106 protein-coding genes and 2 pseudogenes (1 of these 108 only partly in view) are annotated in these 111,254 nt (G+C 49.5%); 89 read left to right on the forward strand and 19 right to left on the reverse strand.

All coding sequences use genetic code 11. The annotated features are described in order from the left end of the window. The 6 genes from EDM56_RS21235 to EDM56_RS21260 all read left to right on the forward strand — a co-directional run. Nucleotides 1-184, forward strand: the end of a protein-coding gene (locus EDM56_RS21235; protein ID WP_183192540.1) for a PNPOx family protein. The gene continues 272 nt to the left of window position 1, outside the view; the window shows 184 of its 456 coding nt (coding positions 273-456); its start codon lies off the left edge, out of view; it ends in the stop codon at nt 182-184. 105 nt (nt 185-289) lie between these two features. Then, entirely contained in the window at nt 290-1,750 is a 1,461-nt protein-coding gene (locus EDM56_RS21240; RefSeq protein WP_122919916.1) for a 4-hydroxyphenylacetate 3-hydroxylase family protein, read from the forward strand. Next, on the forward strand, nt 1,747-2,529 hold the full coding sequence (locus tag EDM56_RS21245) for a carbon-nitrogen family hydrolase (protein WP_246009475.1): 783 nt from the start codon (nt 1,747-1,749) through the stop codon (nt 2,527-2,529). The genes EDM56_RS21240 and EDM56_RS21245 overlap by 4 nt, the downstream gene beginning before the upstream one ends. A gap of 28 nt (nt 2,530-2,557) precedes the next feature. Next, entirely contained in the window at nt 2,558-3,232 is a 675-nt protein-coding gene (locus EDM56_RS21250; protein WP_122919918.1) for a DUF2848 family protein, read from the forward strand. A 4-nt stretch (nt 3,233-3,236) separates the two neighbouring features. Beyond that, a complete protein-coding gene (locus EDM56_RS21255; RefSeq protein ID WP_122919919.1) occupies nt 3,237-3,581 on the forward strand; it encodes a cupin domain-containing protein in 345 nt (114 codons plus the stop codon). Nucleotides 3,582-3,693: 112 nt separating this feature from the next. Beyond that, complete coding sequence (locus EDM56_RS21260; protein WP_122919920.1) at nt 3,694-4,992, forward strand: MFS transporter; 1,299 nt, start codon at nt 3,694-3,696, stop codon at nt 4,990-4,992. 63 nt (nt 4,993-5,055) lie between these two features. Here the strand turns inward: EDM56_RS21260 and EDM56_RS21265 are convergent, their stop codons facing one another. Then, complete coding sequence (locus tag EDM56_RS21265; RefSeq protein WP_122919921.1) at nt 5,056-5,958, reverse strand: LysR family transcriptional regulator; 903 nt, start codon at nt 5,956-5,958, stop codon at nt 5,056-5,058. 123 nt (nt 5,959-6,081) lie between these two features. On the opposite strand from EDM56_RS21265, the gene EDM56_RS21270 reads away from it, so the two are divergent. The 3 genes from EDM56_RS21270 to EDM56_RS21280 all read left to right on the forward strand — a co-directional run bounded on the left by EDM56_RS21270 (nt 6,082) and on the right by EDM56_RS21280 (nt 8,886). After that, complete coding sequence (locus EDM56_RS21270) at nt 6,082-7,572, forward strand: UbiD family decarboxylase (RefSeq protein WP_246009476.1); 1,491 nt, start codon at nt 6,082-6,084, stop codon at nt 7,570-7,572. After that, on the forward strand, nt 7,572-8,144 hold the full coding sequence (locus EDM56_RS21275; protein ID WP_281274977.1) for a UbiX family flavin prenyltransferase: 573 nt from the start codon (nt 7,572-7,574) through the stop codon (nt 8,142-8,144). Before EDM56_RS21270 ends, EDM56_RS21275 begins: the two co-directional genes overlap by 1 nt. Before the next feature lie 67 nt (nt 8,145-8,211). Further along, nucleotides 8,212-8,886: a DUF2848 family protein gene (locus EDM56_RS21280; RefSeq protein WP_122919923.1), complete on the forward strand. Its 675-nt coding sequence runs from the start codon at nt 8,212-8,214 to the stop codon at nt 8,884-8,886. Nucleotides 8,887-9,005: 119 nt separating this feature from the next. Here EDM56_RS21280 and EDM56_RS21285 read toward each other — a convergent pair whose 3' ends face one another. Next, nucleotides 9,006-9,602: a DJ-1/PfpI family protein gene (locus EDM56_RS21285; RefSeq protein ID WP_122919924.1), complete on the reverse strand. Its 597-nt coding sequence runs from the start codon at nt 9,600-9,602 to the stop codon at nt 9,006-9,008. A 170-nt stretch (nt 9,603-9,772) separates the two neighbouring features. Between EDM56_RS21285 and EDM56_RS21290 the strand changes: the two genes are divergently transcribed. Next, nucleotides 9,773-11,398: an S-layer homology domain-containing protein gene (locus tag EDM56_RS21290; protein ID WP_122919925.1), complete on the forward strand. Its 1,626-nt coding sequence runs from the start codon at nt 9,773-9,775 to the stop codon at nt 11,396-11,398. A gap of 97 nt (nt 11,399-11,495) precedes the next feature. Here EDM56_RS21290 and EDM56_RS21295 read toward each other — a convergent pair whose 3' ends face one another. After that, nucleotides 11,496-12,020, reverse strand: a complete 525-nt coding sequence (locus EDM56_RS21295; protein WP_183192541.1) for a GNAT family N-acetyltransferase — start codon at nt 12,018-12,020, stop codon at nt 11,496-11,498. Between the two features lie 237 nt (nt 12,021-12,257). Here EDM56_RS21295 and EDM56_RS21300 point away from each other — a divergent pair, with 237 nt between their 5' ends. The 11 genes from EDM56_RS21300 to EDM56_RS21355 all read left to right on the forward strand — a co-directional run bounded on the left by EDM56_RS21300 (nt 12,258) and on the right by EDM56_RS21355 (nt 22,839). Further along, nucleotides 12,258-14,675 (forward strand): heavy metal translocating P-type ATPase, encoded by a 2,418-nt coding sequence (locus tag EDM56_RS21300; protein ID WP_122919927.1) that lies wholly within the window; start codon nt 12,258-12,260, stop codon nt 14,673-14,675. Between the two features lie 19 nt (nt 14,676-14,694). Further along, the gene (gene copZ, locus EDM56_RS21305) at nt 14,695-14,901 is read left to right on the forward strand and encodes a copper chaperone CopZ (protein WP_122919928.1); all 207 of its coding nucleotides are present in this window, start codon (nt 14,695-14,697) and stop codon (nt 14,899-14,901) included. A 121-nt stretch (nt 14,902-15,022) separates the two neighbouring features. Continuing rightward, nucleotides 15,023-15,676, forward strand: coding sequence for an HAD family hydrolase (locus EDM56_RS21310; protein WP_122919929.1), 654 nt, complete (start codon nt 15,023-15,025; stop codon nt 15,674-15,676). A 22-nt stretch (nt 15,677-15,698) separates the two neighbouring features. Then, a complete protein-coding gene (locus EDM56_RS21315) occupies nt 15,699-16,046 on the forward strand; it encodes an MGMT family protein (RefSeq protein WP_246009477.1) in 348 nt (115 codons plus the stop codon). A 346-nt stretch (nt 16,047-16,392) separates the two neighbouring features. Beyond that, entirely contained in the window at nt 16,393-17,592 is a 1,200-nt protein-coding gene (locus EDM56_RS21320) for a glycine C-acetyltransferase (protein ID WP_122919931.1), read from the forward strand. Further along, a complete protein-coding gene (locus EDM56_RS21325; protein ID WP_122919932.1) occupies nt 17,589-18,557 on the forward strand; it encodes an L-threonine 3-dehydrogenase in 969 nt (322 codons plus the stop codon). The genes EDM56_RS21320 and EDM56_RS21325 overlap by 4 nt, the downstream gene beginning before the upstream one ends. A gap of 348 nt (nt 18,558-18,905) precedes the next feature. After that, nucleotides 18,906-19,961, forward strand: coding sequence for a threonine aldolase family protein (locus EDM56_RS21335; RefSeq protein ID WP_122919934.1), 1,056 nt, complete (start codon nt 18,906-18,908; stop codon nt 19,959-19,961). 59 nt (nt 19,962-20,020) lie between these two features. After that, a complete protein-coding gene (locus tag EDM56_RS21340; protein ID WP_122919935.1) occupies nt 20,021-20,863 on the forward strand; it encodes an ABC transporter substrate-binding protein in 843 nt (280 codons plus the stop codon). A 15-nt stretch (nt 20,864-20,878) separates the two neighbouring features. Next, nucleotides 20,879-21,547, forward strand: coding sequence for an amino acid ABC transporter permease (locus tag EDM56_RS21345; protein WP_122919936.1), 669 nt, complete (start codon nt 20,879-20,881; stop codon nt 21,545-21,547). Further along, nucleotides 21,544-22,266 carry an amino acid ABC transporter ATP-binding protein gene (locus tag EDM56_RS21350; protein WP_122919937.1) on the forward strand — a complete coding sequence of 241 codons (723 nt, stop codon included), beginning with the start codon at nt 21,544-21,546 and terminating at the stop codon, nt 22,264-22,266. Before EDM56_RS21345 ends, EDM56_RS21350 begins: the two co-directional genes overlap by 4 nt. Nucleotides 22,267-22,407: 141 nt before the next feature. After that, nucleotides 22,408-22,839 carry a MarR family winged helix-turn-helix transcriptional regulator gene (locus tag EDM56_RS21355; protein ID WP_183192542.1) on the forward strand — a complete coding sequence of 144 codons (432 nt, stop codon included), beginning with the start codon at nt 22,408-22,410 and terminating at the stop codon, nt 22,837-22,839. A gap of 160 nt (nt 22,840-22,999) precedes the next feature. On the opposite strand, the gene EDM56_RS31575 is transcribed toward EDM56_RS21355, so the two are convergent. Together EDM56_RS31575 and EDM56_RS21360 are read right to left on the reverse strand one after the other, a co-directional pair. After that, nucleotides 23,000-23,158, reverse strand: coding sequence for a hypothetical protein (locus EDM56_RS31575; RefSeq protein WP_183192543.1), 159 nt, complete (start codon nt 23,156-23,158; stop codon nt 23,000-23,002). Nucleotides 23,159-23,238: 80 nt separating this feature from the next. Beyond that, entirely contained in the window at nt 23,239-24,177 is a 939-nt protein-coding gene (locus tag EDM56_RS21360; RefSeq protein WP_183192544.1) for a DUF2971 domain-containing protein, read from the reverse strand. A gap of 187 nt (nt 24,178-24,364) precedes the next feature. Here EDM56_RS21360 and EDM56_RS21365 point away from each other — a divergent pair, with 187 nt between their 5' ends. The 3 genes from EDM56_RS21365 to EDM56_RS21375 all read left to right on the forward strand — a co-directional run bounded on the left by EDM56_RS21365 (nt 24,365) and on the right by EDM56_RS21375 (nt 26,764). Beyond that, entirely contained in the window at nt 24,365-25,165 is an 801-nt protein-coding gene (locus tag EDM56_RS21365; protein ID WP_122919940.1) for a phosphotransferase family protein, read from the forward strand. 157 nt (nt 25,166-25,322) lie between these two features. Beyond that, on the forward strand, nt 25,323-26,264 hold the full coding sequence (locus tag EDM56_RS21370; protein ID WP_122919941.1) for a S8 family peptidase: 942 nt from the start codon (nt 25,323-25,325) through the stop codon (nt 26,262-26,264). 173 nt (nt 26,265-26,437) lie between these two features. Next, a complete protein-coding gene (locus tag EDM56_RS21375) occupies nt 26,438-26,764 on the forward strand; it encodes a hypothetical protein (RefSeq protein ID WP_122919942.1) in 327 nt (108 codons plus the stop codon). A gap of 69 nt (nt 26,765-26,833) precedes the next feature. On the opposite strand, the gene EDM56_RS21380 is transcribed toward EDM56_RS21375, so the two are convergent. Both EDM56_RS21380 and EDM56_RS21385 read right to left on the reverse strand, forming a co-directional pair. Continuing rightward, nucleotides 26,834-27,343, reverse strand: a complete 510-nt coding sequence (locus EDM56_RS21380; protein WP_122919943.1) for a GNAT family N-acetyltransferase — start codon at nt 27,341-27,343, stop codon at nt 26,834-26,836. 31 nt (nt 27,344-27,374) lie between these two features. After that, nucleotides 27,375-28,664: an MDR family MFS transporter gene (locus EDM56_RS21385; RefSeq protein ID WP_122919944.1), complete on the reverse strand. Its 1,290-nt coding sequence runs from the start codon at nt 28,662-28,664 to the stop codon at nt 27,375-27,377. 100 nt (nt 28,665-28,764) lie between these two features. On the opposite strand from EDM56_RS21385, the gene EDM56_RS21390 reads away from it, so the two are divergent. The 4 genes from EDM56_RS21390 (at nt 28,765) to EDM56_RS21405 (ending at nt 32,937) form a co-directional block, all read left to right on the forward strand. Beyond that, on the forward strand, nt 28,765-30,555 hold the full coding sequence (locus EDM56_RS21390; RefSeq protein ID WP_122919945.1) for an SgrR family transcriptional regulator: 1,791 nt from the start codon (nt 28,765-28,767) through the stop codon (nt 30,553-30,555). A gap of 44 nt (nt 30,556-30,599) precedes the next feature. Continuing rightward, complete coding sequence (locus EDM56_RS21395) at nt 30,600-31,703, forward strand: DUF3626 domain-containing protein (protein WP_122919946.1); 1,104 nt, start codon at nt 30,600-30,602, stop codon at nt 31,701-31,703. 187 nt (nt 31,704-31,890) lie between these two features. Continuing rightward, complete coding sequence (locus tag EDM56_RS21400) at nt 31,891-32,337, forward strand: MarR family winged helix-turn-helix transcriptional regulator (RefSeq protein WP_122919947.1); 447 nt, start codon at nt 31,891-31,893, stop codon at nt 32,335-32,337. Nucleotides 32,338-32,370: 33 nt separating this feature from the next. Continuing rightward, a complete protein-coding gene (locus EDM56_RS21405; protein WP_122919948.1) occupies nt 32,371-32,937 on the forward strand; it encodes an isochorismatase family protein in 567 nt (188 codons plus the stop codon). A 432-nt stretch (nt 32,938-33,369) separates the two neighbouring features. On the opposite strand, the gene EDM56_RS21410 is transcribed toward EDM56_RS21405, so the two are convergent. Together EDM56_RS21410 and EDM56_RS21415 are read right to left on the reverse strand one after the other, a co-directional pair. Next, nucleotides 33,370-33,759, reverse strand: a complete 390-nt coding sequence (locus EDM56_RS21410) for a hypothetical protein (protein WP_122919949.1) — start codon at nt 33,757-33,759, stop codon at nt 33,370-33,372. Nucleotides 33,760-33,766: 7 nt separating this feature from the next. Then, nucleotides 33,767-34,294, reverse strand: coding sequence for a hypothetical protein (locus tag EDM56_RS21415; RefSeq protein WP_122919950.1), 528 nt, complete (start codon nt 34,292-34,294; stop codon nt 33,767-33,769). Between the two features lie 285 nt (nt 34,295-34,579). Between EDM56_RS21415 and EDM56_RS21420 the strand changes: the two genes are divergently transcribed. From EDM56_RS21420 to EDM56_RS21510, 20 genes are all read left to right on the forward strand, one after another. Then, nucleotides 34,580-35,953 carry an NAD(P)-dependent oxidoreductase gene (locus tag EDM56_RS21420; RefSeq protein WP_122919951.1) on the forward strand — a complete coding sequence of 458 codons (1,374 nt, stop codon included), beginning with the start codon at nt 34,580-34,582 and terminating at the stop codon, nt 35,951-35,953. Nucleotides 35,954-35,988: 35 nt separating this feature from the next. Next, entirely contained in the window at nt 35,989-37,263 is a 1,275-nt protein-coding gene (gene preA, locus EDM56_RS21425; protein ID WP_122919952.1) for an NAD-dependent dihydropyrimidine dehydrogenase subunit PreA, read from the forward strand. A gap of 24 nt (nt 37,264-37,287) precedes the next feature. Beyond that, nucleotides 37,288-38,679 (forward strand): dihydropyrimidinase, encoded by a 1,392-nt coding sequence (gene hydA / locus EDM56_RS21430; RefSeq protein WP_122919953.1) that lies wholly within the window; start codon nt 37,288-37,290, stop codon nt 38,677-38,679. A 27-nt stretch (nt 38,680-38,706) separates the two neighbouring features. Then, nucleotides 38,707-39,600, forward strand: coding sequence for a nitrilase-related carbon-nitrogen hydrolase (locus EDM56_RS21435; protein WP_122919954.1), 894 nt, complete (start codon nt 38,707-38,709; stop codon nt 39,598-39,600). Nucleotides 39,601-39,615: 15 nt separating this feature from the next. Continuing rightward, on the forward strand, nt 39,616-39,846 hold the full coding sequence (locus tag EDM56_RS21440; RefSeq protein WP_122919955.1) for a hypothetical protein: 231 nt from the start codon (nt 39,616-39,618) through the stop codon (nt 39,844-39,846). A gap of 163 nt (nt 39,847-40,009) precedes the next feature. Next, nucleotides 40,010-40,588: a hypothetical protein gene (locus EDM56_RS21445; protein WP_148040411.1), complete on the forward strand. Its 579-nt coding sequence runs from the start codon at nt 40,010-40,012 to the stop codon at nt 40,586-40,588. 581 nt (nt 40,589-41,169) lie between these two features. Beyond that, the gene (locus EDM56_RS21450; RefSeq protein ID WP_122919957.1) at nt 41,170-42,678 is read left to right on the forward strand and encodes an NCS1 family nucleobase:cation symporter-1; all 1,509 of its coding nucleotides are present in this window, start codon (nt 41,170-41,172) and stop codon (nt 42,676-42,678) included. Nucleotides 42,679-42,827: 149 nt separating this feature from the next. Then, a complete protein-coding gene (locus EDM56_RS21455; RefSeq protein ID WP_122919958.1) occupies nt 42,828-43,925 on the forward strand; it encodes an AbrB family transcriptional regulator in 1,098 nt (365 codons plus the stop codon). A gap of 136 nt (nt 43,926-44,061) precedes the next feature. Then, nucleotides 44,062-45,162, forward strand: a complete 1,101-nt coding sequence (locus tag EDM56_RS21460; protein WP_122919959.1) for a carbohydrate kinase — start codon at nt 44,062-44,064, stop codon at nt 45,160-45,162. Next, nucleotides 45,155-46,066, forward strand: a complete 912-nt coding sequence (locus EDM56_RS21465) for a pseudouridine-5'-phosphate glycosidase (RefSeq protein WP_122919960.1) — start codon at nt 45,155-45,157, stop codon at nt 46,064-46,066. The genes EDM56_RS21460 and EDM56_RS21465 overlap by 8 nt, the downstream gene beginning before the upstream one ends. Before the next feature lie 271 nt (nt 46,067-46,337). Continuing rightward, nucleotides 46,338-47,594 carry an MFS transporter gene (locus EDM56_RS21470; RefSeq protein ID WP_122919961.1) on the forward strand — a complete coding sequence of 419 codons (1,257 nt, stop codon included), beginning with the start codon at nt 46,338-46,340 and terminating at the stop codon, nt 47,592-47,594. Between the two features lie 94 nt (nt 47,595-47,688). After that, the gene (locus tag EDM56_RS21475; protein ID WP_122919962.1) at nt 47,689-48,159 is read left to right on the forward strand and encodes a DUF6884 domain-containing protein; all 471 of its coding nucleotides are present in this window, start codon (nt 47,689-47,691) and stop codon (nt 48,157-48,159) included. Between the two features lie 66 nt (nt 48,160-48,225). After that, nucleotides 48,226-48,654, forward strand: coding sequence for an Rrf2 family transcriptional regulator (locus EDM56_RS21480; RefSeq protein ID WP_122919963.1), 429 nt, complete (start codon nt 48,226-48,228; stop codon nt 48,652-48,654). A 194-nt stretch (nt 48,655-48,848) separates the two neighbouring features. Next, a complete protein-coding gene (locus EDM56_RS21485) occupies nt 48,849-49,244 on the forward strand; it encodes an IDEAL domain-containing protein (RefSeq protein WP_122919964.1) in 396 nt (131 codons plus the stop codon). A 55-nt stretch (nt 49,245-49,299) separates the two neighbouring features. Continuing rightward, entirely contained in the window at nt 49,300-49,614 is a 315-nt protein-coding gene (gene trxA / locus EDM56_RS21490; RefSeq protein WP_122919965.1) for a thioredoxin, read from the forward strand. A gap of 91 nt (nt 49,615-49,705) precedes the next feature. After that, a complete protein-coding gene (locus EDM56_RS31580; protein ID WP_183192545.1) occupies nt 49,706-49,864 on the forward strand; it encodes a hypothetical protein in 159 nt (52 codons plus the stop codon). 128 nt (nt 49,865-49,992) lie between these two features. Then, nucleotides 49,993-50,361, forward strand: a complete 369-nt coding sequence (locus EDM56_RS21495) for a YojF family protein (RefSeq protein WP_122919966.1) — start codon at nt 49,993-49,995, stop codon at nt 50,359-50,361. Next, nucleotides 50,358-51,029 (forward strand): bacillithiol biosynthesis deacetylase BshB2, encoded by a 672-nt coding sequence (gene bshB2, locus EDM56_RS21500; protein ID WP_122919967.1) that lies wholly within the window; start codon nt 50,358-50,360, stop codon nt 51,027-51,029. Before EDM56_RS21495 ends, bshB2 begins: the two co-directional genes overlap by 4 nt. Nucleotides 51,030-51,203: 174 nt before the next feature. Next, nucleotides 51,204-53,249 carry an aconitate hydratase gene (locus tag EDM56_RS21505; protein ID WP_122919968.1) on the forward strand — a complete coding sequence of 682 codons (2,046 nt, stop codon included), beginning with the start codon at nt 51,204-51,206 and terminating at the stop codon, nt 53,247-53,249. Further along, entirely contained in the window at nt 53,246-53,776 is a 531-nt protein-coding gene (locus EDM56_RS21510; protein WP_122919969.1) for a DUF7130 family rubredoxin-like protein, read from the forward strand. Before EDM56_RS21505 ends, EDM56_RS21510 begins: the two co-directional genes overlap by 4 nt. A 95-nt stretch (nt 53,777-53,871) precedes the next feature. Here the strand turns inward: EDM56_RS21510 and EDM56_RS21515 are convergent, their stop codons facing one another. Beyond that, nucleotides 53,872-54,366, reverse strand: coding sequence for a MarR family transcriptional regulator (locus EDM56_RS21515; RefSeq protein WP_122919970.1), 495 nt, complete (start codon nt 54,364-54,366; stop codon nt 53,872-53,874). Nucleotides 54,367-54,519: 153 nt separating this feature from the next. On the opposite strand from EDM56_RS21515, the gene EDM56_RS21520 reads away from it, so the two are divergent. Further along, complete coding sequence (locus EDM56_RS21520) at nt 54,520-54,948, forward strand: SgcJ/EcaC family oxidoreductase (protein WP_122919971.1); 429 nt, start codon at nt 54,520-54,522, stop codon at nt 54,946-54,948. 124 nt (nt 54,949-55,072) lie between these two features. Here the strand turns inward: EDM56_RS21520 and EDM56_RS21525 are convergent, their stop codons facing one another. Further along, nucleotides 55,073-56,482 (reverse strand): sigma-54 interaction domain-containing protein, encoded by a 1,410-nt coding sequence (locus EDM56_RS21525; RefSeq protein WP_122919972.1) that lies wholly within the window; start codon nt 56,480-56,482, stop codon nt 55,073-55,075. A 390-nt stretch (nt 56,483-56,872) separates the two neighbouring features. Between EDM56_RS21525 and pdhA the strand changes: the two genes are divergently transcribed. Genes pdhA through lpdA form a run of 4 tightly spaced genes read left to right on the forward strand, consistent with a single transcriptional unit; the run spans nt 56,873 to nt 61,741 of the window. Next, complete coding sequence (pdhA, locus tag EDM56_RS21530; protein ID WP_122919973.1) at nt 56,873-57,940, forward strand: pyruvate dehydrogenase (acetyl-transferring) E1 component subunit alpha; 1,068 nt, start codon at nt 56,873-56,875, stop codon at nt 57,938-57,940. Then, the gene (locus EDM56_RS21535) at nt 57,937-58,920 is read left to right on the forward strand and encodes an alpha-ketoacid dehydrogenase subunit beta (RefSeq protein ID WP_122919974.1); all 984 of its coding nucleotides are present in this window, start codon (nt 57,937-57,939) and stop codon (nt 58,918-58,920) included. Before pdhA ends, EDM56_RS21535 begins: the two co-directional genes overlap by 4 nt. Before the next feature lie 19 nt (nt 58,921-58,939). Next, complete coding sequence (locus EDM56_RS21540) at nt 58,940-60,313, forward strand: dihydrolipoamide acetyltransferase family protein (RefSeq protein ID WP_122919975.1); 1,374 nt, start codon at nt 58,940-58,942, stop codon at nt 60,311-60,313. Beyond that, nucleotides 60,314-61,741, forward strand: a complete 1,428-nt coding sequence (gene lpdA / locus EDM56_RS21545) for a dihydrolipoyl dehydrogenase (RefSeq protein ID WP_122919976.1) — start codon at nt 60,314-60,316, stop codon at nt 61,739-61,741. A gap of 113 nt (nt 61,742-61,854) precedes the next feature. On the opposite strand, the gene EDM56_RS21550 is transcribed toward lpdA, so the two are convergent. Beyond that, nucleotides 61,855-62,292, reverse strand: coding sequence for an SRPBCC family protein (locus EDM56_RS21550; RefSeq protein WP_246009478.1), 438 nt, complete (start codon nt 62,290-62,292; stop codon nt 61,855-61,857). Between the two features lie 185 nt (nt 62,293-62,477). Between EDM56_RS21550 and EDM56_RS21555 the strand changes: the two genes are divergently transcribed. The 6 genes from EDM56_RS21555 (at nt 62,478) to EDM56_RS21580 (ending at nt 67,124) form a co-directional block, all read left to right on the forward strand. Next, a complete protein-coding gene (locus EDM56_RS21555; RefSeq protein WP_122919977.1) occupies nt 62,478-63,386 on the forward strand; it encodes an aldo/keto reductase in 909 nt (302 codons plus the stop codon). 92 nt (nt 63,387-63,478) lie between these two features. Further along, nucleotides 63,479-64,024 carry a PadR family transcriptional regulator gene (locus EDM56_RS21560; RefSeq protein WP_122919978.1) on the forward strand — a complete coding sequence of 182 codons (546 nt, stop codon included), beginning with the start codon at nt 63,479-63,481 and terminating at the stop codon, nt 64,022-64,024. A gap of 415 nt (nt 64,025-64,439) precedes the next feature. Then, complete coding sequence (locus EDM56_RS21565; protein WP_122919979.1) at nt 64,440-64,859, forward strand: VOC family protein; 420 nt, start codon at nt 64,440-64,442, stop codon at nt 64,857-64,859. Nucleotides 64,860-65,324: 465 nt separating this feature from the next. Then, a complete protein-coding gene (locus tag EDM56_RS21570; protein ID WP_122919980.1) occupies nt 65,325-65,654 on the forward strand; it encodes a hypothetical protein in 330 nt (109 codons plus the stop codon). An 11-nt stretch (nt 65,655-65,665) separates the two neighbouring features. Continuing rightward, on the forward strand, nt 65,666-66,622 hold the full coding sequence (locus EDM56_RS21575) for a sigma-70 family RNA polymerase sigma factor (RefSeq protein ID WP_122919981.1): 957 nt from the start codon (nt 65,666-65,668) through the stop codon (nt 66,620-66,622). A gap of 76 nt (nt 66,623-66,698) precedes the next feature. Continuing rightward, nucleotides 66,699-67,124 carry an SRPBCC family protein gene (locus tag EDM56_RS21580; RefSeq protein ID WP_122919982.1) on the forward strand — a complete coding sequence of 142 codons (426 nt, stop codon included), beginning with the start codon at nt 66,699-66,701 and terminating at the stop codon, nt 67,122-67,124. Nucleotides 67,125-67,203: 79 nt separating this feature from the next. On the opposite strand, the gene EDM56_RS21585 is transcribed toward EDM56_RS21580, so the two are convergent. Then, nucleotides 67,204-67,620, reverse strand: coding sequence for a VOC family protein (locus EDM56_RS21585; RefSeq protein WP_122919983.1), 417 nt, complete (start codon nt 67,618-67,620; stop codon nt 67,204-67,206). Between the two features lie 430 nt (nt 67,621-68,050). Between EDM56_RS21585 and EDM56_RS21590 the strand changes: the two genes are divergently transcribed. From EDM56_RS21590 to nagZ, 12 genes are all read left to right on the forward strand, one after another. Then, nucleotides 68,051-68,197 carry a hypothetical protein gene (locus EDM56_RS21590; RefSeq protein WP_246009479.1) on the forward strand — a complete coding sequence of 49 codons (147 nt, stop codon included), beginning with the start codon at nt 68,051-68,053 and terminating at the stop codon, nt 68,195-68,197. Between the two features lie 111 nt (nt 68,198-68,308). Next, entirely contained in the window at nt 68,309-68,866 is a 558-nt protein-coding gene (locus EDM56_RS21595) for a GNAT family N-acetyltransferase (RefSeq protein ID WP_122919984.1), read from the forward strand. Between the two features lie 491 nt (nt 68,867-69,357). Beyond that, on the forward strand, nt 69,358-70,836 hold the full coding sequence (locus tag EDM56_RS21600) for an Lsa family ABC-F type ribosomal protection protein (protein ID WP_122919985.1): 1,479 nt from the start codon (nt 69,358-69,360) through the stop codon (nt 70,834-70,836). 141 nt (nt 70,837-70,977) lie between these two features. Continuing rightward, nucleotides 70,978-72,426: a spore germination protein gene (locus EDM56_RS21605; RefSeq protein WP_122919986.1), complete on the forward strand. Its 1,449-nt coding sequence runs from the start codon at nt 70,978-70,980 to the stop codon at nt 72,424-72,426. Nucleotides 72,427-72,436: 10 nt separating this feature from the next. Further along, nucleotides 72,437-73,567: a GerAB/ArcD/ProY family transporter gene (locus EDM56_RS21610; protein WP_122919987.1), complete on the forward strand. Its 1,131-nt coding sequence runs from the start codon at nt 72,437-72,439 to the stop codon at nt 73,565-73,567. Continuing rightward, nucleotides 73,551-74,705, forward strand: coding sequence for a Ger(x)C family spore germination protein (locus tag EDM56_RS21615; RefSeq protein ID WP_183192546.1), 1,155 nt, complete (start codon nt 73,551-73,553; stop codon nt 74,703-74,705). Before EDM56_RS21610 ends, EDM56_RS21615 begins: the two co-directional genes overlap by 17 nt. A 579-nt stretch (nt 74,706-75,284) precedes the next feature. Then, complete coding sequence (locus tag EDM56_RS21620) at nt 75,285-77,318, forward strand: endonuclease MutS2 (RefSeq protein ID WP_122919989.1); 2,034 nt, start codon at nt 75,285-75,287, stop codon at nt 77,316-77,318. Nucleotides 77,319-77,336: 18 nt separating this feature from the next. Further along, nucleotides 77,337-78,524: a bis-aminopropyl spermidine synthase family protein gene (locus tag EDM56_RS21625; RefSeq protein WP_122919990.1), complete on the forward strand. Its 1,188-nt coding sequence runs from the start codon at nt 77,337-77,339 to the stop codon at nt 78,522-78,524. Nucleotides 78,525-78,580: 56 nt separating this feature from the next. Next, complete coding sequence (locus EDM56_RS21630; RefSeq protein ID WP_122919991.1) at nt 78,581-79,225, forward strand: S-layer homology domain-containing protein; 645 nt, start codon at nt 78,581-78,583, stop codon at nt 79,223-79,225. Between the two features lie 115 nt (nt 79,226-79,340). Continuing rightward, nucleotides 79,341-80,003 (forward strand): Crp/Fnr family transcriptional regulator, encoded by a 663-nt coding sequence (locus tag EDM56_RS21635; protein WP_122919992.1) that lies wholly within the window; start codon nt 79,341-79,343, stop codon nt 80,001-80,003. A 2-nt stretch (nt 80,004-80,005) separates the two neighbouring features. Next, nucleotides 80,006-80,302, forward strand: a complete 297-nt coding sequence (locus EDM56_RS21640) for a LysR family transcriptional regulator substrate-binding protein (protein WP_281274978.1) — start codon at nt 80,006-80,008, stop codon at nt 80,300-80,302. Nucleotides 80,303-80,391: 89 nt separating this feature from the next. Next, nucleotides 80,392-81,678, forward strand: a complete 1,287-nt coding sequence (gene nagZ, locus EDM56_RS21645) for a beta-N-acetylhexosaminidase (RefSeq protein WP_246009480.1) — start codon at nt 80,392-80,394, stop codon at nt 81,676-81,678. Between the two features lie 127 nt (nt 81,679-81,805). Here nagZ and EDM56_RS21650 read toward each other — a convergent pair whose 3' ends face one another. Continuing rightward, on the reverse strand, nt 81,806-82,942 hold the full coding sequence (locus tag EDM56_RS21650; RefSeq protein WP_122919994.1) for a YncE family protein: 1,137 nt from the start codon (nt 82,940-82,942) through the stop codon (nt 81,806-81,808). 232 nt (nt 82,943-83,174) lie between these two features. Between EDM56_RS21650 and EDM56_RS21655 the strand changes: the two genes are divergently transcribed. The 8 genes from EDM56_RS21655 to EDM56_RS21690 all read left to right on the forward strand — a co-directional run bounded on the left by EDM56_RS21655 (nt 83,175) and on the right by EDM56_RS21690 (nt 95,147). After that, the gene (locus tag EDM56_RS21655) at nt 83,175-84,704 is read left to right on the forward strand and encodes a carboxypeptidase M32 (RefSeq protein WP_425456340.1); all 1,530 of its coding nucleotides are present in this window, start codon (nt 83,175-83,177) and stop codon (nt 84,702-84,704) included. 31 nt (nt 84,705-84,735) lie between these two features. Then, nucleotides 84,736-86,424: a DUF885 domain-containing protein gene (locus tag EDM56_RS21660; protein ID WP_122919996.1), complete on the forward strand. Its 1,689-nt coding sequence runs from the start codon at nt 84,736-84,738 to the stop codon at nt 86,422-86,424. 59 nt (nt 86,425-86,483) lie between these two features. Further along, nucleotides 86,484-88,091 (forward strand): peptide ABC transporter substrate-binding protein, encoded by a 1,608-nt coding sequence (locus EDM56_RS21665; protein ID WP_122920036.1) that lies wholly within the window; start codon nt 86,484-86,486, stop codon nt 88,089-88,091. A 173-nt stretch (nt 88,092-88,264) separates the two neighbouring features. Continuing rightward, nucleotides 88,265-89,935, forward strand: coding sequence for a GAF domain-containing sensor histidine kinase (locus EDM56_RS21670; RefSeq protein WP_122919997.1), 1,671 nt, complete (start codon nt 88,265-88,267; stop codon nt 89,933-89,935). Continuing rightward, complete coding sequence (locus tag EDM56_RS21675; protein ID WP_183192548.1) at nt 89,928-90,560, forward strand: response regulator transcription factor; 633 nt, start codon at nt 89,928-89,930, stop codon at nt 90,558-90,560. The genes EDM56_RS21670 and EDM56_RS21675 overlap by 8 nt, the downstream gene beginning before the upstream one ends. Before the next feature lie 206 nt (nt 90,561-90,766). Continuing rightward, nucleotides 90,767-91,801: an ornithine cyclodeaminase family protein gene (locus tag EDM56_RS21680; RefSeq protein WP_122919999.1), complete on the forward strand. Its 1,035-nt coding sequence runs from the start codon at nt 90,767-90,769 to the stop codon at nt 91,799-91,801. Nucleotides 91,802-91,829: 28 nt separating this feature from the next. Next, a complete protein-coding gene (locus EDM56_RS21685; RefSeq protein WP_122920000.1) occupies nt 91,830-93,542 on the forward strand; it encodes a gamma-glutamyltransferase in 1,713 nt (570 codons plus the stop codon). A gap of 120 nt (nt 93,543-93,662) precedes the next feature. After that, entirely contained in the window at nt 93,663-95,147 is a 1,485-nt protein-coding gene (locus EDM56_RS21690; RefSeq protein WP_425456341.1) for a carboxypeptidase M32, read from the forward strand. Between the two features lie 127 nt (nt 95,148-95,274). Here EDM56_RS21690 and EDM56_RS21695 read toward each other — a convergent pair whose 3' ends face one another. After that, nucleotides 95,275-96,522, reverse strand: a complete 1,248-nt coding sequence (locus tag EDM56_RS21695; RefSeq protein ID WP_148040412.1) for an acyl-CoA thioesterase/bile acid-CoA:amino acid N-acyltransferase family protein — start codon at nt 96,520-96,522, stop codon at nt 95,275-95,277. A 309-nt stretch (nt 96,523-96,831) separates the two neighbouring features. Between EDM56_RS21695 and EDM56_RS31945 the strand changes: the two are divergent. From EDM56_RS31945 to EDM56_RS21715, 3 genes and pseudogenes are all read left to right on the forward strand, one after another. Continuing rightward, nucleotides 96,832-96,971: pseudogene (locus EDM56_RS31945) on the forward strand (SRPBCC family protein); the annotation flags it as partial. A gap of 507 nt (nt 96,972-97,478) precedes the next feature. Then, complete coding sequence (locus tag EDM56_RS21710) at nt 97,479-98,201, forward strand: aspartate/glutamate racemase family protein (protein WP_122920003.1); 723 nt, start codon at nt 97,479-97,481, stop codon at nt 98,199-98,201. A gap of 162 nt (nt 98,202-98,363) precedes the next feature. Then, nucleotides 98,364-99,387 (forward strand): annotated as a pseudogene (locus tag EDM56_RS21715) (tyrosine-protein phosphatase). 68 nt (nt 99,388-99,455) lie between these two features. On the opposite strand, the gene EDM56_RS21720 reads toward EDM56_RS21715, so the two are convergent. Further along, nucleotides 99,456-99,812 carry a group I truncated hemoglobin gene (locus EDM56_RS21720; RefSeq protein ID WP_122920004.1) on the reverse strand — a complete coding sequence of 119 codons (357 nt, stop codon included), beginning with the start codon at nt 99,810-99,812 and terminating at the stop codon, nt 99,456-99,458. A 228-nt stretch (nt 99,813-100,040) separates the two neighbouring features. Here EDM56_RS21720 and EDM56_RS21725 point away from each other — a divergent pair, with 228 nt between their 5' ends. The 3 genes from EDM56_RS21725 to EDM56_RS21735 all read left to right on the forward strand — a co-directional run bounded on the left by EDM56_RS21725 (nt 100,041) and on the right by EDM56_RS21735 (nt 103,320). After that, a complete protein-coding gene (locus EDM56_RS21725) occupies nt 100,041-100,925 on the forward strand; it encodes an ankyrin repeat domain-containing protein (protein ID WP_148040413.1) in 885 nt (294 codons plus the stop codon). Between the two features lie 371 nt (nt 100,926-101,296). Next, complete coding sequence (locus EDM56_RS21730) at nt 101,297-101,974, forward strand: response regulator transcription factor (RefSeq protein WP_122920006.1); 678 nt, start codon at nt 101,297-101,299, stop codon at nt 101,972-101,974. Then, the gene (locus tag EDM56_RS21735; protein ID WP_122920007.1) at nt 101,971-103,320 is read left to right on the forward strand and encodes a HAMP domain-containing sensor histidine kinase; all 1,350 of its coding nucleotides are present in this window, start codon (nt 101,971-101,973) and stop codon (nt 103,318-103,320) included. Before EDM56_RS21730 ends, EDM56_RS21735 begins: the two co-directional genes overlap by 4 nt. Nucleotides 103,321-103,429: 109 nt before the next feature. Here the strand turns inward: EDM56_RS21735 and EDM56_RS21740 are convergent, their stop codons facing one another. Then, the gene (locus EDM56_RS21740; RefSeq protein ID WP_122920008.1) at nt 103,430-103,819 is read right to left on the reverse strand and encodes a hypothetical protein; all 390 of its coding nucleotides are present in this window, start codon (nt 103,817-103,819) and stop codon (nt 103,430-103,432) included. 203 nt (nt 103,820-104,022) lie between these two features. On the opposite strand from EDM56_RS21740, the gene EDM56_RS21745 reads away from it, so the two are divergent. Continuing rightward, entirely contained in the window at nt 104,023-105,720 is a 1,698-nt protein-coding gene (locus EDM56_RS21745) for a S41 family peptidase (RefSeq protein WP_183192549.1), read from the forward strand. A gap of 76 nt (nt 105,721-105,796) precedes the next feature. On the opposite strand, the gene EDM56_RS21750 is transcribed toward EDM56_RS21745, so the two are convergent. Together EDM56_RS21750 and EDM56_RS21755 are read right to left on the reverse strand one after the other, a co-directional pair. Then, entirely contained in the window at nt 105,797-106,747 is a 951-nt protein-coding gene (locus tag EDM56_RS21750) for a DMT family transporter (RefSeq protein ID WP_122920010.1), read from the reverse strand. Then, nucleotides 106,747-107,577: an AraC family ligand binding domain-containing protein gene (locus EDM56_RS21755; protein WP_122920011.1), complete on the reverse strand. Its 831-nt coding sequence runs from the start codon at nt 107,575-107,577 to the stop codon at nt 106,747-106,749. The genes EDM56_RS21750 and EDM56_RS21755 overlap by 1 nt, the downstream gene beginning before the upstream one ends. 205 nt (nt 107,578-107,782) lie before the next feature. On the opposite strand from EDM56_RS21755, the gene EDM56_RS21760 reads away from it, so the two are divergent. From EDM56_RS21760 to EDM56_RS21770, 3 genes are all read left to right on the forward strand, one after another. Then, on the forward strand, nt 107,783-108,553 hold the full coding sequence (locus tag EDM56_RS21760; RefSeq protein WP_122920012.1) for an SDR family NAD(P)-dependent oxidoreductase: 771 nt from the start codon (nt 107,783-107,785) through the stop codon (nt 108,551-108,553). A 291-nt stretch (nt 108,554-108,844) separates the two neighbouring features. Then, nucleotides 108,845-110,047: a diphosphate--fructose-6-phosphate 1-phosphotransferase gene (locus tag EDM56_RS21765; RefSeq protein ID WP_122920013.1), complete on the forward strand. Its 1,203-nt coding sequence runs from the start codon at nt 108,845-108,847 to the stop codon at nt 110,045-110,047. 51 nt (nt 110,048-110,098) lie between these two features. Further along, the gene (locus EDM56_RS21770; protein WP_122920014.1) at nt 110,099-111,103 is read left to right on the forward strand and encodes a LacI family DNA-binding transcriptional regulator; all 1,005 of its coding nucleotides are present in this window, start codon (nt 110,099-110,101) and stop codon (nt 111,101-111,103) included. Nucleotides 111,104-111,254 lie beyond the last annotated feature (151 nt).

Below are 111,254 nucleotides of genomic sequence, written 5' to 3' on the forward strand. Positions count from 1 at the left end.
CTGGCAAACGGAGGGGACCACGCTCAAGCTTGCAGTTCTCGAAGTTGAAGTCGAAGAAGTTCGGGACATCATGTTTTACGGCGGTAAGGTCGTAACGGAACCGGCTTTCATCAAAACGTACAATGCGGAGCTGGCCAAAAAGCTCGATCAAGAGGTCAAGGACGTCATCTGTATCGAATCGTAAGGGGATGATGTGTCTTTTGATCAAGTACCGTTTTTTTTTACGTATTTTGTGTATACACAACACATAACACAGTATATATAAAAAACAACGTGGGAGAGTGTGCTGATGAGAACAGGACAGCAGTATAAGGATTCGCTGAAAGACAACCGTTGCATTTACATTGGTGGAGAACGCGTCCAGGATGTCACGACTCATCCCGCATTTACTGGGATAATCGATACGGTGGCTGGATTGTACGACATCGCGGCGGACCCGAAAAACAACATGACATACGTGACAGAGGACGGAACGATCGCCAACAAGATTTACATGATTCCGCGGAGCAGGGAAGACCTGCAAGAACGCAGGGAGGCGATTACAACATGGGCGGAAGCGACATGTGGTTTTGTCGGCCGGAGCCCAGACCATGTGGCGAGCTTTCTGGCCAGCTTTGCCGGTGCATCTCACGTGTTTGAGCGAGGCGGTCAACGATCTCAGGACAATGTCGTCAATTTTTATAAGTTCGCTCGCGACAATGACTTGTATGTGTCGTATGTGATCATTCCACCGCAAGTCGATCGAAGCAAGGCGGCGCATGAGCTGGATGAAAAATATGTGGCGATGGCTGTCTTTGAAGAACGAGAAGACGGGATTGTCGTACGCGGTTCGCAAATGCTAGGTACGGGTTCAGCCGTCAGCAATTACTTATTTTGCAGTGTCATTTCTCCTCTCCGTCCGGGCGATGAGGATTACGCCATTTCCTTTGCGGTACCAATGGACGCTCCCGGCTTGAAATTGTACGCGCGCCCGAGCTATGCGCAAGACAAGCCCAGTACGTTCGATTATCCGCTGTCCACGCAGTTTGATGAAAGCGACTCGTTCGTCGTGTTCGACGATGTTTTCATTCCGTGGGAGCACGTATTTGTCTACAAAAACATCGATTTGGTCCGTGCCCAATTTCATGAGACCCCCGCACACGCGGTAGGAAATAATCAGGCGCAAATCCGCTTTGCCACAAAACTGAAATTCGTTATCGGTGTTGCCCGAAAAATGGCGGAAATGAATGGAACCGATAAATTTCCGCAAGTACAGGAAAAATTAGGGGAGCTCGCCTCCATCGCCTCCACCGTAGAAGGCATGATGCTCGCATCCGAATACCAGTGCATCCAAGACGAACACGGCTTGGTTCGACCAAATCCGCGCTTTCTGTACGGGATTGTCGGGATGCAGGATACGATCTACTCCAGTGTTATCAAAATTTTGCGTGAATTGGCGGGAGGCGGGGTTTTGCAGGGACCATCGACGTATCGCGAAATCATCCATCCGGAGACGGCATCGGACATCGCCAAATACATTCGCGGCGGCAATGTGGATTCCACGCAAAAGATCCAATTGTTCAAACTAGCCTGGGATATCGTCGGTTCAGAATTTGGCGGCCGTCACCAACAATACGAAATGTTTTACAATGGAGCGCCTTTCGTGGTGAAAGGATACTCGTTCCGCAACTACGGCTATCAAGAAGCGGTCAAGCTCGTGGAACGGTTTTTGGATTCCTACCAGCTTCCCCACGACGAGGAAAGGAAGTGAGCACTGTGAACGTTGCATCCGTTCAAGTTGAAATCAAAGACGATGAAACAAAAGAACAGCGCATCCAAAGAGTCGAATCGACGCTCGACACGCTGGAAGGGTACGATCTGATTGTTTTGCCAGAAATTTGGGCGACCGGTTACTTCTCCTTTGATCGCTATGCGGAGGAAGCCGAACCAATGGACGGTCCGTTCGTCGCACGTTTTTCGGCGAAAGCAAAAGCCCTTGGAGTCTACCTGTTTGCCGGAAGTTTTATAGAAAAAGACGGCGACGAACTTTATAACACAAGCGTGATGTTTGATCCGCAAGGCCGCCAGATCGCTTCCTACCGCAAAATTCATTTGTTCCGTTACGGCTCGGACGAGGGAAAGCTCTTGACCCGCGGCGAGGAAATAACGGTGGTGGACACTGCGTTTGGCAAGGTAGGCTTGGCTACTTGTTACGATTTGCGTTTTCCCGAGCTATTTCGCAGGCAGGTTGATCTTGGGGCAGAGCTGCTCCTGGTGACCTCCGCTTGGCCGCACCGACGTCTGATGCACTGGAATCTGTTCAATCAGGTCAGGGCGTTGGAAAATCAGTGCTATTTGATCTCCAGCAACTGTGCGGGGACGACCAGAGGTACATTGCTGGGAGGTCACAGCCAGGTAGTCGATCCGTGGGGCGTCGTAATCGCCTCGGGGGGAGAACAAGAAGCGATTGTGAAAGCGCACATCGATCTGAGTCAAATCGCCCACATTCGGGAGACTTTCCCGCAGTTAAAGCACCGCGTATTACGTTGACAAAAGGAGAGGAGAGAGGACTGATCTTATGAAAATCCAAAGCAACGAAATGATGTTGGAATGGGAACCGACCCGACTGATTATTGCAGGGTATACCGGAAAAGACCAGGAAGCGGTTCAACGGCACATTGACGAGCTGAAAGAACTAGGCATACCGGCTCCACCGCGTGTGCCGATGATTTACGATCTTTCACCAGAGCTCATGCAGGTGACCGATGAGATTACCGTCGTGCAAAACCATAGCAGCGGCGAGGCAGAGGCGGTGCTCATGGATATCGACGGAGCGTGGTATTTGGGGCTCGGCAGCGATCATACAGATCGGGTGCTTGAAGCCAACTCGATTCAAAAGTCGAAGCAGGTTTGCTTAAAGCCGGTCTCTCCACAGGTATGGCCACTTGATGCCATCCGGGCGTATTGGGATGAAATTGAGATGGAAAGCTGGATCATCGATGGTGGGGTCCATCATCTTTATCAGCGCGGGACGTTGGGAAGCTTTCTTAATCCAGACGAATTGCTCCACATTTTGCGGGAACGCGACTATGTAAGCGAGGGAATGGCTGTATTTTGTGGGACACTTCCGCTTCATTCAGGTACATTCTTGTTCGGCGATACGTTTTTGGCAACGCTTCGTGATCCGAGAACAGGCAACAAGATTCAATTGACATACCACATCAAACAATTAAAAGACGCAGAGGAGGCATGACCAGATGGCGAAGCCAGAGCTGGAATTTACCGATTATCGCAAATTTGCAGAAACACCTTTCACCAATGTAAAGGGGCTATCCGAGAGAGTGATAGCAGCTGATCCAGAGACAAAGGTGGCGACGCGCATTTTGCAATTCGAACCAGGTACGGATACGTCACCGAATGGTGTACAGGTCCATGACTTTTGGGAAGAGCTTTATATCATTGAAGGGTCAATTATCGATTTAGAGCTGAACGAGGAATTTACACAAGGAATGGTCGCATGCCGTCCACCCGGAATGAAACACGGACCATGGACTTCTCCTTCTGGCTGCAAAATATTTGAGGTACGCTATTACGGCAAGTAACCGCAAGTAAAGAAGAGCCCGCCCATTTGGAGGTTTCTCAAAACAACTTGAAACTCCAAATGCGGTGGGTTTCATTTCGAAACAGAACGGAAAGAAAAGAGGAGGAGTTCCATTGACAAGGGAAGAACGCCCTAACGTGCACGCAAAAAAAGTGTTTTTCGCAACGTTGATTGGCAGCACGATCGAATTTTACGATTTCTTTCTTTATGGAACCGTGGCTTCACTGGTGTTTAATAAGTTGTTTTTTCCAAATGACGACCCCTTTGTAAGCTTATTGCTCGCCTATGCCTCGTTCGGCGTCACCTTTTTCGTTCGGCCACTTGGCGGACTTGTGTTCAGTCACATGGGAGACAAATTTGGCAGAAAAAACACGCTGGTCTTATCCCTTGTCTTAATGGGCATCTCGACCGTTTGTATCGGTCTGCTGCCAACGTTCGATACCATCGGCATATTGGCTCCGATCCTGCTCGTGACGTTGCGCCTCATACAAGGCATCGCGCTAGGCGGAGAATGGGGAGGAGCGGTTCTCTTAGCAGTTGAATCGGCTCCAAAGGAAAAACGCGGCTTCTTTGGAAGCTTTCCCGCGATGGGAATCCCGCTCGGCATGCTGCTTGGCACACTCTCCATTTCCATTGTGAGCCTGCTTCCCGAACCTCAATTTTTATCTTGGGGATGGCGAATTCCCTTTTTAGTAAGCGCTCTCCTAGTCGTGGTTGGTCTTTGGATCCGCATGGGACTTGGCGAAACAGCGGCATTCAACGAAGAAAAGGAAAAAGGGAATGTAGTGAAAGTACCACTTTTCGCGGTGCTGCGCCATCATTGGAAAGCCGTTCTGATCTCATTAGGGGCAAAATGTGTAGAGGTAGGACCGTTTTATCTCTTTACGACATTTTTTATCGGGTATGCGACAAAAATGGGCTTAACCAAGACGACTGCGTTAAATGTCATAACGGTCTCCACCTTGGTGACAACATTATGTATCCCACTTATGGGTATCCTATCAGACAAAATCGGGCGGAAACGCGTATTTTTACTAGGTGCATCGTCTCTTGCAGTTTTTTCGTTTCCGTATTTTTATTTCTTGTCTGTACAATCCGTTTTTTGGGTCTATGCCGTTTCGATCCTTGCATTAGGGATTCTGTGGTCTTCGATAGCCAGTATCATTGGCACCATGTTCTCCGAAATGTTTACCACAAATGTGGGATACACAGGCATCACCCTTGGCTATCAATCGGGTTCGGCCTTATTTGGAGGAACCGCTCCGATCATCGCGACTTTTTTGGTGAGCGCCTACAATAATTCTTGGGTGCCACTCGCGGTTTTTACGTGTCTGCTGTGTGTAGCATCTGTTTTATCGGTTTCGCTTTTACGCCAGACGAATGCAACTAAGAGTCAGAGTATTCAGTCTTAAATTAAGTGAAGTGAAAATCGGAAGTGCTTCTTCAGCTTTTTGTTCTGAAGAAGCGCTTCTTTTTCAATGACCCGGCATTGACCCGATCAGCAATTGTTTGAAGTTGCGTGCGGCCATAGAGAGGTATTGGTCCTTCAGCGCAATAATCGCGGTATCAGACTCGATCGGCGGGGTGATTTCCGCATGGTTGATCGTTTCACTGCGGAGCAGTAAAGCGGAACGTGGCACAACCGCAATGCCGATGCCCGATTCGGCGAGGAGCAGCAAGGTGGACACGTCGGGGCTTTCGCACACGATGTTCGGTTCAATCCCGTATATTTTGCATGTATCTTTAAATCGGTGATAAACACCATAGTCCCCTTGGCCCCGTAAAATCAATAGGGGATGGCGGCACAGCGCCTCAAGAGAAACGCTAATTTCATGAAACAAGTCCCAATCACCCGGGGGCACGGCAACTAACGGTTCGGTTTGCAGACGATGGATGGCAACGTCCGGCATATGGGCTGCCAGCTCGGATTGCAGCGGAAGCCTTACAAGACCGAGCTCGATCCGTTTTTCTTGCAGAAGCTCCTCAACTTGATACGAATCCGCTTCCCACAGCTGAAACGAAACAAGCGGATAGGACTGCTGAAACTGCTTCAAGACAGAGGGCAAGTACGGAACGCAGGACATGACGGTGCCGATGGACAGCTTTCCTCTCATTCCTTTCTCCTGTTCCTGGATTTCGGCGACCATCCCGTCAACGGAATGCAGCACTTCCTTTGCACGCTTGTAAAATGTCCAGCCGATCGGGGTGATTTCGAACTTTTTGTTTTCGCGATCAATCAAGGTGACGCCCAGCTCATCCTCCAACGATTTCAATTGCAGACTGAGGGGAGGCTGTGCGATATGGAGCCGTTGCGCGGCACGGGTAATTTGCCCTTCTTCCACAATGGTGACAAAATACAATAATTTTTTCAGATCCATCACGGGTACCTTCTTTGTATATAAATTTTATATATCAATCGAATTAAAGATATATTATACATATACAAAAGGCGGATGTACACTTTTCCTATCATCAAACGAGCTGATGTAGGAGGTTTCGCCATGAAGAACGGAAAAATGCCGCGTACAAGCTTTCGGGAATATACCGAGATTTTGGAGCAATACGGAGATTTGGTTACGGTGGATGAGGAAGTGGATTGGAATTTGGAAATGGGAGCGATGATCCGATGCGCATATGAGAAGCCAACTCCCGCCCCGCTTTTTACCAACATAAAGGATAGCAAGTCCGGATTTCGTGTTTTGGGTGCACCTGTAGGGCTTTGCCCGAATAACGAGCATCCTTTTTTGCGGATCGCGCTCTCACTTGGATTACCTCCCGAGAGCGGCATTCTGGAACTGGTGGAAGCATGGTCCCATCTTCCGGAAGTGACGCCCATTCCGCCGAAAGAAGTAGCATCAGCCCCGTGCAAAGAGAACAAGTGTTTAGGTGATGAGGTTGATTTGATGAGTCTGCCGGTGCCGTACCTGCATGTAGGAGATGGCGGGCGGTATATCAACACGTACGGCATCTTGATCGTGCAATCCCCTGATGGATCATGGGTCAATTGGTCGATCACGCGGGTCATGCTGCATGATAAACGAACGATGGCAGGTGTCATTGTACCTTCCCAGCATATTGGTAAAATCTATGAGCAGTGGAAGGCGCTCGGGCAAAGTATGCCGTTCGCGCTCTGTCTCGGTGTGGATCCGGGAATTGCGATGATCGCCGGTTATCCGCTGCCGGATGGTGCCAATGAAGCTGATCTGCTCGGCGGCTGGTACGGGCAGCCGCTTGAGGTAGTGCGATGCGAAACCCATCACTTGCTCGTTCCGGCAAGTAGCGAAATCGTCATCGAAGGGGTTGTTTCCCTGGAGGAGACCGTACCGGAAGGGCCAATGGGGGAGTATGCGGGATATACATGGGTAGGTCACCAGAAAGATGTACCGTGCTTCCACGTCCAAGCCATGACATATCGCAACGATCCGATCATGCCGGTAGTTGCTGCAGGCACACCACCCGAAGAAAATCACACGAACTGGGGTGTCGCCATCGCTGCAAGCATCCAGCATGAGCTGCGCCGCCATCAATTGCCTGTTCAAAGCTGCTTTATCCCGTTTGAATCCGCTGTCCATTGGCTGGTGGTCACCGTCGACCCATCCTCTAGCTATGCAGAGTCACAAGCACTGGCCAAAAAAATCGGTGAAGTGGTGTTCGCCTGTCGCGGGGGATCGTACATTCCCAAAGTCATTGTCGTTAACAATGACATCGATCCCAGTTTTATCGACCAAGTGGTTTGGGCGCTGGCTACCCGAAGTCATCCGGACAAAGTCATCCATTTTCCGAATACGCCAGTACTGCCGCTCGTGGCGTATTTGGATCAAAAGGAGAAAAAGCAGGCATCGACGACAAAGGTAGTCTATAACTGCCTGTCCTCAGATGAATGGCCACGAGGCTATGCTCCTTTACAAGCTTCATTCTCGGGGTATCCGGAAGATATGCAACAGCGTGTTCACGATCTTTTTGAAAAGCTGTGCAATAAGGAAAATCAATGATGAAAATAATTGTCGGAATGTCCGGAGCAACGGGAGCCATTTTGGGGATCAAGATGCTGCAAATGCTGAAAGAGGCTGGCATCGAAACACATGCGGTCATTTCACCGTGGGCGCAAGCGAATATCCAGTACGAAACCTCCTATACCATCAAAGAGGTCGAAGGAATTGCGGATGCGACCTACGGATACAAAGACCTAGCGGCTTCGATTTCCAGCGGTTCGTTTCAAGTGGATGGGATGGTTGTCGCACCGTGCAGCATGAAAACATTAGCGTCTATTCGCATGGGTCTTAGTGACAATCTGCTGGCCCGCGCGGCAGATGTCATCCTGAAGGAACGCAGAAAACTGGTATTGGTTACGCGGGAAATGCCGTTAAATGATATCCACTTGGAACACATGCTGGCTTTATCCCGGATGGGAACCACTATCATGCCACCGATGCTTACGTTTTATAATCATCCGGTAACCATAGATGATCTGGTCACGCATGTAGTTATGAGGACGATGGATCAGTTCGGGATCCATCCTTCGTCTTCGCCGGGCAAGCGTTGGCAGGGAATGAAACAGACATAGAAGCGGTAACGAGTAGAGCAAAGAGAGCAGGAAATGAGCACATTGATAAAGGAAAGTTGGCAGACATATGAAAATTCAATGCAACGGGTCGATGCTGGAATGGGAACCGACCCGTCTGATCATCGCGGGGTATACCGGAAAAGACCAAAAAGTGGTTCAACAGCACATTGACGAATTAAAAGAACTGGGTATCCCGGCTCCGCCGCGTGTGCCGATGATTTACGATCTATCTCCGCAGCTCATGCAGGTGACGGATGCGATTACCGTCGTGCAAAATCATAGTAGCGGTGAGGCTGAAGCGGTGCTTTTGGATATCAACGGGGAGTGGTATGTGGGGCTTGGCAGCGATCATACGGATCGGGTGCTGGAAGCCAGCTCGATTCAAAAGTCGAAGCAGGTTTGCTTAAAGCCGATCTCACAGCAGGTTTGGCCGCTTGATGCCATCCGGGCGTATTGGGATGAAATTGAGATGGAAAGCTGGATCATCGATAGTGGTGTCCAACATCTTTATCAACGAGGGACGTTAGGCAGCTTTCTCGATCCGGACGAGCTGTTCCGAATTTTGCGAGAACGCGACTATGTAAGCGAGGGAATGGCTGTATTTTGCGGGACGCTGCCGCTTCATTCCGGCACGTTTCAGTTCGGAGAGACGTTTTTGGCAACGCTCCGCGATCCGCGTACCGGCAGCACAATTCAGTTGACCTACCACATCAAGCAGCTAAAAGATGCTGAGGAGGTATGACAAGATTTCCGTTATAGCAGGTAACTGGATGTGAAGAAAGAACCCACCCATTTGGGAGTATCCACGAAAAACACCATTCTGTGGATCTCTACATGTGGTGGGTTGCTTTACAAATCTTGTTACTCTGACGGAAGAAATCCCATAAGCTTCCTTACATGATTTGCATTTTCCAAGGAGGTAAGCGACTCGAGAAGGGAAAAAGCCACATCAAAGGCAGTCGCGGGATTATAAGACGTGATGATATTCCTGTCAATGACGATCGGTTGATCTGGAATGACAGTCGCCCCCATCTCAGCAAGTCGTTTTTGTCTCATTCCATTTTCTAAATTGTAGGTGGTTGCATTTCGGCCTTGCAAAACCCCACTTTTTCCGAGTACCAATGCCCCAACACAGATAGAGGCAATGATTTTCCCCTGTTTGTCAAACTCACGAATGAGTTCAAGCACATCTGATCGATACGCATCTTCGTAAAAACCTGCTTGATCAAACCCTCCAGGTAAAGCAAGCGCATCAAAATGATCGACTTGGACATCTTCAATCAGCATTTCAGGTACTACAGTAAAATTAAACGTACACGTTAATTCTTTCCGCGTGCCGACTGTAACAAGATCGGTCGAACCATCGCCCTCCTCCTTATTCCATCCGATTACATCTGTAAAAACACTTGCCTCAACTGCTTCAAAGCCATTCGGTAACAATAAGCAGACCTTTTTCACATGAATCAGCTCCAACTTTTTAGGATGTTGTCGTTTTGAAAGAGCCAGCAAATTACGGATTTTCACGATTTAATGAAAATTATGCCAGGTGCGGCCAAATATTTGCAACCTTTTGTTTCCTGTTCCCGTCTAGCAGAATTGACAGCATCAAAATTGAGGAGGCATCTGGTATGAAGACTTGGAAACATAAAATTTTGCCTACTGTCCTGGCTGGGACATTGACGTTAACGTTTGGAACAGCAGTTAGCGCGAAAGAGAATAACAATGGACATGGACATGGACATGGACAAGGAAACGGAAATGGAAATGATCATAAAGCAAATGGGAAGGGCAACTCCTATCCAGTCAAAGTAGAGGACTTTTCTGACTTAAAGAAGCATTGGGCAGAAGCGACAGTAAAAATCATGATGGATAAGTCGATTATCAATGGGTATCCGGATCACACGTTCCGCCCAAATAAGCCGGTTACCCAACTTGAAGCGCTGACGATGGTGATCAACTTACTAACGCAAAATAAAGACCTGCTGACGGTCGGAGATGACTACACAGGAAAAGATGTTCCTGATTGGGCGCAAAATTCTGTCAAGCTGGCGTTGATCAATCATATCGTGGATGACAAGGACTTCCAACCAAATAAACCGGCTACAAGAATGTTTGTTATCAAACTGTTGGTGAACGCACTTGGCTCCGAATTTGATGAAAATTCGGATGACAATCTCTATTTCGGCGACATTTCCAAGCTTTCATCAGATGAAAAGGCATACTTGTCATTCGCATTATTGCAATCGCTGGTGGAAGGATATGGAGACAAGACGTTTAAACCGAATAAACCAGTAACTCGTGCCGAAATGGCAGTGTTCGTTAACCGCTTGCTTGGCAAAATTGGCAATATCGACCTAGGTAGCAACGTAAAAGGAACGATTGCCAAGATCGATAAAGAGGATGAGGAGCTGACCATCGGTTCCAAAACGTATGAGGTAGCTGATGATGTAGTTGTAAAACTGGATGGCAAATCGTCGAGCTTCGATTCTCTGGACGTGGGGATGAAAATCGAGCTTGTCTTGAAAAACAACAAGATTCAGACCATCTATGCGTACACAACGGATGAAGAGGTAGCGTTCAAGGTTGAAAAGATTTCGGACGGTAAATTAGGCGGTTCTTTTCAAGAAGCAGTGAAAACCGGGTCCCGTATTTCCAACAGCACACCTGATCTCTCTAATGAAACCCTTTCGATTTCCTTGAATGGGAAGGCTTTCAAGTCCATCGATCTTGAGGACATTGATGGTAGTGAGGACGATGGTGATGAAGTGGCCGCTGAATTGGAAGCTGTGATTGGCGATGCTTTGGACGATAACAGCCGCGTGAACGTTTCCTATGAAGGCGATAAGGACCGATTTGTTTTTGAAACTGACAATAGCCCGACTGACGTGGTTCCTTCCATCAAATTCACGGGCAGTGCGCTCGACAAGCTCGGCTTGGATACGTCTGTCGACAAAGGCTCGCTGAAAAATTCATCCGTTGCAGAGTCGTGGAAAATTACAGTCAAGTCGAATGCGACTTTTGATTCTACCTATGCGGTTAAGGTGAAAGATGATCATATCAACGAGACTGTTACGGTTAAAGTCGAAGACAACGATACAGCAAAGGAAATTGCCAAGAAAATCGTAGATGCATTGCAGGAGAATGAAGAGATTGACTCCGCTTATGATCTTAATGTAAAAGATCAAGTGATCACGCTGACAGCGAAAGACAGTGGGGAAGATTTGGACGTTGAGATTGGAATTACGAAAAAATAAATGAGAAGCAACACAAAAGCGCCTTTATCGAACGATAAGGCGCTTTTTTGCATGTAACTAGCCATGCTTTGCAAACCGAACTCATCACGGTAGACCGCTACAGCATCAGCTTCATATAGTCTTCATCCGCATAAACCCCTTGATGAATCATCGCTTTCTTTTCCGTTCCGAACCATTCAAACCCGAGCGAACGGTACAACATGACCGCAGGGGCATTTTCGCTGGCGACAGTCAGCGTGATCTGCTCGACGCCTTCCCACTCGCGAGCTTTCTCAATCATTGCTGACAGCAGCATTTTGGACATGCCTTTGCCGCGTTCGTCAGGTGTAGTATAGACAGCGACCAGTGAAGCTTTGTGGCGGATTTTTTCCCGATCAGAGCGGATGAACGTCGCCATGCTGACGAGGTCCTCACCGCGGAATACGCCCATCGTAAAGGAGAGGGGAGTGGGCATCAATCGATTGCGGTAAACAGCGAGCAGATTATCATCCGCGATGCTTTCCTCATACGTAACCAAAAACGCTTCCGGGTTGGTGCGCAATGCTTCTAGACGCAAAGCGACATACGTTTCTGCATCAGCAGCATCGAGCACGCGGGTAGTGAAAAGCGGAGGTTGATTCATCTGACAATCCTTCTTTCTGTTCAGAATCTTATATACGTACGATACGGACAACGAATATTCCTCTCCGGACATCGCAAAAAAGCAACGGAAACCCGAATGCCTCATAGGTAGGGCAAGACATGGGCATCATGAACGAAAAAATAAGTAAAAAAATACATTTCGCCTCTTTACATAGGGTAGGGGGGTATAGTAATATTAAGCCATAGAACGAAAGCGAAACCGTAAGAGGTGAACATAATGAGCAGTGAAGTGATGGATAAATCCCAAGCAACAAACCATTTGTCGCTCAAAGTGGAAGGCATGACTTGTGCAGCATGCGCCATAAGGATTGAGAAAGGGCTAGGCAAGATGGACGGCGTCGAGCAGGCAAACGTCAATTACGCGATGGAAAAAGCGACGGTGACGTTCGACCCATCCAAGGTCAGCATCAGCGATCTGCAAGCAAAGGTAGCGGACTTAGGGTATAAGGTCGCACTGGAAAAAGTGAATCTCGATATTACCGGTATGACGTGTGCAGCATGTGCGACACGCATCGAAAAAGGGCTGAAAAAGCTTCCAGGGGTCACCGACGCTAATGTGAACCTGACGATGGAGCGGGCGACGGTCGAATTTAACCCGCAGGAAACCGGCCCCGACAAGATGATCCAGAAAGTGAAGGATCTCGGATACGGCGCGACACTGCCGGTCACTGCCAGTGAAAAGGCAGATGATCGTGGGAAGGAAATCCGCCGCCACCAAATTCGTTTCGCGATCTCTGCGATGCTGTCACTGCCGCTGTTGTACACGATGGCTGCTCATTTCAACTGGTCCCATTTGTATATGCCGCATCTGTTGATGAATCCATGGGTTCAGTTGGCGCTTGCGACGCCGGTACAGCTCATCATCGGCTGGCCCTTTTACAGAGGCGCCTATAAAGCACTGAAAAATGGCAGCGCCAATATGGATGTGCTGGTTTCGCTCGGAACATCCGCCGCTTATTTTTACAGTTTGGCTGCGACGATCGGCGGGCGCGGCGACAAGCTTTACTTTGAAACGAGCGCCATTTTGATCACGCTGATCATCTTGGGCAAATTGTTCGAGGCGTTGGCAAAAGGACGCACGTCTGAAGCAATCAAAAAGCTGATGGGCCTCCAAGCGAAAACGGCGACGGTCATCCGTGAAGGGCAAGAGTTGACCATTGCGATGGAAGAAGTGGTCACAGGTGACGTGATCATGGTGAAACCCGGTGAAAAAATACCCGTAGACGGTATCGTGTTGTCAGGCGCTTCCGCTGTAGACGAATCGATGCTAACCGGTGAGAGTGTGCCGGTTGACAAAAAAGCGGGTGACCCGTTGATCGGTGCCACCATCAATAAAAACGGAACACTCACGTATCAAGCGACAAAGGTCGGCAAGGACACCGCACTTGCGCAAATCATTAAAGTCGTCGAAGAGGCACAAGGGTCCAAGGCACCGATTCAGCGCATGGCAGACCGCATTTCCGGCGTGTTCGTACCGATTGTTGTCGGTATCGCGGTTCTGGTTTTCCTGATTTGGTACTTCATGGTCGATCCTGGAAATTTCACCGGTGCTCTGGAAAATGCTATCGCCGTGCTAGTTATCGCTTGCCCATGCGCACTCGGGCTCGCAACTCCGACCTCGATCATGGTCGGCACAGGTAAAGGTGCAGAAATCGGAATTTTGTTCAAGGGTGGCGAGCATCTCGAAGCAACGCACAAACTCGATACAATCATTCTTGATAAGACTGGCACAATCACCAAAGGAGCACCTGCTTTAACCGATGTATTGTCCCAAAACGGTATCACAGAGGAAGAATTCCTCACACTTGTAGCTTCCGCAGAAAAACAATCGGAGCATCCGTTGGCACAAGCCATCGTGCAAGGAGCAGTGGAACGCGGCTTGACACTGCAGCAAACACAGGAGTTCGAAGCAATACCCGGTTACGGCATTTCAGCGCAGATTGACGGGCGAGCGCTCCTGGTCGGGACACGTAAGCTGCTAGGCCGCGAAGGCATTCGCTTTGACACTGTTGCGCCGCAGTTAGAGCAATGGGAATCGGAAGGAAAAACCGCGATGCTCGCGGCGATCGATGGCAAGCTGGCAGGGATCGTTGCGGTGGCAGACACAGTTAAGGAAAGCTCCCGCGAGGCAATTGCCAAGCTTCATGAACTGGGATTGGAGGTGGTAATGATCACGGGCGATAATCTGCGGACAGCGGAAGCAATCGCACGCCAAGTGGGCATCACACAGGTTCGCGCTGAAGTTTTGCCGGAAGGGAAAGCCCGTGAAGTAGAGTCATTCAAGCAGCTGGGTAAAAAAGTAGCGATGGTAGGCGACGGTATCAATGATGCGCCTGCGCTTGCCACGGCAGATGTCGGCATGGCGATCGGAACAGGAACTGACATTGCAATCGAAGCAGCCGATCTGACCTTGATGCGCGGCGAGCTAACCAGTATTGCTGAGGCGATCGCCTTGAGCCACAAAACGATGATGAACATTAAACAAAACTTGTTTTGGGCGCTTTTCTACAATACGGTCGGGATTCCGATCGCAGCGATTGGCCTGCTCGCCCCATGGGTGGCAGGAGCAGCCATGGCGTTCAGCTCGGTTTCCGTTGTGTTGAATGCGCTGCGTCTGAAACGAGTCAAAATCTAATATAAGCGAGGGAAAAGAAATGACGACAGTAACATTGAATGTAAAAGGAATGTCTTGCAATCATTGTGTGAATTCGATTGAAGGTGCTTTGGGTAAGGTAAATGGCGTAAGTGCAGTAAAGGTAGACTTGGCGGGCAACAAAGTGACCGTGTCGTACGATGAGACGGCCGTGAAGGAAGCCAGTTTGAAAACGACCATTGAAGATCAGGGGTATGATGTCGTGTAACGGCAAAGAAACCACATATGAAGAGACGAGTCGGCCAACCGTTCGTCTCTTTTTGCATTTGATGGTAAAATGAGCGAAACGGAATGGCTTGGTGCCAGATTGTCGGGGAGAGGAAAAAGAAATGAAGAGGCAAGGAATCATTTTTGACATGGACAACACGCTGCTACAATCATCGATTGATTTTCCAAAGATGAAACGGACGGTGTACGAACTTTTGGTTGAATTTCAGCTATGTGAGCCAACGCTTGAATGGCAAGGAAAAACCGCATCACAGCTGATTGAATTGGGTCGTCAATCAGGGCGTTTGACGCCAAGCATGGAACAGCGAATTTGGGATGAAGTTGGTCAGATCGAAAAAGAAGGAATGCACGGAGCAAAGCTTGAGAACAACGTGGTCGAGGTGCTCACACAGCTGAAGAACAACCACAGCCTCGTTATTTTGACGAACAATGCGTCAATTGCCGCTGAGGAGGCCCTTCGTGAAACAGGAATCGTGGATCTTTTCGATGCCATTTACGCCCGTGAGCATATGACCGCCTTAAAGCCGTCGCCGTCCGGAATTCTGAGCATCCTGGGCAACTATCCTAACCTTGGGCCGGATGATTGGATCATGATCGGAGATTCCTGGATCGATGGCAAAGCCGCGCAAGATGCACGGGTGGACTTTATCGCGTATCGGGGGAAGCCGGACGAAATGGAGCGCCATTATGTGTCACCGATTGCATGGGTTCAAGATTGCCGCGATCTGCTTGCATTGCCCTATTTCGTATCATAACGGGAGCGGGGGGGGCCTGGACGTGAAACCATTCACTGCGAATGTAATTGCAATCATCAAGCAAATACCCGCTGGACAAGTCATGACCTATGGGCAAATTGCCAGAGTGGCAGGAAGCCCGAGGGCGGCGAGGCAAGTCGTCCGCATTTTGCACGCCATGAGCAGAAAGCATAACCTGCCATGGCATCGCGTGATCAATTCCAAAGGGGAGATCGGTCTGCGTGATTCTGCGTCTGCCGAGCTGCAATCGGAATATTTACGGGAAGAAGGGGTAGAAATTTCAGCGGATCGCATGATCAATCTTACACATTATCAATATCATCCAGATGAGACGATCGCACACTGGCATGAAGACGAGCCAGAATGGTAGTTATTTTTAGGTAAAAAGCAATAAAACGTACATACATGCACATTGCCCATTTTCAGGAGAGCTGCATTCTTCACCATCGCAGCAAGCCGGAAAAGGGGTTTTTTCTTTTTCGCCGATGACTTTTATCGATGAAAGGAGGGGATGTTAGAAGGGGGAGGAAGGCAAAAAAAATGTGCAAGAAACACAAAAAAATCCGTCCTCCCCATATGGACATTTTCAAATGCAGGTGTTACATTTATAATCAAAAAGTGAGATTTTACATACATTTAAGCGCTATGAAATTGTACGCGTGGTATGGACTTTAGTTCGCGTGGAAATTACGGCCAAGCGAATCAATTGGGAGGGAATGAATGTGGGCAGCAACATTTTGAACAATTTCCTGCATGAGAATTTGACAGATTTGAAGGCAAAAGGTCTTTACAATACAATCGAGCCAATGGAAAGCGCTAACGGGCCAATCATTTCCATCGGCGGCAAAAAGCTGATTAACCTGTCTTCCAACAACTATCTCGGCCTGGCGACAGATTCACGCTTAGTCGATGCTGCTATCAACGCGATTCAGACATATGGAGTGGGCGCAGGTGCAGTGCGCACGATCAACGGAACGCTTGATTTGCATGTGAAGCTCGAAGAAAAGCTTGCTGCTTTCAAGCACACCGAAGCCGCAATCGCGTACCAGTCTGGTTTTAACTGCAATATGGCTGCGATCTCAGCCGTCATGGATAAGGATGACGCCATCCTGTCCGACGAGCTGAACCACGCCTCCATCATCGATGGCTGCCGTTTGTCCAAAGCCAAAATCATCCCGTTCAAGCATGCTGACATTGAAGACTTGCGCGCAAAAGCAAAAGCTGCAAAGGAATCGGGCCTTTATAAAAAAATCATGGTGATCACTGATGGCGTGTTTTCCATGGACGGCGACATCGCGAAGCTGCCAGAAATCGTGGAAGTAGCGCGCGAGTTCGATCTCATCACGTATGTGGATGACGCACATGGCTCCGGGGTAACGGGAAAAGGTGCGGGCACCGTTAAACATTTTGGCCTGTCCGACCAAATTGATTTCCAAATCGGTACCTTGTCCAAAGCGATCGGGGTCATCGGCGGTTATGTTGCCGGACGAAAAGAGCTGATCGACTGGCTGAAAGTGCGCTCCAGACCGTTCCTGTTCTCCACCGCGCTGACACCGGGCGATGTCGCTGCTGCAACCAAAGCGATCGAAATTCTCATGTCCAGCACCGAGCTGCACGACAAGTTGTGGGAAAACGGAAATTACTTGAAGCGTGGGTTGAAATCGCTGGGCTTCAACATCGGCGACAGCGAGACACCAATTACGCCATGCGTCATCGGGGACGAACAGCTGACACAGGAATTCAGCAAAAAGCTGTACCAAGAAGGCGTTTACGCCAAAGCGATCGTGTTCCCAACCGTTGCGAGAGGAACCGGCCGCGTCCGCAACATGCCGACGGCAGCTCATACGACCGACATACTGGATCAAGCGCTGGCAATCTACGAAAAAGTCGGCAAAGAAATGGGGATTCTGCAATGAAGACGATACTCGTAACCGGAGCGCTGGGCCAAATCGGCTCAGAGCTTGTCACCAAGCTGAGAGCAGAATATGGCGCGGATCAAGTCATTGCTACCGATATTCAGAAAAAGTCGGACAATGACGTTGTAAACTCAGGCCCTTTTGAACTGCTTGATGTGACGGATGCCAAAGCGATGTTTGCGATCGCGCAATCCTACAAAGTGGATACCGTCATCCATTTGGCAGCGCTTCTATCAGCGACAGCGGAAGCCAAGCCTTTGCTCGCTTGGAATCTGAACATGGGTGGCTTGGTCAATGCGCTTGAGGTGGCTCGCGAGCTGCAATGCCAATTTTTCACGCCAAGCTCCATCGGCGCCTTCGGACCAAACACACCAAAAGACAATACGCCGCAAGACACGATCCAGCGCCCGACAACCATGTACGGCGTCAACAAAGTGAGTGGCGAGCTGCTTTGCGATTACTATCATCATAAATTTGGATTGGATACGCGGGGCATCCGTTTTCCTGGACTCATCTCCTATGTGGCACCACCAGGAGGCGGAACGACCGACTATGCCGTTGAAATTTACTACGAAGCGCTGAAAAAAGGGGCTTACACCTCTTATATTGGGGAAGGCACTTACATGGACATGATGTATATGCCCGATGCGCTGCAAGCCATCGTCGATTTGATGGAAGCGGACCCGTCGAAGCTGATCCACCGCAATGCCTTCAACGTGACCGCGATGAGCGCAGCGCCAGAAGATTTCGGGGCAGCGATTAAAAAGCATATGCCTGACTTCACACTCACGTATCAAGTCGATCCGGTTCGCCAAGCGATTGCGGAAAGTTGGCCCAATTCGATCGATCCTTCCGCTGCGCAAGCAGAATGGGGCTTCCGTGCCGCATACGATCTGGACCGCATGACAAAAGATATGCTGGAAAAGCTGTCGGGAAAGCTTTTCACGCCTAGCCATTCCGCATAAAAAAAGCAGGGAGCGTTCCCTGCTTTTTTTATTTTGGGAAACCCGCTCTCCGCCACATGCTTTATTCGTGGATCAAATCGAAAACGCTGAGCCGGCAAAATGAAGGCTTGACGTTATTTTTTTTTGCTGTTCAACGATATTTTTCGAAAGCTTCCACTCTTGTTAAAAAACGAGACACCTGTTATTATGTCTTTTATAACGATATAATCGTTAATGGCGATGTTGTGAAGGAGGTGAATGAAGAAGTGAGCGTGAATGTTGCAATTTCGGTTATTCATATTCAGAAAATTCGACCGAAAAACTAAGGTTGCTTCAAAGGTTTGAAAGCGCTTAAAAAGGAGTGGACGTATGACAATCAAAATCGATCTCTACAGCGACACGATCACGCAGCCTTCCTCGCAAATGCGGATGTTTATGTCAAATGCGCAAGTCGGCGATGAGCAGAAAGGAGAGGACCCCACAGTCAATGAGCTGGAGAAGCGTGTGGTCGCCCTGCTGAATAAACCAGCTGCCCTGTTCCTTCCTTCTGCCACCATGGCCAATCAAATTGCCCTGAAAACACACTCCAATCCTGGTGATGAGATCATTGCCGAGTTCAACAGTCATGTCCTTCATTACGAAGTGGGGGGACCCGCATTCCACAGCGGAGTGATGGTGCATGGAATCAACGGGACGAGAGGGTGCTTTACTAGCGAGCAGGCAAAAGCAGCGATCCGCCCCAAATCGGTCTACATGCCAAATACTCGGCTCATTTGGGTGGAAAATACGAACAATCTGGCAGGAGGCACGATCTGGACGTTGGAAGATCTTTCCGACATTTCCGATCTTGCTAAAGAGCATGGCCTGGCGGTACATATGGACGGTGCGCGTCTGCTCAATGCGGTGGTCGCCAGTGGCATACCGGCACATGTCTTCACTGCGCATGCAGATACCGTGACCTTGTGTTTTTCCAAAGGGCTGGGCTGTCCGGCCGGAGCGATGCTTGCCGGCTCAGCTGAATTCATCGCTCGCGCCCGCAAGTACAAGCATCTCTTTGGCGGAGCGATGCGGCAGACCGGAATGATTGCCTCATCGGCTTTGTTTGCGCTTGAGCACAATATCAACCGTCTTGAGCAGGATCACCATAATGCCCGCAGGCTGGCAAACGGATTAGCGTATATTCCGGGACTTGTCATCAATCCGGATGCGGTTGAAACGAACATTGTCTTTTTTGAATGCCAACCGGGCCTTGATGAAGCGAAGTTTTATGAACGATGCCTGGAAAAAGGGCTCCGGTTCTCCCATTTGTACAGGCGCCTACGGGCCGTCACTCATTTGGATGTGACACAGACGGACATCGATCATGCGATAGGTATTGCCAAAGAAGTTTGCGAGGAGATGAGAGCGGCGGCCGGAATTGCATAAAGCTGGCTTCACGTTCAGACCTTTTGACCAAATATAGAACCAATTAGGGGGATGTTATTATGACAAAGAACTTCCATCGTTTCTTCCTGCTTGCAACACTTTCGTTCTCGCTGGCGGCATGCGGAAGCACTACCGAAACGAGCACATCCAAGCTCGGGGATTCCGCTGCTGCACCCGTAGCGCAAGAAACCACGATCCGTGTAGGCGCGAATGTCGGTTTTGCTCCCTTCGAATTTATGGAGGGGGACCAATTGGTTGGAGTCGAGATTGATATATTGACTGAGGTTGGGAAACGTCTGAATAGCAAAGTCGAATGGATCAACACGCCTTGGAACGGGATGTTTGCAGCATTGCGGGCGGGCAAGTTCGACGTAGCTATTGCGGGGATCACCATCAAGCCCGAGCGGCTGAAAGAGCTGGATTTCACTTCGCCTTATTATGATAATGATCAGGGGCTTACGGTCAGAGCCGATTCCGGGATCAAGTCGGTCGATGATTTGAAAGGAAAGATCGTTGGCGTGGCCGGAGGAACGACTGGGCACCAATGGGCGGAGGACAACAAGGAAAAGTACGGATTTAAGGATATCAAGCTATACAACAGTACACAGGAGTCCATGATGGATTTGCAGGCCGGTCGGATTGACGGAGAGCTGCATGATATTCCTGCTTCCGAATACTATGTGAAGGACAAAAAAGAGCTGGCGGTCGTTCAGCGGATCGCCACCAACGAAAAGTTCGGTCTGGCGTTCAAAAAAGGAAACCCGCTGCGGGATGAAGTGAACCGGGTGATCGACGAGATGAAGAAAGACGGGACGCTGGCGTCCATTTACAAAAAGTGGTTTGGCAAAGATCCGGAAAAAGACGGTTCGACGGTTACGATATTACCTGTACCCACCAACTAGAGAGAAGGTCCGGATATGGCTGAACTGATCAATGTTTTTTTCAACTGGGACATTTTCAAGGATGCACTTCCCTTTCTGGTAAAGGGGTTATGGGTTACGGTAAAGCTGTCATTCTTCAGCATTCTATTCGGGGGAACAATCGGTCTGGTTTTGGCCGTTTTCAGAGAGCTGGGGAACACACTTATTAATAGACTGATTATTGTGTACATTGATATTTTCCGAGCGATTCCGATGCTTGTACTGATTATTTTTGTATATTATGCATTGCCTTATGTCGGCTTAAGCCTGTCGCCGTATCCGGCAGGGATCTTGACATTTTCACTGGTAAGCTCCGCCTATATCGCGGAAATTTTTCGCGGCGGGATTCTCGCCATTCCGAAAGGACAGATGGAGGCTGCACGTGCAATCGGTCTTACCTATCTGCAGGCGATGCGTTTCATCATTCTTCCGCAAGCGTTTCGGATCGTGATCCCACCGCTGACCAATCATTCCGTGGGGATCTTGAAAGATACCTCGCTGGCGTCCGTCATTGCTTTACCGGAACTACTGCAGCAAGCCCAGCTCGTTCAGGCATGGAAAGCCAATCCCACGCCTTTGATCGGGGCCACCCTCTTTTATATGCTCCTGCTCATTCCGCTTGTCCGACTAGCAAGCAATCTTGAGAGAAAGGTGGGGGCGCGATGATCAAGGTCGCCGGTATGTACAAGTGCTACAAGGATGTTGACGTCTTGAAGGGCATCGACTTTGAGGTGAGAAAAGGCGAGGTAGTCGTAGTCATCGGTCCGAGCGGTTCTGGCAAAAGCACGATGCTTCGTTGCTTGAACCGTTTGGAAGAGCCCTCACGAGGAAGCGTGTTCATCGAGGGGACGGATATTACCAACCCGAAGACGAATATCAATCATGTAAGAGCTGAAGTGGGCATGGTCTTCCAATCCTTCAATCTGTTCCCGAATCTCACCGTGTTGGAAAACATCACGCTAGGGCCTGTCCAAATCCGCCGGGAGAACAAGCTTTCAGCGATGAAGAACGCGGAGAATCTGCTGGAAAAAGTAGGTCTGTCCGATAAGAGGGATGTCTATCCAGGGTCCCTGTCAGGAGGGCAAATGCAGCGTGTCGCGATCGCACGGGCATTGGCGATGAAGCCCAAAATCATGCTGTTTGATGAGCCGACTTCGGCACTTGACCCTGAAATGGTTCAGGAGGTGTTGCAGGTGATGCGCACGCTCGCCAACGAAGGAATGACGATGGTCGTGGTCACACATGAGATGGGGTTTGCCCGGGATGTAGCTGATCGTGTGGTATTCATGGACGGGGGAAGAATCGTAGAAGAAGGAATAGCTGAACAGATTTTTCGCGCGCCGATTCACGACCGGACAAAGGCGTTTCTGGAAAAAGTACGATAAGACGGATGAGCAAAAGCCAGCCAATAGACTGGCTTATGCTCATTTGCCGACGGCTTGCAGCCTTGATGCGGCATCACTTATTTGTTACGATATCGCATAGATGAAAGAATCGTTATGTAAGAAGTAATGGAGGTTTGGTTCATGACAGTGCCAGGGGATATGGCAGCATTGATTTCACATGGTTTTTCCGAGATCTATTACCACTGCCACCCTCCGTTTACCGTTCCACTCACGCACCAAGCTGTCCGTGCGCTGCAATTTATCGGGATGAATGGGGTGGTGACGGTCAGCGATGTGGCGCAACACCTTTCATGCGCACACAATACCGCATCGGAAGTACTCAGGCGTCTTGACGAAAAGGGCTTGGTGTCGAGGCAGCGGAGTAGAGAAGATGAACGTACGGTCCAGATCAGCCTGACGGAATCCGGACATCATTCGCTGGCGGAACACACAGGACTTGATACAGAAAAATTGGCCCATTGCCTAAACAAGATGTCTGTTGATGAGAGGGAGCAAGTCGCAAATGGGTTTGAGATTCTTCGGAAGTTTATGAAAAGCGTGGGTGAGGAATAGCGGAAAGGTGCAGAGCATGGAAGGAGACCGGCGTCTTTGTTACACGTTGCAGAATTGCAGTCCGACGACAATGAATAGGATACAACATGTGATTGAAAGAAAAGTCCCCTTTTTCGAAAGGGGACTTTCTCGACGTTCTGAAACCACCTAGCAAGGTTTTTTAATCTCGCATAGCTCCTGCCTCTCGAGAAGTCATCGCACCTTGCCCTGCGTTAAGATCATTTTGAATTTCTTGCTTCACTTTTTTTGCATCAGTTCCGGCAAATGATGGTTTCAAAATTGAACTTTCATTCCCATTCGTTTGTTGATCCTGTTGCATACAAGACCTCCTCATGTATGTATTTCACAGACTTAGTATTTGCAAAAAATCACTAAGATTATCACGAAAACACCATTTACTCAATACCGTAGTGGAACTGACGAGTAGTCCACCTGAATCTGCTCCAGGTTGTACCCGCTCTTTTTCAAAAAGTAGGTGACGCCTTTTTTGGCGATGTCGCTGTTGTTGCGCGGCCCGATCACGATGTGGCGCAACGGGAGCTTGTCCTTTAACTGAAAATCAATGTAAGGCATGATGACGCCCCGTCGACCGCGGAATTTGACTTGATTGGCGAGGTCTTTGCTGATAAAGGCCAAACGAAACTCTTCCTCGTTGGCGAAATTCGCGTCTTTGAAAAAAATCGAGTGCCCGATGATAGTAGCGACGATGCCGAGAAACAACGTTTTTTCCAGATCGGCGATTTGATACAGATGCTCTTTCACGAACGAGAACAGCTTCAAAAAGGACGTGAGCAGTTGTTCCTCCTGTTCGGACCGCTCGTAAACGACCTCGCCGATGACACAATACAAGTCGTCATGGAGAATGCCATTGTCCACCGAAAAAGCAGATATGAATTCAAGGGTGTCAAGACCGACACAGTATCCGTCCCCGCTGGCATAGTTATACCAAAGCGTCAGCGAATCCGGGTTTTCGGACATCGATAAAACGAAGATTTCCAGCTCTTCACCGGAGTATTCGATTCGATCCCGCACCTCACCCATGACTTTCAGATACATCGCCCATAATTGGCGGCTCGTCTCATCCTCGGTGAATTGAGTTTTCACCATTGTTTGGAATTTGTCAAAAACGCCATCGAGAATCCGGTTGATGTAAATGATTTCTTCACTGTCGTTCAAAAAATCCGCTTTGGAGACCCAGAAGCCCCGGTCTTTGATGATTCCGAGCAGTCCGTTCACATTCGTATAATGATAGAGTCTGTTGTTTTTGGATTGCTTGGTTTTGTGGATGATTTCTTCCCAGACGTTTTGCAGAAGTTCTTGATTTAGCTCGCTTTGCATCTGTTTGCCCCTCTTGCCGGAAATGTCAGTTCTATCATGCAGATTATTGTTGCCAGCCGATCCTGCCAAAATACCAAAAAAAGCAAAGTGAGGATTTTCATCTGCCAAATGGCGCGGTACAATCATAATTGAAACGCGGGGGTAAAAAGCCCCGGTAGAAAAGTCTTAGGAAGGGGTTTCGTGACGAATGGTAGGACAACACATCGGAAGTGGAAAAACCGCGGATGTATACATATGGGAGGCTGGCAACGTTCTCAAGTTATTTAAGCAGGAGGTGCCCTCGTTTCTGGTCGATCAGGAGTATCTCGCGCATGAGGCGGTAATGGGAGCCAACCTGCCAGTCCCGCGCACATTTGGCAAGGTTGAGTCGGAAGGCCGCCTGGGTATCGTGTATGAACGGGTTGACGGAACGAGTTTGATAGAGCGGTTGATCCATCAGCCGGAAGCCGTAACGCAGCTGGCAAACGAGTTCGCTGCGCTGCACCGCCGGGTCCATCAAGCAAAAGCAGAGAAACTGCCGGGCCTTCAGTCGATTTTGAAGCGTAACCTGCATGTTGCCGAACCACTGACAGCCGATGAAAAACAGGCAGTAGCAACGTATATTGATCAGCTGCCGGTGCAAGACCAGCTGTGTCATATGGATTTTCATCCCGATAACATTTTGTATACAGCGGGAGGGCCGGTCATTCTCGATTGGATGACAGCGGTGTCCGGCAATGCGCTGGCGGATGTGGCGCGCACGATTGTGATCCTCAAATATGCCTCGCTGCCGCCGAACCTCCCAGAGCCGGTAAAAGAGGGGGTTATAGCGATTCGAGAGCGTTTTGTGGCGGATTATCAACGAGCATACTTTGCTGAAGAGGAAGAGCGTGAGAGCGAGATGGAAGCGTGGTTTTTGCCGATCATGGCAGCTCGACTTTGCGAGGGAGTGCCTAGTGATGAGAAGGAGCGGCTTGTTTTGGAGATTCGGAATCGTCTGCAAGCATAAAAGGAATAGGGCGAAAGGCTGGGCATCCCAGCCTTTTTTCTATTTAATGGCCTAATTTCATTTTGATAGGTAGCCACCCAAGCCATGATGTCCTGTCTTCGCATACTATACCCCAGCCTTTCATCCGAAGCTCCAAGAAAAAATGGGAGGAACCAGCATGAAAATCCTTACGTTTCACAAAAACCTCTCTTTCCCCAGTGTCCTGAAAGCTTTGAAGGCCAAAATCAGTACCCCGAGTGAGCATCGCTACTGGCATACGTACGATGACATTTCGACGGTTTGTTTGCCGGTCAGCCTGTTTGAAAAGCACCGGAGTTATTTCATGAATTATTCGCCGGCGGTGGAAGAAAACGTGACGGTGAGCGTACATGCTGCCGAAACAGACGACATCCCATGGGGGGTTCGCTACTTGGGGGGAGATCGGCTGTGGAGGAATGGAAAAGGGTCAGGCGTGCGCATCGCCGTGATCGATACGGGAATCGCCAGAAAGCATTTTGAGCTGCGGGATCGGGTGAAAGGCGGGGTGCGCATTGCGGGAGGCGGGATCAATGGACATGGTACACATGTTGCCGGTATCATCGCTGCCTCGCTCAATCACAGAGGTATCGTCGGTGTGAGCCCGGAGGCGGAGCTGTACGATGTGAAGGCATTTGGGTCTGATGGGAAGGCCAGCCTAACGAACATCTTGCGCGGGATCGACTGGTCCATCAAAAACAAGATGCAGGTGATTAACATGAGCTTTGGCATGCCACAGCAGAGCGAAGCCTTAAATCGCATGATTCAAAAAGCCGCTTCCCACAATATCATCATGGTGGCATCAGCGGGCAACAATGGGAAAGCAGTCGAGTATCCGGCTCGCTATTCACAAGTAATCGCTGTCGGGGCGCTCAATGAAAACGGGAAGCTCGCCGACTTCAGCTCGCGTGGGGCAGGTTTGAACCAAACTGCGCCAGGCGTTGATATTTTGTCCACCTGGCCGGGCAATCGGTTCAAAAAGCTAAGCGGCACCTCCATGGCAGCACCCCATGTGACAGGGATGGTTGCACTCCGGCTCGCGAGCCGAAACCGTACCGCCTCTTCACAGAAAGCAGCTAAGTAGCGGCATGGCCGTTCAGTATGAAATGGGCAAGCGATTAAGCAAACAGCCTAACCCTTTACACGGCTCGCGTACATACAGTGGGATATGTGCAGATGCGTGCATTCTCGCCGCTTTACAGGCGTCGGCTGCCCACATCGCGAGTCCAAGCGCACGTTGCGAAAGGAGGGATGTTTGTGCCAAAACAGACTGTAGCAAATCAGGAACAGCTATCGCCAGAATTCGTCAAGTGGCTCCGCACCACCAAAAATATGCGAACCAAACAGATTTCACGGCAACCAGAATTGGTGAAACAATACCAGAAGGAATTTCAGCGTGAGACTGCGCCACGCAGAGCAAGGAAAGGATTGCTTTCATTTTCTATGCCCAATCTGAATATGATGGACATTTTGAATCATGTGAACAGAGCGCAGCAAGTCTTATCGGTCATCCAGAACCTTCAAACCGTACTCCCAACATTGGGAGCGAAAGGGCTTCCGGGCAGCAAAAACATCGATCAATAAGCTAAGGTTCCCGCACAAAACGAACGGCGGCAAACGCGTCCTTCGTGGTTGCGGGAACTTGTTTTTCCATTACGTACATGATGAATGGGCGTAATGGACAGGAGCAGCAAGCATCATCGTCATAAATTGTGCTCGCGGGCTTGCAAATTCGACCGCTTTGACAAATCCGCAGTTTTCGTACAGGCGGATCGCGCGCTTGTTACATATAGCAACCGTGAGCCGGACAGCCGCATGAGGATGCGCTTTTTTTACCGCATCCAGCACGATGGAGAAAAATTCATAGCCGAACCCTTTGCCCGTCAAATCCGGGCGCAACCCGATTCCGATGTCGATCGTCGGATCTTCAGTTGTGTAGGCATCGTATTGATGGCCTGCCGGCACTTGCGCCGCTGCTCCAAGGCAGTAGTAGCCCAGTAGATTTTCCTCCTCTGAAAAGATCGTATAATAGTCGGTTTCCAACAGTTCAGCGATCGCTTCAGGATTGTCGTCTAGATTATAAAAGTCGTAGGGCGGAGGGTATTTCCACCCAGCGATTATCCGTGCATTCATCTCATTCATCGCTTTTATCTGAAAAGCCATGCCTGCAACCTCTCTTTCAATTGTTGTGAAGTCATGTCTGCAGTGTCGTTGCCATCTCTCGCAATTTTTCGTTTTTCTCCCTTTTCAGGCTCACGATAACGGAGCGGGTCAATAGCAATCCTACGATCCCCATCAAAAGCAGGAGAACGGTCATCATTTCGCTCGAAAGGAAAGCGCCCGCGCTAATGCCTAATGCACCCAAGGCTTTGGCGCCCTGATTGACCAGTCCGTTTACCGCCATATAGGAGCTTCGCGCCTCATCCTTGACGATTTCGGCCAAGTACGATTGTCGGACAGGCACATGCATCAATTCGCCGATAGTCGCGACGAGCATCGCGGCGGCGATCAGCCATAGCGTGTTACTGTAGCTGATGATGGTATAGCCAATCGTATACATGATAACCCCGCTGTACAATACAACTGTATCCTTGTATTTTTTGATGACATGGGTGACCAATAGGGATAAACAGACGACCAAAATGGTATTTTCCATCTGCATCATGCTGAGCACCTTGATGCCGGTCATTTCGATCGATCCCCAATCAAACAGAGACAGATGCTGGGGGATGAATTCCTGTTGCAGCCGCACAGCGACATAGTTCGGCGTCTGGAATTCCAACGCGATGAACAGCAGGCCGCCTAAGCTGTATAGCAGGAATCGGCGGTCTCCCATGACGGAAACATAGTTTTGCCAGACACCGCGCAAAATCCCGGGCTGGTTCGTTGTGGGTGTCAAATCAGGCTGCCTGTGATAAGTCTCTTGCACAAAAAAGACAAGCAGCATGAGTGTGATAAGGCTGATCATAGTCAGCAACAGAAAAAGCGTAAACCGATGAGAGGCGAAAAACAAGCCCCCAAACAAGGCACCGATGGCGATGGAAAGGTTCGTCGACCAGTAGCTGATGCTGTACATAAACGTGCGGTTTTCCTTTGTGCTCACATCGATGAGCATGGCATCAGCGGCTGGATTGATCATGCCGTTACATATGCTTTGCAAGAGCATCATCGCAAACGTCAGCCACGCGGAATCAAGCAGCGGCGAATTGGCCAAGCACATCACAGCAAAAGACATGACGAGTGCGACTTGCGCGTACACCATCACGATTTTTCGGCCGTAGCGATCCGCCAAATATCCGCCATAAAAGCTGGTAAGAATCTGTGCGATGATCGTTACGAGCAGTAAAATACCGGCGAGCCCCTTGCCCAGTTTTTCGGCGAAATAGATGGCCATGAATGGAAAGATCATCGTTCCCACAGCTCTGGTCAAAAATGAAGTGACGATCCGAATGCGTATATTGGGGTGAAGCTGAAAAAAATCCATCAATTACCTCCTCCTAACGTTATGTTCCATTGTAGCTAGGAAAAGGAGAAGAAAAAGGGTAAGATTTAGAGATAGACTTCACCTTTTAGGAGAGAACAAGATGAAATGCAAGGAGCACTACCTTACCATCCTGCTTTCCATGCCCAGCCCACCGCATAAAGGTAGCACCGTTACGATTACCGTAGAAACGCTTGCCGATATGCTGTTTTGCACGACGCGCAACGTCAAGCTGATCATGCGCAAGTTGGTCGAGGAGGGGCTGGTCGCATGGACAGCTGGCGTTGGCCGGGGTAATCCGTCGCAAATGACGATATTGCGTGAGCTCGATGAGGTGATCGACGAGTATTTTCGCGAGCTATTGGCAAAAGGGCGGATGAAAGAGGCGATTGAGCTGATGGCGCACAAAGCGATGCCGCAAGCCACACGGGAGCGTTTGCGTGTTTTGCTGGACAACCAATTCGGCTTTCAAGTGGAGGAAACGCCGTCAAGCAGGCTTGATGTACTGCGCGTCACGCGCGGGCGCAAACTAGCAACCCTCGACCCCGCATTCGTCTTTTCGGCAACGGAAGCCTACTTCCTTGAGCAAATTTTTGATACCCTGCTCGTGTTTGATCCTACCAAGAAACGCTTTTTACCTTCCATTGCACATGCGTGGGAAAGCAACACGGAAGGGAGCCAATGGACCTTTTATTTGCGCAAAGCGGTCCGTTTCCATCATGGCCGCGTCTTGACCGCAAAAGATGTGCAGTATTCGCTAGAGCGCATTCGCACGGTTCAATCGATATCCCGCTGGCAATACGAGGACATCGAGCGGATCGAGGTGGAGTCGGATACGATCATCACGTTTCATTTGCGTCAGCCGAACCGTTTTTTCCTCCATTACATGTCCAGTGTTACGATGTCGATCCTGCCGCATGACGTAGTATTCGACGAGCGGGCCATCATCGGCACCGGTCCGTTCCGGATGACGGAAAATTCAGAGCAGGTGCTGGTGGTTGAAGCGTTTGACGACTATTTTGGACACCGTGCGCTGCTTGATCGGGTCGAGTCCTGGTATATGCCGGAGCGCGCGAGGGATGAGCGGCAATACATGCTCCCATTCGCGGATGATGCTCATGCTGAACAAACGGATCAAGACGCATACTTTGAATATCGGGAGCAAGGCTGCCGCTATCTCATTTTCAATTTCAAAAAATCGGGGGTTCTGCACCAGCTTAAATTTCGCCAAGCAATGCGCATTGTATACGACCGTCTCGCCCTCATTCGCGACTTGAAGGGAACCCGCCATTTGCCAGCGGACAGCTTTTTGCCAGAGAAAAGCAGCCAGGCGCTTTTCGTGGAGCAATCATTGGAACAGGCACGCGCATTATTGGCTGAAAGCGGCTATAACGGAGAGACGCTGCGCTTGTATTATTACGATAAACGAGATGAAAACAGCGACGCCACATGGCTGCAAGAACGCTGTGCAGCCATCGGTCTTTCGCTCAGCCTGCATCCGCTCTGTATCACTACGTTTTTGGATGCGGGCACGGTGGAGGATGCGGATATGATGCTGTCTGGAGAAGTGCTGGAAAGTGATGTCGAATGGGGGATGCTCCGCCTGTTCAAAGATGAGGGAACTGCATTTTTCCGGTTTTTGAACGAAAGCCAGCGTGAGCTGATCGACACCCATCTGCACGATTTCGTCCATTTGCAGGCAGAGAAAGAGCGGAACGACGTGTTCGATCGGATCGAACAGTTGGTAAGAGAAGAGCTGTGGGTATTATACGGGGTGCATATGAAACGAACGCCAAGCTATCACCGATCCCTTAATGGAGTCAAGCTTGATTCATTTGGCTGGATTGATTTCTCCAAGCTGTGGATCAAGCCTGCAGAACGAATGGAACATTAGGGGCAGAGCTTCGAGTGTATGAAAAGCGGAAGAGGAGGATTGCGATGAACGAGTGCAGTGGTAGTCGAAACGATTTTACCGCTGCCCAAGCAGGGGCGATTCGATATGTGCGCGGCTGTGCCGAGCTTATGCGTGATCAGGCACTTGACGAGCTGCGTGACATTTTTTCACGTGCCAACGTTGCGAACGACATAGATGTCGCGATGATCGCACAACACGTTTCGCGGGCACCGATCACGCTCAATTTCCATCCAGATCGGATGATGCCCGATGGACGAACTGTCATTGACGGTCTTCTGCGCGAGGGCACGTATCGCAGCCAATTCGTAACCGGCGTGACCAATGGGAGCCGTACGGCATATCCGGGGGGCGATCGCGATCGGTGGGAGCAGCAGCTTTTTGGCGGAGCGTATCATGCGTCTGGAGTGGAAGGAGTTGATCGGCCGACATACGGTGCGCTCAACGTGCTCCATTATGCGGATGGAGCATCGCCACGGTTCGGCTCCTGTTATCTCATCCTCAAACCGCATATGACAAGCCGTTGTACCTTCACCTTTGGAGACAGTCATGCAGGACCGACCCGTATCGGAACGATGGACGTCTTTGAACCGCTGCTTGCTGCCTTGCTGCGAGAGGTGGAACAAAACGGCAACGCCCTTGGCACATCGGGCATGAGTGTTCAGGGGGTACTAACTCGACTCGCAGGATGTAAGGAAGAAAGCTTCGAAAAAGCGGGTATGCGCGGACGTGCGCTCGACGACTATATCGAAGCGCAAATCCATGGGAAGATCCTGCTAGTCGATGACGTCGCAGCAATCGTCGCCGATCCTGCTTTCAAGGGTACAGCGATCGGCGAACAGCTCATGAGGCTTAGTGCCACTCACAATTGCGAACTGCGCTGGCACCCGGGCTTTAGTCTCGCCGTGGCGTCGGTGCCGGACGATTTCCGTGGTCCTGTAATGCCGCCGTTTGCCCGATGGATCGATACACATTTCGCTAAAACGCCAGGTCTTTTAGACGCGGCAGACTTAGGGGTGGCTGCTGCTTCCCTGCATACGACACCGGAACTTTGGCATGAATGGGGAACGCCGGACGAGTCGTTTCAGCTAATCAAACAGTTGTGGCACGTAATCGTTCGCTTTGGATGACTATGTAAGGACTTAACGACACAAAAAAGTGCAACCGCGGCTCCGCCAAAAAGCATGGCGTAGCCAGGTTTGCTAATGATAGTTGCATGATACAAATTTATTGCTTGTATCATGCAAGTTATAAGTTGTATAATGCAAGCATCACCACAAATACGTCCCAACCGAATAAAGCGAAGGAGCGAGGGTGATGATGAAACATAAATCTATCGAGCAGATCGAACACGAAGTGACCGTACTGATGCGCCGGGCCGACTACAAGCGGACGCTGGATGGCAGCAAAAACGGAATCGAACGGTCTGCTTACTTGCTAGTAAAGCAGCTATGCGCCAATGGCCCGCTCTCGATCGGCAATATCGCTGAGCTGTCTGGACTTGATATTTCCACCATCAGCAGGCAGGTTGCCGCGATGGAGAACAAAGGATTGATCTCCCGGTTACCGGATGAAAAAGATTCGCGCATAAGCCTCGTCCAAGCTACAGAGGAGGGAAAGGCCGCTCTGCTACGTGCAAAAAAGCACCGCATGGAGGCTTATACAGAGCTGCTGGAAGACTGGACGGAGGAAGACACTGTGCATTTGTCCGTTTTGCTTGCCAGATTGAACCGTGCAATCGAAGAAAGAAAAAAAGCGCGATAGTAAAAAACGAACTTTCTCGGGAGGACATACAAGATGGAAACATTACAAATCGATTTTCAAAAAACGGCATTGGTCATGATTGACTTACAAAAAGGCATTGTCCAGCTACCAGGTGGCCAAGCGATTGTGGACAAGTCGCGCAAGCTGGTGGAGCTATTCCGCCAAAAGCAAGGATTTTTGGCTTTCGTACGAGTCGCATTTCATGACGGTCAAGATGCGTTGAAGCCGTCGACAGACCAGCCAGCACCGACAATGAAACGATCTGAGGATTGGGCAGATCTGGTACCAGAGCTCGGTGTGACAGACAAAGATTACGTGGTGACAAAACGTCAGTGGGGCGCTTTTTTCGGGACAGATCTCGATCTGCAGCTGCGCCGCAGAGGAATCGATACGATCGTGCTGTGTGGTATCGCTACGAATATCGGCGTGGAAATGACGGCACGTGAAGCGTTCCAGCTCGGCTACAATCAAATTTTCATTACTGATGCGATGATGGCGATGAGTGGAGAAGAGCATGATGCGACCTGCCGCTACATTTTCCCGCGAATCGGCAAAGTGCGGACGACAGAAGCGGTTTTAGCTGAAGTGTCCCATGGCTGAACCGAAAAATTGCAGTGCCTGGTTTTTCCTTGCGGTTGGATCGGGGGCCATGCTCAACCCGTTGCGATTGCTTGACGAAAAAAATTCAGGTTGTAGGGGGAAGTAAGCTGAAGATAGGGGTTTTATCCGACACGCATCTGCCGAAAAAAGCAAAAGCCCTGCCGGCGTCGTTGCTGTGTGGGCTTTTTGGTGTGGATCTAATTTTGTACGCAGGTGATTGATCTAATCTCGATGCCAATGAAGCGCTGCAAAACATCGCGCCGGTGAAAGGCGTGTGCGGCAGAAGCAGCTATTTTTTTCCTACGGTTTGCTTACGCTAAGCAAGATGATTCATCTGGAGCATCGCTTTTTCACATGGCATATATTCTCGAACGATAAAAAAGCCGATTGCCTTTTTGCGAGGGATCGGCTTTTATCATGCGCAGAAAAGAGCTACTTGTTTTCCGTCTTGTATTGATCGATACCTTTTTTGAACAATTCGAGCAAAACGTCGTGCTGGGTTTTGTGATGAAAATGCTGCTTGATCTGCTCCAGCTCGGCAACAAGCTCGGAGTCTAAGTGCAAGTTGACGGTCTTGCCTTTGTCTTTGGGAAAAATCTCGTAGCCTTTGCCTCTTTCCTTGAGCTGGCCTTCCACTGAAATATCCGGCGAGAGCATCTCGCGGTCAGGCAAATAAATGTGTTCGCCCTCAATCTCGATTAGCACTAAGTCCTCGCTAAACGATATGTGAAGCGGATAACCCAGCTCGCGATTCACATCGCGGATGAGCCGGCCTTTCTCTTGATTGCACGCGTTGTTTTCCAAGGTGATTTTGACTTTCATGATCCACTCAAACTCCTTCCGAAAGCCAGGTAATCTGTTTTTCTTCGACATTTTGCCGCACCTGGCCGGTGTCTTCCAGTTGAATCGTATACGTAAACTGATCGCCATGAAGCTGAGAGTTGATGACGATGCCGCTAGCTGCTGTACCGTCTACTAGGCTTACACGATCGAGCACATCGAAGGTGGGCTTGAGATAGCCTTTTTCATAGAGGAAAGCGTAGACATATTTTTTTTGATATAAAAAACGCTTTTTTCCTTGCTTTGATCGCAACGCCCAAAAAAGCACCTTCTCATCGACCACTTCCCCTAACAGTCCGTCATCCGACCAGCGCTTGATCATAGACATGTTGCTCTGCTTGCCGGTACGTTCATAGATCAAATCGATGATCTCCTTGGACGAAATGTAGCGCTTTCGTTCCACCTCTTGCTTAAGCAATTCCTCGCGTTCGCGATACAAATGAGCGAGTCGGTCCTGGCATTCTTGTATTTTGCTTTCCAATGCGGCAATCTCCGCTTGTAGCTCTTCTTTTTTCACTGCGATCCCTTCTCTTTTTCCATATCATCCAAAGATATTCGCGCTTGTTTTTATTCATTATAGCAGAAAGTGCGCGTAAGTCCTATGAAACAGGCGAAAACAGGCGATTGATGACATCCTCTCTTGAAAATGTAAGCGCAGTGCAATCGTTTGATGAGTTTTTTGTTAAAAATGAAAATATAAAAAATGAAATCAAAAATGTTGACATCGTAATTTTGATCACATACATTTAATATACAGAATTGCAAAAATATTTAGCAAGCATTTTTGAGGAGGGGGCAGAGGATGAACACAATTTCTGGTGCATTCATTTCCGTCGAGGATATCAAGCGGAATTTTGCTGAGGCAAAGCCTGATCTGAAACCAAAGGAAGCGGTGGATGAGTCCAATCGATGTCTATATTGCTATGACGCACCTTGTATTAAGGCGTGTCCAACCAGTATCAACATCCCGTCCTTCATCAAAAAAATCGCTTCGGGCAACTTGAAAGGGGCAGCCCGCGTCATCCTTGAGTCCAACCCGATCGGGGCGACGTGCTCGCGGGTCTGCCCGACGGAAGAGCTGTGTGAAGGCGCTTGCGTGCTCAATGACGCGTCTGCGCCAATCTTGATCGGCGATTTGCAGCGCCATGCAACGAACTGGGCGATTAAAAATAATCCCGTGCTGTTCACAGCCGGAGAGCCAAACGGCAAAAAGGTCGCCATCATTGGCGGCGGACCGGCAGGGCTGTCAGCGGCAAGGGAACTTGCGCGGCTGGGCTTTGCCGTCACCGTGTTCGAAGCGAAGGAAAAAGCCGGCGGGCTAGACACATACGGTATCGTCTCGTTCCGTCTGCCACAGGAAGTTTCCCTCTGGGAAGTAGAGCAAATCAAGGGGCTCGGTGTCGACATCCGTACGAACGTTATGGTTGGACGCGATATTCAGCCACAAGAGCTTATCGATTCCTATGATGCCGTCGTGCTTGCGGTTGGAATGTCATCGGTGCCGATGCTCGGGATTGAGGGGGAAGCGCTTACAGGTGTTTATGATGCGATCCAGTTTGTAGAGGACACCAAGACACGTCCGCTCGACACATCGTTTGTCGGCAAGAACGTCGCCGTGATCGGTGCTGGCAATACCGCGATCGATGCTGCGACCTGTTCCGTCCGGCTCGGTGCTGCCAATGTGAAAATGGTGTACCGCCGCACGGAGGCGGAAATGACGGCGTATGAGTTCGAATATGAATTCGCCAAGCAGGATGGAGTGGAGTTCCGCTGGCTTACTCAACCGATCCGGATCATCGGTGACGAAAACGGCAATGTTGCTCAGCTCGAATGCATCCGCATGGCACTGGGCGAGCCGGATGTATCGGGCCGCCGCCGTCCAGAACCAGTGGAAGGATCGGAATTTACAATGGACGTGGACGCGGTGATCAAGGCCATCGGGCAAACACGTCACCATTCGCTGATCGAGGCGTTCGGCCTGTCACATAAAAATGGGGTGGTCACGATCGACCAAAAAACACACCAGACCTCGAATGCGAAAATTTTTGCCGCAGGCGACGTGATTTTCGGCGGCGGACAGGGCGAAGCGATGGTTGTCAGTGCAGCAGAGCAGGGCAAGCAAGCGGCTTATGCCATCTATGAGCATTTGATCAAAGTCGAAAGCGAGAGCGCGTAATGTAATCGGAGGGCATTCACAAAGGAGGAGTTATCATGGCTGATTTACGCATCAATCTGGCAGGAATTCAATCGCCCAATCCGTTCTGGCTTGCATCGGCGCCGCCGACGAACTCTGGCTACCAGGTGCAGCGCGCGTTTGAGGCTGGCTGGGGTGGAGCTGTCTGGAAAACGCTAGGTGATCCGATTATTAACGTCTCCTCGCGTTTTGCTGGTCTCACGTTCAATGGCCAGCGGGTGGCAGGCTTCAACAACATCGAGCTGATTACCGACCGACCGCTGGAAGTCAATTTAAAGGAAATTCTCGAAACGAAAAAACGCTTCCCGAACCATACGATCATCGCCTCGCTGATGGTAGAGCCCAAGCAGGAAAAATGGCATGAGATCGTCAAGAGGGTGGAAGATGTTGGCGTCGACGGACTGGAGCTCAATTTCGGCTGTCCGCACGGGATGGCGGAGCGCGGCATGGGTTCCGCATCCGGTCAAGTACCGGCGCTGGTAGAAAAGCAAACCTACTGGGCAAAGGAAGCAGCCAAAACACCGGTCATCGTCAAGCTTACGCCGAACATTACGGATATTACGGCGACGGCCTACGCGGCGGTTCAGGGCGGGGCCGACGCGATCAGTATGATCAACACGATCAACAGCTTGATGGGAGTCGATCTGGATACGTGGAACACCGTACCGCACGTGGCAGGCAAAGGGGCGCATGGCGGTTATTGCGGTCCGGCGGTCAAGCCGATCGCGCTCAACATGGTCGCCGAATGCGCGCGCCATCCGGAAATCAACGTGCCGATCTCCGGTATCGGCGGTATCTCTAATTGGAGGGATGCGGCGGAATTTTTGCTCATGGGAGCGACGGGTGTACAAGTGTGCACCGCTGCGATGCATCATGGGTTCAGCATCGTAGAAGACATGATCGACGGACTGAACAACTACCTTGACGAAAAAGGCATTGCCTCTGTCATGGAGCTGGTCGGCAAATCCGTCAGCCGCTATTCCAATTGGGGCGATCTCGATCTCAACTACAAGGCTGTCGCCCGCATTAACCGCGACACCTGTATCAACTGCAACAAATGCCACATCGCTTGTGAAGATACGTCCCACCAATGCATCGAGCGGCACACCGATGAAAAAGGGGCCTATCTGAAAGTGCGCGAAGAAGATTGTGTCGGTTGCAACCTGTGCTCGATCGTATGCCCGGTTGATGGTGCCATCGATATGGTGGAGGTATACAGCGAGCAGCCAATGACTTGGAATGAGCGCCAAAAAGCGATTTCAGCAGTGAAATGTGATTTGGAAACAGTCTAGCGAAAGCCAAAGGAGGCGTCCCCTGTGAAAAAACTCATTACGAACGGAACCATCGTCACCGCTGCCGATACGTATCAGGCAGATGTAAGCATCGAAAATGGCGTGATCACCGCGATCGGCCGGCAGCTGCCGGTTGATGGTGCAGAAGTCATCGATGCGAAAGGCTGCTATCTCCTTCCAGGGGGCATCGATCCTCATACGCATCTGGATATGCCGTTTGGAGGCACTGTCACCGATGATGATTTCCAAACCGGCACGATTGCAGCGGCATTCGGTGGTACGACGACGATCATCGATTTTTGCCTCACGAATAAAGGTGAACCGCTGCAAAACGCGATTCAGACTTGGCATGCCAAATCGGAAGGAAAAGCGGTGATCGATTACGGCTTCCATCTGATGATCGGGGAAATTAACAACAGCGTGCTGGAAGAGCTGCCGGAAGTGATCGAAAACGAAGGGATCACGTCGTTCAAAGTGTTCATGGCGTACAAAAATGTCTTCCAGGCGGAGGATGCTGTCTTGTTCCGTACGTTGAAAACGGCGAAGGAACAAGGTGCGTTGGTCATGGTCCACGCGGAAAACGGAGATGTGATCGATTTATTGGTGCAGGAAGCGCTCCAAAACGGCAACACCGATCCGATCTACCATGCGCTCACCCGACCGCCTGAGGCGGAGGCGGAAGCGACCGGCCGTGCGGCACTCTTGACGGCATTGGCAGACTCACAGCTCTATGTCGTGCACGTATCCTGCGCGGATGCTGCGGCCAAAATTGCCGAAGCCCGGCAAAAAGGGTACCGGGTTTGGGGCGAAACATGCCCGCAATATCTCGTGCTTGACCAAACGTACCTGGAAAAGCCGGAATTTGAAGGAGCCAAATACGTCTGGTCGCCGCCGCTTCGCGAAAAGTGGAACCAGCAAGAGCTGTGGAACGCATTGAAAAGCGGTCAGCTGCAGACGCTCGGCTCCGACCATTGTGCCTTCAATTTTGTGGGCAAAAAAGAGCTTGGGCGCGGCGACTTTTCCAAGATCCCGAATGGCGGGCCGATTATCGAGGACCGTTTGCCGATTTTGTTCTCGGAAGGCGTGAAAAAAGGGCGTATTACGTTAAACCAGTTCGTCGAAATCGTTTCGACCCGCAGCGCCAAACTATTTGGACTCTTCCCGCAAAAAGGGACGATCGCAATCGGTTCAGATGCTGACATCGTCATCTTTGATCCAAATCAGCAACGGACGATCTCGGCCAAGACGCACCACATGAACGTCGACTACAACCCGTTTGAAGGCATGAATATAACAGGCGCGCCCATCTCCGTTCTTTCGCGCGGCGAATTCGTCATCCGCGAGCAGCAATTCGTGGGAACGCCAGGCAACGGTCACTACTTGAAACGGAAGCGCTACAACCACGAAAACGCGTAAACACACGATCGAACAGGAGGATGTGACATGGTAAGCAAAGTGAAAATCGGTTTGATCCAAGCGTCACACGATACGAGCGGTGATGAGCCGTGCCAGGCACATATCGATAACGCGATCGAAAAACACCTGAGCCTGATCGCCGAAGCTGCTGCCAAGGGAGCAAAGATTGTCTGCCTGCAAGAAGTGTTTACAACGCCGTACTTTTGCGCCGAGCAAAATCCGAAGTGGTACGCGACCGCGGAAGCCATTCCGGAAGGTCCGACGACCCAGCTGTTCAAGGAAGTCGCGAAGCAGCACGGAATCGTACTGGTTCTGCCGATCTACGAAAAAGCGGCGGAAGGCGTCTATTACAATACCGCAGCTGTCATCGATGCGGACGGGACCTATCTGGGCAAATACCGCAAAAACCATATTCCGCACGTGCAGGCAGGCCCGAATCCGCAGCACGGCTTCTGGGAGAAATATTATTTCAAGCCGGGCAATCTCGGCTACCCCGTCTTCAAGACGATTTACGGTACGATCGGGGTCTACATCTGCTACGACCGCCATTTTCCAGAGGGCGCGCGCCTGTTAGGGCTTGCAGGTGCGGAGATCGTGTTCAATCCGTCCGCCACCATCGCAGGCTTGTCCGAATATTTGTGGAAGCTGGAGCAGCCGGCTCATGCGGTCGCGAACGGCTACTACCTCGGCGCGATTAATCGTGTCGGGTATGAAGGGCCGTGGAATTTCGGAGAGTTTTATGGTCAGTCCTATTTGGTCGATCCGCGCGGCAACTTTGCAGCGATGGGCTCGCGCAACGAATCGGAAGTGGTCATCGGTGAAATGGACCGCAATCTCATCGCAGAAGTGCGGGACCAATGGCAGTTTTACCGGGACCGCCGCCCTGAAACCTATGAGAAGATGGTTCAGCTGCTGCCGTAAAAAGGGGGAATGCGCATGTCAGCATATCAAGAATATGTGGAAGAAAAAGAACGGATCGATGATTTGGTCGCGCTGGGCTATAAAATCACCAAAGTGATGGAAAATTTGAGCGGTGCCGTGGTCGAGTTTGAACACCCGAACCCGCCGTCCCATCTCGACAAAACGAAGCAGCTGCATATCTTGACCGCAGATGCGCGCAAATATTTCGGAACTGTGCTCATTTTGCAGCAAAAGAGCGTTTCTTGACGAACAGTTTCCCATCGCAAGACAAAGTGAAAGCAGGCAGCGATCATGCTGTCTGTTTTTTGTATTTGAAATTTCTGATAAATTTTAAGATAATATGGATAATTCAAGCAGATCATCACAAACATTGAGACAACCTGACAATTTGAAAAAGGATGGGATGGACGTGATGAGTACCGTGTACCGGGGAATCGCCTTCAACGAGGCGCTGCACGTGGTGAACAAGCAACAATATGAACGGGAGGAGCGGAGGTATTTTCTGGACGGCGTTGTAGCGAAGGCGGTTTTTGGCGAAGGCATCTACCTTGTCCATGATACAGATATGGCGGCGCAGTACGCGTTTTGCCACGCGGAGACCGAGAACGATTTTGCGGCGGTGATCAGCCAGCAGCTGACGCTGGACAATCCGATGATCCTGCACCGCGACTACAACGAAGCGGACCTGCGCAAAGATGCCTTGGAATGGAAATACCCGGATGGCAATCTCCCGGACAACATGTGGCAAACCGAACCGATGCTTCGTGTGGAAAAAACAGGAGCGATCATGCGCGAGTATTTGCTTCATATGAAGTATGACGGAATCAAATATCACGTGAACAACGAGTTCATCTATTACATATCGTATTTTCCCTGTACACAGATCAGCGATATTCGGATCGACTTCATCTTTGACATCCATGACTTGAAAAATGCAAGCGTACAAGTGCTGCGGGAGCGCTATAAGCTAAAAAACCAGTACCTATAACAGTAAACTCTCTATGCCGGTCAACGGTTGGAGAGTTTTTTTATCTTCGCACACGAGAGGTGAGCCTTCAAATGGCAACGAAACGAATGAAATATCGTTTGAATTTAATTAAATAAAAATGAAATATTCCTATGTTGAACAATATAAATATTTATTTTGATATTAATAACATACAACGCAAATTATCATTGCAATAGAAGAATATAACGTTATAATGGGAATAAATGAAATAATCTGAAAATACAGAATGGAGGGGCCGGGTATGGTTATGCAAGATGTACCCCTAGACAGATGCGAAAATTGCCAAGGAATCGATTTTAGCATCACGGATTACAAAGATATGCACTCCTCTCAAAAAGTCATTCATTGTACAACGTGCGGCTACATTTATTGGGAAGACTCCACGGTTCGTTCCTCATGATAGCATATGTTCTACAGTGGCTCTGCCATAAGGCATGGCGTAGCCAGGTTTTCTAATTTCGAAAGGGGGAATGTGTGCAGCGACCATTAGTATCGCTGGTTAACCGTCTGGGGAACATGCTGTGCCATTGAAAAACGAATCGGCAAGGAGTTGAGAACCGATGAAGTATCAGCTGGAGGAAAACGGAATCGTAACCTTAACGGATCATGGAACCGATGTTTCCAAAGAATCGCCGCTATGGAATGAAGATTTGCGTCCAACCACAAAAGAGGAGCATAGTTGGACCGGCTACAACTATGCCAGCTTGTGGATCGGGATGTGTATCTGTCTGCCTGCCTACTCGATGGCCGCTGGGTTGATTTCGCTTGGAATGAACTGGTGGCAAGCGGTGGGCACGATCATTTTGGGGAACTGTATCGTCCTTATCCCTATTTTGCTTAATTCACATGCAGGCACCAAGTTCGGCATCCCGTATCCGGTATATGCTCGCATCTGGTTTGGCTCCAAGGGAACGCATATCCCGTCAATCGCGCGCGCGGTCATCGGTGCAGGCTGGTTCGGGATCAACTGTTGGTTTGGTGGTGCTTCCATCGATACGCTTCTGATGGCGATGACGGGCTGGGGGAACGTGCCAGGCCATTTGCCAATCGCGTTTATCGCCTTCTGGGCATTGAACGTCTGGATCGCCTATCGCGGGCCGGAAGCAATCAAACGCATGGAATTTTGGGCTGCTCCGGCACTGATCGTGATGAGCCTGGCGCTCCTCGTCTGGGCGCTCACAGCCGCAGGCGGATGGGGTCCCATGCTGTCGGCTCCGTCGAAATTCACAACCACAGGAGAGTTTCTGAAAATCTTCTTCCCTGCGTTAACCGGTGCGATCGCCTTTTGGTCCACACTTGCATTGAACATCCCCGATTTTTGCCGGTATGCGAAAAGCCAAAAAGCGCAAATCGTCGGTCAATCTGTCTCCCTTCCTTCCACAATGGGTCTGTTCTCCTTCATTGGGGTAGCCGTCGCGTCCGCGACCGTCGTCGTATACGGAGAAGCGATCTGGGACCCTGCTGCCTTGCTTGCCAAATTCAGTCCGTTTGCCATTTTGCTTGGAACATTAGGTATCGTGCTGGCCACCTTGACGACGAACGTCGCGGCAAATATCGTGGCACCTGCCCGTGCAATCGAAAACCTCGCGCCACGCAAGCTGTCGTTTGGTGCTGGTGCGATCATCACCGGTCTTTTCGCTCTCCTGATGCAGCCGTGGTACATTTTAGAAAATTTCTCGAACTACATTTTCCTGTGGCTCGGCTATTATGCCGCGCTGCTTGGTCCAATCGATGGCATCGCGATCGCGGATTATTGGCTCGTGCGTAAACGCCGCCTCCATTTGGTCGAGCTGTACAAAACGGACGGGATTTACAGCTATGCGGGAGGCTATAACAAACACGCGATCTGGTCCCTCGTTGCAGGTGTCGTCTTTCTCTTTATCTGCAAATGGACGCCGGGCCTCGGCATCATTTGGGATAATGCGTGGTTCATCGGCCTGTTAATATCCGGCCTACTTTATTGGGCGTTGATGAAAGAAGATGCGAGCCTGATTTCGGCCGAACAGTACGATTCGATTACGCTAAAAGGCGGCGCGAGAAAAGGGCAGTCGTTTGAACACATAAGTTAATGATCAGAAGTGGAGGTATCTCGGTAAAGTGGGATACCTCTTTCGTTTGCTCCATTACCGTTGAAGCGGTTGTTGTAGATGCCTTTGAAACATGCTAGAATCGGCACATTCATTGGAAAGAAACGGGAGAATGGGGGGCTTGTCAGACAATGGATACACCAAAATTGAGGGATCGGCGCTCTTCACGAATCTTGCTCACGGTCGTTACGGCGATTGCAGCGGGGGCGATATTCAACCTGCTTCATGCTCCGATTCCGTGGCTTTTGGGACCGATGCTTGCCGTATTGATCGGCTCCAATGTAAGTAAGGGGCGCTATGAGTGGCCGGGTTATTTGCGAAATGCGGGGATGATCGTGGTCGGTTATACGATCGGCCAATCGCTGACTGTCGCAGCACTGCAAGGAATGTCGCAGCAATTACCGTACATGCTGCTGATGACGACTGTGCTGCTGCTCTTTTGCGCTGGCATCTCTTTGCTCATAGCAAAACTGTCGGGAACGGATTACAAGACAGCGCTTTTGGGCAGCATTCCCGGGGGATTGACACAGGTAGTGACACTGGCGGAGGAAACCGAGGGCGTCAATCTCACCGTTGTGACCGTGACACAAGTCATCCGCTTGATGATCATCATCATTTGCGTGCCTTTGATTGTCTTCCATACACCGTTTGGCCAAGAGGGCGGGGTTGTGGCACATGAGGCGGCCAAGCAGCAGGCTGCGGCAGGGAGTGGTATCGAGTGGCTTTTGTTTCCAATCGTTTGCATCGTCAGCGCGATCGTTGCGAACAAAATCAAGTTTCCGACCGCTTATTTGCTCGGTCCAGCATTCGGGACGGCAGCGGTGCAAATGTTTTCGCTGCAAGGACCGTCACTTCCGCCATTTGCGGTTGATGCTGCGCAGCTTTTGATCGGTACATACGTCGGATTGCTTTTGAAGCCGGACATGCTCGCGCACAAGGCGCGCACGCTCGGTTTGGCAGTTGGCAACGGGCTTCTGCTGGTATTCGGTGCATGGGGGTTGAGCATATTGTTGACCAAGCTGCAACCTGTGTCCGGTGCGACGGCTTTGCTGGGTTTGGCGCCAGGCGGGATGGATCAGATGGGCATCATCGCGCATGAGATCCATGCGGATTTACCACTAGTTGCCGGTTATCAATTATTCCGAACTTTTTTTATTTTATTCATCGTGCCTCCGCTTTTGCGGCTGTTGTTCCAGCTTGTCGCTAGAAAGGCGAAACAGACCGACTGAACCGTCGATCAATTACGGGGATAATCAGCAGAACGGAATCTCACAATAAGTAAAAAGAATGGTGAAAAAGCGCTTGTTAAACAAAAGTTTGTATGATAAACTTTTGTTTGTAAGTCGAGAAGGAAGGAGGACCGAGATGGATAAAGAAAAACAAATTCTCCATTACATCCGACAAAATCCGTTTCTTTCCCAGCAAGAGCTGGCTCATTTGATCGGTATTTCACGCTCTGCGGTTGCAGGTTACATCGCGAACCTGACCAAGCGCGGCGAAATAAAAGGACGGGCCTACATTTTGCGAGAAGAGGGGCTATTAACATGCATCGGCGGCGCCAACCTCGACCGCAAAGCGCACGGCAAACAAAAGGTAAAGCTTCATTCCTCCAACCCTGTGCACATAAGCGAGTCCTGTGGCGGCGTTTCTCGTAACATCGCTGAAAATTTGGGCAGACTCGGCTTCCATTCCTCACTCATCAGCTGTGTCGGCGACGACAAAGAAGGTGCGTGGGTATTGGAAGAGACAAAAAGGCATGGTGTTGATGTGAGCCAGGTTTGGGTGCTCGCAGGCCAACAGACCGGAACCTATACCGCGTTGCTCGATATCGACGGCGAGATGGTCGTATCGCTTGCAAATATGGATATTTACGATCGCTTAACACCAGAAATGTTCGCGGATAAATGGTCGCACATCGCTGCATCCGCTGCGGTTTTTGCCGATACGAACATTCCAGCGGATTGCTTGCAATATTTGATCAAACGATGCAAAGAAGACAACATCCCGCTGTATATTGACCCGGTTTCCTCGGCAAAAGCGCAGAAACTGCCAGAGAAGCTCGATGGGGTCAAGGCGATTTTGCCAAATAAAGAAGAGGCGGAGCTTCTCGCCCAGATGAAAATCGAGTCGGAAGCAGACATCGCTGTCGCTTGCCAAAAAATACGCGAACGCGGTGTCGAGAGCGTCATCATCACATTAGGTGAGCAAGGAATTTACTACGCAACGGAAACGGAAAGCCAGCTTTTGGCACCATATCACGTAGAAGTCGTGGATGTTACAGGCGCAGGCGATGCATTCGCATCGGGCTTTCTTTTTGGCGTAACGGAAGGCGAAACGGTCGCGACAGCCTGCAAGCTGGGCTTGGCCGCTTCCGCTCTCACTCTACAGACAAACGAGTCGGTTTCCCCGCTGCTCAAATCGGAACACCTATACCAATTCATAAAGGAGAGAAATACTCATGAATAACCAATACTTGACGTTTACCGATGAAGTCCGCCACGCGCTCGACAATAATTTGCCAATCGTAGCGCTCGAAACAACGATCATCTCGCACGGCATGCCATATCCGCAAAATATCCAAATGGCGAAAGAAGTGGAGCAAATCATCCGCGACAACGGTGCTGTACCGGCAACGATCGGCTTTTTGGACGGCAAAATCAAGATCGGACTGAACGAAAGCGAGCTGGAAGAGTTCGCGACGAACAAATCGGTAGCAAAAGTGAGCCGCCGCGACCTGCCACACATTTTGGCTACTGGAAAAATCGGAGCGGCTACCGTAGCAGCAACGATGATCGGTGCTGAACTAGCGGGCATCGAAGTGTTTGCAACCGGCGGTATCGGCGGCGTGCACCGCGAAGGGGAAGTAACGTGGGACGTATCGGCTGACTTGACAGAGCTTGCCTCCACTAACGTCGCTGTTGTCTGCGCAGGCTGCAAATCGATCCTCGATATCGGCCGTACACTGGAATATTTGGAGACACATGGGGTGCCGGTTGCTGGCTATCAAACGTCTGAGTTCCCATCGTTCTTTTCCCGCGAAAGCGGTAATCCGGTTGATTTCCGTGTCGATACACCAGAAGAAGCGGCATCGATGCTGAACACAAAATGGAACCTCGGCCTCAAAGGTGGAGCAGTGATTGCCAACCCAGTTCCACAAGAAGCGGCTATGGATTTCAATGAAATTGAACAAGTAATTTTGCGTGCGCTGGATGAGGCGAAGGAAAACAACATTACGGGCAAAAACGTAACGCCGTTCCTGCTGGATAAAGTGAAACAGCTTACCGGCGGAAAATCGTTGGAAACCAACATCGCGCTGGTGAAACATAACGCAAAAGTAGCGGCGCAAATCGCAGTTGCTTTGAAAAAATAAGTCTAAATCGACACGAGGAACAAACGGGTACGGGTAAAAATCAAGAACAACGCAAGCAGCATAAAAGCAAATTGCCTATGCTGCTTGCGTTTTTTTCTGTTTTTGCACCTGTAAGCTTCCCAAACTGTTTGTCAATTCGGTAAAATAATGAGTACACGCAAGTCGTTCGCTAGTTGATCGGAAGGTGGAAGCACCACCGAGAAGGTCCGATCGTTTATGGGAGTGACTTGCGGCATCGCGCAATCATCTTGCAAAAGAAAGGGTCCTCGTCATGTCAACTTCAAATGATGCTTCAGCCTCAGGACAGGTGCTGCGGCCAAGCTTACAACCTGATGTGAAGCCAACAGTCTACAAGATTTTGCTTGCAATCAGCCTGGTCCATCTGTTCAATGACACGATTCAGGCCATCGTGCCGGCTATTCTGCCGATTTTCAAAGATTCGATGCGGCTGACCTACATGCAGTCGGGGATCATCGTGTTTGCACTGAACATGACCTCTTCTGTCATGCAGCCTGTTGTCGGGATGTTTGCTGACCGTCGTCCGACACCAATCATTTTGCCGATCGGAATGGGCTTTACTTTCCTGGGGGTGCTTGGCCTCGCACTCGCACCGAATTATTGGCTCGTGTTGCTTTCCGTGCTTCTGATCGGCCTAGGTTCTGCCGTATTTCATCCGGAGGCATCGCGTGTGGCCAACATGGCAGCAGGGTCGCGCCGCGGTTTAGCACAGTCGATTTTCCAGGTCGGCGGCAACTCCGGCCAATCGCTCGCTTCCGTTATGACCGCATTGGTTTTCGCACCGCTCGGTCAAATCGGCGCGATCTGGTTCACACTTGTTGCGGCTTTTGGTATTTTCGTGCAAGGGCGAATTGCCAAATGGTACGGCAATTATTTGCGCACAAACGAGCTTGCACGGAAGAAAAATGCCGCAAGAACCATCAGCCCGGAGCGCAAAAAGAAGATCACCTTCGCGATTTACATGCTCATTTTTCTCGTTTTCGCGCGTTCTTGGTACCAGTCCGGCATCACGATCTACTATCCGTTTTACTTGATGGATAAGTTCGGGATCAGCCTCGACAAAGCGCAAATGTACATTTTCCTCTATGCGGCCGCTGGTGCGGTAGGAACGTTTATGGGTGGACCGCTGTCTGATAAGTTCGGCCGCCGCAACCTGCTGATGTTCTCGCTGCTTGGTACGGCACCGCTTGCGCTGATTTTGCCATATGCCAATGCGTTCTGGGCATTCGTCATCCTGTTGTTCAACGGCTTCATCCTGCTGTCGAGCTTTTCCGTGACCGTCGTGTACGCCCAAGATTTGATACCGGGAAAAGTTGGAACAGTATCGGGTCTGGTCACCGGCCTCGCTTTCGGCTTAGGTGCGCTTGGCGCAGTTGGGTTGGGCGGTTTGATCGACAAATTTGATCTTGGCTTCGTCATGCAAGCCGTAAGCTTTTTGCCTCTGTTGGGCGTATTGACGCTTTTACTCCCATCGGATAAAACATTGAAAGCTTGGGCAGATGGCCAGTAATCAAACCAAAATCGTGTGAAGCACGCTGCTGGTGCAGCGTGTTTTTTTTCTTAGAACATGCTCGTCCATGTTTAATGGGTAGGGGGGAGATCAAATGGAAAAAAGAGTGTGCATCATCCCGTGCGGTGCAAAAAAAATATGGGACATTGTGCCGGAAGCAGGACCGACGATGGCTAAAGATACATACCACAGCACGTTTCATCAGGCTTGCCAGTCGTATGCCAGCGCTTTTTTTGCTGATTGGCTGATATTGTCGGCCAAGCATGGATTCCTTGCAGCCGATGATTGGGTCGTGGCGAACTATGATTGTGCGTTTGGAACCGATGATCCGGCGATCATCGGTGTGGAGGCGCTGCGTGAAAGCGCCGCTGCCAAACAGTTGGAACAGTATGGAACGATCGTCTTGCTTGGCGGCAAAAAGTTTGTTCCGGTGCTGCAGCCACTGTTAGGCGATGGCCAGCTGATCGAACGGCCGCTAGCAAAGTGCCGGGGGATCGGCACGATGGTGCAGGCGTTGAAGCGTGCGGTCGAGGAAAATCAAGAGCTCAATCTTCGGATGATTTGACCTATTGACGAAATGAACTGTATCCGATATGATTACAGTATCCTTCTTGAGGAGGAAGTTGGTTCCGTGAACAGTGAATTTACAATCGCCGTGCACAGTTTGGTGTTTCTGGCGTATTTGCCTGATAAGATGGCGAGCAGTGAGCTAATTGCCAAAAACGTTTCTACCCATCCGGCGCGAATCCGCAAGATCATGAGCTGCTTGCGCAAAAGCGGTTTTGTCAAAACGAAGGAAGGCATTGGGGGCGGTTATATCCTCAATTGCAATCCGGAGGAAGTAACATTGTCCCAGCTCTATCGCTGTGTTTCCTGCGGTACGTTAAAACCGCACTGGTGTACTGGAGATCCTGACCAGGAGTGCCTGGTGTCATCAAACATTCAAGGTGTGATGGATCACATCTTCACTGAAGCTGAAATCTACTTTGAGAATTATCTTAATCAAATTACGATCAGCTCGGTACTCGAAAAGATCAAAGGGTGCAAGGGGAGTAACTGACATCGCTCTACCTGAGAAAAACGAAGCAAAGGCTCCGTCATCATCTGTGACGCAGCCACATTTTTACCCTTACTGTAATATTATTAATTACAAATCGAAGAATGTAGGAAATCGGGCGAAAGGAAAACAGACGCTTTTTTTAACAGTCAAACTGTAATTTTAATCATAACATTTAAAATTAGGGGTGAAACGTGATGACGATGCAAAACCATTTACAGCTTAGCGTGGGTGATTGGGTCAAGGCAAAGGCGAAAAGCGGTGAATTGTTGCATGGCTTTATCGAATCGGTTGATTTGATGCAAGGGATTGCCAAAGTGTATGTGGTCGACAGTGATCTTGAAGATTCGGTAGGACGGTCGATCGAGTTGTACACGCATAGTGTCGAAAAGTATTCGGCGACCGTGATCGAGACGGAGGAACAAATTCTCGATGCCATCGATCTGGCGCTGATGACGCGTGATGAGGCGTGGTTTCGCGATCTGTACGCCGACCTGACCATCGTAAGGCAAAGATCGGCAGATATAGAGAAGAAACGAAGCGCTACGCTGCGGACCAGAAATCGGCTGCGTCCATCGGATATGCCCTCATAAAGAAGGCTTGGCATAGATAAGAAAAACCCGAATACGATAATGGGAGGAAACAAACATGGCAATTGCTGAAGTGAATGACAATACGTTTCAAGACGAGATCGCGAATGGAACGGTTCTGGTTGATTTTTGGGCGCCTTGGTGCGGACCTTGCAAAATGATCGCTCCTGTACTCGAGGAAATCGATGGAGAAATCGGTGACATGCTCAAAATCCGTAAACTGAACGTCGACCATAATCCGAATGTTACGCAACAATACGGTGTCATGAGTATCCCTACGTTAATGCTGTTCCGGGATGGGCAAGTAATTGAAACTTTCGTCGGCTACCAGCCAAAAGCGAATCTGCTCAACTTGATTAACCAGCATATCTAAGAGATGCTCCGTACTGGACTGTACCACAATCGTACAGTCCGGTACGGTTTTTTTCCATCTTGCATACATCGATAGGAAAGGAGGGAAACACATGCATAAAGCCAATACATTTCATCGCTATGTTTGCGACCGTTGCATGACCATGGCGCCTACACAGGATATCTGCCCGAAATGCGGGCATGCTCATATGCGCACGATCATCATTAATCTGCAAGACGGGCGCAGAAACGGCACAAGACAAGCAGGCTAATGCCATGCAAACGGCAGGGTGTGCAATAGCGTAGTGCCACAGAGGGGCGAAGTGTTCAACTCTCTGTTTTTTCCAAAACGGACGCGCTACAATGAAAGAAACGGTCTAACGGTCAGGAGGAAGGGTCTATGGAGCCGATCCAGAAAGATAAAGTTCAAACGATTATCGAAAGCTTTGCCAATTGCGAAGTGTTTCTTCATATCGAAACAACGGATGGCTCATATGCAGTCCTGCGTGGCGAACGCTCGATTTCGGTCGGGGCTTTCGTGCGGAATGTGCCGATCCGGTTCGAACGCGGCTCGATTGCCGGCGAGGGGCCGTATCGTGTCGGTTTGAAGCTAGCGCACGGCTGGGTCTATGCAGAAGGGTTGACGGATTGGGAAGCGGGGGAGCAAACACAGCTGCTGCTCGCCGGCCATGATCACGAAGGCCGTCTTTCTGTAGCATTCCAGCTGAGTGCTACACCATTTTCGCATGGGAAGGGGGAAGTGCAATGAAACCCCAAGTACTTGTCGTTTTTCCGCATCCGGATGATGAAACGTTCGGTTTGGGAGGCAGTCTGATTCTTCATGCAAAAGCCGGAACGCCGATCACCTATTTGTGCGGCACGCTCGGCGAAATGGGTCGTCAAATGGGCAGTCCGATCACTGCCAACCGGGAGACGCTTCCGCAAATCCGCAAGCGTGAATTGCAGGAAGCATGCCGCATGCTCGGCATTTCTGACCTCCGAATGATGGGGTATCATGACAAAATGGTTGAGTTCGAGGACAGAGCGGCACTTGTCGAGCGGATTTACCAAACAATGCTGGAGACCCACCCAACGGTTGTCTATACGTACTACCCTGGACATTGCGTGCATCCGGACCATGAAGCGATGGCGGAAGCAACCATTGAGGCAATGATGCGTTTTCCGCTGGCAGAGCGGCCAGTTCTCTATTGCCACGCATTTTCCCACAACCATCTGGAAGTACTGGGTGAGCCTGACCAGCTGGTTGACATCAGCAGTGTCGCTAACGAAAAGATGCAAGCAATCAAAGCTCACTTTACGCAGACGGCAAAAATGCTGGAAAACATAAAAAATGAGCTTGCCTCACCGAAATCGCCGATGCGCCACTGGCTTACGCAAGAGCGCTTTTATACGTATAAATGGCCAGATCAGGCCTGAAAAAAACGGCCTTCGCCTTCCAAGAACGGAACAATCATCCGTTACTGGAAAGCGAAGGTCGTTTTTTGTTTAGCTACAAGTTCACCTGTATTTACCCGCATGACGGCGAGTGGATTGGGGCAATGTAAAACAGGCTTTATTTCCAATCCTTAGTCAAAGAGGGGGCATTTCCCTATGGGCGAGAGCCTGACCATGAAGATTTTACGTGAGCATCTGATGTCAGCCACTGAAACCATGAAGCCTGGCGAGGAGATTCTTGTCAAGATTGATCATACGCTGACGCAAGACGCGACCGGTACGATGGCGTACCTGCAGTTTGAGGCGATGGGAATCGGACAGGTGAAAACCCGCGTTTCCGTCAGTTATGTAGACCATAACACGCTGCAGACGGGGTATGAAAATATGGACGATCATGTGTTTTTGCAGACGTTCGCACAAAAACATGGGGTCTACTTTTCTCGACCGGGCAACGGAATCTGCCATCAGGTCCATTTGGAGCGATTTTCTGAGCCGGGTTATATATTGCTTGGCTCCGATTCACATACTCCGACGAGCGGTGGTGCTGGCATGCTGGCAATCGGCGCAGGCGGGCTGGACGTCGCTGTCGCGATGGCAGGTGGACCGTTCGGGATGCCGATGCCCAAGATCGTAGGTGTCAAGCTGACAGGAAAACGCCAGCCGTGGGTTGCTGCTAAAGATGTCATTTTGGAAATGCTGCGGCGGCTTTCGGTGAAAGGCGGCGTGGGCAACATTTTTGAATACCACGGAGACGGGATTAACGATTTGACCGTTCCTGAGCGCGCGACCATTTGCAACATGGGGGCAGAGCTGGGGGCCACGACGTCTGTTTTCCCAAGCGACGGGATCACGCAAGCGTTCCTGAAAAAACAAGGGCGGGAAAACGCTTGGCGAGAGCTGCTGCCGGACGCAGATGCGACCTATGATGAGCTGATTGAGATCGATCTTTCCACATTGGAGCCAATGATTGCACAGCCGCATATGCCGGACAATGTAACGACGGTACGATCGCTTGCCGGACTGAAGCTGGACCAAGTGTGCATCGGTTCGTGCACGAATTCGTCTTTTCATGATTTGGCGATTGCTGGCCATGTTTTGAAAGGAAAGCGAGTTGCGCCAAATGTATCCATGACGCTAACGCCTGGTTCCCGGCAAGTTTTTGCAACCATTGCCCGGGATGGCATTTTGGCGGACATCATATCGGCAGGGGCACGTATTTTGGAAGCGGCATGCGGCCCATGCATCGGGATGGGCCAGGCTCCGCGTTCGGGCGGAATCAGCCTGCGCAGCTTCAACCGGAATTTTGAAGGACGCTCGGGAACGCCGGACGCAAAGGTGTACTTGTGCAGCCCTGAGACAGCAGCCGTATCGGCGTTAACCGGCGTTCTAACAGACCCGCGCGATTTCGGCGAATATGTCGCGCAAAAAGAGCCGGAACGCTACAATGTGGACGATGAAGGCATGATCCTGCCGCCGGCAGAAAACCCTGAATCGATTGAGGTGGTGCGGGGTCCCAACATCAAGCCTCTTCCGCAGCGCGGTCCGTTGGAAGAAGAGATCGCAGGCAAGGTGCTGCTTAAGGTCGGGGACAATATCACGACTGACCATATCATGCCGGCCGGGTCCAAAATTTTGCCACTGCGCTCCAACATTCCGGCGATTAGCGAATTCGTATTCGTCCGCATCGATCCGCAATTCCCTGCACGAGCCAAAGCAAACGGCGGCGGAATCATCATCGCAGGCTCCAACTACGGTCAGGGCTCCAGCCGGGAGCATGCCGCGCTCGCCCCGATGTATCTTGGCGTTAAGGCGATCATCGCCAAATCGTTTGCCCGCATTCATCGGGCCAATCTGATCAATTTTGGCATCCTTCCGCTGATCTTTTCCAATGAAGGGGATTATGACAGCTTGAATCCTGATGACGAGCTGATCATTAAGGATGTGCGAACGCAATTGGAAAAGGGATCGACCATCCAAATAGAAACGAAAGCGGGGAAGGCGCTTACCGTATCATGCGAGGTTTCTCCTCGTCAGCGTGACATCATTTTCTCCGGCGGGCTCTTGAACCACGTGAAAAACGGCGTTTCAAACGGATCACAATCCATTGAGGATGCGGCCTTGCACTTGGCGACCTCCACCATGGTCTCGTCAAACGGGCAATTCCGTCCCGGCCGCCCGAAAAAAGAGGAGGTTTCCGTATGATTGCAGCTGAAGTGATGCTTGAATGCCCGGTTATCCTTGATCCGAATGCCACCGTCGCTGATGCAATTTTGAGAGCTTCGCAATCCGACCTCGATGTGCTCCCTTTAGTGGATCACAGTGGGCGCTACTGCGGAACGGTCCGTAAAGACACCATCATCGACAACGCTCAACAGAGGGAGGGCAAGGTGATCGATTTATGCTGTGCGGACGCGATCGTGTGCAATCCTGCGTTCCCGTTGGAAAACCTCGATCACGACGCCTCCGCAAACGCCCATCGGACGATCGTGGTCGTGGATGATGCGGGGTTGTTTAAAGGAATCGTGCCCAATGTCCACTGGGCGGTGGACGAGGCGAAAGTCCAGAGCGGCTATCCGCGCAATCGGCTGGAAGTGCGGACCTATTCCATGCATCTCACCTACCGTTGCCTGGATTGCGGCGCGCTGATGACGCGCAATGAGGGGTTGCCTGGCGACTGCCCGCATTGTGGTGCAGATGCACAAGAGTTTGCGCTTTATACCGAGGACTAGCTTATTACATCGGACTACCAATTTCACCAAAGAAGACAGCGACTCACCTTGCCGTATCAAATGGAGTCGCTGTTTTGATTTTCAATATCATTCGCTCAGCTATCATGCTGTTGTTCCAATATTGCCATCTCATTGAGAGTCAGCTCGTTTGATCGTTTGATGAAGTCCAGGATCAAGTGAATTTCTTGTTCGCTGTAGGCAGATAAGAGCTGGACCGTTGCCTGAAAGACAGATTGGAATAAAGGGGAGATGTGTTGTGCGCCACCCTCGACCGGTTTGACCAGTACGCGTCTACGGTCATTGGGATCTTTGTCCCGCACCACATATCCGGCCTGTTCCAACCGATCGATCACGCTCGTGACGGCTCCTGTCGTTAATCCGGTGAGTTCCGCCAACCTTCCCGCGGTTGCGGAACCTTCCTGATTCAGAAAATCAAGGCACTTGTGATCGGTAGCGTTCAAACCGAGCTTTTCAGAAATTTTTTGATGAAACATAACAGCTCTCGCACTATTGCGCCGTAGCTCTTGAAGCAATTCCCAGTGAGCTGGAGAAAGATCAGGCGCAAAAAAGCCAGATTCATTCGTTGACATGACAAAACCTCCGGTGTAAAATGAATAATATCTCGATAAATCAAGATAATTACACGATTAATATATAATATCATCTAAGCTATTTTTATTGCAAAGTTTACCACAACCAAACATGCACTACAATTCATTGAATGAGCGAAAGGAGCGGTTCCAATGAAAAATCAAGAACAAGAAGTAAGAGCGATGCACGACTTGTTTGCAGTATTATGCGATGCGTGGAATCAAGGGGATGGAGATGGTTTTGGCGCATGCTTTACAGATGACGCGGATTATGTCACATTCATGGGGCAGCATTTGAAGGGGCGATCGCAAATCGCAGAGGTGCACCAGTGGCTGTTTAATGGGCCGCTCAAGGGATCGATTCTGGAATCTAGCGCGATGTCCGATTTCCGTCCCCGTTTTGTCACACCGGAAGTCGCGATTGTTCATGCGCTGGGTGAAGCGAAGCTACCGAATACGGAGTCGGACTCAGGCGACCGCGGTTCAATCAATACCAATGTGGTTGTCAAACGAGACGGCGTATGGAAAATTACTGCTTTCCATAATTGCCGCATCCAACAACCCCCAGGCGGAAGAGGGTAACACAGGAACAAAAGCCCGACGCGCCTTAGCACACGATCCCAACAAAAAAACGCACACCTGCGAGCAACCAATGTGCGATCAGGCTGTGCGTTTTCTTTTGCCAAAGAAGATTGCCGTTTCCTCGTTACTTAATTTTCAAACTCCGCTTTTTGCGCACCAGTGTAGAAATATTCACACCCAGCTTGTCGGCACATTCCTGCATCGTCGAAGTTTTTGCCAGCATGCCGCTGATATAGTCCTGCTCGAACCGATGAACCGCATCTTTTAACGAGAGCTCATCATGTGGTTGAGCCAAGACATAAGTGGTCGGGGCCGGTTTTTCTGTTCGCATCGATGCAGGCAAATCCTCAACTAAAATTTTGCCGTTGTCACACGTATGATAAGCGCGCTCGATGACGTTTTTCAGCTCGCGAATGTTTCCTGGCCACGAATAGGTGACCAAGCATTCCAGCGCTTCGCCATCCACACGGTTTTCCACCTGGTATTTTTGTTCCAGCTTTTTGAGAAAGGTAAAAATTAGCGCCGGAATGTCTTCATGCCGCTCCCGCAAGGCTGGTATTGTAATCGACAAGACGTTGAGCCTGTAGTACAGGTCTTGGCGGAACCTCTTTTGTGCGACCATTTCCTCTAAATCGCAATTGGTCGCAGCGATAATCCGCATATCGACGCGCCGCGATTCCTTCCCCCCCAATCGGCGGATTTTGCCGTCCTGCAAAACGTTCAGCAGCTTGACCTGCAGTGGATAGGGTAAATCCCCGATTTCATCCAAAAAAATCGTCCCTTCATGCGCAAGCTCGATGAGACCTTCCTTCGACTGGTTCGCGCCGGTGAATGCTCCTTTTTCATAGCCGAACAGCTCAGATTCCAGTAAGTGATCGGGAATCGCACCACAGTTGATTTTGACAAAATCACCGCTGCGCCCGCTATGCTGATGAACGTAATGGGCCAGCACATCTTTGCCGACACCTGACTCGCCAAGAAGCAGGAGCGGCGAATCGTTTTTCGCGAATCGTTCCGCCAAGCCGACGATGCGGTGCATAGCGCTGCTCCGATAGACGAGCTGTGCATCCGACTCGCCGCTATTTTGGATTTGCTCAAGCGCCTTCTGGAACTGGGAATTGATTTCTTTTGTGTCCTCCAGCTCTTTTTGCAGCTGGTTGAGTTCGGTGATGTCGCGTACATTTCCGACAACGAATAAGATTTCTTGGTTTTGATCGAGAACGGGGGTGGCCGTGTTGATCGTCTTGCGCCCGCTGCCGTAGTCGATTGCGACACTGTACGTTTTTTTTGATTGGATCGCCTTAACGGCAGAGGAATCGGCGACCAGCTTTTTCTCCAGCTGTTCGATGAAGCTGTACGTGTCGAGCACGGCAGCCTCGATGCCGGTGAGGTGCAGATACGCTTCATTGTAGAGGAGAATGTGTCCGTTGCGGTCGCAGATCGCGAGGCCGTCGTGGGATGTATTGAAAATGGTGGTGATCAGACGCACCAGCTCGTTGTGATCATTGGTCTGAAAGTATTTGGTCTTAAACAAAACCGCCCCTCCTTTTCGCCGATAACTGGCTGCTGTAATAAGATAGTAGGAAAACTCGGCGACGAAGTTTTATCGGAGCCGTAGTTGCCCTTATACTGGATCGAAAACTGCTTTTGCGGAGCCGTAGTTGCCCTTATACTGGATCGAAATCGTTTCAGATTTCGAACTGTGTTAGGAAAACTCATCGGTAACATACCCTTCACCGAATAGTCAGAATTAATCATCGATGCGCAAAATTGCATATGCAATTCGAGTGGTTGTTTCATCGTTCTCCTGACGTTTTCTGCACGCTGTCACGAAAAAACGTTTGGCACGCTACTTGCTCTTTATTGTAAACGATTGCAAGAACATTTGAAATGGGTATGATTCAGATGAAAGCGGGGGATCCGAATGACAGCACTGTATCAAGTGTTGACGCCGGCAGGAGAGCTTTTGGAAAACATCGAAGGGGGTCTGGATGAAAAAACGATTGTAAGCATGTACGAACAAATGGTGCTGGTACGTGCCTTTGACCGTAAATCGATTCTTTTGCAACGTCAAGGAAGAATGGGGACGTACGCGCCTTTCGAAGGGCAAGAGGCGTCACAGGTCGGAAGCGCGATCGCGCTCACACCAGGCGATTGGCTTTTCCCTACCTACCGCGATCATGCGGCGGCAATTGTTCATGGACAATCGCTTTCACGCGTCTTTTTGTATTGGATGGGCCACATGGAGGGCAGTATCAGCCCGGAGGGGAAACACATCATGCCGCCTTGCGTGCCAATCGCGACGCAGATGGTTCACGCAGTAGGTACTGCTTGGGCAAGCAAGCTGAAGCAGGAGCAGCATGTGAGTCTCGCATTCTTTGGCGACGGGGCCAGCTCGGAGGGAGACTTCCATGAAGCGCTAAATTTCGCCGGCGTATTCAAAACCCCGACGATTTTTCTTTGCCAAAACAATGGCTTCGCGATCAGCGTGCCGTTTTCCCAGCAGTCTTCCTCGGAAACGATCGCGCAGCGTGCAGCCGCCTATGACATCCCGGGCGTACGAATCGATGGCAATGACGTTTTCGCTGTGTGGCTGACCGTGAAAGCGGCGATGGAGCGTGGATTGCGCGGCGAGGGCCCTACCTTGATCGAGGCTGTCACCCATCGCTACGGCGCTCACACAACAGCGGACGATCCGAAAAAATACCGCGACCAAGATACTTTGGCCGATGAGTGGAGAACGCAGCGAGATCCAATCTCTCGCTTGAAACGATATATGGAACAAAACGGTTTGTGGGACGACGTGAAGGAAGCTGCGCTGCAAAAGCAGGTGACGGAGCGGATCGACGCCGCATTGGTCGAAGCGGAAAGCTATCCGAAATCAACGCCGGCCGATATGTTCAAGCATGTCTATGCTGAGCCAACCTGGATGGTGAAAGAGCAGGAGCAAGACCTGCAGGAACCTGAACAAAAGAAAGAGGTGCCGGCATGAGCAGAAAGCTGACCATCATCCAGGCGATTACGGAAGCGATGGAACAAAAGCTTGCCGACGACTCGCGTGTCATGCTGCTTGGCGAGGACATCGGCGTCAATGGCGGGGTTTTTCGAGCGTCAGAAGGGCTATTGGAAAAATTCGGTCCATCCCGCGTCGTCGACACGCCATTAGCGGAGGCAGGCATCATCGGCTCTGCGATCGGTTTGGCGCTAAACGGCATGCTGCCGATTGTGGAAATTCAGTTTCTCGCGTTCATTTATCCCGGTTTCGAACAAATTGTCTCCCATGCTGCACGGATGCGCTACCGCACTCGGGGGCAGTATCATGTGCCGATGGTCATTCGTGCGCCTTATGGAGCAGGCATCCGCGGGCCTGAGCTGCACTCCGAGAGCGTGGAAGCGATGTTTGCACAGGTGCCGGGATTAAAGGTTGTGGTGCCTGCTACTCCGTATGATGCAAAAGGGCTGCTCATTTCCGCGATCGAAGATCCAGACCCCGTGCTATTTTTGGAACCAACCAAGATGTACCGCGCGTTCAAGGAAGAGGTGCCAGAAGAGCGCTATCGTGTTCCGCTCGGAGTTGCGCAGGTGGTGAAGGAAGGCAGTGACCTTTCCATTTTTGCGTGGGGAGCGATGCTGCGGGTAGCCGAGGACGCGGCGAAGCAAATCGAACGGGAACGTGGCTGGACGTGCGAAGTGGTCGACCTGCGGACGCTCTATCCGCTGGACCGCGACACGATCGTCCAGTCGGTGAAAAAAACGGGTCGTGCGCTCGTTGTTCACGAAGCACATAAAACGGCTGGTTTGGGAGCAGAAATCGTCTCGATCATCAACGAGGAAGCGCTGATCTACTTGCGCGCCCCTGTCAAACGAATCGCTGGGTTCGATGTACCCGTGCCGCAGTTTTCCATCGAGGACGACTATTTACCAACAAGCGGGCGGGTCAAGCAAGGGATCGTAGAGACGATGATGTTCTAGGACAGGAGGAACGGGCGGAATGGTTGAGTTTAAATTTACTGATGTGGGAGAAGGCATGCATGAGGGCGAGATTTTGCGCGTGCTGGTCAAAACAGGCGAGCCAGTGACGCAGGACCAGCCGATTTTCGAAGTGCAGACCGATAAAGTGACGGCCGAACTGACGGCTCCCGTTTCCGGTGTCGTGCGCGAGATTTTTTTCGCGGAAGGGGCGACAATCGAGGTCGGAAACACGCTATTGTTAATCGATACAGGAGAATCGTCAGCGGAGGCAAAGCAGCAAACAAAAGAGCAGGATTCGAATATAACGGAGATCGGTACAAAAGCATTAGAAACAGGGAAGCAGCAGGGAACGGCACCTTTCATGTCTACCGTTCCTGGCTTTCGCAGGGCGCTTGCGACACCATATGTACGGCAGCTGGCTCGCGAGCTTGCGGTTGACATCGAACAAGTGCGCGGGACCGGAGCAAGCGGTCGGGTGACAGAAGAGGATGTTCGGTTGTATGCCGAAGGAAAATCGGTAGCAACGGTTGCAGGCAAAAACGAAACAATTGGAGTGGCTGAAAGCAATGCAAGCGGAATCGTCGCAGATGAAGAGGCTCGTGCAGCTCAAGCTGATCGGAATCAACCTGTTGTGGAGCAACCGACAGCGCAGCAGCATCGCGAATTACTGCCGAATCGAGAAGCGATTCTCCGTCAAGAGCGACTTCCATTGCGCGGCATGCGGAAAAAAATTGCGGAACATATGGTCAAATCCGTTACCATCATTCCGCACGTCACCTCAGTTGACGAGCTTGAGCTTGATCGCTTGATCGCGTTTCGCGAAAGCTTGAAGCCTCACGCAGCCAAGCGCAACATCAAGCTCACTTATCTGCCGTTTTTTATCAAAGCGTTGGTAATCGCATTAAAGGAATTCCCAACATTCAACGCTTCGATCGATGATGAGACGAACGAAATCATTTTGAAGCAATATTACAACATCGGGATCGCTGTCGATACAACTGAGGGCTTGGTCGTTCCGGTGATCAAAGATGCAGACCGCAAAACGATTTTTCAGCTGGCTGAGGAAATTGTCCAGTTGGCTGCGCTGGCACGGGATGGAAAGCTCAAGCGCGAGCACATGACAGACGGAACCTTCACGATCAGCAACGTTGGCCCGATTGGCGGGCTTCAAGCGACGCCGATCATCAATCACCCCGAGGTCGCGATTCTTGCTTTGCACAAGCTGGAGAAAAGATGGGTCGTACGGGATGATGCCGGCGTGATCCGGCAGATGATGAACACGTCCCTGTCGTTTGATCATCGGCTCATTGACGGCGTGACGGCAGTGCGGTTCACCAACCGGATCAAGGAACTGCTGGAAGAGCCGAATCTATTGATGGCGGTGATGGTATAGATGGTAGTCGGAGAAGTTGCAGTCGAAACAGATGTGATCGTCATCGGCGGTGGACCGGGTGGATATGCTGCTGCCATTCGCCTCGGCCAGTTGGGGCATTCTGTCGTTTTGGTTGAAAAAGCAAAGCTTGGCGGCGTCTGCCTCAACCGCGGGTGCATCCCTTCCAAGGCGCTGATCCATGCAGCGGGTGAATTTCATAAGCTTCAGAGCCTAGCCAAACTCGGCATCCGCTTGCCGGCAGGGGAAGCACAGTTCGATTTGCAAGGGTGGCAGGATTGGAAGGGCTCGGTGGTCGGTCAGTTGACGAAAGGTGTCTCGCAGCTTTGCCAAGCCAACGGCGTAACGGTCGTCTATGGCGAGGCAGCTTTTATGGCGGGAAATCGTGTTGGTGTGGAAACGGGCGGTGACTTTGAAGTTTACAAATTTGGGCAGGCGATTATCGCGACAGGCTCGCGTCCACTGATCCCCGGATTTGTGGAGGTCGACGGCACGCATGTGCTCGACTCCACAGATGTGCTCAAACTCGAAGAAGTACCTGCAAGCCTTGCCATAATCGGTGGCGGCTACATTGGAATGGAGCTCGGGATGGCACTCGCCAAACTGGGAAGCAAAATTACAATCGTCGAAGCGGCTGAGCGAATCTTGCCGCAGGTAGCACCTCATCTGGCCGCAGAAGTGGTAAAACAAGCGAAAAAGCTCGGCATCACGGTGAAAACGGCAACGAAAGTGCAAGCGGTAGAAGTCGTCGATCAGAAGGTGGAGATGACTGTCTTTTCCGAGGCAGACGGTGAGGAACGAATCCACGCTGACAAAGCGCTCGTTACCATCGGGCGCATTCCAAACACCGCAAGCATCGGTTTGGAGCAGGCCCAGGTTGCGACTGACTTGCGTGGGTACATACCGGTGGATGAACACTGCCGGACCAATCAGCCGCACATTTATGCAATCGGCGACGTGACACCGGGCCCGGCACTAGCCCATCGTGCGACAAAGCAGGGGATCATCGCGGCAGAAGCGATCAGCGGCTTGCCAAGCGCCGTCGACTCGCCGCTCGTCCCATACGTGATCTTCACTGAACCGCAAGTGGCAGGAGTCGGTTTGACTCGCGCCGAGGCAGAAGCACAGGGATATCAGGTTAAGGCAGCTTCCTTCCCATATCGGGCAAACGGCAGAGCTCTTGCGACACTAGAGCCGGATGGCTTTGCTGAAGTGATCGTTGATGCCGACAGCCACTTGTTGCTCGGGATGCATGTCGTCGGCGCAGATGCTTCGAATTTGATCGGGGAAGGCGCGCTTGCGCTAGAATTGGCTGCGCGCGTCGAGGATGTCGCGTTGACGATGCATCCACACCCGACACTCAGTGAAATTTGGGTAGAGGCAGCGGCACATGCACTCGGACATGCAATTCATGTCGTCTCTAAAAAATAAATGTGATTGGTCAGAGAAAGCAGTCTGGGTTTTATCAATGAAAACGTGGCAGTTCAGAACTTCCAATCAATGTTCTGGACTGCCACGTTTTTTTTTTCGTTAAAAATCACAATTTATTTCACCAATGCGCCGCGCAGAGAGACGCCGTATTCCAGAAATCCTTTCAAACAGGTCAATACATAAACCCAGCCTTCTTTATTCCCAAGCAATTTGTCTAGCAAAGCTGGATCATTCTCTTTCCAACCGTCCTCGCTCACATCGACGATCGTCGTCGCATCAGCCGCCTCATCAAATGCAATTGTTACAACGGTTTGTTCTCCTGCGCCGCCCCACTGGTACACGATCTTTTTATTTTCTTCGATTTCCAAGATGGTAATATCCAGCTGCGCGTTGTATTCTTCATAGCGCAATGTGATTGTCTTGCCTTGTTCCCATCTGCCTGAGCCGGATGTAAACCAATAATGCGCCATGTTCTCAGGGTTTACGAACGCTTCGAATACATCGGTTGCAGGTTTCGCTATTTTCATTTTCGTGCGTAAGGAAAGACCCACGACTTCAACCCCCGTTCTATTTGGCGAACTCTTCTTTCTACCAGTTAATCACAAAGAGAGAGCTGCATCAAGAATCGTGGTGTTATGAGTCGCAACGGGCAGAAGTCATTTTCAAAAAAAGATTGGATAGATGGTACAATGAGAGACAATGACGAATGTGAGCGTTGGGAATGGAGGAGATCACAATGAAGTACAACAAACTGGGAACATCCGAGCTGTTGGTTAGCGAAATTGGCTTCGGATGCATGTCAATCGGGACGGATGAGCCAAAAGCGATCTCGCTTTTGCATGAAGCGATGGATCTCGGTATCAATTTTTTTGATACGTCCGACCTGTATGATTATGGGCAAAACGAAGTGCTGCTGGGCAAAGCGATCAAGGGCAGAAGGGACAAGCTCGTGGTGGCGACAAAAGTTGGCAACAGGAGAATTCCAGGAAAAGAGGGCTGGGTTTGGGACCCGACCAAAGCCTACATCAAGGAAGCGGTAAAAGGGAGCCTGCAGCGCTTGCAAACCGATTACATCGATCTGTATCAGCTGCATGGCGGCACATTGGAAGACAATATCGACGAGACGATCGAGGCTTTTGAAGAGCTAAAACGCGAAGGTATCATCCGCTACTACGGCATCTCTTCGATTCGCCCCAATGTGATTCGTGAGTATGTGAATCGCTCCCATATCGTCAGTTTGATGACGCAGTACAGCATACTAGATCGACGACCGGAGGAAGAAGTGTTGCCGCTTTTGGAGCAGCACGGTATCAACGCGATCGTTCGCGGACCAGTAGCAAGTGGGCTGATCAGCGAGCGCTTTCGGGAAAAGGCGCAAGAAGGGTATCTCGATTACAGCCGTGACGAGCTCATCGACATGCTGGAAAAGCTGGAGGGACTTGCAGATGACAGCCGTTCCTTATCACAAATCGCGCTCCGCTATGCACTCGCACACCCTGCTGTAGCGTCGGTTATTCCCGGATCAAGCAGACCGGAGCAGCTTTTGGCGAACGCAGCAGCAGGAAACGTAAAACTGAAAGAGGAAGAAATCGAGTGGATTCGCACCATCAGCAAAGTGAGTCGATATGTTCAACACCGCAGCTAAGCGTTAAAACAGCAGTTGCCAAACGGACGTGCTGATACTATAGTAAAATGAACCTATGTTATTTTTGTTCGTTAAAAAGAGGAGTTGTTGTCATGAGCTCAATTCGTTATGCGCTGTTGTCGTTATTGGCGCGTGAGCCACTCAGCGGGTACGATATCAAGCAGCAGATGAACAATCGGCTGGGACCGTTTTGGAAAGCTGGCAGCAACCAGGTTTATCCGGAATTGGCGAAAATGGAGGAAGAAGGGCTTATTAGGCTACAAGGCGTCGAGCAGCTTACATACCGCCCAGCGCGGAAAGTATACGAAATAACGGAAAGCGGCCGCCAAGTGATCATCGAATGGACGATGGAACCTGGGGAAGTCGAGCATATCCGCGATAATTTTTTGCTCAAAGCGTACAACTCTTGGTTGGTCGCGCCAGAAAAAATGTACGAACAGCTCGAAGGGATCAAGAAACAGCACGAAGAAAGGCTGGCCGCTTATCTCGAAAAAATAGCCGAGCTCGAAACGATGCGAACGCATGGCAATGAGCAAGATCCAATCGCATCGAGCATCTCGGTGGTAGAATTCGGAGTCGAATACGAGCGGCTTTATATCAAGTGGTGCGAACGGTTGATGGCAAAACAGCAGCAGTAATCAGCCGCACGAATAAGGGAGCAGCGGATCCGACAGGGGGAGCATTGAACTGCCATCCTGTCGATGAAGCTGCTTTTCTCTTGTATAATATGCTGAAATTGAACGAAAGTCCCCAAATGTGATGTACAGATAAAAAACAACCAATGAAATAACATTAGTTCTATATCTACAATCGGAAGTTCCAAAATCTCCGCTTCTCTTATTCCTGCCTCAACTCACTCCCACAACATAGGTTTTTCTACCTTCTATCAGCCAATCTAAAAAGGGGAAAGTATCGTCCCTGCTTGTCCGTTGTCAATTCTTTCTTCCAACATCAAGCCGCCAAGACCGCAATCGGTAAGAAACGATCTGCCCCGTTCTATGATAAAGTAGGTAGCAACTGGAAGAGTTCAATATTTCGATGAGGTGATTGTGAATGGGAGCAACAGCAAAACAAATTTTCGTCAACCTACCTGTAAAAGATTTAAACGCAACGATGGAGTTTTTTGCAAAAGTCGGCTTTGAGTTCAATCCGCAATTCACGGATCAAAATGCCGCCTGCATGATCATCGGCGAAAATATTTACGCCATGCTGCTCGTTGATGAGTTTTTCAAGACGTTTACCAAAAAAGATATCATCGATACGACAACCGGTACGGAAGTGATCGTAGCTTTGTCCGCCGAGAGCAAGGAGCAAGTCGACGAGCTTGTGTCAAAAGCGCTTGCGGCAGGCGGTAAGCCGTTCAATGATCCGGTATCGCATGGGGATTTCATGTACACCTGGAGCTTCCAGGATCTCGACGGACACTTATGGGAAGTGCTGTATATGAATGAGAGCGCGGTTAACCAGGAATAGAAATGGAACGGAAAAGAGGCAGTCAGTGACAGAGGTCACGGCTGCCTTTTTCACATGATTCAGCTCGTCAGCGGTTGTTCGCGGGTCTAGGAAGATAAGCCACAGTCATAGGCATGGAGCCGGCTAATTTATATACCTGGACTTCTATTATAGATTTGGGGTACTCCATTTAATGGCACTGCACCCTTACCCCAATATTCAAACCAAACTTGCCATGACCAGGCAATTTTTATTTTTTATTTAAGAACCTTATAGTAGGAAAAATAGACCATTTTGTCGAAGTAAAGAACCTTTATAGAAGAAAATGCAGTAACCCTTGAAATAATTGGGGCATATTATGACCTCTTTGTATAATGTGGGTTTTACTGCATTATCATTAAATCCTACATGCTACATTGGGCCCTTAGGAGCTCTATTCCCTTTGAAAAACTCCGTAATGATTAGGAATGGAAACGGCAAAAGACTATGAAGTTTTACTCCGATGGGAAAGGAATTATTGATTTCCGAACACAGTTAGGGAACATACAAGAAGGTTTTGGATTAGATCCATCAGACTTTTTTATTTTGTTAGAGCCCACTGGTCGTCATTACTCGTATTTAGTGATGAAAGTTCTTTTGGATGAAGGGTATCATTTGTTCCAAGTTGAAAATAAATCGGTAAAAGATTTTCGTGAACGTCAACTAGGCCTTAATGAAAAATCTGATGAGATCGATGCCAGGATCAACAGCAAAAGACATGTCTCAAGCAACACAAGAAGAGCTAATGAAGGTACCGCCCTTCGGGGAGATCGTTAAGGGAGGCCGCGATGAACGAGACTGCATTTGACGAACCATTATTTGCAAGCTTGAAGCCGGGCTTAACCTCGTTCTGTTACCGAATGCTAGGCTCCATGGACGATGCGGATGATGCCGTTCAGGAGACCAGTATTCGGGTCTGGCAGAGCTGGAGCACGTTCAGACAAGATTCCTCGTACAAAACTTGGGTCTATCGGATTGCCTCCAACCTGTGCTTGGACAAGCTGAGACAATCCAAACGCCGGGCGCTTCCCGTTGACCTGTTCGATCCGGCCGTCGCCATCGTCGAGCCGCGCGACATGCTGCCGGACTCTGCCTGGATTTGGCCGTCTCCCGACTTTGGGGGTAATCCGGAGGATCGGCTCGTCCGCAGAGATACCCTTCAACTGTGCTTCATCGCTCTCATGCAGACCTTGCCTCCGCGGCAGCGCGCGGTACTCATTTTGAAGGATGTATTTGAATGGTCCTCCAAGCAGATCGCGGAAACGTTGGCGATGTCGCCGGCAGCGGTGAACAGCGCCTTGCAAAGAGCCCGAGAGACAATGGACCGGGCGCAGCTTCGCTCGGATGAGCTCAGCAGCATGGCTGTTCAACCGGAGCAGCAGCTGCTGTCCCGATATGTGGAGGCCTTCGAGCAATTCGATATTGCTGCGCTCGTCGCGTTGTTCCACGAGGAAGGCTGCATGTCGATGCCGCCCTTCGAGATGTGGATCCGCGGCAAGGAAGATTTGTCCGCCTTCTATTCGCTTACTCGCTGGCATTGCGAAGGTTCGCGATTTGTGCCCATTACGGTGAATGGCGGTTATCCGGCGTTGGCCCAGTATATGCCGGACAAAGAGGGCTCTGGCCTGGTACCCTGGGGCATCCACGTCATCGAAACCAAAGAAAATCAAATCCTGCACGTTCAAAACTTCATTCATACACCATTATTTTCGCGATTTGGGCTGCCCGAGCGAATTGACCAATGAATTTCGTCATTGGCTTACGGCTATATCATTGAGAATAACCAAACGACGAATATCATGAGAGAGGTGTCTATTTAAATTGGAAACGAGTCAACCGACGAAAGTAACCGTGTTAGCCGTCATTCAAGCCCCTGTCGAGAAGGTATGGCGCTATTGGACCGAGCCAGATCACATCACGAAGTGGAATCAAGCATCCGAGGACTGGCATGCGCCGAGAGCCGAAAACGATCTGCGGGTCGGCGGCAAGTTTCTGACACGGATGGAAGCGAAGGATGGCAGCATGGGCTTTGATTTTGGCGGCGTCTACGATGTCGTGAATCAGCATGAGGCGATCGGCTACACCATGGAAGACGGAAGAAGAGTGGATATTGCTTTCGTCGATCAAGGGAATGAGACGAAGGTCATTGAAACGTTCGACGCGGAACGCTCCAATCCCGTCGAGTTCCAGCAAGCAGGCTGGCAAGCGATCATGGACAATTTCAAAGCCTATACCGAACAAAACTAAACATCGCGAAGAAGACGCAGGGGAAGATGCCCGGCGTCTTTCTTTTTGAACCCTACTACGAGCGTGCTCTCCGTTAGCCTTAACCTTGTGCCGCATCCATGTTCATGTAGTTAATGGCCCACAGATGGCCGTCCAAGTCCACGAAGCCCCAATGATACATGAACCCATGATCTTCAGGTTCAGCGTGCAATTTCCCGCCGAAGGAGAGCGCGGTATTCACGATTTCATCGACCTTTTCCCGGCTCTCGAAGGCCAATGCGATCGTCATCTGCGCATACTTGCTCGTATCGACGGATTCCTTCTCCGTGAGCGTATTAAAGAATGATTGATTGATCAGCATGACCTGCAGGTTGTCGCCGATCACGATGGCTACCGAATTCTCGTTCTCGGGGAATTGCGGGTTGAGCTCGAATCCGAGTCCGGTGAAGAACGCTTTAGATTGTTCTACGTTTTTTACAGGCAGGTTGAAGCTCGTGAATGCGGACGTTAATGCCATTTTCAAAACACCTCTTCGTCAAATTAGTTTGTGTTCTTTTATGCCTTCGTTTATATAGACGACAGCCGATCCGGGAATTCATCGGTCTCATGGATTCGGAAGCGTAAATTTTGAAAAAAAACTTGGTATTGAGTTCGGATACCCGCCATTTGCTTATTCTTATTGAGCAGGGATAAAGATTGAACCTCTCTAAAAAGGAATTCGTCTGAAAATATGACAATTAAAGGGTGGGTATCGAGTGACGGAATGAGGGAACGGTATGGAATTAATGCAAAACGTACGATTAGTGAAGAGAACAGGAGAAATGTGAGCAAGGAGAATCTGGACTTTTACAAAGAAATCAACGCGGATCAATCGGATCCCACGCTTAAGTATTTGGATTCCGAGGAGGTCGGCTGGGCCGCACATGTGTATCGGCTGGCATTTTGCAATGCAGGAGCTCAAGATTGTCATTGCTGTCCTTCTTCAACGGTACCATTTATCGGTTGTCCGCGATGCAAGAATCAGCCCGAATTTGATGATGCGTCCTGTTCACGGGATGCCCATGTGTATCGGTCAGCAGAACGGGTATCGGTGAGAGGCACAATAAATCAACTGATCGAATTTTGAGAACGGGCGAATTGGAAAGAGTCATACCGGTCATCACTCCATGGACAAACAGAATTAAATAGAGAAGGGAGATTACACCATGTCGGATGAGATCACAGTGCACCCCGTCGCCTGGCCACCTGCCCCGATCAAGACCGAGCGGCTCGTGCTCCGCCAGTCCGAGGCACGGGACCGTGCGGCGCTGATCGATCTGTTCGCCTCACCAGAGGTGGGCACCTACGTCGGCGGCTCCCGACCGCGTGACGAGCTCGAGCGCGCACTGCCCGAAGTGCCCGGGCAGCGCTTCGGATTCTTCGTGGTCGTGCTCAACGGAACAACGATCGGCATGATCACGCTCGATCGGCGCGACCCGGAGCGTAAGGGTCACATCCGTCCAGAGGGCGGGGAGCCCGAGCTCGGCTACTTGTTCCTGCCGCAGGCGTGGGGACGCGGGTACGCTACCGAGGCGTGCGCAGCGGCGCTCAACTGGTTCGCCGACGCGCATCCCAGCGAGCCGGTGGTACTCTCCACCCAGACCGCCAACGAGGCCTCGATGCGCGTCGCGGCGAGGCTAGGGTTCACCGAGGTGGAGCGGTTCGAGGACTACGGCGCCGAACAGTGGCTCGGTGTATGGTACCCCGGCACGCCGTCCGATTGAGCTCATGCCCGACAGCGCGACGGCTCGCTTAGGACACTATCCAGCCGAACGTTCAAGTCGGGCAAACAATACGACATCGAGTCTAAAACTATTTTTAAATACCTTGGCGATTAAATTGAACGGGATTCGTTGATAGCCCGAAGGCAAACGGCACCACTACCACTTTTTTGAAGGGAAACATGCGAATATGTCGCTAATTTTTCCAGCAAAGGTTGAAAATAACGAACCGGTATGATATCATAGTTTTACTTTTATTGACTGGAGTTGAAGAGGATGTAAGTTTTCTTGCTATGAAAAAAATAAAACAAAAAAGCGAACAGTTTCGCCTGTTTTATTATTTTTATGCAAGAAAGTTACAATCTCTTTTCACTCAAACCAAATCTCCTAATCCTGCTCCGTATGTTATGGGGTGGATTCGCTGTATTTATTTGAGCTGCAAGAAAGTAACTTTCTTGCGGCTTTTCTATTTATCAGCGAGGGGGAATCTTTTTATGGCATTGCTACAAGTTACGAATTTGACGTTTGCCTACGATGGCAGTTTTGATAACATTTTTGAGAACGTCAGCTTTCAGATCGATACCGATTGGCGATTAGGCTTCACCGGCCGCAATGGTCGAGGTAAAACCACGTTTCTCAACCTGCTGCTCGGCAAATACGAATACAGCGGCACGATTTCGGCGCCCGTCCGTTTTGAATATTTTCCGTTCCACGTCGAAAACAAGGAAAAGCAAACGTTGACGGTGATCAATGATATCCTTCCAGACGGTCAAGAATGGGAAATTTTGCGTGAGCTTTCCTTGCTACAGGTATCTGAGGATGTACTTGAACGTCCCTTTTCATCCTTGTCCAACGGTGAGCAGACGAAAGTGATGCTGGCAGCATTATTTCTGAAGGAAAACCATTTCCTGTTGATCGATGAGCCGACCAACCATCTAGACATGCACGCGCGAAAGCTGGTCAGCGATTACCTCAAAACGAAAAAAGGCTTTATTTTGGTATCACATGACAGAGTTTTCCTCGACAACTGCGTCGACCACATCCTGTCGATCAACAAGACGAACATCGAGATCCAAAAGGGCAACTTTTCCGATTGGTGGGAAAATAAAACACGGCAGGATCACTATGAGCTTGCCGAAAATGAAAAACTGAAAAAAGACATCAAGCGATTGGAGGAAGCTGCGAAGCGGACAAACAACTGGTCGCACGAAGTGGAAAAAACCAAAAATGGCACGCGGAACTCTGGTTCCAAGGTCGATAAAGGCTATATCGGCCACAAGGCTGCAAAAATGATGAAGCGGTCGAAGTCGATGGAACAACGGCAGCATTCCGCCGCTGAGGAAAAATCCAGGCTTCTGAAAAACGTCGAAAGCCATGAAAGCTTAAAGATTACACCGCTTTCGTACCATAAAAGCCGCTTGGTGGAACTTGAGAACGTATCGATTCAATATGGAGACAAGACGGTTTGCTCCGATCTGAGCTTTACGATCGGCCAAGGTGAGCGGATCGCCCTTTCAGGGAAAAACGGCTCAGGAAAATCAAGCATCCTCAAACTGATTTGCGGAGAGGAAATCCCTAATACAGGGACATTGAGGAAGGGAAGCCAGCTTTCCATCTCGTATGTTTCGCAGGACACCTCGCATCTACACGGTACCGTCACAGACTATGCCAGAAACAACGGGTTGGACGAAAGTCTCTTCAAAGCGATTTTGCGCAAGCTTGATTTTTCCAGGGTTCAATTCGAGAAAGATATCTCATCGTTCAGCGGCGGTCAAAAGAAGAAAGTGCTGATCGCAAAAAGCCTTTGTGAAAAAGCCCATTTGTATATTTGGGATGAACCGCTGAACTTTATCGACATTATTTCGCGTATGCAAATTGAAGAGCTGCTGCTGGAATACGCACCAACGATTTTGTTTGTGGAGCACGACCGCGCATTTTGTGAGAACATCGCCACTAAGATCATCAAACTGTAAACGAAAGGGCTTCCCGGTTATACAACCTGGGGAAGCCCTTTCTAATTCGTATGGGATTGGGTAAACGTGGGAATGCTTTAACCAAGTTTAGTCCTTTATCGCGCAATCGATGATCCCAGGCAAGCGGGAGTTGACAACAAGATGGAGCAGTCGTTTCAGCGATGGGTTTCCAACACGGCAGATTTGAAAATCGATCATATTGAAACAGATGGCGGTGTCATCCGCCTCTACTATTTAAGCACGATGACGGATCAAAAAGTCATCTATCAATATCTCATCCCGCGCCTGCAGGGGATGAATGTATCGACGATCACAATGCTCGAAATCGAGCGCGAAATTGGCGTATCAGAACAACAGCGGATTTTCGATGAAAACCAGATCATCGAAAGTTTACTGAGCGGCGGCGCCTACATCCATCTGGAACAAGCGGAGTACGGTATTTACTTTCCAGTCAAAGACACCGCATCGCGTCAAGTCAGCCCGCCTGAGAATGAGACAAATATTCTAGGGCCGCAAAATTCATTTGTGGAGTCGCTGGAAATCAACCTCGCGTTGATTCGCAAATATATTCGATCACCGCGATTGTTCCATGAACATATGATCGTCGGCGAAACCGCGCCCAATGATATCGCGCTGGTGTATATGGACGGCATAACCGATGAGGAAAATGTGCAAACAGTCCGACAACGCATCAACAATCTCATGGTCGATAGCGTTATCGATGCGAGCATGCTGGTCCAATACATCAAGGACAAAGAGTATTGCGTATTTCCGCAGCTGGTCCTCACAGAGAGGCCGGATCGAACCGTTGCGGGCCTTCTTCAAGGGCAAGTGGTCGTATTCGTACAAGGAAGTCCATTAGCTATACTCGGTCCAGTTACGTTCATCCAATTATTCCAGGCGACAGAGGATTCCTATTTTCGTTGGAGCATTTCCACATTTTTGCGTCTCTTGCGCTTCTTGGCGATGTTTCTCGCCTTGCTGCTGACACCTGCATATGTAGCGGCGCTAACCTATCATTATGAAATCATTCCGGCCGATCTGTTGATCTCGCTTGCTCAATCCCGTTCGAGAGTACCGTTTCCACCCTTATTCGAAGCGATCATGCTGGAGGGAATCATTGAGCTTTTGCGTGAAGCCGGCGCCCGGTTGCCGACCAAAATTGGGCAAACGATCGGTATCGTAGGCGGTATCGTGATCGGGCAAGCCATCGTGCAAGCAGGGTTCACCAGCAACATTTTGATTATCATCGTCGCTTTGGGGGCTCTGTCATCATTCAGTTCGCCCAACTATATTTTAGGTGCAGTTATCCGCGTGCTTCGCTTTCCGATCATTTTGCTCGCTGGGCTATGGGGCGGATTCGGAATCGCGGTAGGAATATGTTTTTTGCTCACACATCTGCTGCGCCAAACAAGCTTGGGGCGCCCGTATCTTCACCCGGTATATCCGTTGCGCTTTGCGGACCTAAAAGACAGCTTCATTCGGGCACCGATTCAATTTTTTGGCATGCGTCCGCAACTCTATCGACCAAAGGATGACTACCGCTTCAGCCCGAGAAAAGCCAAACAGCTGGATGACATTGACGAGTAGGGGAGAGCTTATGGAGATTAATGTCTATCCCAAGAAGTCCAATCAATTACCCTCTTATTTGCTGGCAATTTTGGTTCACTCGAACCAGGTCGGCATGGGTGTTCTCGGCTTTCAGCGGTTTGTGGCAAAAGAGGCCGGACATGATGCGTGGATTTCGCTGATTGTCGCCGGGATCGCTGCTCATCTCATCATGTGGATCATCATGCGTACGTTGTCACTCTACCCTTCCTCCGATTTGTATGGGATCAATTGCGACGTGTTCGGAACGTGGATTGGAAATGTGCTGAATTTGCTCTACATGACGTATTTCACCATGATTACGATGGCAATCTTGCGCTCCTACATTGAAGTGCTCCAAACGTGGATGTTCCCGAAAGTGTCGACGTGGTCGTTTGCTTTGGTCATTTTGGGACTCGCCTTGTATACGATTTTCGGGGGAATTCGCATTATTACAGGCTTCACATTCATCAGCCTGGTCTTCACCGTGTGGGTAATCCTCGATATGTATTTTCCGCTGCAATATGCGAGATGGTCCTATCTGTATCCTGTTCTGGAAGCCAAATTACCGCAAATCCTCAATGGTTCCATCGCAATGTCGTTCACAATGGTAGGCTTCGAGATTTCCTATGTTCTTTATCCCTTTTTGCGTGAGAAACAGCGCGCTTCCGTATCTGCGCAACTTGGCATGCTCTATACCAATTTGATCTATTTATGCATTATGATCGTCACACTCACGTTTTTCAGCAAAAAGCAGTTGATGCAAGCTGTTTGGCCGACCCTCAACTTGCAGCAGATGGTCTACATGCCATTTCTCGAACGGTTCGAATATATCATCATTCCTATTTGGCTATTGATTATTTTACCGAACATCATGCTGTACACATGGTGTGTTTCACGCGGGTTCAAAAGAATGTTCAATTGGCCAGCCAAAAAAACCACGACTCTCGTTTTGGTGACGATTTTCATTGCTAGCCAATTTTTCTTGACACGCACGCATATCAACGCGATGGTCGATTTCGCTTCCAGAGTCGGGCTGTATGTGGTTTTCGCATACCCGCCATTCTTGTACGTCATGGCGTCGCTCAAAGCGATGTGGCGTAAAAAGAGGAGTGGAGGGCACGAGCATGAGAGTAGTACATAAAATCTTGATGAAAAAAAGAGGCGTGTGCATTTTCATAACGTGTGTTCTTGCATTGCTTTGCGGCTGCGAACCTTCTCATGTGTTGGATGAAACAGGACTCATCACCGTGATCGGTTTTGACCAACTGGACAAAGGGTTATACCGCGGCACTGCATCTATTCCAGTCGTGAACACCTTGGCGAAACAAAAAGTCCAGGTGGTTTCGGGCACAGGGATCACATTGCGGGGCATCGTCAACGAGATGGATTTGCAATTGGACCGTAAGCCGAGGCTTGGCCAGCTGCGCGTAATCTTGTACGGAGAGGAGATGGCAAAAAACGGTTTGATCTCATTTGTCCAGGCGCTGGATCGGACAGAAGTTGGCAGTCGGCCTTACTTGGCAGTGGTGGATGGGAAGGGCTATGACTTTATCAACGCATCGTTTCCTGAACAAGGAAACATCGGAATGTACTTGTATTACACCATCTTCAAAAATGTACGCGGGGAGCAGCTCCCTTCTCCCACGCTGCATGAATTTCTCCGCGCCTACTATAGCGAAGGCAGCGATCCTTATCTGCCTTTTATCGTCCGGAAAGGCGACGACATCAGAGTCAAAGGGCTTGCACTTTTTCGAAACGATCGGTATGTGGACTGGGTTAAACCGCAGCAGACGTTCTACATCAAGCTGATCCGCGACCAATTTAGGACAGGGCTGTTCCAGACGTCCATCCCCAAAATCGGTGGAGAAAAAGGAAAGAAAGAGCAGGGGAATCAAAAATTGAAGGAAATCCCAATCGTGCTTGACACGCTCTCCAGCAAGACGGAAACCAAGCTGATCTCGGCGAATCCACCCGTTTTTCGAGTGACCATCAAGATCCGTACACGCTTGGCAGAGATTGATCAAAAGCTTAATTTGGAAAACCAGCAAGTGCTTGACCAGATCACGCAGGAAATTTCGAAGAAGATGGTCCATGAAATCGGTGACCTCATCTCGTTCTTGCAAAAAAGGGATGTGGATCCGATCGGCTTCGGCGAGCAGTACCGCGCACAGGTTCGCTCGGAAGACTTGACCAAGGACGAGTGGCGCAAGAGGTACAAGCAGGCCAAAATCAACATCGATCTAAAAATGGACATCATCCGCTCCAGCATCACCAACTGAAGGGGGGCACTTTTGGATGGCAATGCTTTTCATTCGCTCTTGACTTCATTGCTGTGATTCGGTTATATTCATCATATTCCCATCTGAGGAGGAATTTTGATGTCGGTGATCGTTCTTAACTAGTCAATTCCATAGTGAGGCTTACAACGAACCGCTTGGCCAACTGTGTTCTATGAGCACCGTTTATTTGGTTATGGGTTATTTGAAGCCTTGGAATTAGTTAAGAACAACGGATATCATACAATGCCTTAGGTGACATATACCTATCATTGCGCCCAAAATCCGTGCTGTGTTCAGCGCGGTTTTTTTATGGCCGAAAAGCGTTTTTTAGGCGCGTTTCAAGCCATGAGACGGCAAAGGACTTTCCGAAAAAGGAATGGTTTTTGTATGGGGCTTTTTTAGGTATCGCAAAAGCGCAAGCCTGTCGATCATATCGCAGGTGCTGCGTTGTATGCGCACGAATGACAGGTTTTTTTGGCAACCTGTCGGTATACGAGGGCGGAGAATGACGAACGTTCATTCTCCGCCCTTTTTTTTGTGCAAAATCTGCCATAACCAAAAAAGGAGCGAACCAAACACATGAACGAAAAAGCGTTAAAAAGCCTGGAGTACGACAAAGTGAAAGAAAGCCTTCTGGACTATGCAGTGTCTTACGCAGGGAAACGGCATGTCGAGCAAATGAAGCCAATTGCTTCACCAAAGCTGCTGCGCAGGATGCTCGACGAAACGGATGAGGCCAAAGGGTTGCTTGAAACTGGCGTCAGCGTTCCGATTCCATCGCTCGAAGGGATCGAACACATTCTCTCGCTGCTCGGTACCGGTTACGTGTTTAGCGAAAAAGATTTTAGCCACATCCTACAATTTTTGACGAGCTGTGGGCAGCTGATGAAGTACATGTCGGCCAAAGCGAGCGTGGCACCCCATGTCAGCACCTATGCTGCCTCCATGTATCCGCTCTTGAAAATGAAGGCAGAGATCGAACAGTGCATTCGCCATATGCAAGTCATCGATACAGCAAGCAAGGAGTTGCTCAAGGTGCGAAAACGAATCGTTGTCTTTGAAGAACGGTTGAAAGCCAAGCTCGATTCGCTGATGAGCAAATACCGCTCGATCATGCAGGAGAATGTCATCAGCACCCGCAATGGCCGCTATGTGCTTCCGATTAAGAAAGAATACCGGAAACAAGTCGCAGGAATGGTCCTCGATGAGTCAGCTAGCGGTCAAACGGTGTACATGGAACCGACTGAGGCGAGCGCGTTCCAGTTTGAACTGAATGCTTTGCGAGCGGAAGAAGAACGAGAGGTCACAAAAGTGCTGATCCAGTTGTCTGCGCTGGTGGACGATTTTGCCCATGAGCTGCAAGTGAACGTCGACACTGTCGCCACCTACGATTTTCTTTTCGCGAAAGCAAAATATGCCTTGGCGATCGGCGGTTCCAACGTGCAAGTGAACGAGGAAGGGAAAATCTCGCTTCGCAATGCACGGCATCCTTTGCTGAAAACAAAAATGGTGCCACTGCATTTCGAAATCGGTTATCGCTATCGATCGCTAATCATTACCGGCCCGAATACGGGCGGCAAAACGCTCACGCTCAAAACGGTCGGTTTGCTGACAGCGATGGTCCAATCCGGATTGCTGGTGCCAGTGCAAGCTGGGAGCATGTTCGCACTTTTCGATAATATCGCTGTCGATATCGGCGACGGGCAAAGCATCGAGCATGCGTTGAGCACCTTTTCTGCTCATATCCATAACGTCATTGACATCTTGAAAATTACGGATCGTTCTACATTGGTGCTGATCGATGAGATGGCTTCCGGCACCGATCCAGGAGAAGGAGTGGGGCTTTCGATCGCAATCCTGGAAGAATTGCATCGCCGGAAGGCAACGACGATCGCGACCACCCATTTCAACGAAATCAAAAATTTTGCCGCGGCGGCAGACGGCTTCGAAAATGCGCGGATGGAATTCGATGCAGACACCCTTCAGCCGTTGTACCGACTGCGAATTGGGGAAGCCGGCCAGAGCTATGCGTTTTCGATCGCGCTTAAGCTAGGGCTGCCAACGGCTATCATCGAACGTTCGCGGGAGCTTACCGGTGGTCAGGGAACGAGTCCGAGCAGCACGGATACGAAGAACGAAAGCTTTGTGATGAGTGATCAAGCTCTTGGTGAAGAGGGAGGAACGATCAAATCCTTCAGTAAAGATGAAGACAAGGTAACGGCAGACGTAACTGTCGATACAGGAATCACGACAGATTCACCGTATTCACAAAAGTCCGCAGGCACTGTTGCGCAACCAGAGACTTCCAGAGAAGGCAAACGCGATCGACCATTTGCCCTCGGTGATTGCGTCTACATCGCTTATTTGGACAAAATCGGCATCGTGTACCGGGCGGAGGATTCGAAAGGCAACATCGGCGTGATCATTCAAAAACAAAAATGCACGATTCATAAAAAACGTCTTGAGCTGCGCGTCGAGAGCCAGCAGCTTTATCCGGCGAACTATGATTTTGACATCGTGTTCGATACAAAAGAAAACCGCAAAAAACGAAAGCTGATGAATCGCAAATATGTGGAGGGGCTCTCCATCGACATTTTGCCGGAAGACCAGTAATGCGAAAGAGGTGAAAAGATGAAACATGGAATAGAGACAGCGAGCGCGAATGTTCGTCTGGAGGAAGGGGTTCGGGTCATCGAGCAATTTTTGCTCGCCTGCTATTTCAAGCCAGGTATATCGACCAAAGAGCTTGCCCGCTGCTTGTTCCTTCCCGTGCCGGTTGCAGCGGCAATCAAAAAAGAACTGATCAAGGCGGGAGCGCTGCGTCAAGCGGATGGCGTATTCTGCACCCCTAGAGGGAAGGGGTGGATTGAGGACGATTGGGGCTACCAAGGATTGGATGAGCGAGTCTATCGAGAGCTTTTGGACAATGAGTTGGAGACCACTTTGCTGTATCGTGAGGTTTTTCCCGAATTGAGCGATCTCTTGCAAATGCGGCCACAAGTTGACGTACAGATTGATCAGTCTCATTGCACACCACAGACGAGTTTGCGCCGAGCGGTTCTTTGTCTGCGTCAACACAGTTTGATCGGCAAAAAAATCTTGTGTATCGGTGATGACGATTTGGTCAGCATTTCAATCGGCCTCTTGCTGAAGCGGTTGTTTCCTGCCGACAGCCATGGGAAAACACACATCGAGGTTGTCGATCTTGATTTGCGTTACCTCGATCATATCAGCCAAATCGCATCTGAAAGAGCATTGCCGATTACGTGTCATATCCACGATTTGCGAAAGCCGCTTCCCGCCAAGCTTTTGGGACGCTTTGATTGCTTTTTTACCGATCCGCCCTACACGCTGCAAGGGATGGGGCTGTTTGTTTCACGCGGGATCAGCGCTTTGAAGAAACAGTCGGGTCATCCGATTTTTCTGTCGTTCGCGCATAAATCACCCGCATTCATGCTGGCTATGCAGCGTGAATTTGTCCAAATGGGCTTGAGCGTCACGGCAACACTACCGGGCTTTAACGAATACGTCGGAGCCGAGATGATTGCCAACCGAAGCCAAATGCTGATCCTGCAGACGACCGAACGAACAGGACCCGCTTATATGGATGCCTTCACAAATGCTTTGTACACCGGTGAGGTCAAGAGGACGCTGCGCACATATCGCTGCAAACGATGCAGCCGTACTCACCAAGTCGGTGTGCATTGCGATCACGCAACGATCGAGGCGCTCAAAAAACAAGGATGCCCAGGATGCGGGAGCCGTGTGTTTTTATTGGTCGAAAAAACAGAAATCGCGAGAAAGGCAGGAAACAAATAACAGGAAGCCACGTCCAATAAGAGGAACGTTCCCACTACTTGACGAGGTGATCAACGATGAAAGCAACGCGCACTCTACTGACTAGCACTGCAGTAACTTTGCTCGCCCTTACTTTTTCTGGCTTTAGCCATGCAGCGACCAATCCAGCACAACCGGGAGCAACCCCGGGCACACAGAACAACAACGTACCTTTCGTGCAGCCAGCTCAAACGACGCTGAAAGCCGCACAAGGGATTCACCTCATTGTAGATGGACTGCATCTGTCGCTTGCGGGCATAGTCTTTTTCAAAAAACCGGAGGCGACCGATTATTTCGCACTGGCGAAGAACGATGCGTGGTATGCAAATGATTTGATCGTCGCTGCCCATAATGGATTTGACCTCCCGGCAGATCTGCAACCCGACCAGGTTTGGACAAAGGAAGTGTTCATCCATCAGCTGATGCTGGCCTTAGAAAAACACAGCAACTTGCCGATGATCAAAATTGCGCCAAAAGATTTCACCGATCAGGACCAAGTCGACCCGCGCTATCAAGGCACCATACAGCGTGCAATCGTGCTCGGCATTGTAACGCTTGACAATGACGGAAAGCTCCATCCGAAAGACGCGCTCACGCAAGAAGATGCGACTGCGCTCATCGGCCATGCCGTCGATTATGCCAAAACGCATCCGGGTCCTTCGGATCAACGTCCCGCACAGTAAAAGTAAGGACAATTTGTGACTATTTTGTATGTTTTGTGACTTGATCACCGTATCATGCTGCTATTTGTCGTATAATCGAGAGGCATACTTTCTAATGAAAGGCTGAGCCACCGCTATGCGCAACGATCAGATCGAGGAAGTCATCCAACTTTTTCCGTTCCTTTCGGCCATTTCCACGAACGATTGGAACCAGGAGGGAGTCGAAATTGTCTCGCTGCCCGTCCATTTCGTCATCCCCGAGGGCAAGCTGCTGAATCACGCGGCGCTTATTTTGGAAGGGGCAGTTCGGATGTCACGGCTTGGCACGAACGGAAGAGAAGTCACACTGTATCGGCTTACGAATGGCGAGTGCTGCCCGTTGATGATGGCAAGCATCCTAGGGGAATCCGCCTACGAGGCATCCGCATGCATCGAGAAGCCGACCCGAGCCCTTGTGATTCCCGTGCCGCTGTTCTTCGTTTGGCTCGACACGTACAAAAGTTTTCGTCAATTTGTGTTCCAAACGTTCGCCAAGCGCCTGATCCTGATGTCCAATCTGATCGACAGCATGAAATTCAAGTCAATCCGGACTCGCATCGCAGAGTATGTGCTCGAAAAGACAACGGACGAATGCAATGTTTTGACGATCACCCATGACCAACTATCCATGGAGCTCGGGACGGTACGAGAAGTGATCAGTCGGACGTTAAAAGGGATGGAGAGAGAGGGCATGCTGCGTTTGGGTCGCGGCCAAATCACCCACATCCAGCGACACCAGCTATTGACCGCAATCGAATAAGGCTGAAAAAGCAAGCGTATAAACCGGGGACTGGTGATCCCCGGTTTTTGTTTAACGCGATCGATTCGATCCTAACACACGTCCGGGAAGGTCTCGGGGCGACGATCCTCTCCCGTACGCTACTGGAGCAGGAAAACGACGGAGAACTGGATATGATCGAGATTGACAAACCGATTTGCTGCGAAATTGGAATCGTCGACCATAAAGACAAGTACATGGGCTCAGCAGCGCAAGCCTATATGCGCTTGTTGATGGAACATTGCGCGGCGTTTACAGGTAACCAGGAACGCAGTGCGTGATAAGCGTGACATCCAATCCACTACAAGACGAACCTGCGAGTGGAATACATGGGAAAGGGCCAAAATGAAAGGGAAGGAGGCTGGTTGTTTTGAACAAAAAATTTTCTTTCTTGCTCGCGGTACTCCTGATCGGTTCTGTCATGGCCGGTTGTTTTTCCAGCGGAGGGGCAAGTACGGCACCGTCTGCTGAACAAGAAGGGCAGACAGGCAACCATTCCGCAGAAAATCACCAACCGCCTGTAAGTGAACCGAATACAAGCACTCCACCGGTCACCCCGGACCCAGTGACAGAGCAACTAAACCGTTTGTCCCTTGAGGAAAAAATTGGTCAGTTGGTGCTGGTCGGCATGGACGGAACGACTATCGGCACACAGGCAAAAGAGATGATCGAGCAGTATCATATCGGCGGATTTATTTTTTTCAAACCGAATATCCAGAATGCCACACAAGCCGTTTCCTTGTTCAATTCGCTAAAAGAAACGAATCGTTCTGTCAATCCCATTCCGTTGTTTCTTAGTGTGGATGAAGAGGGCGGGAGAGTCAGCAGACTCCCGAATTCGCTTGTCAAACTGCCGGCAAGTGGAACGGTCGGCAAAAAGGACAACCCTGATTTTACGCGTGGGCTTGGCCAGCTTTTGGGGAGCGAGCTGAAAGCATTCGGTCTGAATGTAGATTTTGCCCCGGTGATGGATGTGGCAAGCAATCCGAAAAACCCGGTGATTGGCGACCGTTCGTTTGGCAGTGACCCAAATCGAGTATCTCGCCTTGGTGTTGCAGAAATGGAAGGTATTCAGGCAGAAAGCGTCATCCCCGGTATTAAGCATTTTCCTGGGCACGGTGACACCTCAGTCGACTCGCATCTAGGTTTGCCGATCGTTCAACACAATATCAAGCGGCTTCGCAGCGTTGAGCTTGTACCATTCGCCGATGCCGTACGAGCTGGCGCCGATTTGGTGATGGTGGCGCACATTTTGTTGCCCAAGCTCGATCCTGACCATCCTTCATCGTTTTCCCAGCCGATCATCACCGGGTTGCTGCGGAAGGAACTGGGCTTTGGCGGTGTCGTGATTACGGACGACATGACGATGGGCGCGATCGCGAAGCATTACGACATCGGAGCGTCAGCCGTACAGGCTGTTCTTGCCGGCGGCAACATCGTGCTGGTCGGCCACGAGTTCGACAAGCAGGCGACAGTGCTGCATGCATTGAAACAGGCAGTACTGAACGGAAGCATGCCGATGAAAACAATTGATGAACGCGTCTATCAAATACTCGCCCTCAAACAAAAATACAAGCTCACTGACAAAAGTGTCCCACCTGTCAATGTCAAGCAATTGAACCAGCAAATCACAGGTGTTCTGAACCGTTTTAAATGAGTAGAATCCCAACGAATAAAACCGTACCAATAGAAAAAAAGGATACATGTAAACACGAGACAGCCAAACGCCGTTCAAACCGACCGTCGCTTGGCTGTCTCGTTTTATGTGGCCATCATTCCTTTTGTCATCGCATCCGGTGCGCTTTTTTCGTCACCATGTTGTGAGGAGCCGGAGCAACCATGGAAACATCATTGCTGATTTGATTGACGATATACACCCGACCGTTTCGAGGATTGAGGACACCCGCAGTGGCACCTACGCCAATCTGCAAGTCCGACAAGATCATGTTCCTACGTCCGTTGATGACCGATAGTCTGCTATGCTGCGTAGGGGAGGGACCCCCGATCGTCGCGACGAAAATTCGGTTTACGCACGAATCGATGATCGTAAGCGACGGAAATACACCATCGGGAATGCGCGTGATCACCTTGTTCGAACGTCCGTTGATGACCGCAATGGTACGGCCATTATCGTCAGGCGCATAAATGCGGTTTGTCACCGGGTTGATGCCAAAATTCCCAACGTCCCCGATGTTTTCAATCGACGCGATTTTTTTGTTAGTCTTGCCATCGATGACGACCATCGTCGTCTGTTTAAACGGCCCGCTAACGACATAGATTCGGTTGGTCTTGCCATTGATTTTAACCGTCGTCGGGGTTTCACCGACCACGACAGTCGTTATGACGCGATTTGTCTTGCCATTGATCACCGACATCGTTTTGCTTGCTGTATTCAGTACATAAATCCGGTTTGTCCGCACATTGACGGCAAGCGTGTCGGCACCGGCCACAGAGGGATTTTGTTTGCCGACCTTGATGGTGGCCATCACCTTCATCGTTTTTCCATCAATGACCGAGACTGTATCACTTCCCATGTTCAGCACATAAATACGGGTCGTTGCAGAATTAACTTTAATAGCGCTTGGCATGTTTCCGACGCGAATGGTTTTCACAATCTGATTTGTCACACCGTTCACGACACTGACGCGGCCAATAGAATTACTACTCGTGACATAGATCAGGTTGGTCCGGGGATTGATCGCTGCATTGCCAGCTCGCAACGGGATTTTTACCTTTGTTGTCACGCGGTTCGTTCGGCCGTTAATGACAGACAGCGTGCTATCTCCGTTATTGACCACATAGATGCGGTTTGTTTTGAGGGCAAAAACGGCAGCGACCGGATTGTCCCCGACTTTAATCGTGCGGATGACCCGATACGCATTCGAACCCATACGCTTTCGTAAACGCTTGGTTGGTGTCAAGAAAAGCACCCCTCGCCTCAATTGTTCTCGTACAAGTAAGGTATGTACGTGTGCGGGGGCCCGTTTGTTTTCATGCCTAACCTAGGAAGAATAATTCCCCATCTGGGGCATGAGAGAACCTCTTTAGGGGGTAGATTGATACCTGTACTTCTCGTAAAGTAAAAAAATACACCAAAATAGTTTTGATTGAGAAGAAACGAGCGTTCAAATGAACCAAACAGGAGGAGTTTCTTTGGTACAAACCAATCGTTCCACTGAAGAGAATTTTTTATTGTACATTCGTGAAATGACACACTTGCAAGAAGTGTTGAACCTCTTGTTCTGGGATACTCGTACCGGAGCGCCCAAGAACGGGTTGGAGCTAAGAGCGGAGGCAGTTGGCACCATCTCTGCTAAAAAGTTTGCGATGTCGATTTCAACTGAAATGAAAGCATTCATCGATGAATTAACCCAGTGCAACAATTTTCAGGAGCTTTCACCAATTACACGAAAAGCACTTGAACATGCGAAAAAGGAATATGAACTTCATACGAAAATTCCAATGGAAGAATACAAAGAGTATGTGATCGTGAGGGAGAATGCAAGTAAAGCTTGGGAGGTAGCCAAAAAAGAGTCGGATTATTCCATTTTTCAACCCCACCTTGAAAAGCTGGTTACCTACAACAAACGGTTTATCACTTATTGGGGCTATCAAGGGAATCCGTATAATGCATTACTTGATTTGCAAAATCCTGGGATGACGGTTGATATTTTGGATCGTGTCTTTGCTACACTCAAAAAAAAGCTTATTTCACTCTTGAATCGCGTAAAGGAAGCAAAAGGGAAACCCACGACTACATTTTTGTTTGAACGATTTTCAATTGCAAAGCAAAGAGATTTAAATCGATATCTTTTAAAAGAATTGGGATATGATTTCGATCGTGGTCGTCTTGATGAAACCGTACATCCTTTTGCGATGGAACTAAATCGCAATGATGTTCGCATCACCACCCGCTATGACGAGTTTGATTTCAAGTCGGGCTTATTTGGAACGATTCATGAGTTCGGTCATGCCTTATATGAGCTGAACATCTCAGACGAACTGATTGGAACCCCGCTGTGTAATGGAACGTCGGCAGGCATTCACGAATCTCAATCTCTGTTCTGGGAAAAAATGATTGGGCTGAATAAAAACTTTTGGAAGCGTTTTTACCCGGCTTTAAAACAATACAATCCTGATCAATTTAACGGGGTAGAAATCGATGAGTTTTATCGTGCAATCAATTCGGTTCAACCTTCTTTTATCCGTGTAGAAGCAGATGAATTGACGTATCCTTTGCATGTCATTCTTCGCTATGAGATTGAAAAAGGCCTGTTTAACAATGAGATTGAATTGAGTGATCTACCTGATTTATGGAATCAAAAGATGGAGGAGTATCTTGGTATCACCCCAGATAATCATGAAAAGGGTGTACTTCAGGATATGCACTGGTCTGCTGGTATGTTTGGGCTTTTTCCTTCGTACGCATTAGGCTACTTGTACGCTGCTCAGTTTCGGAGTGTTATGTTGAAAGACTTAATCGAGTTTGATCATTTCGTAGAGAACGCGAATTTTATACCGATTCGAGAATGGTTAGCTCAGACCATTCATGTTCATGGGAAAATGAAAGAGCCGAACGATCTTTTACTTGAGGTTACGGGAGAAGAGCTCAACCCGGATCATCTCATTGCTTATTTGGAACAAAAGTATGGCGAAATCTACAATTTAGAAAGCGAATCGTAGGCAAGATTGGTAAGGGAGGTTCATCGAAACCATGGAAGCTAAAGAGCATCTTCACAACCTGCTCAATCATGTATGGAACCGGAAAGTAAATCGCAAGCTTTCTCTTCAATTGAAACAGGGTCTACTTGTTACAAGTCTACCAAAAGGAAATTTGCAGGAAGCTGAAGAAGATCACGACTTCGCAATTGATTCGCTTGCTGTTTTGAAAAAAATGAATAAAGCTGGTCTGTCTTACGAGGATCAGCTGAATTATGCGTTCTTACAAGAGTATTTGCTACAAGAGTCAAGAAAGGTCGATCTATGGTGGGCTGAGTTTCCGGTTACTCCATATACCCTTTATTGGATGAACATCTATGCCCAAACCTTGTTCGCACCGTTTTCGTTTCAAAAAAAAGACGATATGGATCGGTATTTACATCTTCTCCATGAGTTTGGCGATGCAATTTACACCGTGCTATTTAAATTACAAGCGCAAGCAAAAAAAGGATGGTACGTCCCCATTCCAGCTCTTCCAAAAATTATTGAGTTACTTATTCAATTACAGCAGACGATCCCTGCGCTATTGACTGTTACCCCTACGCGTCTGCATCGATTGGATAAATCGGTTTCCATGTCTTTTTCCGAACAGGTTGACCAAACCATTACGAATCGTATTGTAGCTGCCTATCAGGAGCTTCTTACGTTGCTTCAAGCGCAGGAATATCAGTCCGCTTGTCCGGAGCGTGTGGGAATCGGTCAATATCCGGGTGGAGAAGAAGCTTACAGACATCTGGTGAGGATGCATGTTACGTACGACATCGAACCGGATAAAATCCACCTAATTGGCCTTGACCAGGTAAGACAGCTGACGGAGAAGATGAGAACAGTGCGAGAGAGTTTGGGATTTCAAGGTTCGGAAGCAGCTTTCATGGAACATATCAAAACCAGCGGCCGACTTTACGCAAAAAGCCCGGAGGACGTCGAACAACGATATCACTTTCATCTCAATCGGTTGAAACCTTTGATCCACGATTATTTTCATACTATTCCAAAATCAATTTACCAAGTGAAACGATTAGATGCCGCATATGAAGCGAGTGTTGCTTACGGATATTTCGATCCACCTTCCAGTACAAACCCGATCGGAACGTATTACTACAATGGTTCAGGACTTGAAACCAGATCGCAATTAACCGCATCCACACTTATCTATCATGAGATTATTCCCGGCCATCATCTGCAAATTGGTTTACAGCTTGAAAATCAACAGTTGCCTGCTATTCGAAGAGAATCTATGGAATTGACTGGCTACCTCGAGGGATGGGCAGAGTACGGAGCGGGATTGCCTTACGAAATGGGACTCGCTCATGATCCCTATGACTGGTATGGACGACTGCTTCATGAACGATTTATTGCGCAGCGGCTCGTGGTCGACACTGGGATGAATGTGCTTGACTGGTCTTTACAGCAAGCAAAAGAGTATATGGCGAAAACAACAATTGAATCAGCCGAACAGATCGAAGCAGAAACATTGCGATATTCAACCGAGAGTCCGGCACAAGCTCTTGCTTATCGATTAGGTTATCTGAAATTTAGGGAGCTTCGAGAGAAAACCGAGAAATCGCTCGGCTCCCTTTTTGATCGGAAAGACTATCACGAGGCAATACTATCACCTGGCTCCTTACCTCTGTATGTATTGGAGGAGCATATCGATCACTTTATCAAGGAACGCACTCAATGATAGGTAATGGGGGAATTCATGTGAATAAACGGAATCATCTCTGGTTTGGATTGTTTGTCATGGTAATCGCCATTGTAACAGGCTGCGCGAATCCGAATCAACCAACAGCAGAAGGGGAGGGTTCGTCGACTAGCAATTCGGTTTCAACACCGACAGAAAAGTCACAGGGACCCCAAATCCTGAAAACGAATCTGCTTTCCGAACCTCCTTCAGTTGACCCTGCATTGGCAGAGGATGTAACATCAATGGCTATCGTTCGAGCTGCTTTCGATGGCTTAACCCGTAAAGATAAAAATGGAAAACTGATGAATTCAGTCGCTGAAAAAGTGGATGCGTCAAAGGATATGATGACGTACACATTCAAGCTGCGCGATACCAAATGGAGCAATGGAGACCCGGTAACAGCGCAGGATTTCGAGTTTGCTTGGAAAAGAGCACTGGACCCAAAAACAGCATCCCCACGGGCGAATCAGTTATATTTTATAAAAAATGGTGAAAAGGCAAATCGAGGAGAGGTAGGAATTGATCAAGTTGGGGTAAAAGCCCAAGATGACAAGACACTTGTCGTAACACTGGAAAAGCCAACACCCTATTTTTTGGAACTGACCTCTGATTTTATCTATTATCCCGTTAATAAAAAAGTGGTCACTTCAAACCCAAAATGGGCAATGGAAGCTGCTACTTTACTTGGCAATGGGCCATTTAAAATGGAAACGTGGAATCATAAAAGTAATCTTGTTCTAGTGAAGAACGATCAATACTGGGATAAAAACGCAGTAAACCTAGAAAAACTTGACTTTTCCATCATTAACGATGAAAATACTGCTTTATCGATGTTTGATAATGGTGAATTTAACTGGTTAGGCTCCCCGTTGTCTTTTTTGCCAGTCGATGCGATCCCTGAATTAAAAAGTGCCGGTAAGTTGACAACTCAGCCCGTTGCCGCTACGTACTGGTATGAGTTCAACACCGAAAAGCCCCCTTTTTCAAATGCATCCATACGTAAAGCGTTTGCGTATGCGATTAATCGCCAAGAAATCGTTGATAATATCACCCAAACCAACGAAGTGCCTGCTTTCGGCTTGGTTCCCAGCTCCATGTCTTTAAAACCGGATGGGTACTTTACGGACAACCAAGATGAGTCCGCAAAAAATATGTTGGAAAAAGGCATGAAGGAACTTGGCATAAAGGAACTACCACCCATTACGCTCTCATTCAACACTGCGGAAACGCATAAGAAAATTGCAGAAGCAATTCAGGCGCAATGGAAGAGAGTGCTAGGGGTAGAAGTGAAGTTGGAAAACAAGGAATTTAAAGTGTTTCTTGAAGACTTGCACCAAGGTAATTTCCAAATCGGGCGGCTCGGTTCGTCTGCAAGCATCAATGACCCCATTGAATTTCTGAAAATCTTCAAAGATAAAAACGAAAGCAACATGTCTCGATGGGAAAATCCAAGGTACAAAGAATTATTGAACAAATCCGATTTCGAACAGGATCCCGACAAACGTCGAGCTATTCTTCAAGAAGCAGAATCACTTCTAATGGATGAAATGCCGATTGCACCCATTTATTATTACAGCATGTCATGGGTGAAGAACGATCACGTGAAAGGCCCTATCGTTGATAATTTGGCAAAAGTGGACTTCAAATGGGTTTCGATTGAGTAGTTAGTCAAGATCGTATCCCCTCAAAGTAGACAGTAAAAGGGAGGCCCCAGACTGTTTGCTTGGAGGGGATTTTTTCTATCATACAAACTGCTAAAAAGGAATCTGAGCAGGCGCACAGAATTGGGTTACAAAGTGTTGGAAACTCGGTTTCACCAAAACGGCAGGAGGTTCATGTGAACAACGAACGTTCAAGTACAGCGGTAACACGCATGCAGGCTTTGAGCAAAGTAGCGATTGCGTTAAGCGAGACGTTGAGCTTAGATCAGCTCTTGTATAAAGCAGTCGCTCACTGTATCGAAATCTTGAACTTTGATGCAGCCGTGGTCTATTTTCTCGATACAGAAGGACAACAGTTTGTCGCCAGCCATTTTCATGGCATCGACCATGCGTCTATCGCACAATTGCAAACGCTTCCAACCGATTGTATTGGAGGCATCGTCATCAAAAACGGCAAAACGGTCATAACTGAAAATTTGGCCCCTTACCACCAGCAACGTCCACAGGTGGAAGGGTTCGCTTCCCTCTTGTCGGTACCGATCAAGGCGAGGAAACAGACGATCGGCGTACTGGACGTTTTTAGCAAAGCGTATCGGGACTTTAGCCCCGAGGACATTACGTTGGTTGAATCGATCGGGATGCAAATCGGCGTGGCGAGCGAGAATGCCAAACTTTTCGAGTCAATCGCCAGTGTCACAGGAAAACTCAGAGAATTGGTTCAATTAAATCAACGGCTCGCATCCTGTTTGCATCTGGATTCCCTTATCCCCTTATTGACATCTGAGCTCGCAAGCGTGTTCAAGGCAAATGTTTCGTTTTTGCACAAGGTTGGCGAACAGGCCGTCCTAATCCACTCTTCGGTGGCTGACAGCGACATTTCGGCCCCTTATGAGAAGCAAGTGAACACACTTTTGCATGCAGAACCTGATTTGATTCACGTCTATCACGAAAATGAAAACGACTCGCTGTTCCCTTTTTTCGTGCAATTCAACATGAAACAGGCCGTGTACGTACCGTTTGTGTACGGTGACAACCTTCATTGTCTCCTGATCGGTAAAAGCAGCGACGAGCCGTGGTCTGCAACCGAACGGGAAGTCATGGAAGGCATCACAAAGACGATCTCATTGGCATTGACGAATTGCTATCTGTTCCAGGAGGTCGAAAAAGGAAGAGAACAAAATTCCAATTTGCGCGCATTGCAAATCAGCGCACAGGAGAAAGAACGACAGCGCATCGCGCAGGAAATCCATGATTCGATCAACCAATCGTTGTCCGGCATTTATTTTCACCTGCAATATTGCCGCGATGAAATCGAGGATTCGCCGCAAAGAGTAAAGGGGATTCTCGACAAGCTCCTGCTTATCACCAAAGAGAACATCAATGAGCTACGCCACGTCATCCACGATTTGCATCCGCTGGCGATACAAAAATTCGGGTTCGTCGGTGCTGTGGATGAACTGGTAAAAACCTTTTCTTTGCAAGAGATCATCCAGATTCACTTGAGCGTCAGCGGACAGCCGGTTCGCTTCAAGCCAGAAGTCGAAATCCATCTCTATCGCGTTATCCAAGAATGCGTGAACAATATCATCAAGCATGCAGGAGCGGGAGAGGCGTTTATCCGCATGACGTTTGACGATGTGAAGCTGTCCATCGTAGTGGAGGATCATGGGTGCGGATTCGAACCGCAAAAACTTAAGGGAAGTCATGCGTACGGAATTATGGGTATGGAAACCAGAGTCCGTGATATCGGAGGAGAGATGGTGCTGACAAGTAAGCCGGGGCATGGCACCAAAATCGAAATATCGCTGCAAATCGACTTACGTGGGGGAGGGGTGGACCATGAATGAAATCCGCATCTTTATCGCCGATGACCACAATATCGTCCGTGATGGGTTGCAATTGCTATTCGAGACGTCCCGTTTTCGCGTGATTGGCGAAGCAGCTGACGGTGAAAGTGCGCTGCGCAAAATTTTAGCAGAACGACCAGACGTGGCGATCCTCGACCTGAATATGCCTGAAATGGATGGAATCGAGGTCACCAAGCGAATCAAGGAGAAAGATCCGGCGATCAAAGTCATGATACTCACCATCTATACGGAAGAAAAGTTTCTCGTCGAATCGATGCTGGCGGGAGCGGACGGCTACGTACTGAAAACCATCACGCGGCCGGAGCTTTTTCATGGGATCGAACAAATCACGAACGGACACAAATATATCGACGCCAACCTCATGCAGCGCGCTTTTTTTCATGTCATCAAGGGGGAGCAGCAAAAAGATGCGTTGTTAACTGAACGGGAATTGGACGTGCTCAAATTGATGGCGCGCGGCAAGACGAACAAAGAAATTTCCACTGAGCTGTATCTCGGTTCCGATACCGTCAAGGAATACGTGACCGCTATCATGAAAAAATTAGACAGCAAAAACAGAACCGACGCCGTGGCAAAAGCAATCCGTAACCAAATCATTTTATGAGTCAAACCACCGCCTCCCGACATCCGAGGGCGGTTTTTTTTCTGAAAAACGTCTCGACGTTTTTGCAAAAATCCCCGAATGGGGGAAGCAAAAAACCTGTTTGGGGGGAAGTTTCGATTCGAAATTCGTCGTAGAGTAGAGGAAAGCAAGCAGCTCAAAGGTAGCTGCTTACGATTGAAAGCGATTACGAGAAGGGATGATTTCAGATGATATACCGTGAGAAGATCAAGGGGAAATTGGCGATTGGACAAGAACTGCTGTACCTCAGCATGCAGGATGTGATCGATACTGGAATTACGGTGGACGAGATCATTGACCTTACGGAAAAAGCAATGATCGCCTACAGCACCAAGAAGGCAGAGATGCCAGCGAAAATCGGTTTGCATCCCCAACCGGATTCATTGATGCACGCAATGCCAGCTTATTTGCCGGAAGAAATGGCGTGCGGGATCAAATGGGGAAGCAATTTCCCAACGAACCGCGAACGTTTTCCCGAACTAACCCCAACCAATTGTCAAATCATTTACAATGATCATGAATCGGGCCTGCCACTAGCATTCCTTGATGCGACATGGATTACGGAAGTGCGCACCCCAGCGGTTACGCTCGTCGCCGCCAAATACTTGGCGAATCGGGATGCGACGACATTCGGGATGTTTGGCTGTGGCATCCAGGGCAAGGCCCATGTCAAAATGATCGAACATGTGCTACCAAAGCTTGAGACGATCTATGTATTCGACGTTTTTGAAAAAGCGATGGATGCACTGATCGAGCAATGCCAACCACACGTCAATGCCAAAATCGTCAAGGCATCGTCCTATGAGCAGGTCGCAAAATCATGCGAGGTCATCGCATCGGCGATCCCAATCCATCATCATCCGCATCCGATGGTCAAAACCGAATGGATTTCCAAAGGACAGACGCTGATCACCTGCGACTGCCACTCTGTCTATGAGGACGGCGTTTACAAAAAGGCGGACATTTACACCGTAGACAGTGAAGAGCAGCATCGGCTTCTGGAAACATACGGGTATTATCCGTGGGGCCTACCTACGATCTATGCGGAAACAGGGTTGGTGGCGGCAGGAGACAAGCCTGGCCGTACCAGCAGCGAGCAGCTGATCGTCTCAAACAATGTCGGTATGGCGGTGGAAGATATCATCATCGCGAGAAAAGTGTTCGATCATGCATTGGAGCGGGAAATCGGTTTGAAGCTGCCACTGTGGAACAAAACACGGTGATCGTTGAAAAAGAAGGGGATGGTAGTCCATGATTGATCCACGGTCCATCAATTTATCTGATCCCAAATGGCTCCCAGGAGAGAAACCGATTATCAAAAACGTTCGGGCTGCGGTAAGCGCAGACAACGCGGTTGTGACCTATACGATGTTGAAAGTCATGGAGCAGGGCGGCAATGCTGTCGATGCCGCCATTGCGGGGTGCATGGTGCAAGCAGCGTGTGAGCCGTTTATGACCAATCATACAGGTACCGTCACCTTCCTGTTTTACCATGCTAAAGAAGGTCGTTATTACCAGTTGGATTCAACCGGAACCTTCCCGTCTGATTTGCCGCCGCATATGCCAGTGCCGCAAGGGATGGGCACCTATGCGAAAATCCCGCCGCGCTCTGTCATTCCCGGATTTATGCCGGGCCTGAAAGCGATTCATGAACGTTTCGCGACGCTGCCGTGGGGAGCACTTTGCCAGGAAGCGATCTGGTGGGCGGAGAATGGCCATCACGTCTCCAACTTTGAGCATGAAGTCAATTTGTTCGGCGAGGACTTCATCACATTTTTTCCGGAGGGTAGAGCGTTTTATATGCCGAACGGTCGTTTTCCGGTGGTTGGTGAGCGTTTCGGCTCTCCTGAAATGGCGCAAACCTTGCAAAAAGTGGCGACGGAAGGCCCCGACTACATGATTACCGGGGAGTGGGCGGACGCTTTCATTGAAAAAGCGAACGAGCTGGGCTGGAAGATTACCAAAGACCATATGACCGAGACGCCGCCACGCTGGATGGAACCACTCCGTTTCAAAGTCGGCGATTATGAAATTGTTTCGCTCGCGCCTCCGCAGCAACAAGGTGTGTTCATCGCTTTGGTTCTCGGCATTTTGGAGCATGTCGGAATCAGAGACGTGCAACCATTTTCGGCCGATCACATTTTTTACATGGCACATGCATTAAAACTAGCGCAATCGCTGTGCGGTTACCTTCATGATCCGAACATTTTGCATGTGAATACGGCGAGCTTCCTCGATCCAGCTTTTCATGCAAGTTTGGCCAATCTGGTTAACGGGATGAAGCCCAAAATCGATCTGACCCAACACGCTACCTTCACGACTGGATTTGGTGGAGCCACATCGTTCATGGACAGTATGACAGGCGGCAAAATGCCCACTCCTCGTCAAAATAGCCATCACGATCAGCCATCAGGCAGCTGTGAGCTGAGCATCGTGGATACGGAAGGGAACTGGGTGCAAATGATGAACACGTTGCAGTCCGGTGGCATACCTGGGCAGGTCGTGAAAGGGATTCCGATGGTCGGTTCCCATGCGTTGCCCAATTTTCAGGCAAGCTCGATGCAATATTATCAAGCGAAAGGTGCAAGGATGCGGTGCGTGATCGGGAATACGATGGTGCTCAAAAACGGCAAGCCGATTCTTCAGCTCGGTTCCCCAGGGAACGTGCATGTGACCGTGCCGCAAGTGCTGTGCAATCTCCTGTTCTTCGGCATGGATCCCTATGAGGCGATTCGAGCGCCACGCATGCTCGGGCTGCAGGAAGGCGGTACCGTCGTCATCGAGGACAGAATCACCGAGGATGTGCAAAAAGAACTGCTCGCGCGTGGGCTGCGCATGAAAGTGTCCGGCGTATGGGACTATCACATGGGTTCTTTTCAGGTTTGCTACCTCGATCAGAAAACGGGCGAGCTCTGTACGGTTGCCGATCCGAGACGCTGCGGTGTGGCAGATGGACTGGCGTAAAAATCGAGTCAGCGCCAAGCGCAGGAGGGGAGCTATTTGACCTTAGAAACTAGTCGTTCCTTAGAAACTACTCGTTCCTTAGAAACTACTCGTTCCTTAGAATCGGAATTTTTACAGTACATCCGCGAAATGATGCACTTGCATGAAGTGTTGAACCTTATGTTCTGGGATTCGCGTACCGGAGCACCCCAAAAGGGTCTAGCGATGCGTGCGGAAGTCATCGGTACCATCTCGGCCAAAAAATTTGCCATGTCCGTTTCTCCCGAGATGAAGGACTACCTGGAAGCTCTTACGGCGGAAGGCTCTGAAGCGTATTTGTCACCGATAACGCGGGAGGTCGTCGCGTCCGTAAAGAAAGAATTTGACCGAAATGCAAAAATTCCCCAAGCTGAGTTCAAAGCGTACACGATCGTCAAAGCAAATGCCGGTAAAGCGTGGGAAGCAGCGAAAAGCGCGTCGGATTTCGCGATGTTCCAGCCGCATTTGGAACAGCTTGTCTCGTACAACAAACGGTTCAGCGAATATTGGAGCGATCAGGGGCATCCGTATGACGCGCTTCTCGATGTGCACGATCCCGGAATGACGGTGGAGCAACTGGATGATGTTTTTGCAAAACTCAAAGCACGACTGATTCCACTGCTATCTCGCGTGAAGCAGGAAAAAACAGTGGCGGACACATCCTTTTTGTTCAAGCGGTTTCCGATTGCGGTGCAAAAGGAACTGCATCATTTCCTGCTGCAGGAATTGGGCTATGACTTCCAGGGAGGACGGCTAGATGAAACGGTCCATCCTTTCGCGATTCCGATCAACCGCAATGATGTGCGTATCACAACCCGCTTTGTCGAAGATGATTTCAAATCAGGTCTGTTTGGCACAATCCACGAATGTGGACACGCCTTTTACGAGCTGAATATCGCTGAGGAACTGATCGGCACGCCGCTGTGCTGCGGTGCATCCGCAGGTATCCATGAGTCGCAATCGCTCTTTTGGGAGAAGCTGATTGGCCGCAGCCAAGCGTTTTGGCACAGGTACTATCCGCAGCTTGCCGCGCACAACAAAGAACAATTCACCGGGATTGAGAAAACAGCATTTTATCGGGCAATTCATGCCGTCCAGCCTTCATTCATCCGCATCGAAGCAGATGAATTGACTTATCCGTTGCACGTCATCCTGCGCTACGAGCTCGAGAAAGCGTTGTTTGCCGATGAATTGAAAGTGGCCGACCTACCTGGCGCATGGCGTGAAAAAATGGCCGAATATTTGGGCATCACGCCCCCTGACGATCGAGCGGGGATTTTGCAGGACATGCATTGGTCAGCAGGCATGTTCGGCCATTTTCCTTCTTATGCACTCGGTTACTTGTACGCCGCGCAGTTTCGTCATGCAATGATCCGAGAGTTGGGACCGATCGATCCGCTAGTTGAGAATGGCGATTTCGCTCCGATCCGTGCGTGGTTGGCCCGGAACATTCACATTCATGGAAAACGGAAGACACCACATGAGCTGTTGCTTGATGTTACCGGAGAACCGCTTAATCCCGATCACCTGATTAACTACCTTGAGAAAAAGTATCAGGCGATTTACCAACTAGATTCATTCGAATAAAAAGTGAAGGTACAAGTAGACAGGGTTTAGCTCAACTGAACGTTCAAGAGGGTAGAAAAAGTGGCAGGCGAACTAGGGAACGAGTTCGTACTGCCACTTTTTTGTACGAGCAAATCATTCATGCAGCTTATTCAACCGCAAATATCTCTCTAAGGAAGGACAGAATATGTTTCCAAGAATCAGCTGACGCATAGGCATTTTGTTGCGCAGTGCCACCATTTAATTGAAGACGAGTGGTTGGAATGTAAGGAAAACGAATTCCATGCCCGGTTTTTGCATAGGTGAGATGCTCAACCTTGTAAGGATAATGGAAAGCTTTCAAACGGGAGACGATTCGCTCGCAATGGTACTGACTCGGCCAATAATGATCATCGTCAGACGAAATGAGCATTAGGGGACATGCTGCATGCTCCAACCGGATCGTCGAATTCTCCGCCATCTGCTCATCCGCCATACCGGCAAAATGGATGTGGTCAAATCGTTCATTGTTTTCGATGTATGCCATCGCGCTCCGGCATTGCTCTTCCGTCCACTGGAGGTAAGGCAATGGAACTCCATGATACGACCATGATGATTGAGGCTGATAGATTTGTGATCCGTTAGCAGCGTTCCAAGCTCCGATCGAAACGACGGAAGTGGGACTTGAAGCAACAATAGCATGAATATTCGTGCCGGTAGCCCCGATGACAAGAGAAAGCTCAGCCCCCTTTGAGCGCCCGAACAACGCAACTTGTCCGTCACGAACATATTCATTCTGTTTCATCCACTGTATGGTGCGTTCCACATATTCGAGGGGAAGGTTGCGAATGCCATCGGGCAAATCTTCAAAATCAAAATACGCCAAAGCAAGCGCTGAATAGCCATGGGAAGCAAAAAGAGCAGCAAACTGGGAGGAAGACGCGATTCCTCCTTCACTGCCTCCTAAGACAATGATGCCCGGTCTTGTGCGATGCGGATGATAAAACAGTCTGCCAACTATTCCATCGTCAAGGACATCGGTGTATGTGATATCTTCCGACAAATATTTTCTTGTCAGCATCGTTTCGGCGAGAACGTGCCCGTCCACTTCTGCCATAACCGTTACCGTTCCGAATGACGGAAACACGGGCAATGCGGATAATGTGCGTTTTGCAGGAAATTTCAACTTTTTCACATCCATGGACCAAAATAAGCCCATCGGGTCTTTCGTGTTGTATGTACCAGAAAGAGGAGCTTGATTTGCCACCGATATGTTTCCTGATCCGTCTGCTTGAAACACAGCATAAGATTCCGCTTCAAATTCCCCACCAAGCATACCCTCCGCGATGGCACGTACGGTAATGAGTTGAAAAGATTCGAATCCAGATAACGTAATCTTCACTTCTTCATCGATCATGGCTTCATTTGGAAAAATCGTAATGGCAGGTGAGAGCAAACGACATCATCCTCCTATTGTCCAGCTACCCTTATGGTACAACACATAGCAGCTTCCATTTTTGAAGAATTTGGGAACGAAGTGTAGGCAGGATCTACTGAATCCTCCTGCTTTCTTTCGTTAATACAGTTGCACGTAGCCCATTATTTCAAAGAAGTTTTCGACGATCCGTTCAGCATCAAGTTTGCAGTCCGCAGCTGCCGCGACAAGAACTTATCCCGTTTGCTCATGAAGGTCTTTCACTAAAACAAAGAAAAACCCGTTTCAAGCTTGACGCTGCAGGAATTGGGAGAAGGAAAGGTCAATCTTCATCTCGAACAAACCGGATTCGAGAATGCTCGTGCATTCGAAGGCGCCACGTATGGCTGGGCGAAATGTGCGGTGAGCTTGAAAAGGTGTTGGAACAATAACAGCAATCGAAACAGAGCCATGGCGGGATTCCTGCCGTGGCTCTGTACTATTTCGAAAATCAACAAAATGACTTTTCTCACATAAAACCGGTAAGCGAAATCATGAGAAACATGCAAAATGACGAGAAATATTGCGAAATACATAGGAAAGCATCGGTATTCATTTCCACGAAAAAGGTAAAACGCTACGAAAATTCCGCCACTTTTCTCAATCCAGCCTCAAAAACGTTTTTATTCCTCTTTTTTCATGAAAAACACTCTCGTCCACCCGTGGCACAAAAGTTGATCTTTTCCATATTCAAACAAAACAAGGAGGGATGCCCGTTCCAAGTGCGCTAAGGGGGCGATGCCACAAGAATCGTGGCTGCAAATCTGTGGGTACTCTCAATGCTCCACAATCCTCCGCAGGGAAGCCAAAACGATTTGTTAACAAGGTGGTAAACAGAATGTAAGACGAGTGAAAGTACGGATTCCGAAACCAATGACAGGTGAAAGAGGGGATTCACGATGAAATTTCGAGTCATTTTGCCAACGATCGTCGATACGTTCAATGAAGAAGTGCAAGTAGAGTTCGCCCACTATGTCGATGATGCGACGGAAGTGCAAGTTCGTCACTTGGATTATGGACCAGCATCTGTCGAGGGCGAATACGATGAAGCGCTGTGTGTGCCGAACTTGCTGGAAAAAGCGATCGAGGCGCAAAACGAGGGCTGTGATGGCGTGATCAGCTTGTGCTTCGCAGATCCAGGCGTGAAAGCGGCGCGGGAAGTGGTGAACATTCCTGTCGTCGGCGCGGGTGAATCATCGATGCTTTTTGCCAGCATGCTCGCAAGATCGTTTTCCGTCGTAACGGTGCTGCCGAATGTGATCCCCATGATCGAAAATGTGAGCAAAACGCTTGGCGTTCAAAGTAAGCTGGCCTCCATCCGCTATGTCAACATCCCCGTTCTGGACCTGGTTGATAAAGAAAAGATGAAAGAAGCCTTATTCGCGGAAATGGTCAAAGCGTTGGTGGATGACAAAGCTCATGCATTGGTATTGGGCTGTACAGGCATGACGGGTGTCGCGAGCGAGCTACAGGATCAACTCCGCGAGCACGGCTATGATGTGCCTGTCATCGATCCTTCCTTTGCCGCGGCGACCATCCTGAAAGGACTCATTGCGATGCGAGTGAAGCAAAGCCGCTTGACGTATATGGCGCCTACGGAAAAAGCACGTACATTCCGCTAGGTTGCACAAAGAGAGACAAGGGGTCATTCTTTGTATAAAAAGCGAAACAGCTACTTCATCCAACTGATAACTGGAATCGCCATCTTAATAAGCGGTTGCTCAGCATCGGAGCCAATCAATGCAGCAAAGCAGGCGGCTACGGATCCCGCTTATACCAAGCCTTTGCAGAACCAAATAAAGCTTGATGCTGAAGTGGAACGACTCGATAAGAAGCGGTTGAAACTCGGCTGGCAACCAAACCGTCCGTTGGGGGAAGTCCGCATTTATTGGAGCACGTCTCCGGAAAAAATCGAGCAACAAGGAAAGCTGCTGACAACGGTAGCTTCGGACACATCTGTTATCGCCGATGATCCCAGCCCGTTAGCCCGGCCGTATTTTCAAATCATCTCGACAGATGGTGCGTCCGCGACAGTAGCAGAAAGACGGCTTCCGCTACAGGGCACAGACAATTTCCGGGATTTGGGCGGCTACAAGACCACCGATGGGCACACAGTCAAGTGGGGCTACCTATACCGTTCCGAGGCGCTCAAGTAGCCTAAGCGATGCTGATGTACGGTATTTACAGCAATCCGGTCTCAAGCTAGTGTGCGACTACCGCTCCGATGTTGAAATCGTTCATAAACCCGATCGCACCATGGACGGGATCCGAAATGAAAACATTCCCGTTTTCAAGGAAGTCCCATCTCAAATAGACACAGGTCCCTTAGTCGCATCCGGCCATCTTGGGGCACTCGGCAAGCCAGGCGCGTACATGAAAATGGTCAATCAGGAGTATGTTACGCATTACAACGGTGCGTTTGCCCAGGTTCTGGAGTTCGCACAGCATCCAGAAAATCTTCCGCTTGTTCAGCATTGCAGTTCGGGGAAAGACCGAACGGGCTTTGGTTCGGCCATGCTGCTGTTCGCCTTGGGCGTACCTGAGGAGACGGTGATGGTAGACTTTATGCTCTCCAAGACTTATACGGAAGCAGCTAGCCAAAAAACGCTTGAAAGCTTGAAGCCAAAGTTAAAAGATGAAGAAAGCATAACGATCGCAGCGGCAATTTACGACGTCCGGAAAGAGTATTTGCAAGCAGCCCTGGACGAAATCAACAGCAAGTACGGTTCGGTGGACCGTTACCTGGAGCAAGCGCTTGGTTTGACAAAGGAGAAACGGGAGAATTTGCGGGCGTTACTGTTGGAATGACTGGATAAACAGAAAAAACCACCCATTGTGGTGGTTTTTTGGTTGCAAAGGCTACTACCGATTATCGATCATTTGTACAAAACATCGTTACGCAACGACTCGACTTTGGCCAGAGCCTCCGAAATATCCTCTTCCGCCACCCCAAAATGACTAAGAGCAGCACGCAAATGGGTAACGATGGCATCAAAGTGGTTGGGTTGCAAATTCATCCCCTCATGTACCTTCGCCATCGATTGGCCGGTGTATTGGTTTGGACCGCCGAGCGCAAAGCTGATAAATTTAGTTTGGTGCTTGCGTTGTTTTTCCATATCCGTATTCGCAAAAAATTGGTTCACCGTTTCATCTGCCAACACCAAGTCATAAAAATAATCAACCACTTTGGCGATTGTCGCTTCACCGCCATATTTATCATAAAAGTTCCCCATCATTGACCTCCTCTGCAGGACTTTTCCTTCTTAACGATTCCACAGTTGCAGGACTTTTATGTTGATCTGACGGGCAAGACTTTTTCTATCACGGGCAAGAGGAAACCAATGAAGGGGAGTGTGGACAATCTTGCCAATCATAAAAAGTTTGATAAAATGGAAAATGCATGCGCAATTCGACAAGTTTATCCATTTATCATTCAAGTAGAAAGAAATTAGGTGCCCGTCGTGAAAAATGTCATTGGAATCAGTGTATTGGTTGTGTGCTTAGCCATTAATGGATTTTTAGGGTATTACTTTTATCAGCAGTATCAAGACAATCGTGGAAAGCCGCTCATTCCGGCAAAAACAGCACCTATTGTAACTGCGCCTTCAGTCGCCCCGACAGTGGCTACCCCTGAAGCGCCACCGGCGACAGCGCTCGCAACGAACGCTGCAGAACAACAGCCAGCTCCAACGCCGCTTGAAGCGACAGCGCCGCCACAGCCGCAACCTGTCGATGAAACAGACAATCTGACACCGATTCAGGCAAGGCAAGAGCTCGGTAAGCTGGCAATTTCCTATACGGACCGAGATTTTATCATCGCTAGCAAAAACAATGACATTTTGGCTGTCAAACTGTTTTTGCGTGCGGGCATGAGCCCGAATGTGAGCATTTATATTGACAAAGAATGGATTTCGCCTCTTTCCAATGCGGTTTTAAATGGCAACCTCGACAACCTGAAGCGTATGTTGGAGGCAGGAGGTGATCCGAACCTGCGGTACAGCTTCTATGATAATGTCTTGACGCTCAATATCGAAAATCCACAAGTCGTTCGCCTTATACTCGAACATGGGGCCAACCCGAATTTTACTGACGATATGAACGAGCACTTCTGGACACCGCTTTACAAAGCAGTGAAAATGAAAAGGCTGGAAAGCGTCAAAACGCTCATCGAGTTCGGGGCAGATCCCAATCAGGTTGTAGCGGAAGAGCGTAGGAATTTTGATACTTATAACAAAGACATTTTTCGTTTGACTCCATTGCAATTGGCGGAACAAATGGGACTTACGGAAATCGCCAACGTTTTGAAGCAAGCCCCTCAGAAACAAATAGAGACAGATTACAATTAAGAAGACCAGTACGAAGGACTCGTATCTGATGGCTGCAAGTTACGTGTTAGACCGCTCATGCTGATGAGTGGTTTTTCTATATTACAGTGTGATCGTATCGTGAAAAAAGCGACTTCGCTGGGAATGAAAGCAACTCATCAACTGAATCACTGAAAATTGGTTCTATATCTACTATCAGAAGTTTATTATCTTTACCACAGCTTTTCCTGCAGCAACAAGCCTTCCTTGTTCATATCAATACACAACCATTTCCAGAAAAATCTCAATTAGAGGGAAATTCTACGATCTACCTTTCCTTTTTGTCATGCTAATTTGTTTACATTCATACCGTTGAAGCGCAGGGAAAATAACAGGAAAGGAACACCATTCCCATGACAAAAATACTGATAGTCGACGACGAGGAGCACATCCGAGAGCTGATGCGCATATTTTTGCGCAATGAAGGTTTTGAGGTAGCTGAGGCGACGAATGGCGCACAGGCACTCTCGATCGTGGAGAAATCGGCCATCGATCTCGTCATCCTCGACATTATGATGCCGCACATGGACGGCTGGGAGCTTTGCAAAAAAATCAGGGAGCATGGTCCTGATATCCCGCTTTTGATGGTGACCGCCAAAGGGGAAGCGGGGCAAAAGGTGAAAGGCTTTCAGCTGGGCACCGACGATTATGTAACCAAGCCCTTTGATCCGCTGGAGCTTGTGATGAGAGTCAGAGCGCTTTTGAAACGGTACCGAATCGCATTTTCCCATACGGTCAGAATAGGTGAAATCGTATTGAACCGTCAGTCCTACAAGGTTGTTCGCGGAGATGAGGAGCTAACATTGCCATTGAAGGAATTCGAGCTGCTGTTCAAGCTAGCCAGCCATCCCGGCCAAATTTTCACCCGTGAACAGTTGATCGTCCAAATTTGGGGCATCGATTATGATGGCGACGACCGGACCATCGACGTTCACATCAAACGGTTGCGGGAGCGATTCGCCGGCGATACACATCATTTTCGCATCGAAACCGCCCGAAGCCTTGGCTACCGACTCGTGGTGAGTGAATGAGAAAGACGCTCTACGTCCGTGTCGTCCTTACGTTTTTGGCTGCGATTCTCATTGCCATCGTCGCATCGACGCTTATCGGTTTGGCTTTGTTTGAAAATGAGCTTGACCATTTGCAGCGAGATGAGATCGTTTTACTTGGCGAGAACATCATCCACGTCTACGAACAAACAACCCCTGCAAATCTCGCGTCGTTTATGCAAAGCATCTCAAAGATTACTTCCAATCCCATATGCGTTTACAGCGATTCCGAGGAAATCTGCGCACCTAGGCAGGCAACGGGCCGTATCCCGCCTGAAACGGTTCGGATTGTGCTATCGGGCGAGCGATATTTGCCTGCAGCTGATGCAGATCTCGCATTCATCGGCCTCCCGTTTCAAGAAAAGGCGAAATCGCGTGCTTTGTTTTTATTGCCATCATCGAAAAACGAAGATACGATCACCCGTTTGTTTTTGACGGTTCTGCTTCTCGTCCTCATCACCGGAAGCATGTGCATCCTCATTGCCGCCAGGTATCTCGTACAGCCCATCAAAGCATTGACGCAAGCAACCAAACAGCTGGCAAAGGGCCATTATGATATTGAATTGAAACTGAACCGAAAGGACGAGCTGGGAACGCTGGCAAACAGCTTTACCGAAATGGCAGGGGAACTCAAGCAGCTGGAGAAAATGCGCCAAGACTTCGTGTCCAACGTATCGCATGAGATTCAAACACCGCTGACATCGATCTCCGGTTTTGCAAAAGCATTGAAATACGACCAGCTTATCAACGAGCAAAACCGCAGCCGTTATTTGGACATCATCCTGATGGAAAGCGAACGACTATCCCGTTTGAGCGAACATTTGCTCAAGCTTGCCTCGCTAGAGTCGGAGCACCATCCTTTTGCAGCGTCAACGTTTCATCTCGATGAGCAGATTCGACTGGTCGTCGTCGCCAGTGAGCCGTTATGGTCGGCGAAAGACATTCGCGTTGACTTGAATCTTCCTGTCGCCGCCAAAATCACCGCAGATGCAGATCAATTGAACCAAGTGTGGACCAATTTGCTCGGAAACAGTATCAAATTCACGCCAGAAGGGGGCACGATTCGGATCGAGCTTACCAAGCACGGAAACAAATATTTCGTCAACATCACTGATTCCGGTATCGGCATCCCACCAAACGAGCTCTCCCACATTTTCGTTCGCTTTTACAAGACGGACCGCTCCCGGACGGGCCGAAAAGGCAGCGGACTCGGCCTAGCGATCGTTAAGCGGATTATCGTACTTCACCATGGAAGCATTGACGTGCAAAGCGCGGTCGGTGAAGGGACGACGATCAAGGTCACGCTCCCGATCCTACGTAATGATTGATGCACAAACAATCGGTAACCTATAACGAAAAGTGTACCTTATAAAAAAACCTGCAACAGGCCCTTGTTGATCCTGCGCAGGTTGAGGCAATGTCTCGCTATTGTACTAATCAATTGAAAGGTCTCCTGATAACTGGAATAATTCGCGCACCACCTCGAATAAGCCGTTGCGCCCTTTCCCTACTGATTCTAACTAGTACAGAAATGTCAGTAGTGTTCTCAACGTCGAAGACTGAAAAAAACTGTCCATTTGCAAACAAGACACCTTTGAATTCAACTTTCTTTCCTCGACTCGGTTTTGGGACCTTGTTCTGAATAATTGTCCGCATCACGCCTGCACGAATGAGGCTTCTTGCTTGTTGGGGTGTTGTCCGGACAGCAAATACCGGATCAATTTCAACTCCGGGTGATTTTGCTTCTACCTCAACAATCAAGAAAAAACGGTTACCGATTTTTGCAATACTATTAGCGCCAATTGTAACGGGTTGGGTTTTTGCCATGTTCTATCACCTCCTGAATTACCATATGAAGGAGGGGGAAAAGATGATTGGTACAAGTGCCGTTTTCATATTTTTTAGGCTTATCGAACATAAATTGACTAGATTCGGCAACGCTAGAAAAACTTGATTTCGTTCACGCTCCGTTCATATTTCTCCTCTACGCTTTCTTACGAGCATTACCAATGAATGGGAGGAGCGGAACAATGGAAGTCGTGTGGCACGTATTGGATTCTTTCAAGTGGTTTACGGTTTACGAATGGGTGTTATGTAGTATCGACGTGTTGATTTTGATCTGGTATGCATTCCCCATACGCGTGTATTTCAGATGGCTTGATTTCGTCCCCGTTACAGGCGTCGCAGTGGCGGTCGCCAGCGTATGCAGCGGGGACATCACCATCCCCGCAATCCTACTATATGCATTTACTGGCGTGTTATTTGCGTGCACGGCGACGAAGCTTTGGAAGCCGATTTCTCACATTCCCGTGCCAAGGTACCGGTTCGTCAGAATTCTCCTGTGTGGGGCGGGTGTTGTTCCGATTGTCTTGGCTCTTTTGGTTGCCGGCGAGCTGCGCTACAATCCGGAGAGCGATTATAGCGAGCTGGGTTATTCCCAGGCTTTTGTCCAACTAAATGAACGGCTATCGCGGGAATATCCGTTTGAGGATTGGAAAAAAGTCAATTGGCAAGAGCGAAAAGCAAAGTATGAACCGATTTTTAAACAGGCGGAGCAAGCGAAAAACAAGGCATTGTACTACAAAACGCTGCGAGAGTACGTGCATTCCTTGAGAGATGGACACAGCAAAATCGTCAATGAAGATTTATACAGCGATAACCCGGTATTTCATGCGGAAGCGGGTGGCGGCTATGGAATCAGCACGATCATGTTGGATAACGGTACGATACGGGTTGATCTGCTGATACATGGAAGTCCAGCCGAAAATAGCGGGATCCAGCTCGGCGCCGAGATCGTCCGCTGGGATGGAAAAGCAGCGAAAGAAGCCTATGAACGCACCGTTTGGAGCGAAAATCCGACGGCAACAGAAGGGGATCGACGTGTAAACCAAGGAAGGTTCATGGTTAGGGCCCCTATTGGAAAAGAAGTCGAGGTGGAATACCGGAACATAGGCGACAGCCACATCAAAACCACAACACTCACAGCGTATGATGACAAGTACGAATCACTCAAAAAGACGAGGGTCAAGCTGAACCGAGAAGATCCTCCGCTCGAAGCCAAACAGCTGCCGAACGGGTACGGCTATGTGAAAATACGCTATTTTCTCCCAAGTCAATCGATGCCTGACCCTGTAAAAACGTTGGAAGAGATACTGATCGAGTTTCAGGAGCAAAAAGTAAAAGGCATCATCATTGATGTGCGCGATAATCCTGGCGGAAGCGATGACATGGTTGCGGACAGCTCCGGCTTTTTCGTCCAGGAAGAAAAGCTGTATGAAAACGTAAGTTACTACAATCGGAATACCGGGACGTTCGAGCTCAACGACTTGGAATCGCGGACCATCAAGCCGGCAGCGAATACTTACAACGGGAATGTCGCCATCCTTATTAACCATCGGACTACTAGCTCTGGGGAAGGACTGCCGATCGCATTAAAAGGTTTGCCCCATGTCAAAGTCGTCGGCTTTACATCAACGAACGGGTCCTTTGGCGTAGTGACGCGTCCGATTCGGGTTGCCATGCCAGAAGGGTATATCCTTGAATTTCCGGATGGGCGTTCACTCGGGGTAAACAACGTGATTCAAGGCGACAGCAATGATCATGGACAGGGAGGAGGCATCCCTGATGTGAAGGTGCCGCTCAATGAGCAAACGTTCTATGAAAAGGTAGTAGAAGGGAAGGATGTTGAACTGGATTACGCGGTTCAAGCGTTGGAACGAATGAAGTGAGCATACACCCCCTAAAACTGACAAAAGCGTAAAGTAGCCCCTCACTATGAGGGAACTAATTTACGTTTTTTACATACTACGATCCTTCTACCTGAGACTGTGAATGGCGCTGCGAGGCCTTTCGGTTGCCTTTTTGCTTCCAGCGGAACTGCTGGCCATCTGAGAGAACCAGCCCCACGATCGTGAGAGAAGCACCCAGCAACGCGATCCATGTGATATTCTCATGCAAAAGCAGTGCAGCTGCCATGATGGTAATCAGTGGTACCAAATAAATGTACAAGCTCGTCTTCACAGCTCCGAGCACGCCTACGGCCCAGTTCCAGGTGACAAAGCAAAGCGCAGAAGCGGCAAAGCCCAGAAAAGCCATATTCAACAAATTGGAGATATTCGCGAACCGCATCACATCGAGACGAATATCAAACATAAACAACGCGGGAATCATTAGCAGCAAGCCATAGAAAAACACCTTTCGCGTGCTACCAACCGTATGCTGCCCGAACTGGCTAATTTTTCGCATCAACACGGAATAGACAGCCCAAACCATGGACGCTAGGATTGCAAGCATATCACCCAGCGGGTTCAGCTTCAAAAGAAAGCTTCCATTGCAAATGATCAGCACGATGCCGGTGGTCGCTATGACAAAGCCTGCAAAAAAGCGCGGACGCAACGGCTCCCCCTCCAGGATGTAGTGCGCCAAAACAGCGGTGAAGAATGGGGCAATCGAGACGATTACGCCAACGTTCGAGGCGAGGGTATACGTGAGCGCGATATTTTCCAACAAAAAGAACAAAGTCACACCGCACAGTCCTGCCGCAATATAATGCAGCTCCTCGCGAACACCGTTTGTTCTCACACGATGCGGATACACGATCAAAAGCGAGAGATAACCAATGATAAATCGGAAAAACAAGATTTCCATAGAATTAAAATCTGCTAACAGCTTTTTGGTTGCGATGTATGTCGTGCCCCAGATCAGAATCGTCAACAACGCGGCGGCATGCCCCGCAGATCGGCTGGACGTCGCCATCATTTTGTCCCTCCGGCATCCACAAAAATTTTCCCATATTGCCGGGGCGTTAACCCGATCATCCGTTTGAAAAAATTCGAAAAATGACTTTGGTCGCTAAATCCGGTCCTCATCGCAACCTCGAGCGGGGAAATCCCTTGTTCGAGCAGTTTTCTTGCATTGCCGATCCGAATCGTTTCAAGGAAACTGTACGGCGAGATGCCTTTTTGTTTGGTAAATGAGCGGAGCAGATGGTATTTGCTCGTGTCAGCGATATCACTCAGCTGGTCGAGTGTGATCGCGCTTGCATAATTTGTTTCTAAATAATGGCATACCTTATCGATTTGGGAGTCAGGATTGAAGCCACTGTGCTCGGGCACTTCATCGCCGTATTCTTGCAGCAGCTGCTCGATGAGAAACAAGAACAGCTCCTCTTTTTTCAAATCTTCGGTTTCCTGCGAGATCATCAAGTGAAGTTCCCGCAATGATGATGCCAGTTCGCTTTGCACAAGGACGGTTTGCCGAAAGCGGGGGAGTGATTCATTGCCCGTAATCTCTCGAACCGCTTTTCGCATCGTCTCTTCCGGCACATTGAGTGCACGATAGTCCAACGTTCTCCCGTCCACCTGCTCACATGTATGGGCATCGCGCGGGTTAAAAATGACGACATCACCAGCGTTGATGATGTACTCCTTATTTTGACAGACCAAGTGACGCTGTCCCTTTTCGATGAAGCCCAACACATAGTAATCATGAAAATGGTTGGGGAATTTTTGCATAATCCCTTGAAAGCAATACGCTTCGACTTGTAAATTTTTATCGAAGAAGACCGTCCGTACCTCCGTTGCCACCGTTCAACCCCCTTGCCACGTCGTGTAGTGATACCTTACCACACAAAGCCTAGATGTTCTTGCAAGATATTGCTCTTGCGGGAGAAGGCACTTCGAAAAAAACATTTACGGCTCTTCCCTACATATGGTATAAACATCTCCATGACCAAACTTCCAAAAAGCTTTCATAAGCAAAGGAAGAAAACAAATTAAAGGAGGCACTATCATGTACCTACCGTCCGTCCGTCTGGACAACCAAGTCGCAATCGTCACAGGAGCGGGAAAAGGAATTGGAAGAGCGCTGGCCATTGGACTTGCTGAAGCGGGGGCAAATGTGGCACTGCTAGCAAGAACTCTGGATGATCTTACATCTGTGGCAACCGAAATCGAAAAGCTGGGACGAATTGCTTACCCGATCCAAGTCGACATGACGAAACGAGTTGAGATTGAACAAGCCGTTCAAACCATTGTAGAGCAGACAGGCAAAATCGATATTCTCGTCAACAACGCTGGCACGAATATCCGCCGAACCGCCTTGGAAGTGACAGATGAGGAATGGGAAAAAATCATCGACACGAATCTGAAGTCGGCGTACATCATGTCCCAAGTGGTCGCTCACCAGATGAAAGAGCAGCTGGGGGGCAAAATCATCAACATCTCTTCCGTTGACGGGCACTTGGCTGCATTGTCAGGTGTTGCGTATGGCGCCTCGAAAGCAGCTTTGATTCACATGACCAAAATTCACGCAGTAGAGTGGGCACTGTATGGCATTCGTGTAAACGCAATCGGACCATACTTTTTCAATACGCCTTTAACCGAAAAGGTGTTGGCTGATCCCGTGGTTCTGGAAGAGATTATCGCGCGAACACCAATGCGAAGAATCGGTGAGCTGGAAGATCTCGTGGGTCCGACTGTTTTCCTTGCCTCCGACATGTCCAACTACATAACGGGCCAAATTTTGTTCGTAGATGGCGGGATGACGATTTACGGTAACTAAGATCACTTTGCAAATAGTTTACATTCATATCCGATTCAGCGTGCTGGCAAAACGACAACAGCGATTATTGATTGAAAATTTCGTTTTCACCACGTATAATGACCGTAGGGTAAGCGGTTAATCAACTATAACGATAGTAAACACGGAATTGAGGTCGCTAAGTAAGACGGATGGCCCGTTTGGTTTTGGGAAAGCGCTTTTTAACGATCGAGTCGGGACGATGCTACCATTCCTGCAATTTCAACTGCTAACCTAGAAATTCGATCTATCAAAGAAGGGGGCAGGTCTGAAATGAAAGGAAATTGTCTGATCGTGCAATCGGGAGGACCTACTTCCGTTATTAATAGCACATTATACGGTATTGTGGAGAGGGCGAAGCAGTCCGGAACGTTGGGCAGCATCTACGGAGCACGGTATGGTTTGCATGGTTTGCTGCACGGGGATTACATTGATTTATCTACAATCCCTCTAAAGGAATTGGCTTACTTGCGTTATACACCGGGAGCAGCTCTGGGCTCATGGCGATATAAACTGGATAAGACGGATGAAGTGGATCAAATCGTAGCCCACTTAGAGCGCAACCAAATTCGATATTTGTTCTGCATTGGCGGAAATGGAACGATGTTTCTGGCTGATTTGATCCTGGCTGCCGCATCAGCGAAAGGTTACGCGCTTCAAGTAGTTGGCGTCCCAAAAACCATTGACAATGACCTCACACATACTGACCATTGTCCCGGGTATGGCAGCGCAGCTAAGTTTTTTTCCACCTGCCTCATGGATATAGCGATGGATCTCGGCAGTACATTGACGACCAACCGTGTGACGATCATCGAGACGATGGGTCGCAACACAGGATGGTTGGCTGCGGCATGTGGATTGGGTAGCAAGGAGAAAAACGAATGGCTACCCCGTATTTATATACCGGAGGTTCCTTTTGAGGAAGCAAGGTTCCTGGAAACGATAGAAAGAGATTGTCGTGAGAGAGGACATTCGCTCGTCATCGTTGCGGAAGGAATCGTCGATAAAGATGGCGCCATCATCGGGAATCATTCACATGAGGATAATGTCGGACGCCCTCAATTGGGTGGCGTTTCCTCGTACTTGAAAGCCTGTATCGAGACAGAGACGTCATTGACCGCCCGCTACGTGCAACCAAGCATTTGGCAACGAAGCAGTATGCGGACATCCTCATTCGTAGACATCAGCGAAGCGTATGAAATAGGCAAGCAGGCATGCGATTACGTCTTGGCTGGACATTCAGGAGACATGATCTCCATTCAGAGAATGCCCAACGAACGCTACAAAGTCGTTTGGAAGCCGGTTGCCCTTAAAAAAGTAGCGAGTGAGGAAAGAGCGTTTCCACTCGACTGGTATGACAAAAAGGTAAACTACGTGAAACAAGCGTTCTTTAATTATGTGCAGCCGCTGATCCAGGGTGAAGTCGAAATTCCGATGAAAAACGGTCTGCCTGTTTACAAGACGCTCGCTTTATAATCAGATTGACGGCTCATGCGTTGAACTATTCAAGAAAATCGAGGGAACTGAATGAAACCGACTATTTATGATGTAGCAAAAAAAGCAGGCGTCTCTATCGCAACTGTCTCAAAGGTCATCAACAATACTGGTCGGATCTCAGAAAAAACGAGAAAAAAGATTATGGCGCTCATGGAGGAAATGGAGTATCAGCCAAGCGTGGTGGCATCTGCACTAACGGGGAAATCGACGTATACGATTGGCTTGCTCATACCCGATTTGGCCAACCCGTTCTTCTCAGAGATCGCCAGAAGCATTGAGGATCGCGGGCACAGTCTGGGCTATAACATCGTGATTTGCAGTACGGACTACGACCCGGAAAAAGAGGCAAAGTACACGTCACTCCTGAAGCAAAAAAGCGTCGACGGGATCATTCTGGCGTCGGGCTTTGAAAACCTCAAGGGCGCTAAGGAGCTTATCCATCAAAACTTCCCGATTGCGGTAGTGGCGAGAGAAATCCCGTCCCTCGAGGTGGATACCGTCTCGATCGATAATTTCCTGGGAGGATACCAAGCCGCTTCACACCTGATTGGACTCGGCCACAAACGTATCGCGATCATCGCCCGGGATGTATGGAGCAATCGTGAACGGATTCGCGGCTACAAGCAAGCGCTGGAGGAAGCCAATCTGGAAGTGAATGATCAGATGGAGTTCGTAAAGGATTCAGCTGTCGAGAGCGGAAAAGAGATGGCCAGTAAACTGCTCGATTCATCTTCACCACCGACCGCCATTTTTGCCTGCAACGACTCGTTGGCAATCGGAGTGATCCAAGCGGCACGTCAAAGAGGTTTGTCTGTCCCGAACAATTTGTCGGTTGTCGGTTTTGATGATACGATCTGGGCAAAAATCAGTGATCCGCCGTTGACAACGATCGCCCAGCCGATCCGGGAGATGGGATATGGGGTGATGGATCTGTTAATTCAGGAGATCAGAGGACTCAAGCATATGAAGCAGCGCTTGATCCTTCTGCCGAAGCTTGTCGAGCGGGAAACCACGATGGCATATAGGGGAAAGTAAATAGCAGAAAATCAAACAAACATGTGCGATCCGGGATTCTGTAGCGGACTTGCATGAAGGTTATAATTTTATTCCGAGAAAATAACGTTTTGTACTAGAAAATAAAGGAATAGCAGTGGTAGAATCGCAGGAGTCTGTAAAATATTCTGTG

It is taken from the genome of Brevibacillus fluminis, assembly GCF_003710825.1.
Lineage (GTDB): Bacteria > Bacillota > Bacilli > Brevibacillales > Brevibacillaceae > Brevibacillus_D > Brevibacillus_D fluminis.

Bases quoted from the DNA above. Each gene is read 5' to 3' on its own strand.
- EDM56_RS21420 (WP_122919951.1), top strand. From the start codon at position 34,580: ATGAACACAATTTCTGGTGCATTCATTTCCGTCGAGGATATCAAGCGG.
- EDM56_RS21475 (WP_122919962.1), top strand. From the start codon at position 47,689: ATGGAAAAAAGAGTGTGCATCATCCCGTGCGGTGCAAAAAAAATATGG.
- EDM56_RS21765 (WP_122920013.1), top strand. From the start codon at position 108,845: ATGAAAGGAAATTGTCTGATCGTGCAATCGGGAGGACCTACTTCCGTT.
- EDM56_RS21455 (WP_122919958.1), top strand. From the start codon at position 42,828: ATGGATACACCAAAATTGAGGGATCGGCGCTCTTCACGAATCTTGCTC.
- trxA (WP_122919965.1), top strand. From the start codon at position 49,300: ATGGCAATTGCTGAAGTGAATGACAATACGTTTCAAGACGAGATCGCG.
- EDM56_RS21685 (WP_122920000.1), top strand. From the start codon at position 91,830: ATGATTGATCCACGGTCCATCAATTTATCTGATCCCAAATGGCTCCCA.
- EDM56_RS21300 (WP_122919927.1), top strand. From the start codon at position 12,258: ATGAGCAGTGAAGTGATGGATAAATCCCAAGCAACAAACCATTTGTCG.
- EDM56_RS21520 (WP_122919971.1), top strand. From the start codon at position 54,520: ATGAAAAATCAAGAACAAGAAGTAAGAGCGATGCACGACTTGTTTGCA.
- EDM56_RS21510 (WP_122919969.1), top strand. From the start codon at position 53,246: ATGATTGCAGCTGAAGTGATGCTTGAATGCCCGGTTATCCTTGATCCG.
- EDM56_RS21280 (WP_122919923.1), top strand. From the start codon at position 8,212: ATGAAAATTCAATGCAACGGGTCGATGCTGGAATGGGAACCGACCCGT.
- EDM56_RS21460 (WP_122919959.1), top strand. From the start codon at position 44,062: ATGGATAAAGAAAAACAAATTCTCCATTACATCCGACAAAATCCGTTT.
- EDM56_RS21570 (WP_122919980.1), top strand. From the start codon at position 65,325: ATGAAGTTTTACTCCGATGGGAAAGGAATTATTGATTTCCGAACACAG.
- EDM56_RS21735 (WP_122920007.1), top strand. From the start codon at position 101,971: ATGAGAAAGACGCTCTACGTCCGTGTCGTCCTTACGTTTTTGGCTGCG.
- EDM56_RS21325 (WP_122919932.1), top strand. From the start codon at position 17,589: ATGAAGACGATACTCGTAACCGGAGCGCTGGGCCAAATCGGCTCAGAG.
- lpdA (WP_122919976.1), top strand. From the start codon at position 60,314: ATGGTAGTCGGAGAAGTTGCAGTCGAAACAGATGTGATCGTCATCGGC.
- copZ (WP_122919928.1), top strand. From the start codon at position 14,695: ATGACGACAGTAACATTGAATGTAAAAGGAATGTCTTGCAATCATTGT.
- EDM56_RS21740 (WP_122920008.1), bottom strand. From the start codon at position 103,819: ATGGCAAAAACCCAACCCGTTACAATTGGCGCTAATAGTATTGCAAAA.
- EDM56_RS21595 (WP_122919984.1), top strand. From the start codon at position 68,309: ATGTCGGATGAGATCACAGTGCACCCCGTCGCCTGGCCACCTGCCCCG.
- EDM56_RS21770 (WP_122920014.1), top strand. From the start codon at position 110,099: ATGAAACCGACTATTTATGATGTAGCAAAAAAAGCAGGCGTCTCTATC.
- EDM56_RS21255 (WP_122919919.1), top strand. From the start codon at position 3,237: ATGGCGAAGCCAGAGCTGGAATTTACCGATTATCGCAAATTTGCAGAA.
- EDM56_RS21240 (WP_122919916.1), top strand. From the start codon at position 290: ATGAGAACAGGACAGCAGTATAAGGATTCGCTGAAAGACAACCGTTGC.
- EDM56_RS21615 (WP_183192546.1), top strand. From the start codon at position 73,551: ATGAGAGTAGTACATAAAATCTTGATGAAAAAAAGAGGCGTGTGCATT.
- EDM56_RS21290 (WP_122919925.1), top strand. From the start codon at position 9,773: ATGAAGACTTGGAAACATAAAATTTTGCCTACTGTCCTGGCTGGGACA.
- EDM56_RS21435 (WP_122919954.1), top strand. From the start codon at position 38,707: ATGGTAAGCAAAGTGAAAATCGGTTTGATCCAAGCGTCACACGATACG.
- EDM56_RS21575 (WP_122919981.1), top strand. From the start codon at position 65,666: ATGAACGAGACTGCATTTGACGAACCATTATTTGCAAGCTTGAAGCCG.
- EDM56_RS21600 (WP_122919985.1), top strand. From the start codon at position 69,358: ATGGCATTGCTACAAGTTACGAATTTGACGTTTGCCTACGATGGCAGT.
- EDM56_RS21450 (WP_122919957.1), top strand. From the start codon at position 41,170: ATGAAGTATCAGCTGGAGGAAAACGGAATCGTAACCTTAACGGATCAT.
- EDM56_RS21630 (WP_122919991.1), top strand. From the start codon at position 78,581: ATGAAAGCAACGCGCACTCTACTGACTAGCACTGCAGTAACTTTGCTC.
- EDM56_RS21635 (WP_122919992.1), top strand. From the start codon at position 79,341: ATGCGCAACGATCAGATCGAGGAAGTCATCCAACTTTTTCCGTTCCTT.
- EDM56_RS21380 (WP_122919943.1), bottom strand. From the start codon at position 27,343: ATGGCTTTTCAGATAAAAGCGATGAATGAGATGAATGCACGGATAATC.
- bshB2 (WP_122919967.1), top strand. From the start codon at position 50,358: ATGAAACCCCAAGTACTTGTCGTTTTTCCGCATCCGGATGATGAAACG.
- EDM56_RS21355 (WP_183192542.1), top strand. From the start codon at position 22,408: ATGACAGTGCCAGGGGATATGGCAGCATTGATTTCACATGGTTTTTCC.
- EDM56_RS21335 (WP_122919934.1), top strand. From the start codon at position 18,906: ATGACAATCAAAATCGATCTCTACAGCGACACGATCACGCAGCCTTCC.
- EDM56_RS21625 (WP_122919990.1), top strand. From the start codon at position 77,337: ATGAAACATGGAATAGAGACAGCGAGCGCGAATGTTCGTCTGGAGGAA.
- EDM56_RS21560 (WP_122919978.1), top strand. From the start codon at position 63,479: ATGAGCTCAATTCGTTATGCGCTGTTGTCGTTATTGGCGCGTGAGCCA.
- EDM56_RS21365 (WP_122919940.1), top strand. From the start codon at position 24,365: ATGGTAGGACAACACATCGGAAGTGGAAAAACCGCGGATGTATACATA.
- EDM56_RS21440 (WP_122919955.1), top strand. From the start codon at position 39,616: ATGTCAGCATATCAAGAATATGTGGAAGAAAAAGAACGGATCGATGAT.
- EDM56_RS21275 (WP_281274977.1), top strand. From the start codon at position 7,572: ATGAAAATAATTGTCGGAATGTCCGGAGCAACGGGAGCCATTTTGGGG.
- EDM56_RS21565 (WP_122919979.1), top strand. From the start codon at position 64,440: ATGGGAGCAACAGCAAAACAAATTTTCGTCAACCTACCTGTAAAAGAT.
- EDM56_RS21720 (WP_122920004.1), bottom strand. From the start codon at position 99,812: ATGGGGAACTTTTATGATAAATATGGCGGTGAAGCGACAATCGCCAAA.
- EDM56_RS21370 (WP_122919941.1), top strand. From the start codon at position 25,323: ATGAAAATCCTTACGTTTCACAAAAACCTCTCTTTCCCCAGTGTCCTG.
- preA (WP_122919952.1), top strand. From the start codon at position 35,989: ATGGCTGATTTACGCATCAATCTGGCAGGAATTCAATCGCCCAATCCG.
- EDM56_RS21320 (WP_122919931.1), top strand. From the start codon at position 16,393: ATGAATGTGGGCAGCAACATTTTGAACAATTTCCTGCATGAGAATTTG.
- EDM56_RS21745 (WP_183192549.1), top strand. From the start codon at position 104,023: ATGGAAGTCGTGTGGCACGTATTGGATTCTTTCAAGTGGTTTACGGTT.
- EDM56_RS21540 (WP_122919975.1), top strand. From the start codon at position 58,940: ATGGTTGAGTTTAAATTTACTGATGTGGGAGAAGGCATGCATGAGGGC.
- EDM56_RS21385 (WP_122919944.1), bottom strand. From the start codon at position 28,664: ATGGATTTTTTTCAGCTTCACCCCAATATACGCATTCGGATCGTCACT.
- EDM56_RS21505 (WP_122919968.1), top strand. From the start codon at position 51,204: ATGGGCGAGAGCCTGACCATGAAGATTTTACGTGAGCATCTGATGTCA.
- EDM56_RS21345 (WP_122919936.1), top strand. From the start codon at position 20,879: ATGGCTGAACTGATCAATGTTTTTTTCAACTGGGACATTTTCAAGGAT.
- EDM56_RS21470 (WP_122919961.1), top strand. From the start codon at position 46,338: ATGTCAACTTCAAATGATGCTTCAGCCTCAGGACAGGTGCTGCGGCCA.
- EDM56_RS21675 (WP_183192548.1), top strand. From the start codon at position 89,928: ATGAATGAAATCCGCATCTTTATCGCCGATGACCACAATATCGTCCGT.
- EDM56_RS21395 (WP_122919946.1), top strand. From the start codon at position 30,600: ATGAACGAGTGCAGTGGTAGTCGAAACGATTTTACCGCTGCCCAAGCA.
- EDM56_RS21660 (WP_122919996.1), top strand. From the start codon at position 84,736: ATGGAAGCTAAAGAGCATCTTCACAACCTGCTCAATCATGTATGGAAC.
- EDM56_RS21465 (WP_122919960.1), top strand. From the start codon at position 45,155: ATGAATAACCAATACTTGACGTTTACCGATGAAGTCCGCCACGCGCTC.
- EDM56_RS21605 (WP_122919986.1), top strand. From the start codon at position 70,978: ATGGAGCAGTCGTTTCAGCGATGGGTTTCCAACACGGCAGATTTGAAA.
- pdhA (WP_122919973.1), top strand. From the start codon at position 56,873: ATGACAGCACTGTATCAAGTGTTGACGCCGGCAGGAGAGCTTTTGGAA.
- EDM56_RS21750 (WP_122920010.1), bottom strand. From the start codon at position 106,747: ATGGCGACGTCCAGCCGATCTGCGGGGCATGCCGCCGCGTTGTTGACG.
- EDM56_RS21400 (WP_122919947.1), top strand. From the start codon at position 31,891: ATGATGAAACATAAATCTATCGAGCAGATCGAACACGAAGTGACCGTA.
- EDM56_RS21760 (WP_122920012.1), top strand. From the start codon at position 107,783: ATGTACCTACCGTCCGTCCGTCTGGACAACCAAGTCGCAATCGTCACA.
- EDM56_RS21310 (WP_122919929.1), top strand. From the start codon at position 15,023: ATGAAGAGGCAAGGAATCATTTTTGACATGGACAACACGCTGCTACAA.
- EDM56_RS21620 (WP_122919989.1), top strand. From the start codon at position 75,285: ATGAACGAAAAAGCGTTAAAAAGCCTGGAGTACGACAAAGTGAAAGAA.
- EDM56_RS21270 (WP_246009476.1), top strand. From the start codon at position 6,082: ATGAAGAACGGAAAAATGCCGCGTACAAGCTTTCGGGAATATACCGAG.
- EDM56_RS21485 (WP_122919964.1), top strand. From the start codon at position 48,849: ATGACGATGCAAAACCATTTACAGCTTAGCGTGGGTGATTGGGTCAAG.
- EDM56_RS21405 (WP_122919948.1), top strand. From the start codon at position 32,371: ATGGAAACATTACAAATCGATTTTCAAAAAACGGCATTGGTCATGATT.
- EDM56_RS21515 (WP_122919970.1), bottom strand. From the start codon at position 54,366: ATGTCAACGAATGAATCTGGCTTTTTTGCGCCTGATCTTTCTCCAGCT.
- EDM56_RS31580 (WP_183192545.1), top strand. From the start codon at position 49,706: ATGCATAAAGCCAATACATTTCATCGCTATGTTTGCGACCGTTGCATG.
- EDM56_RS21360 (WP_183192544.1), bottom strand. From the start codon at position 24,177: ATGCAAAGCGAGCTAAATCAAGAACTTCTGCAAAACGTCTGGGAAGAA.
- EDM56_RS21495 (WP_122919966.1), top strand. From the start codon at position 49,993: ATGGAGCCGATCCAGAAAGATAAAGTTCAAACGATTATCGAAAGCTTT.
- EDM56_RS21535 (WP_122919974.1), top strand. From the start codon at position 57,937: ATGAGCAGAAAGCTGACCATCATCCAGGCGATTACGGAAGCGATGGAA.
- EDM56_RS21665 (WP_122920036.1), top strand. From the start codon at position 86,484: ATGGTAATCGCCATTGTAACAGGCTGCGCGAATCCGAATCAACCAACA.
- EDM56_RS21730 (WP_122920006.1), top strand. From the start codon at position 101,297: ATGACAAAAATACTGATAGTCGACGACGAGGAGCACATCCGAGAGCTG.
- EDM56_RS21695 (WP_148040412.1), bottom strand. From the start codon at position 96,522: ATGATCGATGAAGAAGTGAAGATTACGTTATCTGGATTCGAATCTTTT.
- EDM56_RS21390 (WP_122919945.1), top strand. From the start codon at position 28,765: ATGAAATGCAAGGAGCACTACCTTACCATCCTGCTTTCCATGCCCAGC.
- EDM56_RS21340 (WP_122919935.1), top strand. From the start codon at position 20,021: ATGACAAAGAACTTCCATCGTTTCTTCCTGCTTGCAACACTTTCGTTC.
- EDM56_RS21295 (WP_183192541.1), bottom strand. From the start codon at position 12,020: ATGAATCAACCTCCGCTTTTCACTACCCGCGTGCTCGATGCTGCTGAT.
- EDM56_RS21410 (WP_122919949.1), bottom strand. From the start codon at position 33,759: ATGAAAGTCAAAATCACCTTGGAAAACAACGCGTGCAATCAAGAGAAA.
- EDM56_RS21710 (WP_122920003.1), top strand. From the start codon at position 97,479: ATGAAATTTCGAGTCATTTTGCCAACGATCGTCGATACGTTCAATGAA.
- EDM56_RS21265 (WP_122919921.1), bottom strand. From the start codon at position 5,958: ATGGATCTGAAAAAATTATTGTATTTTGTCACCATTGTGGAAGAAGGG.
- EDM56_RS21610 (WP_122919987.1), top strand. From the start codon at position 72,437: ATGGAGATTAATGTCTATCCCAAGAAGTCCAATCAATTACCCTCTTAT.
- EDM56_RS21680 (WP_122919999.1), top strand. From the start codon at position 90,767: ATGATATACCGTGAGAAGATCAAGGGGAAATTGGCGATTGGACAAGAA.
- EDM56_RS21585 (WP_122919983.1), bottom strand. From the start codon at position 67,620: ATGGCATTAACGTCCGCATTCACGAGCTTCAACCTGCCTGTAAAAAAC.
- EDM56_RS21250 (WP_122919918.1), top strand. From the start codon at position 2,558: ATGAAAATCCAAAGCAACGAAATGATGTTGGAATGGGAACCGACCCGA.
- EDM56_RS31575 (WP_183192543.1), bottom strand. From the start codon at position 23,158: ATGCAACAGGATCAACAAACGAATGGGAATGAAAGTTCAATTTTGAAA.
- EDM56_RS21555 (WP_122919977.1), top strand. From the start codon at position 62,478: ATGAAGTACAACAAACTGGGAACATCCGAGCTGTTGGTTAGCGAAATT.
- EDM56_RS21590 (WP_246009479.1), top strand. From the start codon at position 68,051: ATGCAGGAGCTCAAGATTGTCATTGCTGTCCTTCTTCAACGGTACCAT.
- EDM56_RS21350 (WP_122919937.1), top strand. From the start codon at position 21,544: ATGATCAAGGTCGCCGGTATGTACAAGTGCTACAAGGATGTTGACGTC.